The sequence below is a fragment of the Leisingera daeponensis genome (assembly GCF_019801465.1).
Lineage (GTDB): Bacteria > Pseudomonadota > Alphaproteobacteria > Rhodobacterales > Rhodobacteraceae > Leisingera > Leisingera daeponensis_A.
On the sequence record NZ_JAHVJA010000002.1, the window covers coordinates 495,354 to 606,654 of the forward strand.

Consider the following 111,301-nt stretch of genomic DNA (forward strand, 5'->3'; position numbering starts at 1 on the left):
GCGCCTTTTTTCAGCTCAATTCAGCGGCAGATGGCGGTTCAGAATGCTTCCGGCCGGGCCTCGCGCGCAATGTGGTCGAGCACGGCGTTGACAAACTTCGGCTCCTTGCCTTCGGGGAAGAAGGCGCGGGCGATGTCGACAAACTCGTTGATCACCACCTTCGGCGGGGTATCGGACTGGGTCAGCTCAGCGCCGGCGGCGCGGAACAGCGCCCGCAGGGTCGGGTCGATGCGGGCAATCGGCCATTTCGCCACCAGGGCACGGTCGGTCATCTGGTCGATCCGCGCCTGGTGGTTCACGGCCTCACGCACCAGCTTGCGGAAAACGGCAGTATCGCCTTCCGCCATCTCGTCACCCTCGTAGACAGCGCCGAAACGGTGATCTTCGAACTCGACGATCACCTTGTCGAAGGTGAGGCCGCTGTGTTCCATCTGGAACAGCGCCTGCACGGCATAAAGCCGCGCTGCCGATCTCATCTGATTCTTACCGTTGCCCTTGGGGCGGCTGTCCTGGGTGCTCATGCGCTGGTGGATCCGTTGTCTGTACCGGCGACTTGGTACGCCCCGCTAGGCGCCTTGAAGCCGATGCCTTTAGTCTGATCGCCCCACTTACGCGTGAGTGCGATCAGATGCAAGGCCGCAGCGGCCGCGCCGCCGCCTTTGTTCTGATCGGCAGTATCGGCGCGCACCTCGGCCTGCTTGCGGTTCTCCACGGTCAGGATGCCATTGCCGATGCACAGGCCCTGCAGCCCCATCAGCTGGATCGCGCGGGAACTGTCGTTGCAGACCGTCTCGTAATGAGTGGTCTCTCCGCGGATCACGCAGCCCAGCGCCACGTAGCCGTCGAAGTTCGAGGTCCGGTCAGCAATTGCAATTGCGGTCGGCACTTCCAGCGCGCCCGGCACTTCCACGATTTCGAAGGTTCCGCCTGCGGCTTCGATCTCGGCCGCGGCACCCGCCACCAAGTTGTCGGCAATATCCTTGTAGTATGGCGCGACGACAATCAGCAGCTTTACCGGCTTGTCGAACTCAGCGCGCGGCAAGGTGTAGTGGGTTTCGTGTCCAGCCATATCAGTCGTCCTTCAGAATGGGGCGGCTGCCGGTGATTGACAGCCCGTAGGCATCAAGCCCGACGTATTTGGTCGAGGGCGAGTCGGTCAGCAGCACCAGTTCATGCAAGCCCAGGCTCGACAAAATCTGAGCACCGATGCCGGTCTGCTTGATGGTCACCGTGCGCGGGCCTTCGTCCTCGTTGGCATAAAGCGCATTGCGCGGCTGACGGAACAGGGTCACCACACCGCGCCCCTCTTCAGCAATGATCTCCATCGCGCGCGGCAGCTGGCGGGCGGACCTGGGGCCGAGGCCCAGCAGGTCGGTCGCCTCATGCAGCGCGTGGGTGCGCACCAGAACCGGCTCCGGAGTGGTGATGTCGCCTTTGATCATCACCACATGCTCGATACCGTGGGTCTGATCGGTGAACAGCCGCATTTCCCACTCGCCGCCGAATTCCGAAGTCACGGTTTCGCGCGAGGTTTCCACCACCAGGTTGTCGTTGCGCGCCCGGTAGGTGATCAGGTCGGAAATGGTGCCAATCTTCAGCCCGTGCTTCTGCGCATACTCCACCAGGTCAGGCAGACGCGCCATGGTGCCGTCTTCCTTCATGATCTCGCAAATCACCGAGGACGGGTAGTGGCCGGCCAGCCGGGCCACATCGCAGCCGGCCTCGGTATGGCCTGCGCGGACCAGTACCCCGCCCCTGCGCGCGCGCAGCGGAAAAACATGGCCGGGGGTGGCGATGTCGGCTGCGGTCTTCTCGGGGTCGATGGCAGTAGCCACGGTCAGCGCCCGGTCAGCGGCGGAAATGCCGGTGGAGACGCCCTCGCGTGCTTCGATGGAGACGGTAAAGGCAGTTTCATGGCGCGAGGAGTTGTGTAGCGCCATCATCGGAAGGCCCAGCTCCTCGATCCGCTCGGCTGGCATAGTCAGGCAGATCAGGCCGCGACCGTGGGTCGCCATGAAGTTGATCGCAGCCGCATCGGCGTGCTGGGCGGGAATCACCAGGTCGCCCTCGTTCTCGCGGTCCTCGTGGTCGACGAGGATGAACATGCGGCCCTGGCGGGCCTCTTCGATAATCTCTTCGATTGGGCTGATGGCATCGCGCAATTGCGCTTCAACCGGCCCCGGGGTTTCAAAGCTCATATGGCAGCCTTTCGATGCGCACGGGACGGCGCATGAAGGCGCCGCGGGTTCCTCACCAGCCAGATAGCCCAGGCCGGCGGCAAATGCCAGTCCTGCAAGCGGCAACTGGGGACCTGGACGCGCCCTGTGCACCTGCGCACAGGACACTGAGGGTCGCTGCCCCTCGGCCCACCGGCGTTCCCCAGAAGTTTTTGGAGAAAGATGAAGAGCTGGCCTGCTCAGCCTGCTTCGTGCAGCCGTGCGACGTAGCGGGCCAAGGTGTCGATTTCCAAGTTGATGCGGTCGCCCAGCTTCACGTCGCCCCAAGTGGTGACTTCCTTGGTGTGCGGGATGAAGTTGATGCCGAAGTCGCAGCCATCCACATCATTCACGGTCAGGGAGGTGCCGTTCAACGCGACCGAACCCTTGGGCGCAATAAAGCGGGCCAGCGCCTCCGGCGCGCGCAGTGTGACACGAGTACTGCCCCCCTCATCGTGCAACTCCACCACCTCCGCAACGCCATCCACATGGCCGGAGACGATATGGCCGCCAAGCTCATCTCCCACTTTCAGGGCGCGCTCCAGGTTTACGCGCTTACCCACGGACCAATCGCCCAGGTTGGTTTTCGACACCGTCTCTGCCGAGATCTGCACATCGTACCAGTCGTCGCCCAGCGCGACGACTGTCAAGCAGACGCCATCGGACGCGATTGAGGCCCCCATATCGATGGTTGCCGTGTCATAACCGGTCTTGATGCGGGCGCGCAGGTCGCCTTGCTGTTCCAGTTCGGCAATGGTGCCTACATCGGTGATGATGCCAGTAAACATGGGTGCGCTCCCCGCAGGTGATATGTCATTCCTGCCGCAGAGGTAGCCAAGCCGCGCAGCCTTCACAAGCCCCGGCTTGTCTTTGCGCTCATCGCGGCCATAGTTTCGCCCCAGTCAAATGCTAATCAAATGCTGAAAACGCTCCTGAAAAAACGTCTTCGAGATGGTGGACACCCCTTTGAAACACCGCAGCTTCCTGTTTCTGCAAGGCCCGCACGGGCCGTTTTTTGCGGCGCTTGGCCGAATGCTGCAGGCGGCCGGCTGCGAAGTGGCGCGGGTGGGTTTCAACGCCGGCGACCAGGCATTCTGGCGCGGCAAGGACAGCTACATTCCCTTTACCGGCTGTCAACGGGACTGGCCGGACGTGCTGTCCGGGCTGCTCGACAGCCGCGGCGTCACCGATATCGTGCTCTATGGCGATACCCGCCCCATACACGCAACCGCGGTTGCGGCGGCCCGGCAGCGCGGCATCACTGTGCATGTTTTCGAGGAAGGCTATCTGCGGCCTTATTGGGTGACTTACGAGCGCGGCGGCGCCAATGGCCATTCCCGGCTTATGGACATGACCGTGCCTGAGATGCAGCAGGCGCTGGCGCTTTCCGACATGGAGGCCCCGCTGCCGCCGGCACATTGGGGCGACATGCGCCAGCATGTGTTCTATGGCGCGCTCTACCATTGGTTCGTCATGTTCCGGAACCGCAAGTACCGCAATTTCCGCCCGCACCGGGCGCTGCCGGTGACCAAGGAATTCCAGCTATACCTCAAGCGCCTGCTTCTGATGCCGGCGCAGGCGATGGAGCGGCGGCTGGCGGAGCGGCGCATCCGCCATGGCGGTTTCCCCTATCATCTTGCACTACTGCAGCTGGAACATGACAGCTCCTTCCAGATGCACTCGCCCTTCTCAACCATGGGGGATTTTCTGGCGGAAGTGCTCACAGGCTTTGCCGAAGGAGCGCCTCGCCATCACCATCTGGTGATCAAGGCGCATCCTCTGGAGGACGGACGGGCACAGGTGCGCCGCACCCTGCACCGTCTGGCACAAGAGCACGGAATTGCGCACCGGGTGCATTATGTGCGCGGCGGCAAGCTGGCGCAGCTGCTGAACGAGGCGCGCAGCGCGGTAACCGTGAACTCCACTGCCGGCCAGCAGGTGCTGTGGCGCGGCATTCCGCTGCGGGTGTTCGGCCGCGCGGTCTATGGCAAGCCGGAATTTGTCTCCGAACAGCCGCTGGCCCGGTTCTTTGCAGCCCCCAGCCGCCCCGACAGCCGCGCCTACAAGGATTACCGCCGGTTTCTTCTCGAGACCTCGCAGGTGCCGGGCGGATATTACTCCCGGGAGGGACGGCGCCAGTTGCTGCGGCAGGTGGCCGACATGATGCTTGCGAACGAGGACCCCTACGATGCGCTGCGCCTGGGCACAGCGGCACCGAGGCAACAGTTGCGGCTGGTGACCTGACGCGAATTTGCCCAATGACTGGATTTTTTCCAGCCAGCCGGTTAGGTTGCCCCTAAAACTTGAGGCAAACAATAAATGGTCGAGGAGACCGAGCAGTGAAATCCGTCCCCCTTAGCTGGGCGCGCCCCGTGGCAATGCTGGCGGCATTGACCCTTGCTGCGTCCTGCGGCCTGCCGAAAGTCGGCCCCAACAAGCGCCAGATTTTTGCCGGCTCGGTGCAGCGCGAAGGCGATGCCTTCATCGTTTCGGTGAACGACCGTGTCGCCCGGGCCACCGCTGTAGTTCCGGCTCTTGGCTTCTCCTCAGGCTTTACCTCGGCTGGCAAGCTGACCTCCGACACCATCCGCCCCGGCGACGTGCTGGGGCTGACGGTCTGGGAGAACGTCGATGACGGACTGCTGGCAGCCGAGGCCACCAACGCGACCGTGCTGGAAGAAGTGCAGGTGGACAGCGCCGGCTATATCTTTGTGCCCTATGCCGGCCGCCTGCGAGCATCCGGCAACACACCGGACCAGCTGCGGGAGACCATTACAAGGAAACTGGAAGACCAGACTCCCGACCCTCAGGTGCAGGTGCGCCGCCTCGCGGGTGACGGTGCCACCGTCAGCTTGACCGGAGCGGTGGGCGGCCAGGGCGTCTACCCGATCGAGCGTCCGACCCGCACCCTTTCGGCAATGCTGGCCCAGGCCGGCGGCGTGACTATCCAGCCGGAAATTGCGCAGATCACGGTGATACGCGGCCAGGAAAAGGGCAAAATCTGGTTTCAGGACCTTTTCGACCACCCCGAACTGGACGTGGCGCTGCGCGGCGGTGACCGCATTCTGGTCGAGGAGGACACCCGATCCTTCACCGCATTGGGCGCCACTTCGGCCCAGGCCCGTGTTCCGTTTGAAAGCCAGGACCTGTCGGCGCTGGAGGCAATTGCCCAGGTCGGCGGCCTGATTTCCACCGCCGCCGACCCGACAGGCGTGTTTGTGCTGCGCAACGAGCCGGCCGAGATTGCCAACCAGGTGCTGGGCCGTGACGACCTGATCGGCGCCCAGCGGATGGTCTATGTGCTGAACCTGACCGAGCCGAACGGGTTGTTCATGGCACGCGACTTCGTGATCCGCGACGACGACACCCTTTATGTCACCGAGGCGCCTTACGCCCAATGGACCAAAACCATCTCGCTGCTGCTGGCGCCGGTGGGCTCGCTGGCGAGCACCTCCTCTGCGGTTAGCGGCTGAAACAGAATGCGCCTGACGACAGGCCGCCAGGAAGCCGGGAGCACTGCGTCCCGGCTTTTTGTTTACAACGGCGGGTTTATCACACAGCGCCGGGTGCGCCGGATCTTGGAGCTGTCCGGTTACAGCATACATCTTGGCCTGCCTCATCCGGATGATCTTGTGGGTATCTGGGGAGCCTCCCCCACGGCGCACCGCGGACTGGCAGTGGCGGAGAAGCGCGGCTGCGGGCTGCTGCGGGTAGAGGACGCCTTCCTGCGATCGCTCCACCCCGGCCGGTCCGGCGAGCCGCCGGCGGGCTTGATGCTGGACCGCGCAGGGGTGCATTTCGATGCCGCCGCACCTTCGGAGCTTGAGCAACTGCTGACCAGGCATCCACTGGACGACTCCAATCTGATGCGCCGTGCGCGTGATGCCATTGCCCGTCTCAAAAGCGCCCATCTCAGCAAGTACAACGCTTTTACCCCAACAGATCCGGTGCCGGAGCCCGGCTATGTACTGGTGGCGGATCAGGCACGCAACGACGCCTCTGTCACCGCTTCCCGTGCAGACCGGGCGCGTTTCCTCGAGATGCTGGCCTTCGCGCAGGAAGAAAACCCCGGCGCGCGGGTGCTGATCAAAGCCCACCCTGAAACCCTGCACAGCTACCGGACTGGATACTACGGCGCCAGCGACGCACAAGGACGGGTCGAATTGTTCACCGGCAGAGCATCCCCCTGGGCGCTTCTGGACGGAGCGATCGGGGTCTATACAGTCTCCTCACAGCTGGGCTTCGAAGCAATTCTGGCAGGCCACAGGCCACGGGTCTTCGGGCAGCCGTTTTACGCGGGCTGGGGGCTGACCAATGATGACGCGCCGCCCGCCCGCAGGGAGCGCCAACTGACGCGCGCTCAGATGTTTGCGGCTGCGATGATCCTTTACCCCAAATGGTACGACCCGTTCCGGGACGAGCTGTGCGGTCTGGAAACCGTGCTGGACAACCTGGAGGCCAGAGCCCGGGCCTGGCGGGAAGACCATTGCGGCTGGACTGCTTCTGGCATGCGGCTGTGGAAGCGGAAACCGCTGCAGGCGTTCTTTGGCGCGGAAAAGCGCGTGCTGTTCACCGAGGATCCCGGCAAGGTGCAGACTGGCTGCCGCAACCATATGATCTGGGCCGGCAAGGCCACGGACGCCCTGGCCGGGACAGTGCGGGTGGAGGACGGCTTTCTGCGCTCCCGCGGGCTGGGGGCTGAGCTGGTGCCGCCGCTGTCGCTGGTGACGGACCGCAGGGGTATCTACTACGATCCACGCCGCCCCTCGGAACTCGACGCTCTGATTTCCCGGCGCGCGGAATTGTCCCAGGCTGAGGAACTGCGGGCGGAGCGCCTGGTGACGTCGCTGATCCGGGACGGCGTTTCAAAGTACAATCTCGGCGGTGACGCCCCCGCCCTGCCCGGAAGCCGCCGGATCCTGGTGCCGGGTCAGGTGGAGGACGACGCTTCGATCCTCTGCGGCGCCAGAGACGTCCGGACCAATCTTGACCTGTTGCGCGCTGTTCGGGCGGCGAACCCGGAAGCGGTGATCGTCTACAAGCCGCATCCGGACGTTGAGGCGGGCCTGCGCAAGGGGCAGATTTCAGCAGAGGAATTGGCCGACGTTGTTGCCGCACATGCGGATCCGGCGGCGCTGCTGGGCAAGGTGCAGGAAGTCTGGACGATGACCTCTTTGATGGGCTTTGAAGCACTGCTGCGCGGTGTCAAGGTCACGACGCTCGGCACCCCGTTTTATGCGGGATGGGGGCTGACGAATGATCTCGCTCCGGTGCCGCCATGGAGGCAGGCGCGGGTTCCGCTCTTGGGCCTCGCCCATGCCGCCCTGATTGATTATCCGCGTTATTTCGATCCGGTGACCGGCCAGCCATGCCCCGCAGAAGTAGCGGTGATGCGCCTGCGCGAAGGCAGCCTGCCGCACCCTGGCCTAGGCAACCGGCTTCTCTCAAAGCTGCAGGGTTTGTTTGCCACTTACGCCCGCCACTGGCGCTGAAGCGCGCCAGATTGAAGTGTGTTAAAAAAGGAGTCAGCGCAACGCGCGGGTCCAGCGGTGCAGTACGTCCGGACCAATGGCGCGGGTCTCAACCAGTTCAAAACGCGGCGCTTCCTCGAGGTTGCCGATGCCCAGCGCGCCAATCGAAGGCAGCCCTTCAGCGCCTATGCCAAGCCCTGCCGTAAATCCAATCAGTTCATCCACCAGATCAAATGCCAGCAGGGACGCCGCCAAAGCGCTGCCGCCTTCGCAAAACACCCGCGTGAGTCCGGCTGACCCAAGCTGCTGCAGCACATCGCCGGCATCCAGCTGCACCCCATGCGATGCACAGGGGATCAGCTTTGCCCCCAGCCCTTCCCAGGCGCGGATGCGCTCCTGATCCGCACCGTGCCCGTGGCACAGCCAGACCGGCACATCCTTAGCGGTGCGTGCAAGCTGCCCCATCAGCGGCAAGTCCAGGTGGCGCGAAATCACCACCCGCACAGGCTGATGCGCCACCCCCAGATCCCGCACCGTCAGCGAGGGGTCATCCGACCGCGCAGTGCCGCCGCCGACCATAACTGCATCGTGTCGCGCGCGCATCGCATGCACCGCGCGGCGCGCTTCCGGACCGGTGATCCATTTGCTTTGCCCCGATCCGGTGGCGATGCGGCCGTCAAAACTGCCGGCCAGTTTCAGCGTCACAAGCGGACGGCCCTGTTCGGTTTTTAGAAAGAACCCCGCGTGGTCGCGTGCGGCCTGCGCACCCCAGATGCCGGTCTCGACCTCGATGCCCGCATCCCGCAACATCTGGAAACCATGGCCAGAAACACGGGGATCGCTGTCCTCGATCGCGGCCACAACCCGCGCCACGCCAGCATCGATCAGCGCTTGGGAGCAAGGAGGCGTTTTGCCCTGATGCGCACAAGGTTCCAGCGTCACATAGGCGGTCGCGCCACGGGCGGCCTCATCGGCCTGCGCCAGCGCCTCGGTTTCTGCATGCGGCCGGCCACCCGGTTTGGTCCAGCCGCGGCCGACAACACGGCTGCCCTGCACTATGACGCAGCCCACGGCCGGATTAGGCCAGCAATTGCCCTGCCCGCGCCGTCCCAGGGACAGCGCCAGCGCCATGTAACGGTGATCGGCGTCCATTATTCTTCCGGCGCCACCGGTGGGCGCAGCTCGTGCACGAAATCCTCGAAGTCATCCGCTGCCTGGAAGTTCTTGTACACACTGGCAAAACGCACATACGCCACAGTGTCGATCCGGGCCAGAGCCTCCATCACGATCTCGCCGATCTTCTTGGAGGCAATATCGGTCTCCCCCATGCTTTCCAGCCGCCGCACGATGCCGGAGATCATCTGGTCGATACGCTCAGGCTCAATCGGGCGCTTCTGCATCGAGATGCGGATTGAGCGCTCCAGCTTGTCGCGGTCGAAATCCTCGCGCTTGCCATTGGTCTTGATCACCACGAGGTCGCGCAGCTGCACCCGTTCGTAAGTGGTGAAGCGGCCGCCGCAGGCCGGGCAGAACCGGCGCCGCCGGATCGAAACATGATCCTCGGCAGGGCGTGAATCCTTGACCTGAGTGTCGATATTTCCGCAAAATGGGCAGCGCATCCGCCTGCTCCCTCAATCCTGTCAGCCTGTTTCTTGTGCCGGAGTTTCACCGGTTATCCACAACTATAGGCTACCCTCCAGAATTTGGGTAGAGGGGATTTCCTGCCGCTAGATAAAGAGGTTCACATCATGTGCCCCGCTACCCGGCGGCGGTGCGGCGCGTCACGGTGTTCGAACAGATAAATGCCCTGCCAAGTGCCCAGCACCAGCGCACCGCTGCGGACCGGCAGCGACAGGCTCACCGGCATCATTGCAGCCTTAATGTGGCCGGGCATGTCGTCGGGTCCTTCATAGGTATGGCGCAGATAGGCCATCGACGGATCGGAGGATGGCGGGACAAGGCGGGAAAAGTATGCCCGCAAATCCCTTTGCACGTCAGGGTCAGCGTTTTCCTGAACCAGCAGGGAGCAGGACGTATGGCAGACGAACAGGGTCAGCAATCCGTTTCCAAGGCCGCTGGCGCCCACCCAAGCCTGCACTTCATGGGTGAACTCGTAAAGCCCCTGCCCCCGCGTCTGAATAGTGAAGTCATGCTGCATAGGGCCTTTGTGGCGCAAGCGAAGCGGTCCGGCAAGCCGGTGCCCGCAGCCGCCGCACGCTATGGCAGCCAGAGGTCCCGCCCGGGCAGCCGGTCGTAGCAATAGCTCTGCGCTGACGTCACCCGCAGACTGTCGCCCGCCTCGCGCACGTTCAGGGACAGGCTGCCGGAGCGGTCAGGAACCCCTGGCGGCAGACCAAAGGCGAATTGAACAGCCTTGCGGCCGGGCCGGTTCACCGAAGGCCCTTCGCCGCGCCAGACATAGATCCGCTGGTTTGCCGGCGCCCGCAATTGGCGGATGGCGAAATCAGCAATGCTGCACCAGTAATCCTGTGCGCCGGAGCGGCTACGGGCCACCACCTCCCAAACGCCTTCGGATACCGGCAGCACTTCATTCCGGTTAATCGCGCGCCACGCGGATGCGGGCACTGGAACAGCCAGAACCAATGCCAGCAGCCCCGACAGCCACAGTTTCTTGCGGGTCATCTCAACCTCCTTTTACGCTGCTGCAGAAAGGCCGCGGATCCGATTGAATTCACGGCCGCCCAAACGGCACAAAGCAGTAATCAAAAGCTCTCTGGACACTCATTGTATCACCAGCCTGCAAGCTGTTAACAGAGCCGTATCCACCTGCCGGAGGCGCCGCGGCCTGGTTTGCGTCGAGCGTGAACTGGACCGCCGACCGGCGCATTGTGGTTTCGCTTGGACCCAGCCCGCGCGAGATATGCAACCTGGCATTCCACGGCACCCCGATAACGCGGTGGGCATAGTCAGCGGCACCGCACCAGAACAGGTAGCCGTTTCCGGTTCCGGGTATCACTTCGAAAATGCTGTCCGACACCGGATTAACGCGAATATTGTGGCGGCTAGCATTGGCATCTGAACTGCCAGGCTGTGTCAATGTAAGGACCGCGGCGGCAAATGCTGCGGTGGCTACGGGCTTCATGGCTCCCCCCCTTTCTTCAGACAGGACGCAGAACGCTGCACCCTGCTCATAGGGTAGGGAAAAACGAAACACAGGCCATTCACACTGCCGTGCGGCCTAAACACGCCCATTGGCCTGCCCCCGAACTGCGCAACATGCGCGCTGCTCGCGCAAGAAAAACGATGCAGCGGGCACCCTTAAGGCATATCGGCGATCTTCATTATGGCAGCCACGGCGGAAGCGCCGCGTTGAAGGGAACCGTCTTGTCACTTCAGCATTGGCAGCGAGCACAGTCTGCCCCGGACAGCCGTGAGCATTTCCAGGCTCTATTTCATCGGCAATTACAGCGTTGACGCCTGCACACAGTAGCCGTAACCCTGCTGCACCGACAGGCTGTCACCCGGGCGGAAGCCAAGCGACAGCCAGCCCGTCTTGGGCGGCACGCCCGCCCGCTCCGGATACAAGGTGAACTGAACCGAGGACCGGAGGCCTGTGGTGACGCTGACATCTCGGCCGCGCACAACATAAAACCGGTCGGTCCAGTTCGCGCCGAGCACCCGGCGGGCGTATTCTGCAGCCGCGCACCAATAGTCCCAAGTGCCGCCGGAGCGGCCCGGCACCACCTCGTAAATGATGTCATCTACCGGCAGAACCCGCACGCCGCGATTGGCAAGGAAAGTATCGGCCGCTGCGGGTGCAGCTGTTACGCAGGCCAGCGCAGCGGCAACTACAAAGTTTTTCATCGTGAAACATCCCTTAGTCCGCCTCAACATAGGGACTGTCCGCGACGCCTCCAAGAGGCGATTGCGGGCTTGGCGCCCGCCGCTCGCAGATGTGCGGCGGCCAGGTTCAGGCGCGGACAGGAAAGGGAATGATTTCAGCACCCTCCTGCTGATGGCCCAGCACCTCCTCCAGGATGGTCAGCACAGCTGCGTCGGGGGCCGTTCCGGTTTCAGGATGGAACCGCGCCCGCGCCTGGCTGCGCAGCATGTCCTTGGTGCGGGAGCTGCTCATTCCCCTCAGCTCCCTGCCCTGCCTGGCCATTGCCTCGACCATGAACTGGTTGGCACGCACCAGATCATTCAGCGACTTGAGCTTGACCTGCAGCGCATCCTGCGCCCCGTTCAGTTCACAATGTGCGGACATCTTCCCCTCGGAAGGTAAATGCGGATGCCGCAAAAATAAGGACCGGCAAACCGGCGGGCAACGTCAGGGTTAGCAAATGGTTAACGCCGGACATCCAGCTCCGGCAGAACGAGGTGGCCGCTGTAGCGCACCAGCAGGCCGATCCGCGGCAGGCTGGCGGAGATGTCGAACCCCAGATGCCCCTCCGGCGTTTCATACTCCATCGACGCGCTTTGCGGGCACAGGGCACGGGGCAGCGGCAGGCCGAACAGCCGTGCCTTCTCGACCGTCACCACCAGCGCGCCCTGCTGAACCGAGGCCGCCAGCTCCAGTTCCACCGGCCCGAAGCGTTCCACCGCCCGCCCTTTTCGCGGATCAAACCGCAGGCGCGAGCGGGTCTGGTACTTGCCGAAGCTGCGCTGCCAGAGATGGCCCTTCCCGTGCTGCGCAACGTCCAGCCGGAACCGGGACTGCGGCATCGGCGGCGGAAACCCCGCCAGCCCGGCCAGAAGCCGCGCCCAGCGGTTGCCGCCCTTGACCGAAACCACGCCCTGGCTGCGCTCCGGCGGCTGCGCATGGAACCGCAACAGGGCTGGCGGCACCTCAAGCTTCTGCGCCGCGATGATCTCGCCAAAGGCGTCCCTCATGCACCAAAGCCCCCTGCGGCAAAGCGGGCGCGGATTTCCGGGCCGGGGACCATGCAGCGGTCATACCGGCCGAACAGCCGGTAGCGGTTGCGGGCGATGCTGGAATAGAGCGGATCCTTCAGCCATCCCGGCAGAAACCGGCAGACCGACAGCATTGGCCACGGCCAGGGCAGCGCCCGCATCGCCGCGGCAAAAGCATCGAGCCGCTGGTGGGAGCAGCCGTCGACGATCACCAGGTTGGTCTCGAACTCCTCCGCAGGCAGCCCGTGTTCGCGGTAAAGCTGCTGCCCCAGCGGCGATTGCGCGGTGGCAAAGGCAAACTGCTCCGCCCGGTCATGGCGCAGCATGAAGCGGAAGAAGCCAGAGCACAGCACGCATTCGCCGTCGAAGACGATGAGGTCACTGAATTCCGACATTAGCTATGCGCCTGTCTGTTCAAGTCGATGCCTCGACTGCTGTAAATCTGACCGCTGACTAACGCGTCATGTTTGCAAACGGCAACTTTCCATACTCACCCAAAAAGGCCGAAATCAGGCATTTTTCAGCCAGACGCGGTTCTTCAGAAGTGCGTTTCCATTGAACCGTCAGATCCATTGCGCCAGCCAGTTGCCAGATCAGCCGCCCGCCATAATGTCCAACCGGTCGTCCCGCCCCGAACTTGGCATACAACAAAATACGGTCCTTCAATGTGGTTCTCAGACCGGTGCCACCTGCCTTGCCGAAGTACAGGATGTCAGCACCCTCGACCCATTTCTCTTGCAGCCTGCGGATCGGCACCGTCGGGTCTCTGCCCTTGAATCGGCCTCCGGTGCTGCAGGGTAAGAACGAAACCTTGAAGCAACGCGGTATCTCAACCGCATAGACCCCTTGTTCCAAGGGTAATTCCACCGCTCCTGACAACAGGCCCGCAAAGGAAGTTTTCCCCTCCCATCCATCAAGCATGATGCACTGCCTCTAACAAGAAAAGGCGCCCCGCAGGGCGCCCTTTTATTACTGATCCAGGAAGCTGCGCAGCTTGCGCGAGCGGCTGGGGTGCTTGAGTTTCCTGAGCGCCTTTGCCTCGATCTGGCGGATACGTTCGCGGGTCACGCTGAACTGCTGGCCGACTTCTTCCAGCGTGTGGTCGGTGTTCATGCCGATGCCGAACCGCATCCGCAGAACCCTTTCCTCACGCGGGGTGAGCGAGGCCAGAACCCGCGTGGTGGTTTCCTTGAGGTTTTCCTGAATGGCGCTGTCGAGCGGCAGCACGGCATTCTTGTCCTCGATGAAATCGCCCAGCTGCGAATCTTCTTCGTCCCCGATCGGGGTTTCGAGCGAGATCGGCTCCTTGGCGATCTTCATTACTTTGCGGACCTTCTCCAGCGGCATCTGCAGCTTGTCGGCCAGTTCCTCCGGGGTCGGCTCGCGGCCGATCTCGTGCAGCATCTGGCGGCCGGTGCGGACCAGCTTGTTGATTGTCTCGATCATGTGAACCGGAATACGGATGGTCCGGGCCTGGTCCGCGATCGAGCGGGTGATGGCCTGACGGATCCACCAGGTCGCATAGGTCGAGAACTTGTAGCCGCGGCGGTATTCGAACTTGTCCACCGCCTTCATCAGGCCGATGTTGCCTTCCTGGATCAGGTCCAGGAACTGCAGGCCGCGGTTGGTGTATTTCTTGGCGATTGAAATCACCAGGCGCAGGTTGGCCTCGACCATTTCCTTCTTAGCCTGACGCGCCTCTTTTTCGCCCTTCTGGACCTGCTGCACGATGCGCCGGAATTCGGAGATGTCCAGACCGACGTACTGGCCGACCTGGGCCATGTCGGCGCGCAGCTCCTCGACCTTGTCGGTGGAGCGTTCGATAAACATCTGCCAGCCGCGGCCCGGCTTTTCGCCCATGTCGGCCAGCCAGTTGGGGTCCAGCTCGCGGCCGCGGTAGGCGTCCACGAATTCACGGCGGTTAATGCGGGCCTGGTCGGCCAGCTTCACCATCGAACTGTCGATCTGCATGACCCGGCGGTTGATGCCGTAGAGCTGGTCGATCAGCGCTTCGATACGGTTGTTGTGCAAGTGCAGGCCGTTCACAAGCTCAACGATTTCAGAGCGCAGCGACTGGTAACGCGCTTCGTCCTCTGCGCTGAAGGAGCCGTCTTCGTTTAGGGTTGCAGAGATCCGGCTGTCCTGCATTTCGCTCAGTTCTGCAAAGTCGGTGGAGATCCGCTCCAGCGTATCCAGAACCCGGTCTTTCAGCGCGGCTTCCATCGCAGCCAGCGACATGTTGGCCTGATCGTCCTCGTCTTCGTCGTCATCGCTGGCAATCGGGTTGCCGTCCGCGTCCAGTTCCGGACCTTCGTCCTTGGCGGGCTTGGCGGCTGCCACCGCGGAGGTGTCGACAACCGGCTCTTCTTCTTCGCCATCCTCGTCCAGCTGATTGCCGAAGGTCGCCTCGAGGTCGATGACGTCACGCAGGAGGATGTCCTCGGACAGGAGTTCGTCGTGCCAGATGGTGATCGCCTGAAAGGTCAGCGGGCTTTCACACAAACCGGCGATCATGGTATTGCGGCCTGCTTCGATGCGTTTCGCAATGGCGATCTCGCCTTCGCGGCTGAGCAGTTCAACCGAACCCATTTCGCGCAGATACATGCGGACCGGGTCATCGGTACGGTCCAGCTTCTCAGTCTGAGCGCCGGCCAGCGCAACCTCGCGCGGGCCCTCGGTGGTCACCAGTTCGGTGGCCCCCTTGTTTTCCTCTTCCTCGGCCTCTTCGTCCTCGATGATGTTGATGCCCATCTCGCTGAGCATCGACATCACGTCTTCAATCTGTTCCGAGCTGACCTGATCCGGCGGCAGAACCTGATTGAGCTGATCGTAGGTGATGTAGCCTTTCTCCCGGGCCTCCGCGATCATCTTCTTGACCTGAGCCTGGCTCATGTCGAGGGAGATTTCGGCGTCCTGATCGTCAGGTTTGCGGTCGTCGGTGTCTTTGGCGGCCATTAAATGCTCCTACTCAGGGGCTGCGGGGCGGTTCGAATCACGCGAATCATTAGCGCGATCATCTGATTCGTCACCCCGTTTACCCAATTTTCCTGTGCTCTTCCTTAGCAAAACGCAGAATCACCCCGCGTGTTACTTCTCGGAAAAGCCGATCCGGTCCAAAAGGGCGCCGAAGGCATCACGCTCATCCCGGTTGAGCCGTGCGCCGTTCTTACCCACATCATACGTTGCCTTGTCCTCGTTTTCGCTGCGCAAGGCTTTGTTCTTGGCCTCTGCTGCCTGCCGCAACCGCCAGGTCAGCGCCTCATCCGCCAGGCCATGCAAATCCTCTTCGGCTTCTGCCAGTTCCGCATCCAGCCCGCGCCGCGCTTCGAGTTTTGCGAGCTCTTCGGCCAGGGTCATGCTGGCCAGTTCGGTATCGCCAGGTTTCCGCAGGCAGGGGATAATTGCAACGTGGCGAAGGCCAAAGAGGTTTTCAAGGGCATGCGGCCCCAAAGCCCAATCGATTTCCTCGCGCAGCCGTTCCGGCGCGTCGATACCGTGGCGCAGCACCATATCGCGCAGCGCCGCGAGGTCGGGATCGGCGCATTGCAGCCGTTCCAGGCTGGTTTCGAATTCCGGGATCACTTCCGGCGTGGTGATGGCCGTGGCCAGGATCACCGCCTCGCGCATTGCGGCAAAGGATTCATCATCGGCGCCTGCCACCAGAGAGGCCCGGGTGGTTGCGCGCGGCTGCGGCAGCGGGCCAAAGCTCTTACCCGGCTTCCAAGGCGCGCGGGCGCCATCGCGGAAGCCGCCGCCCTTGCTGCCGCGCTGCTGGAACCCGCCCTTGCCGCCGCCCCGGCTGCCGCGGAACAGCTGCCAGCGCATTTCCTTGACGTCTTCGCCATAGTGCTTGCGGATTGACGGGTCGCGGATCAGCTTGATCTTTTCCCGCAGCGCCTTATCCAGAGCCGCCTTGCGTTCGGGGCTGTCGAAAACCTTGCCCTCGGTCTCCCGCTGCCACAGCAGCTTGACCATCGGCATCGCCTGATCCAGCACCGCCCGCACCGCTTCCGGGCCTTCGCTTCGTATCATGTCGTCGGGATCCTTGCCCTCTGGCATGATGGCAAAGCGCAGGGATTTGCCCGCCTCCAGCAAGGGCAGCGCCAAGTCGATCAGCCGCATGGCCGCACGGATGCCCGCAGTGTCGCCGTCCAATGCGATGATCGGTTCATCCGACATCCGCCACAGCATCTGCAGTTGGTTTTCGGTGATTGCGGTGCCTAGCGGCGCGACCGAGGACTGAAAACCGCCCTCCGACAGCGCAATCACATCCATATAGCCTTCGGCAACCACCAGCGTGGAGCCGCGCCCTGAGGCCGCCCGCGCAGGACCGTGATTGAAAAGGCTGCGGCCCTTGTCGAACAACTCGGTCTCGGGCGAGTTCAGGTATTTGGCGTTATCATTCGGGTCCATTGCCCGGCCGCCAAAGGCAATCGCCCGGCCACGCGCGTCGCGGATCGGGAACATGATCCGGTTACGGAAGGTGTCATACGGCTTGCCGCCCTTGCTCGAAGGCTTAGCAAGGCCTGCGCCGATAATCAGATCCTCGGACACGTTCTTGCCGCGTAATGCATCCCACAGGTTCTGCCAGCCATCCGGGGCAAAGCCGATCTCCCAGCGGTCCAGCGCCTGCGCCGTCATGCCCCGCCGCTGCAGATAGGCGCGGGCGTCCCGAGCGGCGCTGGTCTTGAGCTGCAGGCGGAAGAACTGCACTGCCTGCTCCATCACATCTGCCAGCAGCGTCCGGCGGTCCTGCTTTTCCTGCGCGCGCGGGTCGCGCTTGGGCATTTCCATGCCCGCTTCGCCCGCCAGGATCTCAACCGCCTCCATAAAACCGACGTTCTCAGTCTCCTGGACAAATTTCAGCGCGTCGCCCTTGGCGTGGCAGCCGAAGCAGTAATAGAACCCCTTGCGGTCCTCGACATGGAAGGACGCGGTCTTTTCATGGTGAAACGGACAAGGTCCCCAATAATCGCCCTTGCCCGGCTGAGACTTGCGCTGGTCCCACATGACCTTGCGCCCGACAACATCAGAAATGCTGATGCGGGTGCGCAGTTCATCCAGAAAGCCGGGCGGCAGGGACATATCAATTCGACTTCAGCTGTTTCTGCATCGCCTGGATTTGATCCCAGTTCTGCAAGCACTGCTGTTCGAACAGCGCGCCGAGGTCTGCCTCCTTCAGGTCGCGCCGCTTCATGGCGTAGACGTGCTGCGTCAGCTGCGGGATCGCGTTGGAATAGGCCGCAGGCCAGTCCGGGTTGCTGTCCAGAATCACCTGCTGCACCTCTTCCTGCTTCACCCGGTCCAGCCGCGCCTGCTGCACCGCGGCCATGACCTGCCCCTGGTGTTTGCAGCTTTCTTCTTTGCTTTCAGAAGCATAGGCCGGAGCCGCCAGCAAGGCGGCTGCGAGGGCGATGCGGATCATAGACGCGCTCCGGGAATCAGTTGGTGATTCCAGAAGATTACCCGCGTGCCGCGACAGCTTCCATGGCTGTTTTCAAGTCATGCACAAGCGTTTTCGCCATCGAGCGGAACACCATGATCTGAAACGACTGCGGGCCAGTGCGGGTCACCGAGGCCATCATGTGCTTAAGTTCCGTGCGCGCGGTATGGCCGCGTTTGAAGACTTGAGGCCGCAAGTCCACTGGCACCAGCCGCGCCAGCACGTCCTCCGCTCCCTGTCCTTCCAGCCGAACCACTGCCCAGGCATCGCTCTGGTCCGTCAGGGCGGCGTGCTTTGCCAGCCCCGCATCGGGTGCAGGCCCCATCAGCAGGGCCATATCCCGGCCGAACCAGACTGCCCGGCTGCCTGCCTTGCCAGTGGCGCGGTTCGGCGCCGGGAACGCCATGCCATGGGCTGCCTCCAGCGCCTTGCCCAGCACCTTCAGCTGTCCATTGAAGGGCGCAATGGCCCACATTGCTCCAGGATGCTCCTCGGTCAGGCTCATGCCGCCGATGGTTGCCGGAAGCAGCCCGTCACAGGGGCTTTTTGCAATCAGTTCAGCCACGGGCACGGTCTCCTTCGGGGTCAAAGAACACAGGGGAAACAACCTCGCAAAGGGTATCAACACCACGCATGTGGTCGACCAGGCGCACGGTTTCGCCGATCCGGTCCGGCCCTTCCTTGAGGAACGCAAGCCCAATCGGAAGCCCCAAGGCCGGCGAATAACCGGCCGAGGTCACATAACCCTGATCATAGATCCGCTCCACCGGGTCGCCGGGTGTGAACAGATGCGCGCCGGCGGTGATTTCCTTGGCGGCACCGGCGGGTTTCAGGCCTACCATACGCATCCGGTCCTCCGCCATCAGGCCCTCGCGGGCGGCCATGGCCTTGCCCAGGAAATCCTTCTTCTTGGACATCATCCCCTGAAGCCCGAGGTCGAAGGCTGTCACGGTGCCGTTGATCTCCGCGTGGGTAATCAGACCCTTCTCGATCCTGAGCACGTTCAGCGCTTCCATGCCATAAGCGCCGCCGCCCATCGCCTCCGCACGCTTCAGCAGCTCGCGGTACAGGCTCTCGCCATAGCGCGCGGGCACCGCCACCTCATAGGCATGCTCGCCCGAGAAAGAGATCCGGAACAGCCGCCCCTTAACGCCCAGCACGGTCGCCTCGCCGCAGCCCATGAAGGGCCAGGTCTCGCCGTTCACATCATCGTCCAGGAGCCCGTCCAGAAGCTGCCGCGACTTGGGTCCGGCAACAGCAAACTGAGCCCATTGCTCAGTCACCGACGTAAAGCGCACGTCCCATTCCGGGTAGAGCGCTTGGGAGACAAATTCCATATGCGCCATCACCTGCCCCGCAGCGGCGGTGGTGGTGGTCATGACAAAATGGTTCTCGCCCAGCCGTGCGGTGGTGCCGTCGTCCATAACAAAGCCGTCTTCGCGCAGCATCAGACCATAGCGCACCTTGCCAACCTTGAGCGTGCTGAAGGTGTTGGTGTAGAGGAAATCGAGGAACTTGCCTGCATCCGGCCCCTGAATGTCGATCTTGCCCAAGGTGGAGACATCGCAGATGCCCACGGCCTTGCGCACCGTTGTTACTTCCCGGTCGCAGGACTGGCGCCAATTGGTCTCGCCCTGTTTCGGGAAATAGGCAGCGCGGTACCACAGGCCGACCTCCAGCTGATGCGCCCCACGGGTGTGGCTCTCGCCATGCGAGGTCAGGAAACGCTGCGGTTTGAAACCCTCATCCGTGGCCCCTGCCCCCATTGCGCCGATGGAGACCGGTACAAACGGCGGGCGGAAGGTGGTGGTGCCTGTTTCGGGGATTGTCCGTCCGGTGGCATCCGCCAGCACCGCCAGCGCCGCTACGTTGGAATTCTTGCCCTGATCGGTCGCCATGCCTTGGGTGGTGTAGCGCTTCATGTGCTCGACCGAGCGGAAGTTTTCGGTGGCCGCTTGTTTCACATCCTTCACGGTCACGTCGTTCTGGAAATCGAGCCAGGCCCGGCCCTTGCCCGGCACCGCCCACAGCGCGGCGATGCGGTAGGGATCGTCCTCCGCCTCCGGCAGATCGGCAGCGGCGGGTTTCAGGTCCAGCGCCTCCAGCACTTTGCCAGCAGCCTCCGCGCCTTCGCGCAATGCGCCTGCGGTGGAGAAGATGCCGTTGCAGGCGCCCGCTGTGACCATGCCCGGCACCGCGCCTACGGAGGGCACAAAGGCCAGCGCCTCGCGATTCCAAACTGGCCGGCTGTTCAAATGGCAGGTCAGATGCACAGACGGGTTCCAGCCGCCGGACATTGCCAGGCAATCGGTCTGGATCTTTTCCTCGCCCTTGACCGAGCGCACGGTGATGCTCTCGACCCGCTGACGGCCCGCGGAGCCGCAAACCTGCGCGCCCTTGATCACCTGGTACGGCCCGCCATCCGGCGCCTCGTGGCGGCTGTCGATCACCGCTGCGATATGCACGCCCGCGTCATGCAAATCGCGCGCTGTGCGGTGGGCCTGGTCGTTGTTGGCAAAAACGGTGACCCGCTCGCCGGGTGCCACGCCCCAGCGGTTCAGGTAAGCGCGCACGGCGCCGGCCATCATGATGCCGGGCCGGTCGTTGTTGCGGAACGCCACCGGTCGCTCAATCGCGCCGGCCGCCAGCACCGCGTGCTTAGCTGCAATCCGCCAGAAGCATTCGCGCGGCAGATGGCTGCTCTTCAGCGAATGGCGGCGCGGCAAGTGGTGCGAGACCCGCTCCAGAGCGCCGTAAGTGCCCTGGTCATAGGCGCCGGTGACGGCGGTCCGGGTCATCAGCCGCACGTTGTCCATCGCCTCGAGCTCAGCCAGCACTTCTGCCGCCCATTCATGGCCCGGCTTGCCGCCGATCTCCTCGCGTTCTGCCAGCAGGCGGCCGCCCATGCGGCTGTCTTCCTCACACAGGATCACATCCGCCCCGGCCCGGCCCGCGGTCAGCGCCGCCATCAGCCCGGCAGGGCCGGAACCGATCACCAGCACATCGCAGAAGGCAAAGGCCTTTTCATAGCGGTCCTGATCCGCCTCGCCCGACAGCGCACCAAGGCCTGCCGCATTGCGGATCATCGGTTCGTAGACTTTCTCCCAAAACGCTGCGGGCCACATGAAGGTCTTGTAGTAGAACCCGGCACCAAAGAATGGTGCTGCCAGATCGTTCACCGCCATCACGTCGCGCTCGACCGAGGGCCAGCAGTTCTGACTGCGCGCCTCAAGCCCCTCGAACAGCTCCTGCTGGGTGGCCCGCACGTTCGGGTCCTGCTGGCCGCCGGTACCGATGGTCACCAGCGCATTCGGCTCCTCGCTGCCCGCGGTCAGCACCCCGCGCGGACGGTGGTATTTAAACGACCGCCCTACCAGATGCACGTCATTGGCCAGCAGCGCCGCGGCCAGCGTGTCGCCCTCCAGCCCCATCATGTGGCGGCCGTTGAAGGCAAAAGTGATCGGTTTCGCGCCCTGGTTCAGGCCCTTTCCGGGAAGTCTCATTTCTCACCTCCCAGCCCGGCCTCGGAGGCCAGCTGCACCGCCAATATCTCATGCGTCGCGGTATCACGGGTCACCTTAAGCCAGGAATTGCAGCCCATCTCGTGATACCAAAGCTCGTCCAGCGGCCCCGCCGGGTTCTCCCGCAGGTTCACATATTCGTGCCAGGCATCCAGATCCGCGCCCTCAGCCGGACGCACCAGCGCGGCACCTTTGTAATAGAATTCGCGGCGGTCCCTCTCACCGCAGAGCGGACAGGTAATTCTCATGACCGGCGCCCTTTCATCTTTCTGAAAATACTCCCGCCGGAGGCATACCCGGCGCACCCCAAACGCTTAGTGCAGGTTATGCTGCGCACCGGCCCCCTCCTCATCCATCAGGCCAACCCCGCTGCGGAAGCGGTCAAGCTTGAACCTCGTGGCTGCCCCATGCGGACGGTCCGTGGCGATCAGATGCGCGTAAACGCTGCCCGAACCCGGCGTTGCCTTGAATCCGCCGTAGCACCAGCCGCAGTTCAAATAGAGGCCATCGATCGGCGAATGGTCGATGATCGGGGAGCCGTCCGGGGTCATGTCCATGATGCCGCCCCAGCTGCGCAACAACCGTGCCTTGCTGACCGCAGGCACCATCGCCACGAAACTCTCCATCGTGTGCTCCGCCATCGGCAGATTCCCCCGCGCCGCATAAGAGCTGTAAAAGTCCAGGTAGCTGCCAAAGACCAGCCCGCCCTTGTCCGACTGGCTGATGTACAGGTGCCCCTCGGCAAAGGTGATCACGTGGTCCACGATGGGCTTCAGCCCTTCGGAGACAAAGGCCTGCAGCACGTGGCTTTCGATCGGCAGGGTCAGCCCCGCCATCGCCGCCACCTGGCCGGAGCGGCCCGCGGCAGCCAGCGCCACCTTCTTGGCGCGGATCGGGCCGCGGGCGGTCTGCACGCCCACGACCTTGCCGTTCTCGACATCGATACCGGTCACTTCGCAATTCTGGATCAGATCCACCCCGCGCATGTCGGCGCCGCGGGCAAAACCCCAAGCCACCGCATCGTGGCGCGCGGTGCCCGCCCGGCGTTGCATCAGCCCGCCCATGATCGGAAAGCGGTTGTTTTCGAAGTTCAGGAACGGCGCCAGTTCGCGCACCTGCTCGCGGCTCAGGATCTCTGCGTCATCCCCCTGGTTGACGATGGAGTTGCCCCGGCGCACGGCGGCGTCGCGCTGGCCGTCGTTGTGGAACAGATTGATAATGCCGCGCTGGGACATCATTGCGTTGTAGTTGAGATCCTGCTCCATCCCTTCCCAGAGCCGCAAGGAATGGGAATAGAACTCCGAGTTGCCAGGCAGGTAATAGTTTGCCCGGACAATGGTGGTATTGCGCCCAACGTTGCCGCCGCCAAGGTAGCCCTTTTCCAGCACCGCGACATTGGTGATGCCGTGCTCCTTGGCCAGGTAATAGGCCGTTGCCAACCCATGGCCGCCGCCGCCGATGATCACCACGTCATATTCAGATTTGGGTTCAGGATCCCGCCAATGGGGCCTCCACCCCTTGTTTCCGGTGAGCCCCTCCCGGAGCACACGCCAGCCCGAAAACCGCATGTCGTCCCTCCTCGTCAAATCGCTTGTCCGCACCCGGAAAATCACTGACCCGGGCCTTGGCAGCATTGCTACCTGCTTTCGCCTGCCGCTCCTAGCCCCAAGGCTCAGCGCGCGGTACTTCAGCATCGCTTTGCCGCAAATCACACGAACTATTCACTTGTGTCTAGTGCTAATTGCGACGGCAGGCGACGCATTGCGGGTCCAGTGCAAGAAAACGGGGCGGAGAGTTGCCTCTCCGCCCCTGTTAACCCTGTCAGGTGTTGCCCGCGCTCAAAGACCCTTGGCGTGGTAACTTTTGGCGACCTTGTCGATCGACACCAAGTAGGCAGCGGTGCGCAGGTCGGTCACGTCGTCACGGCTGTGCCAGACTTCGCGCATCGACTGGTAGGCCGCCCGCATTGTGTCATCCAGGCCGGAGCGCACCAGTTCCAGCTCACCTGCGCCCTTCAGGTATTTATCCTTGAAGTCCGGAGACATCGACCAGGTGTTCCCCATCACGTCGTCCAGACGCTGAAGCTCGTCAATCACCAGCTGGTGGCGCGCCTCTTCCTGGCGGCGCTGCATGCGGCCGAACCGGATATGGCTGAGGTTCTTCACCCACTCGAAATAAGAGACCGTCACACCGCCCGCGTTGGCGTACATGTCAGGAATAATCACGCAGCCCTTCTTGCGCAAAATTTCATCCGCCCCGGCAGTCACCGGACCGTTTGCCGCCTCGATGATCAGCGGTGCCTTGATACGGTCGGCATTGGAGAGATTGATCACCCCCTCCAAAGCCGCGGGTATCAGGATGTCGCACTCTTCCTCGAGCAGCGCCGTACCGTCCTCGACAAATTGCGCATCCGGATAGCCCGACACGCCGCCGTGCTTCACGATCCAGTTGCGTACGGCCTCCACGTCCAGGCCGTCATCACTGAAAAGCCCGCCGTCCCGTTCAATGATGCCGGTAATACGCGCGCCATCCTCCTCGGAGAGGAATTTCGCCGCGTGATAGCCCACATTGCCGAGCCCCTGAACAATGATCCGTTTGCCATCCAGCTTCCCGGACAGCCCGGCTGCGGCCATATCCTCTTCGTAGCGGAAGAATTCGCGCAGCGCGTATTGCACACCCCGGCCAGTCGCCTCAACGCGGCCGGAAATGCCGCCCGCATTCAGCGGCTTGCCCGTGACGCAGGCCTTGGCGTTAATATCGGTCGTATTCATCCGCGCGTACTGGTCGGCAATCCAGGCCATCTCGCGTTCGCCGGTGCCCATGTCGGGCGCGGGCACGTTCTGCGACGGGTTGATCAGGTCGCGCTTGGCTAGTTCGTAGGCAAAGCGGCGGGTGATCAGCTCCAGTTCATGCTCTTCATACTCGCGCGGGTCGATGCACAAGCCGCCTTTGGAGCCGCCGAACGGTGCTTCTACCAGAGCGCATTTGTAAGTCATCAGCGCCGCCAGCGCCTCCACCTCATCCTGGTTCACACCGGTGGCATAGCGGATCCCGCCCTTCACCGGCTCCATATGCTCGGAATGCACCGACCGGTAGCCGGTAAACGTGTGCATGGCTCCGCGCAGACGCACCCCGAAGCGCACCGTGTAGGTTGCGTTGCAGACCCGGATCTTCTCCTCAAGCCCTGGCGGCAGGTCCATCAGCTTGACGGCCCGGTTAAACATCAGGTCCACGCTCTCGCGGAAGCTCGGCTCTGTGCGGCTGCTCATTGAAAATTCTCTCCGTGCTCAAACATCGACTCGCTGCCGATGATGCCCTCACTCTATCCAGAGACGCCAGGAGAGTGCGACCTTTTTGACCCTTTCCGTTCAAAAAGAATCGCATCTCAGGAAGCGCCGCGCGATTCGCTATTTATGGGGAGCGATTGTCTCCGCCCGAGCTACAACCCGCAGAAAACGCGAAAGATTGGAATTTCCACTCAATACAATCGCGGGGAATTCGGCAAAATCCCGCCGCAATTCCGCCAACTTTACAAAGCAATAATTAATGGAAATCCGCTGCAGAAGCCGAGCTGGCCCGTTCCCCAGCCGGAAGGGGGTATTTAGATGAGTATGCACTATAAGAATTCCACTGCACTGGGCAATCCGCTCGTGCTGCGCTGCTTAGGCAAGGTTAAGTCCTTCCTCAGGGAAGAGGATGGCGTCCTGGCAAAGCCCATGATCGCCACGCTGTTTCTCATGCTTGCCATCGGCGGCATCGGCGTCGACCTGATGCGGATGGAGCGCGACCGCACCAACCTGCAATACACGCTGGACCGCGCAGTGCTGGCCGCTGCCGACCTTGACCAGCAGCAGGAACCGGCGGCGGTGGTGCAGGACTACCTCACAAAAGCCGGGCTTGCCGACTACTACCAGACACCGGATGTGCAGCAATCCCTCGGCTACAAGAGTGTGGAAAGCACGATTAACGCCACATTCCCCGCGCATCTGCTGAAGTTTGCGGGAATCGGCGATCTTCCAGTCTATGCAAATTCACGGGCCGAAGAAACCATCGGATCCGTGGAAATCTCCATGGTGCTCGACATCTCCGGATCGATGGCCTCCAACAACCGCCTGACCAACCTCAAGGCAGCGGCACACACTTTCGTGGACCAGATCACCCAGAACACGGACACGAGCAATCTGTCCATCTCGATCATTCCCTACGCCACCCAAGTGAATGCGGGGCAGGCCCTGCTCAGCAAGTATACCAATGTCACACAGGAACACGACTATTCCTATTGCGTGAACTTCATCAAGGACCAGTTCAGCAAGCACACGCTGGACCGGAATGAGAACCTTGAGCGCACTGCGCATTTCGACACGTTCACCTACTCGGAGAACATGATTTCCTCGCCGGTTTGCCCCACGAGGGAAGGGTCGGAAATCCTGCCCTTCACCAATGACGCCACACGGCTTCACGATTACATTGACCTCCTCACGGCAGGCGGCAACACGTCTATCGACATCGGCATGAAGTGGGGCAGCGCCCTTCTGGATCCGACCGCCCGCAGTGTCGTGAACGACCTGATCACCGACGGTGTGATCGACGCATCTTTTGCAGACCGGCCCACAGACTATGGCAGCGGTGATACGCTGAAGATCATCGTCCTGATGTCTGATGGCCAGAACACCAATCAATACATGGTGAACCCGTCACGGCGCGAAGGCCTGTCGGATGTCTGGTACAATCCAACTTCCGACTCCTATTCCGTCTATCACTCAAACGGGACCAAGAATTACTACTGGGAGCACATGAACCGCTGGGAAGACCACCCCTACGGCGACGGCACCTATCAAACCTGCAACTATTATGGCTGCACTACCCATACGGAAGAAGGGTCTTCAACCCGCCTGACTTACCCGGAGCTGCACGCCCGCGCCTCTCTGGCCTGGATTGCCCGCTACATCTACGAATTCAGCAGCAGCGCCTGGGCCGACTGGTTTACGGCAGGCCGGTATTTCCACAACCGGACCGCTAAGGACCAGCACACCAAGCACATTTGCGACATCACCAAGGACCAGGGCGTGATCGTCTATTCTGTCGGCTTCGAGGCTCCTTCCGGCGGCATCAAGGTGCTGGAGGACTGCGCCAGCTCGCCCGCACATTTCTTTGATGTGGAAGGCTTGGAAATCACCGACGCCTTCTCATCAATCGCGACTTCCATCCGTCAGCTGAGGCTCACCCAATGACACACCGCATCCAAACCGCTCTGCGCCGGTTCCGGCACCGTGAGGATGGCAATGCTTCGCTGGAGTTTGCCCTCATCATCCCCGCTTTCCTCCTGATCCTGATGTCCACAGTAGAACTGGGCATGATCAACCTTCGCCACTCGCAGCTTGAACGCGCCTTGGACCAGACTGTCCGCGACATCCGTCTGAACACCGGTGCTGGCCTGCAGCACGACCAGCTGCGCAATGCGATCTGCGAACGTTCCGGCTTCATCCAGGAATGCTCATCGTCCCTGCGCCTGGAAATGATCCGCCTCGACCCGTTCAACATGGCGGCGATCGATCAGACGCCGGATTGCTTAAACCTTGTCGAAGAGGTCCAGCCGGTCCGCTCCTTCGAAAACGGCCAATCCAACGAGCTGATGTTCGTCAGGGCCTGCATGAAGTTTGACCCGCTGTTTCCCACCTGGGGGCTTGGCGCAAATCTTCACAAAGATGCAGACGGCCGTGTCCAGTTGATCGCATCTTCCGCATTCGTTCAGGAACCGAGGTAACGCCATGCTGACACTCTTGTCCCGCCGCCTGCCCGGCCGCACACCCCGTCCGCTGCGCAGGTTCGCCGAAAACACCCAAGGCAACGTCTCCATCGAGTTCGCCATCTACGCACCATTGCTTCTGGGTCTGTTCGCCGCCATCTACACGTTCTTTGACGCCTTCCGGCAAGAGAGCATCAATCTCAAGGCCGCCTACACGATCTCGGACCTCATTTCGCGTGAGACCAATTACGTGAACGAAACCTACATCGACAGCATGCACACGCTTGCCGCCGAACTGGTTCGAGCCGACTCGCAGTTTTCAACGCGGATCTCGGTGGTCCGCTGGGATGAAGGCGATCAGCGCTACTACGTCGACTGGTCCAAAGTCCGCGGCGCTGCCTTTTCCGAATGGGACGACGGTTCGATCAGCAATGTCGAAGAGCATCTGCCGACCATGCCTGACCAGGAACGCGTGATCCTTGTGGAGACCTGGAACGAGGTTGATCCAGTGTTCAACGTCGGCTTGCCCAAACTGGATGTCCAGAACTTCGTTTTCACCCGGCCGCGCTTTGCGCCCCAGGTAGTCTTTGTCGAGGATAAGGGCAACGGCAAGAACCACAACGACAATGCCGAGAAAGCCGGGCCGCCCGCCTGATTGAGATCATCCTTGGCCGCGCTGCATCAGCATCGCGGCCAGGATTTCCGACATCGCCTTGCCCTGCGAGCCCGGTGTCACACCGCCGATGCCGATACGGCGGCCGGACCGCCACCAGAGCCCCGGCATCCAGGCGCGCCCGCCCGGCACACTGCTGCGGATCAGAAATCCGTTTGACGGTTTGAAGGCAAAAAAGCCCCGGTCGATCGCCTCGATGTCCTCAACCCGTACAATAACCTGACCGTCCGAGCTGCGCAGTTCCTCCGCCGTCAGCTCGATACGGTGGACAGTGGCCTGCCACATCCGCACCGCCAGCCAGAGCGCCCCAGCCCCAACAGCCAGCAGAAACACCAGCCAAGCCGGCGAAGGCGGCGCGGCGAAGGCGACATAGACGAGCAGGCAACCGGTCACCCCCAGCATCAACGTGCCCATGACACGCCGCCCCGCCGAGGCCTCGATCGTGGCCAGAACTTCCTTGCTCATCCGCTGCTCCCCTTTGCTGTCCTGACGGGCATAGACCGGATCAGCAAAAGAAAACAGCCCCCGGCGCACCAGAGGCTGAATACAGCCGCGTTGACCCGCAACCTTACCCGGCAGCAGCGCGGCGCACGATTACCTCGTAACCCGGCTCCTCCGGTTCGTCATCGATCAACTCCTGCGGGAAACCCGGTGCGGTTATCGACAGGCCGGTGGCCTCTTCCAGCCGTTCGATCATGCGATCGGACTGCGCCCGCTCACCGTAGCGGCGCTGACCGTCCTTCATCATCTCAATCATCAGCGGTGACAGCTCCAGCGGCACGTTGTGGCGGTCAGCCAATGTCTGAAACAGGCCGATGTCCTTCATCACCAGATCCATGGTGAAATTCACATCGCGCGAGCCGGACAGGATCAGCTGGCTTTCGGTTTCATGCGCAAAAGACGTGCCCGAGGACATCGAGATCGCCTCAAAGGTCATGCCCAGGTCCATGCCGCAGGCCTTCATCACCGTCAGCGCCTCGCAGACCGCCAGCAGGTTCATGTTGGCCAGGTAGTTGGTCATCACCTTCAGGGTCGAGGAATTGCCGATCTCCCCCACATGCAGAATACGGCGGCCCATGGTGGTCAGGATCGGCAGGATGCGGTCGAAGGTAGCCCGCTCGCAGCCCGCATAGATCGAGATGTTGCCGGTGTCTGCCCGGTGGCATCCACCGGAGACCGGGCAGTCAACCGGCTCGCCGCCGCGTTCGACTATCAGGGCACCCAAGCGTTTGACTTCCTCCACATCGGTGGTGGACATCTCCATCCAGATTTTTCCGGGCTGCACATGCGGCAGCATTTCGGTGACGACGGCGTCCGAGGCCGCCGGGCTCGGCAGGCAGGTGATCACCGCATCGCAGTCCTGCATCATCTGCGCCGGGCTGCCGCCTGCCTTGGCCCCGCGTGCCACGAATTTTTCAACCAATTCCGCGTCCAGATCGTGCACCGCCACTTTCAGACCATTGCGCACCAGGCTGCCTGCCAGCTTGCCGCCGACATTGCCGAGGCCGATGAAACCGATCCTCATATCCGTTTTCATGTCCCGTTTCTCCTCCCGGGGTATCCGCTTGCGATATGGCTAGCTTGACCCGCGCCAAAACTAAAACGAATAATAAGCCGATCTGGCCCTAAGAATTTTTGCAGCACAAATGTCCGATTTACCCAATCTTGTCTGGCTTCGCGCCTTTGAGGCCGCGGCCCGCCTGCAAAGCTTCACCGCCGCTGCCGAGGAGCTCGGGCTGACCCAGGCTGCGGTCAGCCACCAGGTGCGCAGCCTGGAAAATAGCTTTGGCATCACCCTGTTCATCCGCCGGTCGCGGCATCTGGAGCTGACGCAGCTGGGCCACGCATACTACCCTTCAGTTGCGCAAGCACTGACCGATATCGCTTATTCTACCCGCGGGCTGCTGGGGCATGCACAGACCCGGACAGTGACCCTGCGGGCACCGGTATCTACTGCAGTCCTGTGGGTGGCACCGCGGCTGGGAGTGTTTCACGCGGCCCACCCGCATGTCCGCATCCGGCTGATCTCCGCTGTCTGGGCCGACAGCACCCAGGATGAGGATGTCGATATCGATCTGCGTCTCGGCCCGTCCGGCTGGTTCGACCGCCGGGCGCATCTATTGGCCACCGAGAGCGTCATTCCCGTGGCCAAGCCGCAGCTGGCAGCAGAGCTGCGCTCTGTAGACCAGCTGCTCGGCCAGACACTGATTCACATCCACGGCTACCAGGACCATTGGCTGCGCCTGTCGGAGCAGGAGGGCGTGCCGCTGAAAGACCGTACTGCGGCGCTCTATGTCGACACATCGCTGGCAGCAATTGAGATGGCGGCCTCCGGTGCCGGGGCCGCTATGCTGATGCGCCGCTATGCTGAACTGCCCTTATCTCTGAACCGGCTGGCGCCAGTCCTGGACGCGGAAATTCCGATGGGCCAGGGCCATTATCTGATGCCTGCCGCCGGCGAGGCACCCAACAGCGCCGAGGTTGCTCTGGTGCGGGACTGGGTCGTGTCTTTGTTCAATTAGGCAGAAATGCCGGCGCGCCCCTCCCGGCGCTTCAGCTCGACGGCAGTTCGCAGCGGGGAGCGGGCGCGGCCTCCAGCGTCACTTCAGCGGAACCGCAAACACCTCTTCCTGCGACCGCAGCCCCTTCAGGCTGATCGCCCCCAGAGACCGCCCCTCCAACCCTGCCCTGGCCCGGAACTCGGACGACACCAGCAGGGGCTCATCCTTGGCACCGCACAGTTCGGCAACCCGCGCGGCCAGATTCACGTCCCGGCCAATCACCGTGTAATCCAGCCGCATCCCCGACCCCACGTTGCCAAAGGCGGCCTCACCAAAATGCAGTGCAATTCCGGCCTCGAACCGCGGCTGTCCCGCACGGGCGGCAACCCGCGCCAGGCCATCGCGGGCAGCGGCAAGCGCCTGGGCACAGGTCTGCGACCAGTCCTCCCCGGCGCGGAAAACCGCGAGGATGCCATCGCCGATCAGTTTCAGCACCTCGCCTCCCGCCGCCTCGACCGGCGGCACGATGCAGTCGTAGTAGGCATTGAGCAGACCGGTCGCCTGTTCCGCGCTCATGCCCGCGGTCAATTCGGTAAAGCGGCGCATGTCGGCAAACAGGATGGCGGAGCGGATCCGCATCACCTCGCCCCGGTGCACGTCGCCCGAAAGGATCCGCCGCTGCGGCTCCTCACCGACGTAGATTCGCAGTACTTCCTTCATGGTGCGGGCGGTGGACAGGACTTCCTGGCAGGCCGCCAGCGCCGGAAACACCGCGCGCAGAAAGCGGATGTCCTCGTCAGAGAACCCCTCGGCCGACTGAGTGGAAAAACTGAAGATACCCGCCGTGCCGATCCCCATGAACACCGGCGCCATGATATAATGGGTGTACCCCTCCGCCTTCAGATCCGGGACGATGCCGTATCGGTCGTCCGGCGTTTCCGGCAGCCACAGGACCACCCATTCACCGGTCCGGTGCACGTCAGCTGCCGGCGAGCGGGCATAGCCATCGCCGCTCCCCTCGTTGAACGGGAACAGCTCGCTCCGACTGCCTTTCCCGTGCTCCCAGAAGCGAGCACTGGCCACCGCCTCAGCATGCAACAGCTGCACGATGGAAGCCGCCCGCTGCAGCGGCACCCCGGACGCCCGGATCAGGCTGCACATCTTCTCCAGCACCTGATCCGGATCCGCGGCAGTGCGCCCCTCCTCCAGCATGTAGGAGATCAGCCGCAGAGCGACCTGCAGGCGGGCCGGCGGCAGTTGCAGCAGGAGGTCGGGTGTCTGCGTCATTTGCTCAGGCTACTCCGCAGCGCCTGCGCCCGGCAACGGCAATGCTCCCGCCCGCCCTTGGCGCCTGCGCCACTGCGGCCCGCCGCCTGCAGGGAGCGTTTGTTCGCGTCCGCACAGCACCCGTGTCCGGCGGCAGGTTTCACGGTGGCAGCGCACCCCCTATCTTAGCCGCAGTCAACGTTTACAGGAGGCATTGAGATGTCCCTCAGACCCATTCTCGAAACCCGCGCCGCCCAGCCCCACACCGAGGGCGCCGGCGTCAAGCTGCACCGCGCCTTCGGCTTCCAGGACCCGTCGGAACTGGACCCGTTCCTGCTGTTCGACGACTTCCGCAATAACAACCCCGAGGACTACTTGCGCGGCTTTCCCTGGCATCCGCACCGCGGCATCGAGACCATCACCTATGTGCTGGCCGGTTCTGTGGAACATGGCGACTCGCTGGGCAATGCGGGCACCCTGGGTGCGGGCGACGTGCAGTGGATGAACGCCGGGTCGGGCATCCTGCATCAGGAGATGCCCTTGGGTAATGCCAAGGGTCAGATGCACGGGTTCCAGCTGTGGGGCAACTTGCCTGCCAGCCAGAAAATGACCGCGCCGCGCTACCAGGACGTGAAGGGCGCCGACATCCCCGAGATCATTGATGATGACGGCACCCGGGTGAAGGTGATCGCCGGCGGATTCTGGGGCAAACGCGGGCTGGTGGACGGCATTGCCGCAGACCCGCAGTACTTGGATGTCTTTGTCCCGGCTGGCGTCAGGAAGACCCTGCCGATCGACACCTACCGACGGGCGTTCGCCTATGTGTTCGAAGGCGAGGCCGCCTTTGCCGATGCCTCCCCCCCGCAAGGGGTGCTGCTGGAGAAGGAGGTCGCAGGCCAGGAGGTCAACATCCGCGACCTGTCCGGCGACCGCACCTTGATCCGCTTTGGCACCGGCGACGAAATCACCGTGCAGGCAGGCCCCGAAGGCGTGCGCTTCCTGCTGATCTCCGGCGCGCCGTTCAATGAGCCGGTCGCCTGGCACGGGCCGATCGTGATGAACACCCAGGCCGAACTGCACCAGGCCTTCCGCGACCTGCGCAACGGGACGTTCATCAAACCCGCACACTGACCGGTTGCGGCCCCGCCATTCGGACCCTTGATGTGCTATACTCCCCTCATCCAAAGCTCAGATGGGGGGAGACATGATAATCCGCGTGTTCCGCGCTACCGTCCGCGACGACAAGATAAAGGAATTCAAGGACTTTCTGACAAAAACCGCTGTGCCGCATGTGCGCCGCCAGCCAGGTCTGGTGTCCGTCACCGCCGGGCTGCCCCGGCCCGAATCTCCCGCCACATTCTGTGTGGTCATGGTCTGGGAAAGCATCGAGGCTCTGCAGGCTTTTGCTGGGGAGGACTGGGAGCAGCCGCATGTGCTGCCCGAAGAAGACCCGATGGTGCTGAGCCGCCAAATCGACCACTATGACATGATCGGCCTTTTGAGCTGAGCCGACCGTCAGCTGCCGGAATGCCAGCTATAGACAATCTCCGCGCCCGCAGGCTCCGGTGTGAATCCGGCTTTCTCCAAGACCCGGGACGAGGCTGCATTTTCCCGCATGACGCCCCCGGACAGGATGACGCCGCTGCCTTGAAAATGCGTCTGCAGACCGCAAATCATTTCGCTGGCCAGCCCCTGCCCCCAGACTGTTTCGGCGAAGAGGTATCCAAGGTTCCGGGTGCTGCCGGTTTCTTCCGGCAAGGACAGGATGATCAGCCCGGTTCCCGCCCCCGCAGCATTGCGCAATGCCACAACCTCCGCCTGCTGAGACACGCGGCTCAGGAAGCCCCGGCGCGCCTGATCGCCGTCCGGCGATTGAAACCCTTCGGGTAGCCATTGCACCACTGCCGGAGCGAACAAAGCCGCAAGTTCGTGGCTTGCCAAGTCCTGCCAAGGCAGGGCCTGCAGGCGGCGGGTTCTTAAATTCAGCAGGCTCACGCGCTGACCGCCTTCTGCACCATGCCCCAATAAACCCGCTCCACCTCATCCAGCGAGAGACGCCCCTCCGAGCGGTACCAGGTGTTGACGCCGTTCAGCATCGCAATCACCGCAAGCGTTGCGATCTTGGTGTCGGGGATGGAGAACACCCCCTGCTCCACGCCTTCCTTCAGAATGCCCTCCACCCCGTTCTCATAGACACGGCGCAGCGATTCGATGACGGTGAAATTCTCCTCCGTCAGGTTGCGCAGTTCCATGTAGGCGATGAACACCGCATCCGGACGCTCCAGGTGAAAGCGAATGTGAAAGCCCGTAAAGGCGCGCAGACGGTCCATCGCGTACGCCGCCCGCGGCACCGAATCCCAGGCGGCCTGCAGTTCTTCCATGTGGCTGGACATCAGGCTGAACAGCAGGCTCTGCTTGTCCGGCGTGTAATTATACAGCGCCCCAGCCTGCACCCCGACCTCCTTAGCGATCTGGCGCATCGATACCGCAGCATATCCATGCTGCGCAAACAGCCGCAAAGCCGCCTCGCGGATGCGGGGGCCGGTGATGTCGGAATGGGAACCTTGGGTGCGTGCCATGGCCTGACAATAACTGAACAGATGTTCAGAAAAAAGAGCGAATGCCGCTGACAGCGACTTCCGCCTGGCCGCTCCTGCGCGACCATCGGCCGTTTGCTGCGGGAAATCAATTGTACCCGTCCGCCGGACATCCTAAAACCGGACCGGCAGAGCATAGGGATTGGGCAATGCAGGTTTTGACGCCGATCGCACTTCTTCTGGCCGTGGCCGCCGCGGCCTGCACCCGTGTGCCTGAGCTGGAAGACCGGCTGACGCCTGACCTGCGCAGCGCGGATTATCCCCGCCTGCTGCCGCTCGATGACGCCCTGGAGCCGCTGGACCCGCCGCAGCAGGCCAGCCAGGAACTCAAGAATGAGCTCGACGCCCGCAGCGACCGCCTGAAACGCCGCGCCGAAGCCGTCAAAAAGGCCGAAATCTGACCGCTTCGCGGCATTCCTGCCCGCATCCTTCAGCCTTGTTCCGCAGCGGCGTTGCACGCTTGCGCCGAACCCGCTAAGGCGGGGCGGACAAGTTTCGGACAAAGGACCCGCAGCCATGACAGAACCGCTTCGCCTTGGGATTGCAGGCTTGGGCACCGTCGGCATCGGCGTGGTGAAAATCATCCGCCGCCACGCGGCGCTGCTGGAGGCGCGGACCGGGCGCCAGGTGGTGATCTCCGCAGTCTCAGCGCGTAATCCGAATAAGAACCGTGGTGTTTCGCTCAAGGACTACGCTTGGGAAAACGATCCGGTGGCGCTGGCCGTGCGCGATGACGTCGATGTGTTCGTCGAGCTGATGGGCGGCCATAATGGCGCCGCCAAGGCCGCAACTGAGGCCGCGTTGGCCGCTGGCAAGGATGTCGTCACCGCCAACAAGGCCCTGCTGGCAATTCACGGCCAGGAATTAGCGGAACAGGCCGAGGCCGCCGGCCGTGTGATCCGGTTCGAAGCCGCGGTGGCCGGCGGCATCCCGGTGATCAAGTCCCTGACCGAAGGCCTGGCCGGCAATGAAATCACCCGTGTCATGGGGGTGATGAACGGCACCTGCAACTACATCCTGACCCAGATGGAAGCCACCGGGCAGGGCTACAACGCCCTGTTCGAGGAATGCGGCCGCCTGGGATACCTGGAAGCCGACCCGAATCTGGACGTTGGCGGCATCGACGCGGGCCATAAACTGGCACTGCTGGCCTCAATCGCCTTCGGCACCAAACCGGCCTTTGAAAAAGTGGAATTGGAAGGCATCCAGCGCATCCAGCTGGAGGATATCCGCGACGCCGCCGACATGGGCTACCGCATCAAGCTCTTGGGTGTGGCACAGCGCTCGCCCCGCGGGCTGGAACAGCGCATGTCGCCCTGCCTGGTGCCTGCCGACTCGCCGCTGGGCCAGCTAGAAGGCGGCACCAACATGGTGGTGATCGAGGGCGACTCCATCGAACAGGTGGTGCTGCGCGGACCCGGGGCCGGCGAGGGCCCAACCGCCAGCGCGGTGATGGGCGACATCCTCGACCTGGCCCGCGGCCTGCGCATTGCCACCTTCGGCCAGCCTGCCAGCACCCTGCAGGACGCCCCCGCGGCCCAAACCGGCCTGCCCGCGCCCTTTTACCTGCGCATGGGTCTGCTGGACAAACCCGGCGCCCTCGCCAAAGTCGCGGCCATTCTGGGCGAGGCCGGTGTGTCGATCGACCGGATGCGTCAGTACAGCCATAAAGCGCCGGTGGCGCCAGTGCTGTTCGTTACGCACAAATGCACCCGCGCCACCCTGGACACCGCGCTTGAGGGCCTCTCTGCCACCGATGTGGTCGACGGCACCCCCGTTGCCCTGCGCATCGAAGAGGTCTGATCCGCGCCAAGGGGGCAATTTTGAGCTGATTTAGGCACCACGGCAGGGATTTCCTGCCGCCCCAGCCCCTATCGCCCCTTGCGAGCCTGCCCCGCGCCGCGCTATTCGGCTTGAAACGCCCATTCACATCTTTTCCGTTGAGACAGGATTTCCGGTATGACATCGAACACCTCTGACGCGCCCTTTCATGACCGCATGCTGTCGCTGGGCCTCGCCCGCGTTGCCGAGCAGGCCGCACTGGCCTCTGCCTCGCTGATCGGCCGCGGCGACGAGAAAGCCGCCGATCAGGCCGCCGTCAATGCGATGCGCGAGCAGCTGAACCTGCTGGATATCGCCGGCGTGGTGGTGATCGGCGAGGGCGAGCGCGACGAGGCGCCGATGCTGTATATCGGCGAGGAAGTCGGCACCGGCAACGGTCCCGGCGTCGACATCGCTCTGGACCCGCTGGAAGGTACCACCCTGACCGCCAAGGACATGCCGAACGCGCTGACCGTGATTGCCATGGGCCCGCGCGGCTCCATGTTGCATGCGCCTGACACTTATATGGACAAGCTGGCCATCGGCCCGGGCTTTGAGGAAGGCGTCGTGTCGCTGGACATGTCCCCGCGCGAGCGTGTCGAGGCACTGGCTGCGGCCAAAGGCTGCGCGCCTTCCGACATTACTGTTTGCATTCTGGAGCGTCCGCGCCACGAAGCAATGATCGCTGAAGTCCGCGAGACCGGTGCCGCCATCCGCCTGATCACCGACGGTGACGTGGCCGGCGTCATGCACTGCGCCGAAAGCGATGTGACCGGCATCGACATGTACATGGGCCAGGGCGGCGCGCCTGAGGGCGTGCTGGCTGCGGCAGCATTGAAATGCATGGGCGGCCAGATTTTCGGCCGCCTGCTGTTCCGCAACGACGACGAAAAGGCGCGCGCATCCAAAGCCGGCATCACCGACCTGGACCGGATCTATTCCCGCGATGAAATGGTGACCCAGGACGTGATCTTCGCCGCCACCGGCGTCACCGGCGGATCGCTTCTGCCGTCCATCAAGCGCACCCCGGGCTGGGTTGAAACCACAACCCTTCTGATGCGTTCCAAGACCGGCTCGGTGCGCCGCATGTCCTACCGTACTCCGCTGGCGCCGCATCAGAAGTAATCCGGCCTCAAAGCCGGGAAGCGGCTTGCGCCGCGGCCTCCGGCGGGAGTATTCGACCAACGAAGAAGGGCCGGATCCATTGGGGGTCCGGCCTTTGCATATGGGGCAGATGATGAGCTTTTTGGGTGTTGAGCAGTCCTTGACCGGACGCCGCTGGGTCGGCCCCGGGGTTGAGGTGGACCGGGCGTCCGAGATGATGGCGCAGCAGACCGGCCTGCCCCGTTCCGTCTGTCAGGTGCTGGCCCGGCGGGGCGTGCCAGCAATGGAAGCGAAAGGGTTTCTGGAACCGAAGCTGAAAGAGCTGCTGCCCGACCCTCGCGAGATGAAGGACATGGAAGCGGCGGCCACTCGGTTTCTTGAAGCGGTACGGCGGAAGCAGCGCATTGCGGTCTTTGCAGACTATGACGTCGATGGCGGCAGCTCTGCCGCGCTTCTCCTGGTATGGCTGCGGCAGATGGGACTGGAGGCGACGCTCTACATCCCGGACCGCATCGACGAGGGCTATGGCCCCAATGTCCCTGCAATGCAGGAATTGGCTGCTGCCCACGAACTGATAATTTGTGTCGACTGCGGCACCCTAAGCCATGAACCGATTGCCGCCGCCAAAGGCGCTGACGTGATCGTGCTGGACCACCACCTGGGCGGCGAAACATTGCCGGACTGCGTGGCCGTGGTGAACCCCAACCGGCAGGACGAAAGCGGTGATCTCGGCTATTTCTGCGCGGCGGGCGTGGTGTTCCTGATGCTGGTCGAAGCGGGCCGTCAACTGCGAGAAACAGGCGCCAAAGGCCCGGACCTTATGGCACTGCTCGACCTAGTGGCGCTGGCCACTGTGGCGGATGTTGCGCCCCTGATCGGCGCCAACCGGGCGCTGGTGCGCCAGGGACTCAAGGTGATGGGCGCCCGCAACCGCCCGGGGCTGGTGGCGCTCTCTGACGTCTCCCGCATGGATTCGGCGCCCTCTACCTATCACTTGGGTTTCCTTCTAGGTCCGCGGGTGAACGCTGGGGGACGGATCGGCAAGGCCGATCTCGGTGCCCGTTTGCTATCCACGGACAACCCGCATGAGGCAGCGGCCTTGGCCGAACGGCTGGATGAACTGAACACAGAGCGCCGCGACATTGAAGGCGCGGTGCGCGCGGCGGCGCTGGAGCAGGCGGAGGAGCGCGGGCTGGAATCCCCTCTGGTCTGGGCTGCAGGCGAGGGGTGGCATCCCGGTGTCGTTGGCATCGTCGCCTCGCGCCTGAAGGAAGCCGCAAACCGGCCCGCCATCGTGATCGGCTTTGATGGCGAAGAGGGCAAAGGCTCCGGCCGCTCCGTCTCCGGTGTCGACCTGGGCGCCTCGATTCAGCGGCTGGCGGCCGAAGGGTTGCTGGTCAAGGGCGGCGGCCACAAGATGGCGGCTGGCCTCACCGTGATGCGGGACAAACTGGAACCTGCAATGGAACGGCTGAGCGAGCTGCTGGCCAAACAGGGCGCAGGCCAAGGCGGGCCCGCAGACCTGAAGCTGGACGGGGCACTGATGCCCGGTGCCGCAACTGTGAAGCTGATCGGACAGATCGAACAGGCCGGGCCCTTTGGCGCCGGCGCCCCTGCCCCGCGCTATGCGTTGCCGGACCTGCAAGTGCGCTTTGCCAAGAGGGTGGGCGAAAGCCACCTGAAGCTTTCCCTCAGCGACGGCATGGGCGGCGGCGTCGATGCAATCTGTTTTGGCGCCTTTGACACAGCGCTTGGCCCGCGGCTGCTGGAGCATGGCGGCGCGCGTTTCCATTTTGCCGGGCGGCTGGAAATCAACACTTGGGGCGGCCGCCAAAGCCCGCAGTTGCGCCTGGAAGACGCTGCCGAGGCCTGAGTTTTCAAAGACTTGCCGCCTGTGGATAAGAAATTTCACAAAGGCGCATTTTTTCTCTTGCGGGTGTCCGCGCTTGCAACTAAACACCCGCTCACGCACAGAGTGGCCCGTTCGTCTATCGGTTAGGACGCCAGGTTTTCAACCTGGAAAGAGGGGTTCGATTCCCCTACGGGCTGCCACTTTACCCGCAAATCAGTACCCGCAAGCGCGCAAAGATGACGCGATTTTTTCCGTTTCAGGCCGGTCATTTAAGGGGAATTCGGGGCCGCTAAAAAAAACTTCACATTCCTGCAAATACCCTCTTGCGCCCAGCTGGAGCAATCAGTAAACACCGCCTCACAGACAGAGTGGCCCGTTCGTCTATCGGTTAGGACGCCAGGTTTTCAACCTGGAAAGAGGGGTTCGATTCCCCTACGGGCTGCCACTTTCCCAATCTAAAATGTGAACTTATTGTCCACTCCCCTACGTGGCTTTGGCTTCGCACGCTGCCATGCAAAGACAGGCCGTGCTGCTGAAATGCAAGCGGCAGCCCTTCGGCCGCCGGAACATTTTCGCACATTGCTTGCAAGGGTACATTGCCTCAGGACGGGCTGCCACGCACCTCAGCTGGCCGGGAAGACGCGGGTGGGCTGTCATCGGCTCCGCCTGTTTTGTCCATGCCTTCCCGGTAGAAGCAGTGCTGCGCCCGCCCAGCACGCTTGGCGGCATAAAGCGCCACGTCCGCCTGGTTCAGCAGTTCCTGAGCATCCGGCACTTTTTGCCAGGTCGACAGCGTGGTGCCGGCGCTAGCGGAAATCCGGCAAGTCTGGCCAGCAAAGGGAACCGGCTCCTCCAGACGCTGAATCAGCCGTTTGGCAATCGCCGCCAGCCTAGCGGTATCCAGCACGCCCTCGAGTATCATCACGAATTCATCGCCGCCGACACGGGCAACCGTGTCCGACTGGCGGGTGCACTCCACCATAACCCTCGCCGCCTGCTGCAGCACCGCATCACCGGCCGCATGGCCGAGCGTGTCATTCACCTGTTTGAAGAAGTCCAGATCCAGGTGCATCAGAGCAAACTCGCGGCCACTGTTGATGAGCCGCGCCAGCACATGATCCATGGCACGGCGGTTCTTCAGACCTGTCAGCGTGTCGGTGAATGCTTGCTCCTCCGCCGCGATCTTGGCCCCCTGAAGCCGCAGGTTCAGCTGTCGCGACGCCTCCATCGCGGCCGATTTCGCCTCCACCAGATACAGCATCTCGATGGTCAGGTCGGTGGGCGAAAAATCGGCGCTGGTCAAATCGTAGTCGCGCACCGCTTCCAGAACGGAAATCCCGAATGAGAGGTTAATAAATGCTCCTTGCCCGTCAGGCAGCGGGGTGCACACTCCCTTTAGCCCCGTCTGCGGCGTATCACGGAATTGCAGGTGCAGCTTGCTGCCCGCTGTGCGTTCGAGATCCTCAACCGAGCGCACTGAGCGCGGGCGGGACAAATCGAAAACCCGGAAGAACCGCCGCCCTTCCCACGTCAGCCGCGGGCGCAGCTTTTTCAAGGTCGGCCCCGCGGAGACTATCCGCCCTTTGGCATCGACTATGGCATACATCGGGCAAATCACGCCTGCCATCTGCGTCAGCTGCTGCAATGTCATCATAGGGAATGCGCTCCCAAATCAAATTCGCGCCCGGCGGCAAATTTGGTTTCCACCAGGGTGATAGAAATCACTTCGGCACCGCCATGGGTGCCGCTGTGGTCCAGGAAAACCAGATCCCCGTAATCATCCGCCATCGCCCGCAGCACCCCCATCAGCACAGAGGCATATCCGGGCAACCCCGGCTGGCAAATAAGCTCAAACTGATCCGGGGCCTGCTCCAGCAGTTCCAGACCAGGCAGGTGCAGATCGGATACCGCCAGTCGCGCCCGGTCCGGCAGGTCGTCCAATGAGTGCAGGAATTCAACATAATTCACGCCGCCGAACCGCAGCAGCCGACGCAGCGCCTCGACCTGCGGGTTGGACACCAGGAATGTTCCCATGTCCTCCAGCATTTCCGGCAGCGGCCGGGCCAGGACCTTTTCCATCGCAGCCAGCATGCTGCCGGACTGCTCTTCGGTATAAAAAAGCATCGCTTCGAACTCAGTAAAGCCGAGTCCGGCCTCATCCATGACCTCTTCCCAGCGGTCTGCCCCGTAGGTACTTGTCACAAAAGCCTGAATCGCTCTGTTGATCAGACCGTGCATGCAATGGTCCCTCTTTGCCCATGCCACAGTCTTGACGCCTGCAGGTTAAGAAAGGCCCAACAAAGCAAACTTACAGGGAAATACGCGCACAATTTTCCCGCTTTCTCATACTCCAGCACGAAACCTGCACCTTCAAAATCGACAACCGCGCATCCGCGCGGCCCTGTCATTATATGGCAACCGGCCCCGAGGCCAATCACTTCCGGGGCAATCGCGCAATGTCGGCACCCGCCCGCTGTCAATCCGGGACGTACGCCATTGCTTTGCGTTGCATGCCCACGCCGGAGGCAGCAAGCCGGCAGGCCCCCGCCAGAACAGAGCGGACTCTATCCGGTTTTCGCCAGGCACAAAGAAGCGGAGGCAGGGCCTCCGCTGTCATTTCTGCTATCAAGACTCAGAAATCTGTGGGAGCGCCGCCTTCCGCCTTCCTCCGAGCCACAAAATCCGCCAGTTCATCCCGGATCCCGGCATCAATCGGCGGTTCCTCGAAACTGCCAATGATCTCTTTATAAATCTTGTGCGCGCGCTCCGCGGTCCAGGTGGCACCCGCAGCCTCCCAAGCCTCATAATTTCGCCAGTCGCTCAGGAACGGCTGATAGAAGGCCGTGGCATAGCGGTCCTGGGTGTGCTGGATGCCGAAAAAATGGCCGTCGTTGCCGACCTCGCGGATCGCGTCCAGGGCGATCTCTTCCGGCCCGGTGGCGGAAATCTGTGGCTGCATGTAGCGTTCGATCTGCTGCAGGATCTCGCAGTCCATGATGAACTTCTCAGGGGACGCGATCAGCCCGCCCTCGAGCCAGCCGGCCGCGTGGTAAACCATGTTGGTTCCCGACTGCACCGCAGCCCAGAGAGAATTGGAGGTCTCCCAGATCGCCTGCCCGTCCGGCACATTGGCCGCACAGACGCCGGAAGAACGCATCGGCAAGCCGTAAAACCGCGCCATCTGTCCGGTCATCTGGGTCGAGCGCATGTACTCCGGCGTACCGAAGGCCGGCGCGCCCGATTTCATGTCCACGTTCGAGGTGAAGGTGCCGATCACGCAGGGCGTGCCGGGGCGCACGTACTGGAACAGCGCAATCGCGCACAGGCTTTCGGCAATCGACTGCGCCACTGCGCCCGCCATGGTCACCGGCGCCATTGCCCCCGCCAGGGTGAAGGGCGACACCACGATCGCCTGGCCGCGCCGGGCCAACCGCAGGCAGCCGTCGATCATCGGGAAATCGTGCTTCAACGGCGAAGTGGAGTTGATGTTTGTGTACATCCGCGGTTTGGCTTCGAATTCCTCGTGGCTGAGCCCGCCTGCAATCCGCACCATCTCCATCACATCTTCGACCCGCTCCTTGCCCAGCGAATAGGCATGCATAGCCTTGTCGGTGAGGGTCAGCTTGTCATAGAGCACATCCAGGTGGCGGATCGAGGCATGAATGTCCACCGGCTCAACCGGGTAGCCGCCGGCAAAGTGGATGCAATTGAAGTACTGCGTCAGCTTCAAGAGGTTGCGGCACTGCTCGCGGTTGCCTGCCACTTTGCGGTTGAGCTCCATGTCCCAGTAATTCGGCGGCGAGGACACGTTGCCGAACAGAATGTGGTTGCCGCCCAGCGGAATGGTGCGGTCCGGGTTGCGCGGGGTGATGGAGAATTCGCGGGGGGCCTTGCCCACCATCTCCATCACGAAATCGCGATCCATCCTGACCAATTCGCCGTCTACCTTCACACCGGCCTGCTTGAATATCTCCAGCGCTTCAGGGTTCAGGAACACGACCCCGATCTCCTCCAGGATCCGCATGGCGCCTTCGTGGATCGCCTGTATGCCCTCTTCGCTTAAAGGCTCGGTCGGCCGGTCGATATTGACTGGGATCTGCCAGGGCATCTGCTCCAGCACCGCACTGCCGCGCCGGGCCGCTGCGCCAGCCCTGCCCCCGCCCCGCCGCTTGCGTGTGCCTGTCTCTGCCATGTTGGCCTCCCGTGAATTCGCGTTTCTCAAGTGCTGATAGGTAATCAATGCGCCAACCCTGTCCGCCCGGACCTGTCCGTTCCCGACCCAGCATGTCGCTTTTATCGCATCACCTGCCGTGGCAGGCTATTTCTGTACACATATGCCCAGTCAGCCGCAAAGAAATGCCGGCACACTAATCAGATGCGCCGGCGGATTCGCCTGGGACCGGGCGAAATTTGGGGAATCAGTCGGGATCACGTCCCATTCAGCGATCCAGCCAGCCGGGGATATGGCCAATGTCCGGCAACACGATATCCGCATGCGGCAGCAGTTCCTCACGCAGGGCCATGCCGGTCAGAACCCCGATCCGCTGCATTCCTGCCGCGGCGCCTGCCTCCAGATCATGCAGGCTGTCGCCCACCATGGCAGTCCGGTCCGGAGAAACCCCAGCCGCCTTGCAAAACGCCAGCAGCGGATCCGGGTCAGGCTTGGCCCCATGGCCGCTGTCGCAGCCGGCGACGAAGACAAACCGGTCCAGCACCCCGGCCCTGTGAAGCTGGCTTTTGGCAGAAACCTCGGCGTCGTTGGTCATGACCCCCAGCACTTTGCCGCGGGCCAGCAACCCGTCGAGAAAAGCCGCCAGCGGCACTGCCGGCGCCAGCTCCGCTTCTGCCGCGCTCTCCGCCAGGAACTCCGCCAGCTCCCCGGCATCCATATCCGGCACAAACGGCGCCAGCACCTCAGCCACCTCATCGTTGGACCCGGCAATCACAAGGCTGTCGGGGTTGAACGCTTCACGTTCAAGGTCATAGCTGATGACGGCGGCCATCGCCCGCTTGGCGTCCAGGTCGCCCTTTGACAACGCCTCCAGAACCCGGGCCGCCCAGCCGTCCCAGGTAGCAGCAAAGTCGAACAGGGTTCCGTCCTTGTCGAACAGGAATGCATCAACCGTCATGGCACGTCCTTTTTGCACAGGTTCCGGACAGGACCCTAGGGCCGGCCTGCCCCGTTCTCAAGTCCAGTTCACCTGAGCACCGCCCGGAAGCGACATCCGTGCCTGCATAGGCAACTGGTAGGCCAGCCCCTCGGAATCGCAGAACTGCATCACCCAGGCATCATCCATCGTTAAGAAATCGAGCACTGCCCCGAGAAACGCGGGATCTGACGCCTGCGCGCGCAAATCCGCCTCGCTTGCGCCGGTGGCGCCCAGAAACACCGGCAGAAGCTCATCATTTCCGGCCAGCCAGGCCAAAGCCTTGAGTGACAGCGTTTCAGCTACATCAGCGGAAATCCGCATGTTCTCCATACTCCTGCCGCATTGCGGTCAATTTAGTAAAAATCCGAAAGGGTTTCTTAACCAGTCTCAGCAAAACTTCCAGACATAGGATTTGCAAGGGGCGAAAGGATACCGCGTGCAAGGCACTATCCTGGTCATCGACGGCGTCGCCACCAACCGCATTATGCTGAAGGTGCAGCTGGCGGCTGCCTACTACGACGCCGTTCCGGCCGGCAGCGTGGCAGAGGTGCTGCAGGCCGCGCGCAGCTGCCGCCCCGACCTTGTGCTTACCGCCATGTCGCTGCCCGACGGCACCGCCGCAGATGTCAAACGCGCGCTGGCAGGGGATGAGGCGCTGGCTGACCTGCCGGTGATCGCGGTCTCAGACTGGGAAGGGCACAAGGCCCGGCTGCAGGCACTGGCTGCGGGCATTGACGACGTGCTGCAGCAGCCGGTGGACGACGTTATCCTGCAGGCCCGTATCCGCAGCCTGCTGCGCGCCCGCAGCGCCAGCGAGGAGCTGAACCTGCAGCGCGACGCCTCGCATGGTTTCATTCTGCCGCTGTGCGACCGCGCCTGCGCCGAGGATCTGCGCAACGCCACTGTCGCCCTGGTGGCCGAGGATCCGCGCACCGCTGCGGCCTGGCGCGACCTTCTCTCGGCCCGCCTGCCCTTTGCCCTTCGCACCCATGCCATCGGCGACATCCAGGGGCTGATGCAGGCACCGGTAGCCGACGCCATCGTCATTGAGTTGAATGAGGCTTCGGCCGGCCCCGGCCTGCGCCTGCTGGCAGATCTGCGCGCCCGCGCGGCCACCCGTAAATCCGTGGTCATCGCGGTGCCGAACCCGGCTGATCCCCTGATTGCCGCCGAAGCACTGGACCGCGGCGCCCATGACGTTCTGCAAACCGGCTTCGATGTGGAGGAGCTTGAACTCCGTCTCACCGCCCAACTTCAGCACAAATTCCGCAACGACCAGCTGCGCGACAGTGTCCGAAACGGGTTGCGAGCGGCAAATCTGGACCCGATGACCGGGCTGTACAACCGCCGCTATGCCAAACCTTTTCTGGACCGGGTGGCGCATTCCGCAGCCGAAACTGGCGAAAAATATGCCGTCATGCTGGCTGACCTCGATCATTTCAAGCGGATCAACGATCTCTACGGCCATCCGGCCGGCGATGCCGTGCTGATTGAGGCGGCCCGCCGCATGCAAGCAGTGCTGCGCCCGGCGGATCTTCTCGCCCGCGTCGGCGGAGAAGAGTTCATGGCAGTGCTGCCGGGTGCTGACGAGGCGGAGGCGGGCCGGACCGCCATTTCTCTTTGCAACGCCATCAACGGCACTCCTTTTCAGCTGCCGGGCTCCAGCGAGCCGGTCAAGGTCACCATCAGCATCGGTGCGGTGATGGGCGGTGCCGGCAAGGACGTCAGCACTGCTGCGCTGGTCGAAAAAGCCGACCAAGCCCTCTATGATGCCAAGAACGCAGGCCGAAATCAGGTCACCCTGCCCTCAGAATGCACTCAGGCGGCCTGACCGGCGGCCACCAGCTCCCTGCCGACCGCCTCGCTCAGCGCCGCCATCGCCTGCAGATCCTGCGGCGCAAACGGCTCCCGCGCCTCAATTGCGGAAAAGTTCACCGTTCCCCATGCCGTGCCGCCAATTTTGATCGGCGCTCCGATGTAAGTTTCCAGACGGAACATTTCATAGCAGGGGTGCCCGGCAATCTCGGAACTGCTCGCCTTGTGGAAGGCCAATGGTGCTTTCGCATTGAGGGTATGGACACAATAGGTGTCCCCCAGTCCGAATTCAGTGCCGGGGTCGACTTCAACCTCGTCCGAAACGCAATACATGACAACATACCTGCTGCCCCTGACATTGCTCACCAGGGCCGACGCTGTTTTGAACAGGTCATTCCCGCAAGCCAACAGGCGTTTGATCTTTTCTTGCGGCTCCAAATCCAGACGCTCTGAAATCGCCTGAACGCCAGCTGCTGCCTTTGCACTTCCTTCCATACCGGAGCGTTTCCCCTTTTTCCTGATGGCCTGACACTTGGTTTGGCAGAACCGGTGCGTCCCGGTTCGCCAGCGCCTGAAGTGCACGTGGCCGCGCCTCCTCCAGGCCGATCCTTCTGCAGGAATTCCACCAAGGCAACCGGGGATAACCGCCTCAGCGCCCATATCGGCAATTTGCAATCCAAGGGCGCAGCCCAAATCAACCTCAAGGCGCATTGATCGCCTCCTAAGCGAGGCCGCTCCGCATTGCTCACGCCAAGTACAGCAGTCAGGAACGGCGCTCAGAAGATTCTGCCGGGCTAATCGGCGCCAGGGCCGCGGTGCTGTTTAGCTTTGCCGCGCCATTGCAAACGCTCTTCCAGCCGGTCAGCCAGCGCCGCGCGCTCGCGCGGTGTCATGCCCTCCAGCTTACGGACCCAGGCCTCTTGCACTTTGGTATGAAAATGTTGGCGGGCATCAGCCTGCGCCCGCATCAGCGCAAGCAGGGACTCGGAGTCAAAAGGATCGCTGCGCAAAGCAATCACCACAGCCGCGCCTTCTGCATGGCGGCGCTTATAAAAGCTGCCGTGTCGGCCGCCGGCTTCCTGCCGCAGAGCCCTGCGGGTGTCCGGGTCCAGTTCGCGGAAGATCATTGCTCCGATATCCGGCGGCCTGCGCCAGTGCTTGTCCTTGCCTGAAAACCGCCAGGCCGCCCCTGCAGCAATGCCGGCCACCGCCAGGTTCAGAGCCAGGGAGCCCGCCAGCAGCAGCTTCAGCCACAATTTCATTCCCGGCTTGTTCTCCGAACTCATTGCAGATCCTCGCTCAGCACCATCGCCATGTCATAGCTGTCATATGGCACAGCGGTGCCGTTTTCCTCATAGCCTGCCAGAGCTGCCGGGTCCGGCACGAAGGACGGCGGCGCCATACCGATCCACAAACCCGCCGCGCAGGCAGCCGTCAGCCCGCCCAGTGCAGGCCATCCGCCCACCGCCTCAATCAGTTGCCGCCACATCGGCTGACGCTCCGCACGGACATTTGCCGCAGTCTGTCCTCCCGGCTGCACACGCGCAGCATCAGCAAGTATGGCCGTATTCAGATGCAGCGGCAGCGCAGGCGGATCTGCACGCGCTGCCGCAAACATATCCTCCAGCTCCTGCAGTGCCTTGCTCTCGTCAGCCATCGCTATACCCCAACTCTTCGCGCCGCCCGGCCAAAGCCGCGGCCAGCGCCCGCTTGCCCCGGGCGGTGAGACTTTCCACCGCCTCAACGCTGATGTCCATGATCCCGGCAATTTCCGGGTTGGAGAGTTCCTCCAAATGCCGCAGCACCACAGCCTGCCGCTGCCGCTCCGGCAACTGCATCAGCGCCGCCTGCAATGCATCCTGCCGCGCCCCCTCCTGCATCTGCTCCGCCGCCGAGCGGCCCGGGTCCGGCGGCTCCGGCACCGCGTCCAGATCCACATACCCGCCGCGGGCGCGCCGCTTGCGGTCGATGCACAGGTTCATCGCCACCCGGTAGAGCCAGGTCGAGACCTGTGCCTCCCCCGGCCGCCAGTCCGGCGCCATTTTCCACAGGCGAAGCATCGCGTCCTGGGTCACATCCTCGGCCTCGGCGCGGCCCCCCATCACCCGCATCGCAATGCCAAAGACCCGCGGTCCCAGCCGCGCGGTCAGCTCCGCCGCGGCCCGCCCGTCGCCATTGGCATAGAGCACCAGAAGCGCATCGTCAGAGACCGCTTCCGCTGCCGCCGCTGGGCTCATGGCCGCCGGACCCGCTTTGGAGGCCCGGCGCCGCGATATCTCCGACTTATGCAGCACGCGTCAGCGATCAGTTTTGCTCCGTTTCATCCCCGTGCCCGTGCCGGTGCTTGCCGCTGTGGCGCATCCGGGCCTCCTCGAACTCTTCTTTCGAGATCCCGCCGCTGCCATCGGCATCCATGCGGTCGAACATCTTGCCGGCCCGGCGCGGTTGTGGCAGCTCGTCCTTACTCAACGCGCCATCGCCGTCCTTGTCAAAGCGTTCCAGCATATGCGCCGCGCGTTCAGAAGCCCGCTGCTGTACATGCGCTTGGATCTCGGCCAGCGTCAGCTTGCCGTCACCGTCCGTATCCGCCTGGGAATAATGCGCCTCTTTCATGGCCTCGATCTCGGCCTTGCTGATTTCACCGCTGCCATCGGCGTCAATCTCCTCAAAAGACATTTTGGCCCCATGGTGGCCGAACCCTTTAGCCAGCGCCGCACCGCCTGCGGCCATGCCTGCTGCGGCCACGATCAGGGCGATGAACTTGACGTGTTTCATGTCGTCTTTCCTTTGTCCTGCGGCAGCCTCTTGCTGCCCGATGCACAGGAAAAACGCCCCAGCCCCGCATATCCGTCGGAGAATTCCGAAAAAAGTTTCAACCGCGGTCCCGTTGCGGCAAACCGGCGCACAGACAGGGCTTTCCCCTTTCGCCCCAAACTGAAGCGCGCAAAGATACCTGCAGCACACAGGATATTGCCATGACCGACTCCCCTGCCGCCACGATCCCGGAAGGCGACCGCCCCACCATGCCCGCCTTGGCCAAGGGCTGGCGCTGCCGCTGCCCCGAGTGCGGCAAAGGCAAGATCCTGCACTCCTATCTCAAGGTGAACAGCAACTGCAGCCACTGCGGCTTGGACCTGACCCACGCCCGCGCTGATGACGGGCCGGCTTACCTGACGATCCTGATCGTCGGACATATCATGGCGCCGTTGATGCACGTGGTCTATTTTTCCTGGCGGCCGGAGCCTTTGGTGATGTTCACGGTTTTCACGATTGGCTGCATCGCCTCTTCCCTCTATCTTCTGCCGCGGATGAAGGGGATCGTCATCGCCTACCAATGGGCGCGGCGGATGCATGGCTTCGGCAAAGACACCCCGGCAGGACAAGGGCAGTAAAATCATGAGCAAGACGTTTCTCTGCGGCGAGACCACCACAGACAAGACCGCGATCCGTAATGCGGCAACAGTCATTGCCATGCGCGGCCGGATGTCATCGGACCCGCAGGTTCTGATGGGCCAGCGCGGAGCCAAGGCGGCTTTCATGCCCAACAAATTCGTTTTTCCCGGCGGCGCGGTGGATATGGCCGACGCTGAAATACCGCTGGCCTCGCCGATCTCCAATGTCTGTCAGGAGCGTCTGGCGGACAAAGCGCCTGCAGACCTGCACCACGCCCTCGCCGTCGCCGCGGTGCGCGAACTGTGGGAGGAAACCGGCCTGATCCTCGGTGAGCCTGGCAGCTGGAGCGGAGACATTCCCGAAGACTGGCAGCGCTTTGCTGCCACCGGCCATATCCCCTCTGCCCGCGCCATGCAGTTCGTGTTCCGCGCCCTGACCCCGCCGGGCCGCCCCCGCCGGTTTGACGCGCGCTTCTTCCTGGTGGATGCAGATCAGATCACCGGCGACCTGGATGACTTCTCCCGCGCCGCGGATGAGCTGTCGCATCTGCAGTGGATCCCGCTCAGCCGGGTGCGCAGTTTTGACCTGCCCTTTATTACCGAGGTAGTGCTGGCCGAGGTCACCGCCCGTGTCCGCGATGTTGAACCGCCGCAAAGCGTGCCCTATTTCCACAACAGCGACGAGGCCAGCCTATTCCTGCGCCTCAAGGGCTATCCGATGCCCGCCGACGGGTAACGTTTCCCGGCGCGGCAATTCCGGCCGCCCTGCCGCGGACGCCGTGCCTCAAAGGGCCAGAACCAGCACCAGGATTGACACCACCAGCAGGCCCATGCCTGCCAGCTCGCGCGCCGTGACTTTCTCCTTGAAGAACAGCACCGAGGCCAGCAGCGACAGCAGCAGCTCCACCTGCCCCACTGCCTTCACATAGGCCGCGTTCTGCAGGGTGAAGGCCCAGAACCAGCAGAACGAGCCGCCCATGCTGGTGAGCCCCACCCAGACGGCCACTTTGCGCGCCTGCCAGACCCGGGCGATCTCGCCCTTGTCGCGCAGGCCGAGCCAGACCAGCATGAACAGGGTTTGCAGACCGACAACCGCCGCCAGCGTCACCGCCGCGCGGAATGCGGGCTCCAGCTCGCTGAGCTGCAGGGAGGCCCCCCGGTAGCTGACAGCCGAGATGGCAAACAGCACCCCCGACCCCAGCCCCAGCTGCGACGCGCGGTTGGTCAGATGCCGCCACCAGGGGCCTGCCGTGTCCGGCGTCCTGGACAGCACCAGCACCGCCGTCAGCCCGATCAGGATCGCCGCCCAGCCGCCAAAGCTGACCGGATCGCCCAGAACGGCCAAGCCGACGATGGCGGTTTGGATCACTTCGGTCTTCTTGAAGGTGATGCCAACCGCAAAATTGCGCTGCTTGAACAGGGCCACGACGCAGACGGTGGCCAGGATCTGCGCGGTGCCGCCGATGGCTGCGAACATCCAGAATTTCGCGCCCAGTTCCGGCAGGCTCCGCCCCGACACCGCCAGATAGGCGGCCAGCCCGGCCAGGATGAAGGGCGCGGAATAAACAAACCGGGCGAAGGTGGCTCCGCCCGGCGACAGCGTCACGCTGCTGAGGACCTTCTGCAGCATGAAGCGCACGGTCTGAAAGCTGGCAGCGGCTATGGAAACGGGGATCCAGGCAAACATGCCCCCGCTTATGCGGGTTTATTCCCGCTGCTGCCAGAGCGGATGCGGCACCGGGTCCTTGGCGCGCAGCAGGTAGTTGCGGAAAATCTGCAGGTAGTTGCGGTAGAAGTACCCGTCATTGGCGGCCAGGAACTCCGCCCGGCGCGTCTGGTACAGCCGCGGCAGCGCATACCAGGGCACGCCCGGATGCATGTGATGCACGATATGCAGATTGTTGTTGAGGAACAGGAAGGCCAGCGGCCCCCTGTCCTCGATCACCACGGTGCGGCCGCGGGCGGTCTCATGCGCCCGGTGCTCCAGGAAGGTGCGGATCTTCAACAGGCCAAGCCCCAGATAGGCCCCGGCAACCGCCGCCCACAGCGGCGCCGGCGACTGCAGCACCACCCAGATCACAACCGCCAGGCCAACGGCATGCAGCCCCCAGTCGCGGACAATGCCCGGCTGCCCCTGGCGCGCCAGCCGCCAGTCGCCAGCCATGAAGCAGAGCTGCCCCATCAGCGGCCCCAGCACCACCCGGCCCAGCAGGGTATTGTTGACCCGCAAGAGCATCTTGCGCCAGCCGGGCAACCGGGCCCAGACGCCCGGGTCCTGGAAATTGCTTTCCGGATCGTCATAGGGATCGGTCAACGCCTCATCCTCGTGATGCGCCAGATGGGTGTCACGGAACCGACCATAGGGAATCGCCAGGCTGAGCGGAAAGAACATCAGCGCCTCATTGAGCCAGCGGCTGCGGAACGGGTGCCCGTGCAGCGCCTCGTGGGTCAGCGAGGAATGCAGTGCCGCCATCAGGCCCAGCGCCAGAACCGTCAGCAACAGGCTGTCCTGCGGCAGCAGCCACAGCGCCGCCAGCCAGCCAGCGTGGCAGGCAATGATCAGCGCCAGGGTGCCCCATTCGACGCCGCGCGGCAGGTAGTCCCGCCCCCCCTCAGACATGGCTGCGCCCCCAGCTGATTTTTGCCCAGACGCGCTCGTAGAACAGATACACGGTGAACCCGATGCCGGTGTTGACCAGCGCCATCATGCCGCCCGCCTTGACCGAACCGGTGGCGATCAGCCCCACCAGCGTCATCGAGACCAGCCCGAGAACGTTCCAAATCACCGCCTTTACAATGGAGCGCCTGCGCGTTTCCATCTTACCTCCTGAAATTCTTCGATAAGTGCTTGTTTCCAAACTACCGCGGCAGGCACCTGTGCAGAATTCCGAATGCAGTTAACAAAATCCACCAGCCGTGATATTTCAAAACACATGATAGAAAATATCGACAAACGGGTGCGAGCTGAGCAGTTCCGGCAAAGACTGAACAAGGCCCTGCGCGACAGCGGCCTCAGTCAAAGCGCCCTGGCCCGCGCCATCGGCGTTGACCGCTCCACCATCTCGCAGCTCTTGACGGATGAGGGCGCACGGCTGCCCAACGCCCACGTGGTCGGTGCCTGCGCCGGGGCGCTCGGGGTTTCCGCCGACTGGCTCCTCAGCCTGTCGGACCGCCCTGAAAGCGCCGCCGAGCTGCTGGCCTCCAGCCTCACCCTCTCCGAAGCCCCGCGCGCGCTGGTGGATGAAAAGATCTTCGACTGGCACCAGGAGGCCGAGGGCTACAAGATCCGCCACGTTCCCGCTGCGCTCCCCGACATGCTGAAAACACGAGCGCTGCTGGAGTGGGAATATTCCCCCCATCTGGGCCGCACTGCAGGCCAGGCCATCGGCGCCTCAGAGGACCGCCTCACCTGGATGCGCCAGTCGCCCTCCGATTACGAAATCGCCCTGCCGCTTTATGAGCTCGACAGCTTTGCCCATGCCGTCGGCTACTACGAGGGCTTGCCGCTGGAGATCCGGCTGGAACAGCTTGACCAGTTCGAACGCCTCTGCGAACAGCTCTACCCCCGCCTGCGCATCTACCTGTTTGATGCCAAGCGGCTTTATTCGTCACCAATCACAATTTTCGGCCCGCTCCTGTGCGTGTTCTACGCGGGCACCCATTACCTCGCCTTCCGCGACAAGGAGCGGATCGCCACCTTCACCAGCCATTTCGACAATCTGGTGCGCGAAGCGGACATCACTGCCCGGCAATTGCCCGGACGGCTCAGGGCGCTCAGGGCGGCGATTTCCTGACACGCCCAGTTGGTGGGCAAATTGCCCACCCTACGCCGCAAAGGCACTAAGGGCAGCGCCCGCCCCCCACGGGGCGGGCGCTGCCCGGCCTGTCGGCCGTGCGAAACAGTTTTCAGTAGGGTGGGCGATTTCGTTCACCACCCAGACTTCACACTTTCGGGTCCGGGTTCTCTGTATGGCCGTCGACGGCAATCACCTGCCCGGACACCAGCCGTGCCGCGTCCGAGCCGAGGAACACCGCCAAATTGGCAATGTCGCTTGCCTCGACAAACCGCCCCATCGAGGTGCCCGACGCATAGCCCGCATAGACCTCATCCCGGGTCATGCCCTTGGCCGCCGCCTCGCGCTCTAACACCCCTTCCATCCGCGGGCCTTCCACCGCGCCGGGGCAGATCACATTGGCGCGGATGCCAAAGGGGCCCAGTTCCATCGCCAGCGTCTTCATCAGCCCGATAACGGCCCATTTAGCGGAACAATAAGGCGCCCGGTTCGGGTAGCCGTACTGCCCGGCGGTCGAAGAGGTCACGATGATCGACCCGGCCCTGGCCGCCTTCATCATGGGGGCGGCGTGTTTGGCGGCCAGAAAGCAGCCCTCCAGATTGACGCTCACGCATTTGCGCCAGTCCTCCAGCGCAATATCCTCGATCAGCGCCGTGGGCCCCGCGATGCCCGCATTGGCACACAGCACATCGAGCCCGCCCCAAACGTCAGCGATCTCCGCAAACAACGCCTTCACGCCCGCCTCATCGGTGGCATCCACCGCCGTCGTGCGCCAGCCCTCCGGCACGTCTGCCAGCGCAACCGCGCTGACATCCGTGACCCAGACCTGATGCCCGGCGGCGGCAAAGCCCTCGGCCATCGCCCGTCCGATGCCGGAACCGCCGGCGGTGATCAGAACCCGGCTCAACGCGGCGCTCCAATCGCACGGCCCAGCCCCTCCGGCGCCGCCAGTGCCGCATGGGCCTCTGCCAGCTTCACCAGGTTGGCCTCGATATGCGGCGCGGGCGGCGCCGAGCGGCGGGTCGCAAGGTCCACATGCAGCAGCATATGCTCGCCGGTCGCCAGCAGCCGCTCGCCCGAATACATCTCATGCCACAGGTGCATCTTCTTGCCCGCGCCCATGATCACCCGGGTCCGCACCTGGATCGGGTCGCCCGCATTCACCTCGTCGATGTGGCGGATATGGGTCTCGGCGGTGAAATAGCTGCCGCCATTGGCGATATACTCCGCATCGCAGCCGATGATCATCATCAGCCGGTCGGTGGATTGCGCAAAGGCATCCAGATAGCGGCTCTCGGTCATGTGACCGTTGTAGTCGGTCCAATCCAGCGGCACCACGCGGCTCTGGGTCAGCACCGGCTGGCTCAGGTCGTCCAGACCGTCCATAGAGCGTACCAGCCCGGCTTCACCCTCGCGGTTCAGGTCATGCGCATTCTGCAACGCACCCGCGCCCCAGTCATTGGCGCCCAGCGCCCGCATCATGCCCACCAGGTTGTTATCCCGGTGACGTTCCAACTCGCGGATCGAATACTGGCCGGACTGTTCATCCGACTGGCCCGCAATCAGGTCCACCAGCTCATCGGTGAACTCCGGCACATCCATCAGCTTGGTCCAGGGCCAGCTGAGGCAGGGGCCGAACTGCGCCATGAAATGCTTCATGCCCGCCTCGCCGCCAGCCACCCGGTAGGTCTCGAACAGACCCATCTGCGCCCAGCGGATGCCAAAGCCGTAACGGATCGCGTTGTCGATCTCCTCGGTGGTGGCAATGCCGTCCTTCACCAGCCACAGCGCCTCGCGCCAGACCGCCTCCAGGAACCGGTCGGCCACATGGGCGTCGATCTCTTTCTTGAGGTGGAGGGGATACATACCGATGGCAGTGATGATCTCCTTGGCCCGGTCGATGACGCCTGCCGGGTTCGCCTCAGTGGTGACCAGCTCGGCCAGCGGCAGCAGGTAGACCGGGTTGAACGGATGCGCGACCACAATCTGGCCCGGATTTTCCCGGCCGTCCTGCAACTGCGACGGTTTGAAGCCCGAGGTGGAGGAGCCGATCACCGCATCCGGCGCGCAGTGCGCCTGCAGCTCGGCATAGACTTTCTGTTTCAGGTCCAGCCGTTCCGGCACACTCTCCTGCACCCACTCGGCGCACTCAACGGCTTCCGCGATGGTTTCGTGAAAGGTCAGGCTGCCCTCCGCAGGCAGTGCCACATTGCCAAGGCCGGGCAGCGAGCGGCGGGCGTTGGCCAGCACTTCGCCGATCTTGCGCTCCGCTTCCGGGTCCGGGTCGAACACCCGCACGTTCCAGCCGTTCAGAAGGAACCGCGCGGCCCAGCCGCCGCCGATAACCCCGCCGCCGATGATTGCTGCTGTTTTCATGACGTATCCTTTGAGAGGGCCAGCCGGCCCCGAGTTGGCCGCCCCGGCGCACCGCCCGGTGCACAGGAGTTGTACAGGGGGTGCACGCGTGGCACCCCCTCGAAAATCCGTTTACTTCGCCACCGGCGCGCGCTTGTTCAGCCCCAGCTTCTCGCGCACTTCGGCGGGGCCGATCACCCGCGCGCCCATGTTCGACACGATGGTATTGGCGCGCTCGACCAGCTGCCAGTTCTCCGCCAGCACCCCCTTGTCGAGCCACAGGTTGTCCTCCAGGCCCACGCGCACGTTGCCGCCCGCCAGAACAGAGGCCGAGGCATAGGCCATCTGATTGCGGCCCAGCGAGAAGGCGGAGAAGGTCCAGTCATCCGGCACGTTGTTGACCATCGCCATGAAAGTATTGAAGTCATCCGGCGCCCCCCACGGCACCCCCATGCACAGCTGAACCAGCGCGTTCGGCTCCAGAACCCCCTCTTTTACCAATTGCTTGGCAAACCACAGGTGGCCGGTGTCGAACGCCTCGATCTCCGGCTTCACGCCCAGATCGGTCATCATCTGGCCCATCGCCCGCAGCATGCCGGGTGTGTTGGTCATGACGTAATCCGCCTCGGCAAAATTCATGGTGCCGCAGTCGAGCGTGCAGATTTCCGGCAGGCATTCCGCCACATGGGCTACGCGCTCGGTGGCGCCAACCATGTCGGTGCCTGCCTCCTTCAGCGGCAGCGGGTTCTCGGTGTCACCGAACACCATGTCGCCGCCCATGCCCGCGGTCAGGTTCAGCACCACATCCACCTCGGCATCGCGGATCCGGTCGGTCACTTCGCGGTACAGATCCAGCCGGCGCGACGGCACGCCGGTCTCTGGATCGCGCACGTGGCAGTGCACCACGGCAGCACCGGCCTTGGCCGCGGCGATGGCGCTGTCGGCGATCTGCCGGGGCGAGCGCGGCACATGCGGGCTGCGGTCCTGGGTGCCGCCGGAGCCGGTCACGGCACAGGTGATGAAGACGTCCCGGTTCATTTCCAGAGGCATTTTTCTTTTCCCTTCGATGTACAGGGTTTTGCCTTAGGTTATCCCCAGGCTCCTCCCCAGATTCTGATTTGCGTTGCTGACGACTCTGCCGCAGCCTTTTGCGGCACAGTTTACACCAGGCGAATCGAAGTTGATGAAATCCGCAAAAAACATCCTGCAGCCCGAGAACCGGCCGCTGAAAACAGCGGTTCTGGTTCTGGACGAATGCAACACGCTGTCCTTTGCCGCCGCAGTGGACCCGATGCGCGCCGCCAACCGGCTGGCCGGGCGGGCCGCGTTCGACTGGGATTACGTCAGCGCCACAGCCGAGCCACCGATGCTGACCAGCGGCCTCACCGTGCCCAGTTTCCCGCTGGCCCGGCTGCAGGGCTGCGAATTGCTGATCGTCGTCGCAGGCTTCCAGCTTGCGCGCCATGCCACCCCCAGCCTGCTGGCAGGCCTGCGCCGCATCGCGGCCACCGGCGCCACGATTGCCGGCATCGACGGCGGCCCCTGGCTGATGGCTGAGGCCGGGCTGCTGGACGGCCATCCCGCCACCACCCATTGGGAAGACCTGGAGAACTTCTCCGCCCGTTTCCCGGAGGTGGATGCCCGCAATGACCGCTTCACCGTGTCTGACGCGCGCCTGACTTCCGGCGGCGCCACACCAGCGATCGAGATGATGCTGCACATCATCAGCGCCCGCCACGGCGCAGGCTTTGCCTCCCGCGTTGCCGGTCTGTTTCTGTTCGACGGGCCTGCCGCGCTGCCGCGCCCGCAAAGCCGCCTTGGCGGCCGCACCCACAGTGCGCTGACGGCTAAGGCCAACGCGCTGATGGAAGCCTCGCTGGACGAGCCGCTGCCGCTGGCGCAGATTGCCGAAACGCTTGGCACCAGCCCGCGCAGCCTGCAGCAGCAGTTCCGGCTCAAACTCAACACCACGCCGCAGGATCACTACCTGCAGCTGCGCCTGGCAGAGGCCCGCCGCCTGGTGACCGACACCGCGATGCCGCTAATGGATGTGGCAATCGCCACCGGCTTTACCTCGCAATCGAGCTTCGCCCGTGCCTTCCGCACCGCTCACGGCACCTCCGCCCGCGACCTGCGCCAGGAGCAGGCCCGCCCGACCGCGCATTGACCGGCCGCCCGGCCCCGCGGGTCAAGGGCCGCGCAGCGGCGGTGCGCAGCACCGTTCACCCTTGACGCGCAATCCTTGAATACACTCGCAAAGGCGCTTCAGGGCAGACCTGCCCCTGAAGCGCCTCACAGCAAAATCTTCCGCGCTGCGCCAGCAGCGCCCGGCCCAACCGGCCCAGGGCATGTCAATGCCCGAAGGACGGGCGGGAGCTTCCCGCTCCGGATGCGATCAATACGGCATCGGATGCGCCCGGTGCGCAGCATTGATCTCGTCCAGCACCTGCTGGCTCAACTCCAGCTCCACCGACTTGAGCAGATGCTCCAGCTGCGGCAGATGGGTGGCGCCAAAGATCGCCGCAGCCATGAACGGCCGGGTCCGGCACCAGGCCAGCGCCATATGCACCGGGTCCAGTCCGTGCCGCTTGGCAATCTCCAGATAGGCCGCCACCGCATCATAGACCCGCGGGCTGTGGCGCCCGCCCAGTTCCGGATTGATGGCCTTGCGCGAACCTTCCGGCACCGCCCCGTCCTGGTATTTCCCGGTCAGAAGCCCGGTGCCCAGCGGCGAAAACGCCATCAGGCCCACATCCTCGTTCACGCTCAGTTCCGCCAGGTCGGTGTCATACATCCGGCAGACCAGCGAGTATTCGTTCTGGATCGAGGCCACCCTCGGCCAGCCGCGTTCTTCCGCGATCCGCAGCCATTGCGCGGTGCCCCAGGCGCTTTCGTTTGACAGGCCAAAGGCCCGGATGGTGCCGCGCTCCACCTCGCGCTGCAGCGCCTCCAGGCAATCCTCCATATTGGCCATGGTCTCCTCGCGGTTCTGGCTGGAGGGGTCATAGGTCCAGTTCTGCCGGAACATGTAGCTGCCCCGGTTCGGCCAGTGAAACTGGTAGAGGTCGATGTAATCCGTCTTCAGCCGCTTCAGCGACGCCTCGATGGTGGGCGCGATGGTCTTCGACGAGATCGGCGCCCCGTCGCGCACATGGCGCATCCCCTCACCGGAATGCTTGGTCGCCAGGATATAGTCACCGCGCCGCCCGGTCCGTTCGTTCCAGTTGCCGATGATGCGCTCGCTGTTGCCCAGGGTCTCTGCACTGACCGGGTTCACCGGGTACATCTCGGCGGTGTCGACAAAGTTCACCCCTGCCGCCAGGGCCATATCGATCTGCGCATGCGTCTCTGCCTCCGGCGTCTGTGTGCCGAATGTCATCGTGCCCAGGCACAGTTCGGACACCATCATGCCGGTGCGGCCCAACGGGTTCATCTTCATATCGCTGTTCTCCTGTGCTCTGGTCCGGCGCGAACCCTAACCGCCAGAGCGGCAGGCGCAACCCGCAGCGGCATGCCTGCGGACAGGCGTTAACCATCAGGAAACAACTGCAAAGCGATTCGCCTAATTTGTGATAGCTTCAAATTTGCGGCAAATTGTGTTTCAACGAGTTACAGGAGTGAGCCATGTCGATCACGCTGCATGAAGACGGTGGAAATCCCGCGTTTGATAGTGAAGCGCCGGCTCCGCGATTGCCGCTTCCGGAGGCACGCGTGGCCCATGCCCGCGGCGGCGCTGTATTTGTCGATCTGCGCATGGCACAGGAAACGAAACGAACAGGGATTATTCCGGGCGCCATTTCCTGCCCCCATGGTCTTTTGGATCTCTGGATCGACCCCGGCAGCCCCATCAGCGGCAGCGTCCCTGCCAATGATAAGGTGTTTGTCTTCTACTGCAGCAACGGTTTGCACGCATCTCAGGCCGCCCAAAGCGCAAAGCACATGGGCCTGCGGCAGGTTTTCTTTCTGGACGGCGGGATGGATGCCTGGCTCGCCGCCGGCGGTGGAGTAGCAGCGCTTGATCCGCTGCAGGTTCACTGAACAGCCTCTCAGCTTGCACTTGGCTGCAAAACTCTGCAGCCTGTCTCCCGCAACACTCCGGGAGAACGTGGAATGCCGCAACAGATCACCAAAGGCGTCAAGACGCTGCTGGCGGAGGCCAACAGCCTCGTCGACACCATGACTGTCGAGGAAGCCAAGCAGAAGGTGCTGGACGAGAACTTCGTCTTTATCGACCTGCGCGACATCCGTGAACTGCAGCGCAGCGGCATGATCCCCGGCGCGTTTTCCTGCCCGCGGGGCATGCTGGAGTTCTGGATCGACCCGGACAGCCCCTATCACAAGCCAGTGTTCAACCAAGACAAAACTTATGTGTTCTACTGCGCCAGCGCCTGGCGCTCGGCGCTGAGTGCGAAGGCCGCACTGGAGATGGGGCTCAATCCGGTGGTGCATCTGGAAGGCGGCTTTACCGAATGGGTCAAACAGGGCGGTCCGGTGGTGCCGCGCGAGGGCTGAGGCCCGGTACGCAGCGCGAAATCCAGAGGCGGCATCGGCCGCCCGGATCGATTGAGAACAAATGGCGAACATGGTAATCTGGCGGCATGCCGACTCACCTGCTTGCCCGCCGCAGCCACAAGCCCCGCCCCGCGCTGCCCCTGACAGAAGGGATCGCGCTGGAGCAGGCCCGAGTGCATGAGGCCTGCGGTCCCGCCCGGCACAGTTTTGCACTGTGGCTGGCTGCTGCGGCCCAAAGCCCTGTGCTGTGGCTGTCCCTGCCTCAGGCCGGCAAGCCGCTGAACCCCGAGGGGGTAGCAGCATGCGCCACCCCTGCCCGGTTCCTGTTCGTTCAAACCGCCCGGGCGGAGGATCTGCTCTGGGCGATGGAGGAGGCCCTGCGCAGCGGCGCGGCAGCGCTGGTTGTGGCAGAACTGGCAGAGCCGCCCGCCATGACCCCGGTGCGGCGGCTGCATCTGGCCGCAGAGGCCGGCGGCCGCTTCGGCCCGGCGCCGCTGGGCCTGCTGCTGACCCCCGGCACCGGCGGCGCCCAAGGCATCGAAAGCCGCTGGCACCTGGCCCATGCGCCCCGGCCGAGCAGCAGCCTGACCGGCAGCAGTCCGGCCGGCCGCGCCCCCGCGGGCAAAGGCTGCTGGACATTGCAGCGCCTGCGCGCCCGCACCCTGCCGCCCCGCGGCTGGCAGATCACCCGGACCCGCACAGGCGGCCCGCTGCAGGCCGCCCCGTTGCCACCCGCCCCCTCGGATCAGCAGACATCGCGCCCCGCCTCCTCCGGGGGGCTCCCACTGGCGCCGGAAACCCTGGCGGCGCCAGCGCTGCCATAGCGGCATCGGGCCAGACCAGGGCTGTGCCCGTAACCGCAGCCTGGCGGGTGTACTCCGCAGCCTCACAGGCGCGCAAGCAAAAGTGAGCGGGCCGCTGCAGAAAATCCGGTTAAACTCATCCGGCAGTGCAGAAAACACGGACCAGCAGACACAAAAGGAAACGCACGCATGGGCAGATCCAGGATGCCGCGCCGCCGCCTTCTGGCCGGCCTCGGTGCCGCCTTGCTGGCACCGCAGGCATTGCTGGCCGCACTCCTGCCCTACCGCCTGATCCACGAAGCTACCGATGTGCGCTTCACCTTCCTGCTCAGAGGACAGCCACAGCACGGGCGGATCCCGGTCTCCGCCGCCCGTATCCTGATCGACCCGCAGAACCTCTCCCGCAGCCACGCCGGCATCAGCCTGGACGCGCGCCGGGCCCGCACCGGGCTGATCTTTGCCACCGAAGCACTGAAAGGTCCCGGCATCCTGCATACCGAGCGGTTTCCGCAGATCCATTTCCGCTCCACCCGAATCCGGCTCGGTCCGGACGGGCGGCTGTCCGGCGGCGCAGCCGTCGAGGGTGATCTGACCCTGCGCGGCACCACCCGGCCGATCACCCTGCAAGCCGCGCTCTACCGCCGCCCCGGCAGCGCGCCGGATGACCTCGGCGAATTGGACGTGCATCTGGGCGGCCAGCTCAGCCGCGCCGCGTTCGGCGCAACCGGATATTCGGATCTAGTAGCGGACCGGATCAGCCTGGCGATCCGCGCGCGCATCCGCCACAGCAGCTGAGCCTGCCGCCAGCCCCGGTGCCGAAAAGACACCGCCCCGCAAAAATACGACACGCAGGTGACGGAAACCGGCTGGCAATGCCGCCCCAGCCTGTCATGGTCGCACCGTTATGCGCCTGATTGTCTCCCTTGCCGCCCTGTTCCTTTCCGTCATAATGCTGCAGCTGTCGACCGGAGGCGTCGGCCCGCTCGATGCCATCTCCGGCCTAACCCTGAATTTCAGCAAGGAACAGATCGGCCTCCTCGGGTCAGGACATTTTTTCGGCTTCTTCATTGGCTGCTGGTGGGCGCCCCGGCTGATGGGCAATGTCGGCCATTCCCGCGCCTATGCCGCCTTCACCGCCCTTGGCGCGATCGGCCTTCTGGGCCACACGCTGACTGAAAACCCCTATGCCTGGGCGGCGATGCGGATAGCCTCCGGCCTCTGCGTCGCGGGCTGCTACACCGTGATCGAGGCCTGGCTCAATGCCAAGGTCACCAACGAGACCCGCGGCCGTGCCATGGGCACCTACCGGTTGGCGGACATGGGGGCCTCGCTGACGGCGCAGCTGATTATCGCCGTGCTGCCGCCCGCAGCTTATGTCTCCTATAATCTATTGGCGATTCTCTGCTGCGCGGCGCTCCTGCCGCTAACCCTGACTAAGGCCAGCCAGCCGGAAACACCCGATGCCCCCCGCCTGCGCCCGAAACTGGCCTGGCGCTGTTCGCCGCTGGCCGTGGCCGGCGTTATCGTCTCGGCGCTCAGCTCCGCCTCATTCCGGATGGTCGGTCCGGTCTACGGCCAGGAAGTCGGGCTGGAAGTCGGCCAGATCGCCTTCTTCCTGGCAGCCTTCGTGCTGGGCGGTGCGCTGGCGCAGTACCCGCTCGGCTGGCTGGCCGACAAATACGACCGCCGCTGGGTGCTGATCTGGCTTTCGGCCGCGGCCATTGTCAGCAGCACCGTGACCATCGCGGCCAGCGGCACAGGCACTCTGGGGGTGATGCTGGCGGCCGGCTTCTTCGGCTTTACGACCTTCCCGATCTTTTCGGTCTCCGCCGCCCACGCCAACGACTTCGCCACCTCCGCCGAGCGGGTCGAGCTGTCGGCAGCGCTGATGTTCTGGTACGCGCTTGGCGCCATCGCCTCGCCCTATGTCTCCTCGGCGCTGATCGACAGCTTCGGTCCGCCAGCGCTGTTCGCCTATGTCGCTTTCGGCCACTTGCTGCTGATCGTCTTCGGCCTCAGCAGAATGCGCGCTCGCCCGGTGCCGGAAGAGCGCACGCACTATGTCTATGCGCCGCGCACCTCCTTCACCATCGGCCGCCTGCTGAAACGCTCGCGCGAAGAGCGGTAGCGCCGCCGCCCCCCAATTTTCAACGAAATACGCACACGGGGTTCCCGCCGCCCGCCGCATAGGCTAGACGGGCCTCTGACGCATTACCTGGATGGACGGCATGGCACGCATTCTGATCACTTCGGCGCTTCCCTACATCAACGGGATCAAGCATCTGGGCAACCTGATCGGCAGCCAGCTGCCTGCTGATCTTTACGCCCGCTACAACCGCGGCCGCGGGCATGAAGTCATGTTCCTTTGCGCCACCGACGAACACGGCACACCGGCAGAACTGGCTGCGGCCAAGGCCGGCAAGCCGGTGGCGGACTACTGCGCCGAAATGCACGAGGTGCAAACCGACATCGCGCAGCGCTTTGGCCTGTCGTTCGACCATTACGGCCGCTCCTCCAGCCCGCAGAACCATGCGCTGACCCAGCATTTCGCGGGCAAGTTGGCCGATGCGGGACTGATCTCGGAAGTCAGCGAAAAGCAGGTCTACTCCAACGCGGATGGCCGGTTCCTGCCCGACCGCTATATCGAGGGCACCTGCCCCAACTGCGGTTACGAGAAGGCGCGCGGCGACCAGTGCGAGGAATGCACCAAGCAGCTCGACCCCACCGACCTGATCAATCCGCGCTCCGCGATCTCCGGCTCCACCGACTTGGAAGTGCGTGAAACCAAGCACCTGTTCCTGCGCCAGTCCGCGATGCGCGATCAGCTCGACGCCTGGATCGACACCAAGAAAGACTGGCCGGTGCTGACCACCTCCATCGCAAAGAAATGGCTGCATGACGGCGACGGCCTGCAGGACCGCGGCATCACCCGCGATCTGGACTGGGGCGTGCCGGTCAAGAAGGGCGGCGCGGACTGGCCGGGTATGGAGGGCAAGGTCTTCTATGTCTGGTTCGATGCGCCGATCGAATATATTGCCGCTGCAAGCGAGTGGGCCGAAAAGAATGGGCTTGCGGACGCCGACTGGCAGCGCTGGTGGCGCACCGACAAGGGCGCCGAAGACGTCAAATACGTCCAGTTCATGGGCAAGGACAACGTCCCCTTCCACACCCTTTCGTTCCCAGCCACCATTCTGGGTTCGGGTGAGCCGTGGAAGATGGTCGACCACCTGAAGAGCTTCAACTATCTGAACTATGACGGCGGCCAGTTCTCCACCTCGCAGGGCCGCGGCGTCTTCATGGATCAGGCGCTGGAAATCCTGCCCGCCGATTACTGGCGCTGGTGGCTGCTGAGCCACGCGCCGGAAAGCTCGGACTCCGAATTCACCTGGGAGAACTTCCAGCAGTCGGTGAACAAGGATCTGGCGGACGTGCTGGGCAACTTCGTCAGCCGCATCACCAAGTTCTGCCGTTCCAAGTTCGGCGAGGAAGTGCCCTCGGCTGGCGAATACGGCGAGCAGGAACAGGTGCTGATCGCAGAACTCACCACCCGCATCCGCGCCTATGAGGGCCACATGGAAGCGATGGAGGTCCGCAAGTCGGCGCAGGAACTGCGGGCGATCTGGGTTGCGGGCAATGAATACCTGCAGTCCGCCGCGCCCTGGTCGGTGTTCAAGGAAGACCCTGAGCGCGCTGCTGCGCAGGTGCGCCTGGGCCTCAATCTGATCCGCCTTTACGCGGTGCTGTCGGCGCCGTTCATCCCGCAAGCGAGCAACACGCTGATGGCAGCGCTGAACACGGACGACCGCAGCTGGCCGGACGATGTGGCGGCAGCCCTGTCCGCCCTGCCCGCAGGCCACGCCTTTACCGTGCCGGAGGTGCTGTTCGCCAAGATCACCGACGAACAGCGCGAAGAATGGCAGGAACGCTTCTCCGGCACCCGCGCCTGAGGCACTGGACATTGACTGCGACAGAGGCCGCCCGCTGGGCGGCCTTTTTGTTTGCCATCCCATTGCCACTGCACACAATTCATTTCCGACAAAAAAACTCGGATTGACATAGGTGAGTAAATAAATCAGGTATATGGCATTCCAGCCAGCCTGACTCGGATCGGGCGAGCCCGAGTGACATTCAATCAACCGAGATCGCCCCCATGCCGACCAGAGCAAGCCGCCCGCGCGGCCCTGAGATCAAGGAACCGGACACCGAGGACATGCGTCACCTGTGGACGCAGGTCTTTGCGCCGTCCGGCGCTCTGTCCGGTTTTTGTCTGGAATGGCTTCTGGACAGGGCGGAATTCAGCAATGGGCGCAAGTCATGAACCAGATCACATCCAAACCTGTCCCCACTGAGGCCACCGCTGAGGTGTTCCCCACCTACCACGCCGAAGACCTGACCCGCGGCGGCGCACAAGCCCGAATTCTTCTGAACGGGCAGATTTACTCACTGCGCATCACCCGCGCAGGCAAGCTGATCCTGACGAAATGAGCGGCGCGGCTGCCCAGCCCCGCGGCGGCGTGACCGTCGGGACCCTCTCGGACCTGCCGCCGCTGGAAGCCGGAGCGGTGATCTATCTGCGCCATTGGTTTTCCGGCAGTGAAACGCGCGACCAGATGCGCCGCGATTTTGAGGTGAACTTCGGCCCTGAGGTCGCGGAAGCGGCGTTTGAGGCCTTCGGGTACCTGTGCAATTTCTGCGCCACCCACGGACGCCGGCCGCTGGTGCGCCACGGCATGACCTGCCGTTGTCTCGGCGCGGACGAAAATTGCTTTGCCAACCTGCTGGCATCTGCAGCTGAAGGCCAGAAGGACGATGCTCATATCCTCGCCTCGCTAATCGTCACCCCGCGCAAGGCGCCGGAACTGGTGCGGCTTGCCTCAGACTGCGGCCTGCTGATGCGCGAAGTAATGGGACTTAAGCTGCCCCGGCAAACCGGGCGCCCGGCCACAGCCACCCTTCACTGAAATTGACCCCAAGGACTTAGCTGATGAAATCCGTTTTTTTCGCGGGCACTGCCCTCGCCGGTCTTACATTCGGTACCGCCGCAGCATTTGCCGCTGACAAAGCTGCGGTGCTGACCAACTACGCCAATATCGCAGAGGCCAAGTATCAGGACAGTCTCGCCACCGCGCAATTGCTGAAAGCCGCGGTCGATGGACTGATCGCGCACCCGTCGGCCGAGAACCTGGCAGCCGCACGCGCCGCCTGGATCGCCTCCCGGGTTCCCTACCAGCAGTCCGAGGTGTTCCGGTTCGGCAACGCCATCGTCGACGACTGGGAGGGAAAGGTGAACGCCTGGCCGCTGGACGAGGGGCTGATCGACTATGTCGACGCCTCCTATGGCGGCCCGACTGAAGAAAACACCCTGGCAGCGCTGAATGTGATCGCCAACCCCGGTTTTGAGCTTTCCGGCAAAGTCATCGACGCTGCCAAAATCACCCCGGAGCTTCTGGAAGGCGCCCTGCATGAGGCCGACGGGGTCGAGGCGAATGTCGCCACCGGCTACCACGCCATCGAGTTCCTTCTCTGGGGCCAGGACCTGAAAGGAACGGAGCACGGCGCGGGCGACCGCCCCTGGACCGACTATGCCCAGGGCGACGCCTGCACAGGCGGCAACTGCATCCGCCGCGGCGAATACCTGCAAGCAGCAACCGACCTGCTGATCTCCGATCTGGAATGGATCACCGCGCAGTGGGGTGACACCGGCGACGCCCGCAACGCGCTTCTGGCTGATGAGGACGCAGGCATCACCGCGATGCTGACCGGCATGGGATCGCTGTCATACGGTGAGCAGGCCGGCGAGCGGATGCGCCTCGGCCTGATGCTGAACGACCCGGAAGAAGAGCACGATTGCTTTTCCGACAACACCCACAACAGCCACTACTATGACGGCCTGGGCGTGCAGAACGTCTATCTGGGTGAATATGTCCGGGTGAACGGCGAACTGGTCTCCGGTGCCTCTCTCTCCGATCTGGTGGCCGAAATGGACGCGGATCTGGACGCCGAAATGCGCCGCAAGCTGTCGGCAACCATGCGGGCATTGGGCCGCATCAAGACTGCAGCGGAGGCAGGCTTCTCCTATGACCAGATGCTGGCGCAGGACAACCGAGCCGGTCAAGCGCTGGTGATGGACGGTGTGAACGGGCTCATTGACCAGACCCGCTCGATCGAGCGCGTTGTTTCGGCGCTGGACCTGAACGGTGTCGCCATCGAAGGCTCCGACAGCCTCGACAATCCCTCCGCGGTCTTTCAATAATATCTGCCAGGAATAGATCAGAAAAACAGGGAGACCAGCCGGAAATCTGCGGCCGGCCTTTCCCCGCATGAAAGCCAAACCTGGATGACCATCAGAACTTCCACTGTGATTGCGCTAAGCACCTCCGCCCTCCTTTGCACAGGCCCGGCCCTTGCGGAGGGTTTCAGTTGGGAAGGTGAAATAGAGATCGGCAACGACAGCGTGCTGTCCTCAGATGACCCAAACGAAGAAATCCGAGACACCTTTGCTTCGATTTCCGCTTCTGGCACCTACACTTTCGGCAACGATGTCGAAATCTTCGCCTCAATCACCGCCGAGTCGCTGACCGATCCGACCGAGGACCGCACCTTTGACGACATGGGTGTCTATATCGAGGAACTGGGCGTGGCTTTCGAAATCGGCGATGCCACGACCGTCGCAATCGGTAAACTGAGCCCGGTCTTTGGCACAGCTGGGGATGACGCTGCAGGGTATTTCGGCGACTCTCTCGCCGATGACTACGAACTGACAGAGCAGATCGGTATCCTGTCCGACGTGGAACTGAATGGCACGGGCACCCTGTCATTCGGAGTGTTTTACGCCGATGACAGTGCCCTCAGCCGTTCCATCGGCTTCGACCGCGGCCGCACCACCACCGCCGACGGCGGCGCGGGCAACACTGGGAAACTAAACAACTTCGTAGTGCAATGGACGCAGGAAACCGGCAGCACCACCTTTCACGTCGGCGCCCGCCACCTGAGCGCAGGCCAAGGAGACGTGGATGACGAGCAAGGCATGGTTGCGGGGCTCGCGCATTCCTTCGACAATGGCTTTGACCTCTATGGCGAAGTTGCCTCTTTCTCCAATGCCGGCGGATCGGCCGATGATGCGGTCTATGCGACGCTGACCGGCGCCTACACCATTGGCCGCCTGACACTGTCGGGCGGCTTGGCGCACCGCGACTTCGACACTTCTGGCGACACCGATCTGATCACAATCGGCGCCGACTATGAGTTTGAAAGCGGCGCCTCCATCGGCGGCGGCCTGGCCCGCGTTGACGAGGCCGGCGTCAAAAGCACGGTCCTGGGGATGAGCCTGATAATCCCGCTGGGCGGCTGAAACAGCTATCATTATACAGGTTTTTCCCAAACCACAGCTATCCTTGGGGCTGCAACATGCAGCCCCTTATTTGTATTGGCTTTCCGCTCCGGCCCCATTCCCAAGTGTTTTACTCTGAAACCCCTTGAAACCCCAGTAATTCTGTCGGATATATTAACCAACGGAATCACTAGGCCTTTGCGCCGCCGGGCAAGGACGCGAGCAGCATGATCGTTTGCCACTGCACACAGATCTCGGACCACGACATCCGCATGGCTATCGACTGGATGCGACGCGCCGATCCTGAAACGATAATAACTCCGGGCAAAGTCTATCACGCCTTGGGAAAATCCGCCGATTGCGGCGGATGCATGCCCCTTTTTCTCGACACCATGCGCACCAGCAGTAAGCTGGAAGTACCTGCGCAGCTCGCGAATTTACGCGCAGATTTAATTCGGGAGAAAAATAATGAAGGGCGACGCCAAGGTCATCGACTATCTGAACAAGGCTCTGCGGCATGAGCTGACGGCGGTCAGCCAGTACTGGCTGCACTACCGGCTGCAGGACGATTGGGGTCTGGGCAGCATGGCAAAGAAAAGCCGCGAGGAAAGCATCGAAGAGATGCAGCACGCGGATAAATTGATTGAAAGGATTTTGTTCCTCGGCGGCCATCCGAACCTGCAGAAGCTTGACCCGCTGCGGATCGGCCAGACGCCGAAAGAAACCCTCGAATGCGACCTTGCCGCCGAAGTGGACGCCCGCGCGCTCTACAAAGAAGCCCGCGACGCCTGCAACAAGGCAGGGGACTATGTCTCACAGAAGCTGTTTGAAGATCTGATGGCGGATGAAGAAGGCCACATCGATTTCCTCGAAACGCAGCTTGAACTGCATGACCGGATCGGTGCTGAAAACTATGCCCAACTCAACGCCACCAAGATGGAAGAGGTGGAAGACTGAACTCACGCTGGCTGCCGCTTTTGCGGCGGCCACCCCGGTTGCGGCGCTGGACTTGGCCAGCCGGTACCAGGCAGAGCCGCATCTCTCCCCCCTCCCCCGCACCGATGCCGAACGCGTCCGGATCGAGGCCGTGACAGCCCCAGCCACGGATTTCTCCGCGCCTGAGCCCTTTGAGAATCTGCCCGCAGGCGCCGCCACAGTGCGGGCCCGTTCGGATGACGAGGCGTTCTCGCAGCATTCCGCCAATCTCAGCTTTGAGCAGGAACTGGAGTTCAAACTCGGCAATGGGCTGTTCAAGAAAATCTGGGTCTTCGCGCCTGCATCAACCTTGGGCTCCGACGGGCTCGGCCCGCTCTACAACGCACGCTCATGCCAGCGCTGCCACCTGAAGGACGGCCGAGGCCATGTGCCGGAGCAGCCGGACTATGCCTCCACCAGTATGTTCCTGCGGGTTTCCATACCCGGCCCGGTGCCGTCCGAAATGCAGGTGATCAGCGATTACATCGGCACCGCCCCAGATCCGAATTACGGGCAACAGTTGCAGGATTTCTCTGCCCCCGGCATCCACTCAGAGTACAAACTGCAGGTCGATTACGGGGAATTCGAAGTCCCCCTGAACGGCGGACAGACTGCAACCCTGCGGCGCCCACTCTATACCGCCGCAAATCTTGGCTATGGCCCGCTGGCGGAAGGGGCCATGCTCTCCCCGCGCGTTGCGCCGCCGATGATCGGCCTGGGCCTGCTGGAGACAATCCCTGCCGCCGATATCCTTGCCCACGCGGATGAGGAGGACGCCGACGGCAACGGCATTTCCGGCCGCGCCAATCTGGTCTGGTCGCAGGAGTTCAATCAAATTATGCTGGGCCGCTTCGGGCTGAAGGCCGGCTCCCCGACGGTGCATGAACAATCCGCCGGCGCCTTTTCCGGCGACATTGGCATATCTACGCCGCTGTTTCCGGCCCATGCCGGCGAATGCACCAATCAGCAGATCAAATGCCAATCCGCCCCGCATGGCGGCAGTGATTCCCGTGAAACCGAAATCGACCAGCCAAACATGGATCTGGTCACCTTCTACAGCCGTAATCTCGGCGTGCCCGCCCGCCGTAATACGGATGATCCAAAGGTTCTGCGCGGCAAGCAGGTGTTCTATGACAGCGGCTGCACCTCCTGCCACGTGCCGAAATACGTGACACACCGGCTGCAGGACCGCCCGGAGCAAAGTTTCCAACTGGTCTGGCCTTACTCAGACCTTTTACTGCACGACATGGGCGAGGGCCTGGCAGACCACCGGCCCGAGGCCCGCGCCACGGGGCGCGAATGGCGCACCGCACCGCTCTGGGGGATTGGCCTGACGCAGCAGGTCTCGCCCCGCGCCACCTTCCTGCACGACGGCCGCGCCCGCACTTTGCTGGAGGCCATCCTGTGGCACGGCGGCGAGGCGGAGGCCGCCAAAACCCGCGTGGTTGAGCTGTCGCCGCGGGACCGCGCCGCCCTGATTTCCTTCCTGGAGAGTCTTTGATGCGCGCCCTAGCCCTGATCACCGCCCTGGCCGCCGCGCCCGCAGCGGCGTCTGATATGTCCAGCAGCATCACCGATCGGCTGATCCTTCCGGCTTTCAAAGATCTGGCAAGCAGCAGCCAAGCACTTGCCGAGGCGGCTGAAGCTGACTGCTCGGCAAAATCCAAAACCTTGCGTGCTGCATATGGCGCGGCATTTGACGCCTGGATCGCCGCCAGCCATTACCGCTTTGGCCCCACCGAAACAGACAGCCGCGCCTTTGCTCTGGCCTTCTGGCCCGACAGCCGCAGCAAAACCCCCAAAGCGCTTGGCAGCCTGATCGGCAGCGAGGATGCCGGTATTACCGACCCGGCCGGTTTCGCAAGCTATTCCATCGCCGCACGTGGCTTTTACGCATTGGAATACCTGCTGTATGACCCGGAACTCTCCGCCGTCGGCAGCCCGGACTACCGCTGTGCCCTGACCCGCGCTGTAAGCACCGACATTGCCGCCACGGCACAAGCCATCGCCGCCGACTGGGAGAAAAACTACGCCACCGAAATGCGCGTTCCCGCCGCCCGCTACCGCAGCGAAGAGGAAATCACCCAGGAGCTGCTGAAGGCGCTTACCACCGGGCTGCAAGTGCTGGATGACATGCGCCTGGGCCGCCCGCTCGGCACCCATGACACCCCCCGCCCCAACCGCGCCGAAGCCCGCCGCTCAGGGCGCAGCCTGCGCCATGTGCTGCTGTCGCTGAACGCGATGGAGCCGCTGGCAATAGCCTTGGCGCAGAAAAATACAGAACTGAAAGCGGATCTAGCTCATGAGTTCAGCAAGATCCGCAACCGCGCCGAAACCCTAGACGATCCTGTCTTTGCCGGCGTAGCGGACCCGGCCTCCCGCATCCGGATCGAGGCGCTGCGCCAGCAGGTGAAGGACCTCCGAAGCCTGGTCTCGGACCGTCTCAGCCCGGCACTCGGCGTGGCAGCCGGCTTTAACTCTCTCGATGGCGACTAAGCGAAAGGCGCAGATCATGACCTCCCGCCGCGGTTTCCTTGCCGGCCTGATGGCATCCACCCTCACTCCGCAGGCAAGCTGGGCCGCCGCGGGCAGTCCGGCCTTCCTGTCAGCAGGCAAGGACGCCAGCGGTGCCTTCCTGCTAGCAGGCCTCTCAAGAACCGGTGAAATCCTGTTCCGGCATCCCCTGCCCGGACGCGGCCACGCGGCCGCAGCGCATCCCTCCCGCCCCGAAGCGGTCGCCTTCGCCCGCCGCCCGGGCCGCTTTGCCGATGTGATAGACTGCCGGACCGGCGGCGCCCTTGCCCGGCTGGAACCGCCTGCAGGCCGTCATTTCTATGGCCACGGGGTGTTTTCCCCGGACGGCAGCCGCCTGTTCACCACCGAAAACGACTATGAAAACGCCCGCGGCATGATCGGTGTCTGGAATGCCGCAGACGGCTACTGCCGCATCGCCTCCTTCTCTTCTGGCGGCCTCGGCCCGCATGACATGCTGCTGCGCCGCGACGCGCCGGGGCTGGCAGTCGCCAATGGCGGCATCGAGACCCACCCCGACAGCGGCCGAGCCAAGCTGAACCTGCCCGACATGCGTTCCAACCTCAGCTACCTGAGCCTTGAGGGCGAAATACAGGAGCAGATGGAACTGCCGCAGGACCTTCGCCTGAACTCGATCCGCCATCTTGCCGTGCACGCTGACGGCACCGTTGGTTTCGCCATGCAGTGGCAGGGCGATACGGGCGAACTGGTCCCCACAGCCGGTTTGCATCTCCCCGGCAGCGAACCGCGCTTGATGGCTGGGGACGATGCACGGGTGCTGAACATGCAGGGATACGGCGGCTCTATCGCCTTTTCTGCTGACGGCAGCCGGATCGGCGTCACCTCGCCGCGCGGCGGGGTTCTGCAGGTGCTGGACACGGTCAGCGGAGCCTTACTGCACGAACACAGGATGGGCGACGTCTGCGGGCTGGCCCCCTCCTCCGGCGGTTTCATGGCCAGCACCGGCACCGGCCAGTTTATAGCAGTCTCGGACACCGCCCAGCATCTGCTGCACCGCGCAAATCTGGCCTGGGACAATCACCTGATCCCGCTCGCCTGAAATCGAACAGCCTGGCACTTCTTAAGGCGCGCCCGCCACGGCGCGCCTTTTCGCTTTGGACGCCAACGAAGCCAATACGAAAACGGTTGATGACTCTTTGCGCCCGATGCGCTACAGAATCGCAGCGAAAGGAAAGCAAATGGATGCCAGTCGCCGTCAGAACGAAATCATCACTCTGCTGAACCGGCAGGACAGGGTCGAGGTCGAGGATCTCTCCCGCCGTTTTGGCGTATCCCTGCAAACCGTGCGCGCGGACCTGCGCGACCTGTCGGCACGCGGCGCACTCTCCCGCGTGCACGGCGGCGCCGTCCGGGTCAGCTCCGCCGCCAGCCAAGGCTATGAAGACCGGCGCAGGCTGAACGCAGGGAACAAGCTGGCGATGGCCGCCCTGGCAGCTGAGCTGATCCCGGACAACTGTTCGCTCTCGCTCAACATCGGCACCTCCACCGAACAAGTTGCTCGGGCTTTGTCCGGCCACAGCGGCCTGACGGTGATGTCCAACAACATAAACATTATCAACACGATGATGGGCGGACAGGCCAAGGAACTGATCCTGGCCGGCGGCACCGTGCGGCAGAGCGACGGTGCCATCGTAGGTGAAGACGCGGTGGACTTCTTCGGCCGCTACAAGGTGGATTTTGCTGTCATCGGTGCCTCCGCCCTGGACGCTGACGGCGCGGTTATGGACCACGACGCCCGCGAGGTTTCGGTCGCCCGCGCAATCCTGAAAAACGCACGCCAAAAGGTACTGGTCTGCGATGGCAGCAAATTCGACCGCTCCGCCCCGGTGCGGATCTGCGACGTTGCGGACTTGGACGTAGTGATCACCGACCGGCCTGTTCCGGACGAATTCGCCGAAGCCGCACATGCGGCCGGCACCCGCATCCTGACCGCAGGACAAAACGAAAGCAGCGAAAATGACTGAAACGCCTGTAACGGACCTGTTCATCATCGGCGGCGGCATCAACGGCTGCGGCATTGCCCGCGATGCGGCAGGCCGCGGGCTGTCGGTGGCACTGGCGGAAATGAACGACCTCGCCTCCGCCACCTCATCGGCCTCGACCAAACTGTTCCACGGCGGGCTGCGCTACCTCGAATACTTCGAGTTCCGCCTGGTCCGCGAGGCGCTGATCGAGCGCGAGGTTCTGCTGAAGGCGATGCCGCATATCTCCTGGCCGATGCGCTTTGTGCTGCCGTTCCACAAGGACATGCGGTTCGACAGCGAGACCCCAACGTCGAAACTGCTGACGACGGTGATGCCCTGGATGAAGGGCCGCCGCCCCGCCTGGCTGATCCGGCTTGGCCTGTTCCTGTATGACAGCCTTGGCAAGCGCGGCATCCTGCCCGGAACAGCGAAGCTGGACCTGGCTGCTGACCCGGCTGGCAGGCCCTTGAAGGACAAGTTCAGAACCGCCTTTGAGTATTCCGACTGTTGGATCGAGGACGCCCGCCTGGTGGTCCTGAATGCCCGCGACGCCGAGACCCGCGGCGCTCAAATCCTGACCCGGACCAAGGTGCTGTCTGCCGAGCGCCATGCTGACCACTGGGTGATCACCCTGCAGGACCAGGCCACCGGCGGCACCCATCAGCGCCGCGCCAGAATGCTGATCAACGCCGGCGGGCCGTGGGTCGCCGACGTGCTTCACCAGAAGCTGGGCCAGAACAGCCGCGAGAATGTCCGCTTGGTGCGGGGCAGCCATATCGTGGTGCCGAAAATGTTCGACCATGGGCGTTGCTATTTCTTTCAGGGTACGGACGGGCGGATCATCTTCGCCATTCCTTACGAGGAGGACTTCACCCTGATCGGCACAACAGACGCTGACCATCCGGACCCGGACACCGCACCTGAATGCACCGCAGCTGAGCAGGACTATCTGATTGATTTCGCGTCCGGGTATTTCAATCAAACGCTCAAGCGCGAGGATATCGTCTGGACCTACTCCGGCGTGCGCCCGCTCTATGATGACGGTGCCAGCTCAGCCACCGCCGCGACGCGCGAATATGTGCTGACGCTGGATCAGGCACAGGCGCCGCTGCTTAACGTGTTCGGCGGCAAGATCACCACCTACCGCAAACTGGCAGAGGCGGCACTGGCCAAGATCGGCGAGGTGTTCCCGAAGCTGCCCGGCGATTGGACCGCAGGCGTTGCCCTGCCCGGCGGCGACTTTGCAGTGACGGATGCCGAGACATTGCGCAGCAGGCTGGCAGCGGACTATCCGTTCCTCACACCCTACTGGACCCGCCGCCTGATCCGCGCCTATGGCACTGAGGCCCGGGAAATCCTGGGCGACGCAAAATCCACCGCCGATCTGGGTCAGGACTTCGGCGCGACGATCACCGCGCAGGAACTGGACTGGGCGGTTACCCGCGAATGGGTACGCACAGGCGAAGACTACCTGTGGCGGCGCACCAAGCTGGGGTTGCGGCTGGATGAAGCCCAGCGCGGGGCCGTGGATGCGTATATCCAGGGAAAAGCAGCTCAGCTCGCAGCTTAGCGCACAAGGGCGGGCCACTCCGCGGGGAGGCGCATTCGCGCGGCCCCGCGGGGTGGCCCGGCCTTCTAAGTAAGCTTGTTAAAACTCGACCCCCTTCTGCGCCTTCACGCCGGCACGGAACGGATGCTTAATCTGCCCCATCTCTGTCACCAGATCGGCGATCTCGATCAGTTCTTCCTTGGCGTTGCGCCCGGTCAGCACCACATGGGTCATCGGCGGCTTTTTCTCCACCAGGAACTCCAGAACCTCCTCCAGGTCCAGATACTCATAGCGCAGCGCGATGTTGATCTCGTCCAGCAGAACCATGGTATTGCGCTCATCCAGGATCATCTCTTTGGCCTTTTCCCAGCCCTTCTGTGCGGCGGCAATGTCGCGGGCCTTGTCCTGCGTCTCCCAGGTAAAGCCCTCGCCCATCGCATAGAACTGGCACAGATCGCTGAAATTCTCCTCGATCAGCGTCCGTTCGCCGGTCTGCCAGGCGCCCTTGATGAATTGCACCACAGCGCAGGGCATCTTATGGGCGATGCAGCGCATAATCATGCCGAAGCCCGACGAGGACTTGCCCTTGCCTGGCCCGGTATGGACGATGATCAGCCCCTTCTCGCCCTCCTTGGTCTTCATCATCCGGTCGCGCGCCGCCTTCTTCTTGGCCATCTTGGACGCATGGCGGGCGGCTTCTTCTTCTGAAATGCCGGTTTCGGACTTTTCGCTCATGGGGGCTCTCCAGCTGTTTGACCCCATGTCTTGACAAAGAAGGGTGCGATAGCGCAAGGGGGTTTCGCTGGTTCCTGCAATTGCAGGCGAAGAGGGAATGTGAAGGCCGCCGAGTTTCATTGGTGTCTCAAGCACAGCCGCCCCCGCGACCGTGACCGGATGAGGCCGCCATGCCACTGGGAGAGAGCCCGGGAAGGCAGGATGGCCGGCAAGGCCTGAGTGCCTTGGCATCCGCAAGCCGGGAGACCTGCCAGCGATGATGAATTCAACGGGCGGGCGGGGTGTTCCGCGACCGGTTGAGGGGCAGGCACTCTGCAGCCCCCTTTCGGCCTTCCCGCACGCCTGCCGCGACAGGAGACGCGCCGATGGTTGACGATTTGGCAGGCAAGACCGCCAGCACCCCGGGACCGGTCACGCTGACCGTATGCCTCACCTGCCGCCGCGAGGGCGCCGACCCCGAGGCTGCCCGCCCCGGCGCGGTCCTGCACGCCGCTCTGGAAGAGGCCGGCATGCCGGAAGGCGTCCGCCTGCGCGGTGTCGAATGCCTGTCGTCCTGCAAGCGCGGCTGTGCCGTGGCCCTGGTCGGCGGCGCAGAGCGCTGGACCTATGTTTATGGCGACCTTGATCCGGACCAGCACGTTCCGGAAATCCTGGAAGGCGCCGCAGCCTATGCCGCCACCGCTGACGGCGTCGTGCCCTGGCGCGAGCGCCCGCAGACCTTCCGCAAGCAATCCGTTGCCCGCATCCCGCCGGCCAAGTTCTTCTCCGAGGAGTAATCATGAGCGACCTCAACAAGATCCCCGTCACCGTCATCACCGGCTTCCTCGGTGCGGGCAAAACCACCCTGATCCGGCACCTGATGCAGAACCCGCAAGGCAAGCGCCTGGCCGTGGTGGTGAACGAATTCGGCACCGCCGGTGTGGACGGCGACATCCTGAAATCCTGCGCCGATGAGAACTGCCCCGCGGAAAACATCATGGAGCTGGCCAACGGCTGCATCTGCTGCACCGTGGCCGATGACTTCATCCCCACTATCGAGCAGCTGATGAACCTGCCGGAAAAACCCGATCACATCGTGATCGAAACCTCCGGCCTGGCGCTGCCGAAGCCTTTGCTGAAAGCCTTTGACTGGCCCGCGATCCGTTCACGCATCACCGTCGACGGCGTGATCGCTTTGGCCGATGCCGAGGCTGTCGCCAAGGGCCAGTTTGCCCCCGATCTGGACGCCGTGCAGGCCCAGCGCGAAGCGGATGACAGCATCGACCACGAAACCCCGCTGTCCGAGGTGTTCGAGGACCAGATCTCCTGCGCCGACATCGTGCTTCTGTCCAAGGCCGACCTGGCCGGCGACGCAGGCGTCGAGAAGGCCCGCGCTGTGATCGAGGCCGAGGCGCCGCGCAAGCTGCCGATCCTGCCGATGAGCGAAGGCGTCATCGACCCGCGCATCATCCTAGGCCTTGGCGCCGCTGCCGAGGACGACCTGGAATCCCGTCCCAGCCACCACGACGGCCACCATGACCACGAGCATGACGATTTTGAAAGCATCGTTGTCGAAATGGGCGAAGTCTCCGACCCGGAAGCGCTGCAGAATGCCATCGTGAAACTCGCCCGCGAGCGCAATATCCTGCGCGTCAAAGGCTATGTCGCGGTGGAGGGAAAGCCGATGCGGATGCTGGTTCAGGCCGTGGGCGAGCGCCTGCGCGCCCAGTATGACCAGCCCTGGGGCGCGCAGCCGCGCAAAACCGCCCTGGTGGTCATCGCCGAGCATGACGACATCGACGAACAGGCCATCCGCGCCGAGCTGGGGGCCTGCAACTGATATGATGGAAGAGAAGCGAAATCCGGGATGTTCCGCCCGGCCGCAAGGCCGGGCAGCGCCCATCCCGCCCCCCCACGGGGCGGGCGCTTCTCGTTTACCCCGCCGGGCCGGACGCTGCCCTATGCGAACAATCTGACAGGGACCACCCCATGCACGTCGTCTTCCGCGAAAGCCACGGCCTTGACGAGACCGATACCCCGCAGGACCTCGGGCAGACGCCTGCGGACCTTGTGGTGCTGTCGTTTTCCGACAGTGATCTCGGGGCCTTCGCAGCGGGCTGGCACCGGGCGGATGGCAAACTGCCCAGCTTGCGCCTCGCCAATCTGGTAGCGCTCAAGCACCCCCTGTCGGTCGATGTCTACGCAGAACAGACACTTGAGGGCGCCAAAGGCGTCCTCGTCCGCCTGATCGGCGGCGAAAGCTACTGGTCCTACGGCCTTGCCACCCTGCAGGACCTTGCCCGCCGCAAGGGCATCGCGCTGGCAATCCTGCCCGCCGACGGCCGCGAGGATGCGCGGCTCGACGAGCTGTCCACCCTTCCCGTCTCCACCCTGCGCCGCCTGCAATCCCTGTGCGATGCCGGCGGAGCCGTTGCCGCTCAGGCCGCGCTGGCCCAGCTATCGCTCGCAGCCGGCCTCTACGCCGGGCCGGTGATCGGCCTCAAAACCACCCCCGAACATGGCTTCTATGACCCGGCCAAGGGCGTGCTGGCCGACCTGCCGCCGCAGGACAAACCGCTGGTGCTGGTGAGCTTCTACCGCTCCTACCTCACCGCCGCCGACACCGCCCCGGTGGATGCACTGATCGCGGAACTGCGCGCCCGCGGCTACGCCGCCTATGGCGCCTTTGCCGCCAGCCTCAAGGCCCCCACCGCCGCCGACTGGCTGCGCCAGAAGCTCCCCGTTCTGAACCCTGCCGCGATCATCAACGCCACCGCCTTTTCGGCGCAAGGCACTGACGGCAGCGCCTCGCCGCTCAGCACGACCGGTTGCCCCGTGTTCCAAGTCGCCCTCTCCACCGTGCGCAGGAAGGACTGGGCCGAGGCCGGCCGCGGACTGTCGCCTGCCGACCTCGCCATGCACGTCGTCCTGCCCGAGGTCGACGGCCGCATTTTCGCCGGCGTTGTCAGCTTCAAGTCCCCGGGCAAGAAAAACCCGGACCTGCAGTACTCCCGTTTCGCCCACCGCGCCGACGCGGACCGCATCAAGGCCGCCGTTGACCGCATCGAGGGCTGGCAGCGCCTCGCCAGACTGCCGAATGCAGACAAACGACTTGCCCTGATCCTGTCCACTTACCCCGGCCGCGACCACAATCTTGCTCACGCCGTTGGTTTGGACGCCCTCGCCTCCTGCGACGAAATCCTGCGCGAACTCTCCGCCCAAGGCTACGCCGTCGAAGCGACGGAAAACACCGGCCTGCGGCTGATGGATGAGACGCTGAGCGTTCCGCTGGACGACTACCGCAAGGCTCTTGCCACCCTGCCGCAAGACCTGCAGGACACTCTGGCCGAGGCTTGGGGCGCCCCGGAACAGGACATAGACTGCCGCGATGGCGCCTTTCATTTCAAGGCCCTGCGCGCAGGCACAGCCCTCATCGCACTGCAGCCCGAGCGCGGCGAAGTGAAAACCCGCGTCGATGACTACCACGACCTGGACCGCACCCCGCGCCACGCCTATGTGGCGTTTTATTTGTGGCTGCGCGCGCAAACAGACGCGATCGTCCACATCGGCGCCCATGGTACGCTGGAATGGTTGCCGGGCAAGGCGGTGGCGCTTTCCGGCGCCTGCTGGCCCGAGGTGCTGACCGGCCCGCTGCCGGTGGCCTATCCCTTCATCGTCAACGACCCGGGCGAGGCCGCACAGGCCAAGCGCCGCATCGGTGCCGTCACCCTCGGCCACCTGCCGCCGCCGCTCGCCCAGACCCACCTGCCCGAGGGCATGGCGCGGCTCGAAAGCCTGCTGGACGAATATTCCACCGCCGATGGCCTCGACCCGGCCCGCCGAGACCGGCTGATCGGCGACATCCGGGCAGAGGCGCAGGGAACCGGCGTGGAGGCCGACCTCGGCCTCACCCCAGACACCTCCCCCGCCGAGGCCATCACCCGCATCGACGCCTTTGTCTGCGACATCAAGGAAAGCCAGTACGGCGAGGGGCTGCACATTTTCGGCGCTGGCCAATGCGGCGCGGAAGAACGCGCCGGGCTGATCGCCGCGCTGGACGGCAAGATCGTCACCCCCGGCCCCTCCGGCTCGCCCTTCCGCGGCCGCGCCGATGTGATCCCCACCGGGCGCAACCTCTTTACCACTGACCCGCGGGCGGTTCCGTCGCGGGCGGCGCATGCGCAAGGGGTCAAACTGGCGGAAGAGCTGCTGCGCCGCCACCTGCAGGACCACGGCGACTGGCCCAAGGGGCTGGTGATCGACCTCTGGGGCTCCGCCACCATGCGCACCGCGGGCGAGGAATTTGCCATGGCGCTGCATCTGGCAGGGCTGGCACCGAAATGGGACGAAGGCTCCGAGCGCGTCTCCGGGTTCGAGGTACTGCCGCTGTCGATGCTGAACCGCCCGCGCATCGACGTGACCCTGCGGGTCTCCGGCCTGTTCCGCGATGTCTTCCCCGGTCTCGCCCAAATGTTCGAAACTGCCGCCGCAGCCCTTGCCCAGCGCGAGGAAACCCAGGCAGACAACCCCTATCTGACAGAGACCCCCCGCGTCTTCGGCCCCAAGCCGGGCCAGTACGGCCTCTCGATGAATCCGCATCTGGACGACTACACCGACGATGCACGGCAGGCAGCGGGCGAAGCCTGGCTCAACGCCTCTTCCCACGCGATCGACGCGAAGGGCACCATCCACGACGCCCGCGAGGCGCTGGAAACCCGCTTGCAGGGCGCAGACAGTTTTGTGCACCTGCAGGACCTGCCGGAAACCGATCTGCTGGTTGCCTCCGACTACGCGGCGCATGAGGCGGGTTTCGCCGCCGCTATGGCGCGCATCGGCCAAGCAACACCTGCGCTCTACCACATGGACGCCACACGGCCCGACAAGCCGCAGGCACGCTCCCTGGGCGAGGAAATCGCCCGCGTCACCCGCGCCCGCGCCGCCAACCCGGACTGGGCCACCTCGATGATGAACCACGGCTTCCGCGGCGCGGCGGAAATCGCCGCCACGCTCGACCACATGGCCGCCTTCGCGCATCTGGCGCAGGTGGTTCAGCCGCACCTGTTCGATCTCTACTTCGAGGCGACTCTGGGCCGCAGCGATCTGGTAGACTTCATGGAGCGCGAAAACCCTGCCGCCCTGCAGGCCATGCGCGACCGTTTCCGCGCCCTGTTCGACGCAGGCCTTTGGAGCACGCGGCGCAACTCGATCATGGCCGAGCTGGAGGGCGCAGCATGAGTGCCGCCGCCGCCCCCAAGGTCTATGGCTGGTGCCCTGGCGCCCTGCGCCCGATGATGTCCGGCGACGGGCTGGTGGTGAGGGTGCGCGCGCCGCTGGGCAGACTGTCTGTTGCCCAAGCGCGCGGAGTGGCAAGGCTTTCGCAAGAGTACGGCAACGGTCTCCTCGACATCTCCGCCCGCGCCAACCTGCAGATGCGCGGCATCCGCGAAGAAGCGCACGAAGAACTGATCGCAGGCCTGCGCGGTCTCGGACTGATCGACCCCGACCCACGCGCCGAAGCCCGCCGCAATGTCATCCTTGCCCCGTTCTGGCAGGAAGGCGGCGACACCCGCGCCATTGCCTCAGAGCTCAGCGCCGCTCTGACGGCCGCAACGGACCTTTCACTGCCCGGGAAGTTCGGCTTTGCCGTGGACTGCGGCGAGACGCCGGTGCTGCAGGACACTGCTGCGGACATCCGCATCGAACGCGCAGGCGGCCAGCTGGTCCTGCGTGCCGACGGGGCGGAAACCGGCAAGGCCGTCACACGTGAATCCGCGGCAGAAGAGGCCCTGTCCCTAGCCCGCTGGTTCGTTGAGACCGGCGGTGTCACCGATGGCCGCGGCCGGATGAAGCTGCATTTAGCCAAGGGCATCGCGCTGCCCGCAGGCCACACGGCTCCAAGGGCAATCGCCAGCTTCACCGCAAAACCGGGCATTGTCTCCGCAGGGAGGCTTGCAGCATTGGAGTTCGGCCAGATGCCCGCCGCAACGCTCGCGCAGCTGGCGGACCACGGCGAGATCCGCCTCACCCCCTGGCGGATGCTGCTGGTGGAAGGCCCAAAGGATCTCCCGCCCCTGCCCGGCCTGATCCTGGATGCAACGGATCCGCGCCTGCAAGTGGTCGCTTGCACCGGCGCCCCCGGCTGCCTGCAGGCGCTTTCCTCCACCCGCAGTCTGGCGCGGGAATTGGCCCCCTTTATCCCCGCCGGGACCCGCCTGCATGTTTCCGGCTGCACCAAGGGCTGCGCTTGCCCCCGCACCGCACCGCTGACCCTGACCGCCACCGGCCAGAATGAATTTTCCCTGATCCGCAATGGCACTGCCGCGGATCAGCCGCTAAAGACCCGCCTGAGCGCCGACGCTTTGCGCGCCGCTCCCGAACTTCTGAGAGAGGGCAGCTGACATGCTCCACACCTATGAAACCGACGGCGCCGCGATCTACGCCGAAAGCTTTGCCACCATCCGCCGCGAAGCCGATCTGGCCCGCTTCAACAAGGACGAGGAAAGCGTTGTCGTGCGCATGATCCACGCCGCCGGCATGGTGGGGCTGGAAGAGCACGTGCGCTTCTCCGAGGGCATGGCCGAAACCGCCCGCGCAGCCTTGGCGAACGGCGCGCCGATCCTCTGCGACGCCTATATGGTTTCCGAGGGCATCACCCGCCCGCGCCTGCCCGCGGACAATGAGGTGATCTGCACTCTGCGCGACCCGAAGGTGCCGGAGCTGGCCAAGGAAATGTCCAACACCCGCTCTGCCGCCGCGCTGGAGCTGTGGCGCCCGAAACTGGAGGGTGCGGTTGTGGCGATCGGCAACGCCCCCACTGCGCTGTTCCACCTGCTGAACATGCTGAAGGACCCGTCCTGCCCCCGCCCCGCTGCCATCATCGGCTGCCCGGTGGGCTTTGTCGGCGCGATGGAATCAAAGGAGGCGCTGATGGAAGACCTGCCGGTTCCGTCGATGATCGTGAAGGGCCGCCTGGGCGGCTCCGCCATCACCGTCGCCGCGGTCAATGCGCTGGCGAGCTGGAAAGAGTAACCGATGGGCACAGTCATCTGCGCAGGGCTTGGCCCCGGGGATCCCGACCTGATGAGCGTCCGCTCGCACCGGCTGATCTCCTCCGCGCGCCACATCGCCTATTTCCGCAAGGCCGGCCGCCAGGGCCAGGCCCGCGCCATTGTCGAGGGCATGCTGGCAGAGGGCGTCACCGAGCACGCGATGGAATATCCGGTGACGACCGAGATCCATTTCTCGGACCCCGAATACAACCGGGTGCTGGCAGAGTTCTATGACCGCTGGGCCGATACGCTCGCCGAGATCGCGCAGGACGAAGACGTGGTGGTGCTGTGCGAGGGCGATCCGTTTCTCTATGGCTCCTACATGCATCTCTACACCCGCCTAAAGGGCCGCGCCGAGCAGGAGATCGTGCCCGGCATCACCGGCATGTCCGGCTGCTGGACCGCCTCCGGCCAGCCGATTACCTGGGGGGACGATGTGCTGACCGTGGCGATGGCCACCCTTAGCGAGGATGAGCTGGCCAAACGCGCCGCCGAGACCGACGCGCTGGTGGTGATGAAGATCGGCCGCAACCTGCCCAAGCTGCGCCGCGCGCTGGAACGTGCGGGCCGCGCGGATGACGCCTGGCTGGTCGAGCGCGGCACCATGCCGGGCCAGACCGTGCAGAAGCTCTCGGAGATCGACGGCGAGGTGCCTTACTTCTCCATCGTTTTGGTTCACGGACAGGGGCGCCGGCCATGAAACTATCGCAAAACGGCTGGGTGGTGATCGCGGGGCTTGGCCCGGGCAACGAGGCGCTGGTGACCCAGGAAGTGCGTAACGCCATTGATGAGGCCACGGACATCGTTGGTTACATCCCCTATGTGAAGCGCATCGCGCCGCGCGAGGGGCTGACCCTGCACGCCACCGACAACCGGGTCGAGGTCGACCGCGCCACCCATGCGCTGGAGATGGCCGCCGAGGGCAAACGCGTGGTCGTGGTCTCCTCCGGTGATCCGGGGGTGTTCGCCATGGCCTCCGCCGTGTTCGAGGCGCTGGAGAACAACGCGGATAGCCACCCGGACTGGCTGGATCTGGACATCAAGGTGCTGCCCGGCATCACCGCGATGCTGGCCGCTGCTGCCGCCATCGGCGCGCCGCTGGGGCATGATTTCGCGGCCATCAACCTCAGCGACAACCTGAAGCCCTGGAGCCTGATCGAAAAGCGCCTGCAGCTGGTCGGCGAGGCCGGGCTGGCAATGGCGTTCTACAACCCGCGCTCCAAGTCGCGGCCGCATCAGTTTGCCCGCGCGCTGGACATCCTGCGCGAGGCCTGCGGCCAGGACACGCTGATCACCTTTGCCCGCGACGTGACCAAGCCCGGGCAGGAGCTGCTAACGGTGCCGCTGAAGGAGGCCACGCCCGAGATGGCCGACATGCGCACTGTGGTGATTGTCGGCAACCGCGACACCCGGCGGGTCGGCAACTACGTCTACACCCCGCGCTACGCAGCCGAGGGCTAAGCCGGGGGATGGGACAGCCAGGCCATAACCTCTGCCACGCTGCCCATGACGGGGCGCTCGGGCACCTCGGGTCTGCCGATCATGATGACCGGCAGGCTCAGCTCACGTGCGGCAGTGAGTTTGGCCGCGGCGCCCGCGCCGCCTGCGTTTTTGGCCACCACATGTGTGATGCCATGGCGCTGCATCAGCGCGGTGTCGCCCGCGACGTCAAAAGGCCCGCGGGCGATCTCGACCGTAGTGTGCGGCAGCGGCAAGTCCGCCTCCGGCGCGTCTACCAGCCGCAGCAGGTAGTGGTGATGAGGCTTGGCGGCGAACTGTGCAAGGTTCTGCTTGCCGATCGCCAGGAACACCCGCGCGGAGGCGTCGGGCAGAGCGTCTACGGCCGCCTCGATGCTGTCCGCGTGAACCCATTGGTCGCCCTCCCCCGCCTGCCAGGCCGGGCGTTCAAAGGCGCAGAGGGGCACACCCGCCGCTTCGCAGGCGTGCACCGCGTTGGTGCTCATCTGTGCCGCGAAGGGGTGGGTTGCGTCAACCACATGGGTGATGCTTTCGGTCTTCAGATATTCCGCAAGCCCCTCCACGGCGCCAAAGCCGCCAACGCGGGTGGGCAGCGGCTGGCTGACGGGCTTGGCGGTGCGGCCCGCGTAGGAGAACACCGCATCCCTGCCCGCCTCGGCCAGGGCCTTGGCGAGCGTCGAGGCTTCGGTGGTGCCGCCCAGGAGAAGGATGCGTGTCATGTCTGATCCGTGGCTTACGATAATCGGTCTGGGCGAAAATGGACTGGATTCCTTAAGCGATGCAAGCCGGAAGGCGCTAGCGGAGGCCGAGGTCGTAATCGGCGGCCCGCGGCATCTGGAGCTGGCGGGTGCAGCGGCCAAGGGCCAGCCCTGGCCGGTGCCGTTCTCCATCGGGCCGGTGCTGGCGGCGCGCGGGCGCAAGGTCGCCGTTCTGGCCTCGGGCGATCCGTTCTGGCATGGCGCCGGCGGCTCGCTGGCGCGGCATCTGGAGGATGGCGAGTGGGTCTCTTACCCGGTTCCGTCCACATTTGCGCTGGCGGCCAACCATCTGGCCTGGAAGCTGGAGGAGGTTCTGTGCCTCGGCTTGCACGCGGCCCCCTATGCGCGGGTGCGCCCTCTGCTCGGGGCCGGGACGCGTGTGATCTGCACCATGCGGGACGGGGCTGCGCCGGCGGAGCTGGCGGAGTGGCTGACCGCTGAGGGCTTCGGCGCCTCGCAATTGACAGTGATGGAGTGCCTGGGCGGGCCGCGTCAGAAAGTGCGTTCTGCGCCGGCGCAAGGGTTTGATCTGAAGGACATTCAGGCGCCTGTTGCCGTGGCGGTCGAGGCCGCAGGCAGCAACGGGCTGCCGCAGGCGTCTGGCCTGGCGGATGATCTCTTTGCCAGCGACGGGCAGATCACCAAGCGACCGATCCGGGCGCTGACCTTGTCGGCCTTGGCACCGCGCGCGGGGGAACTCCTTTGGGACATCGGCGGCGGCTCCGGCTCGGTCTCGGCCGAGTGGTGCCTGGCGGCCCGCGGCGCGCGGGCGATCACCTTTGAGCCGCGCGAGAGCCGGCTGGAAAACATCCGCGCCAACGCGGCGGCCTTCGGGCTGGATCACCGGATGACAGCGGTTCCGGGCAAGGCTCCGCACGTGCTGGAGGGCCAGCCCCTGCCCGATTGCGTCTTCATCGGCGGCGGCGGATCGCAAGAGCTGCTGGACCGCCTGTGGGATATCCTGCCCGGGGGCACACGGCTGGTCGCCAATGGCGTGACGCTGGAGACAGAGACCCTGCTGATGCAGGCCCATGCCCGACGCGGCGGGCATCTGTTGAAAGCGGAGATTGCCGAGGCCGGCCCCTTGGGATCCATGCGCGACTGGCGCCGGGCGCGGCCGGTAATCCAGTGGAGCGTCACGCGATGAAGGTGGCGGGCATCGGATTCCGCAGTTCTGCCACGGCGGCGGATTTGCAGGCGGCGCTGGCGCTGACCGGCGAAGGGGTGGATGCCGTCGCCTCCATCGCAGAGAAAGCCGAAACGCCTGCGATGCAAGCGTTCGCCCGGGCCGCCGGCCTGCCGGTGATTGCATTGCAGGAAACAGAAATTGCCGGCGAGCAGACCCTCAGCTGCTCGCCAAGGATCAAGGCGCGGTTCGGCACCGGCTCGCTGGCGGAAGCCGCGGCGCTGGCCGGGGCGCGCAAAGGGGCACCGGGCGCCAGGGCGCGCCTTCTCGCCCCCAGAGTTGTCACCGCGGATGGGCTTGCCACCGCGGCCATAGCAGAAAGACTTGAGCCATGACCGTTCACTTCATTGGCGCCGGACCGGGCGCTGCCGACCTTCTGACCCTGCGCGGGCGCGACATCATCGCGTCCTGCCCGGTCTGCCTCTATGCCGGTTCCCTGGTGCCGGAGGAAATCCTGAGCCATTGTCCGGCGGACGCGAAAATCGTGAACACCGCGGCGATGGACCTCGATGCCATCGTGGCAGAGATCAAGGCGGCGCATGAGGCGGGCCAGGACGTGGCGCGGCTGCATTCCGGAGACCTGTCGGTGTGGTCGGCCATGGGCGAGCAGATCCGCCGCCTGAAGGCTGAGGGCATCCCCGTGAGCGTCACCCCGGGTGTGCCCTCCTTTGCTGCTGCCGCTGCCGCACTGGGGACCGAGCTGACCCTGCCCGGCCTCGGCCAGTCAGTGGTGCTGACCCGCACACCGGGGCGCGCGTCGTCTATGCCTGCAGGCGAGTCGCTGGAAAACTTTGCCAGGACCGGCACCACGCTGGCGATTCACCTGTCGATCGGCAATCTGGACCATGTGGTCGAGAGCCTCACACCGCATTACGGCGCGGATTGCCCGGTCGCGGTGGTTTACCGTGCCAGCTGGCCGGATCAGCAGATCATCCGCGCCACGCTGGAAACACTGAAAGAGTCGCTGGACGAGAAAATCTCCCGCACCGCGCTGATCCTTGTTGGTCCGGTCCTGAAGGGCGAGGGCTTTGACGAAAGCTGCCTCTATTCCACCGATTACGACCGCCGCTACCGCCCGCAAAGCGCCGACAGCCCGTGGTCGAGCTGGAACCACGGGGACGACTAAGGCCATGACCAACCTGAACCCTCCCGGACTGATGATTTCGGCGCCCTCCTCGGGCACCGGCAAGACCACCGTGATGCTGGGCCTTTTGCGGGCGCTGGCCGAGGACGGGCTGACCGTGCAGCCCTACAAGAGCGGGCCGGATTATATCGACCCGGCCTTCCACCTGGCAGCCGCCAAGCGCCCAAGCTTCAACCTGGACACCTGGGCGATGGATGGCGGGCTGCTGGATGCGGTCACGGCCCAATCCGCGGGTGCGGAAATCTGCGTCGGTGAAGGCTCCATGGGCCTCTATGACGGCGTTGCGACCCGCGGCCAGTCGGGCTTCGGCTCCTCCGCCGAGACCGCCAAGCGGATGGGCTGGCCGGTGGTGCTGGTGGTAGATGTGGGCGGCCAGGCACAATCGGCGGCGGCCACCGCGCTGGGGTTCAAAAATTACGACCCGGAGCTGCCCTTTGCCGGTGTTATCCTGAACCGCGTCGCCAGCCCGCGGCATGAACGGCTGACCCGGCTGGGGATGGAGAAGGCAGGCATCAAGGTGCTGGGCTCCCTGCCCCGCCGCGGCGACCTGACCCTGCCGGAGCGCCACCTGGGCCTGATCCAAGCGGTGGAGCACCCGGATCTGGAGGCCGCCATCGCGGGTTATGCATCCTTCCTGCGCGAGCATGTGGATCTGGAGGCCATTAAGGCCGCCGCCATGGCCGGCCAGGCGCCTGCACCTGCCAGCCTGCCCACACCGCCCGCCCAGCGCATTGCGCTGGCGCGGGATGCAGCGTTTTCCTTTACCTATCCGCACCTGCTGACCGGCTGGCGGGCGGCCGGCGCTGAAATCCTGCCGTTCTCGCCGCTGGCGGATGAGGCCCCGGCGGCGGATGCCGATCTGGTCTGGCTGCCCGGCGGCTATCCGGAACTGCATGGCGGCACGCTGGCCGCGGCGGAGACCTTCCGCACGGGCGTGCGCAAACATGCCGAAACCAAACCGGTGCACGGCGAATGCGGCGGCTACATGGCCCTGGGCGAGGCGCTGATCGACAAGGAAGGCACCCGGCATGCGATGCTGGGCCTGCTCGGTCTTGTGACCTCCTACGAGAAGCGCAAGTTCCACCTGGGCTACCGCCGCGCGGTGCTGCAGGCAGGCATGCCCGGCTTTTGCGCGGGCACGGCGTTGCGCGGACATGAGTTCCACTATTCCACCATTCTGGAAGAACCCGACGCGCCCCTGGCCAATGTCAAGGATGCAGACGGCGGCCCGGTGCCCGAGACTGGTTCCATCAAGGGCCATGTGACCGGCACCTTCTTCCACCTGATCACCGGAGAAAGCGCATGAGCGGTTTTGTGAGCTTTGTGTCCTCCGGCCCCGGCGACCCGGAATTGCTGACCGTCAAGGCGGTGAAGCGGCTGGAAGCGGCGGATGCGGTGCTGTTCGACGATCTATCCTCCGGTCCAATCCTGAGCCATGCGCGCACAGACGCCGATCTGGTGGGCGTCGGCAAACGGGCCGGCCGCCCCTCGCCCAAGCAGGACCATGTGAGCCAGCTGCTGGTGGATTACGCCCAGAGCGGCCTGAAGGTTGTGCGGCTGAAATCCGGCGATTCCGGCGTCTTCGGGCGGCTGGAGGAAGAAATGACCGCTCTGCGCGAGGCCGGTATCGGGTTTGAGATCGTGCCCGGCGTCACCGCGGCCTCCGCGGCGGCAGCGGCAGCAAATATCCCGCTGACCCGGCGGCTCACTGCGCGCAGGCTGCAATTCATCACCGGCCATGACGTGACCGGCGGTCTGCCCGACGACCTGAACATGGCGGCGCTGGCCGACCCGCACGCGACCACCGTGGTCTATATGGGCAAGAGCACTTTTGCCGCGCTGGCGGAGAAGCTGATGGAAGCGGGCCTGCCCGCAGATACGCACGCCTTGGTCGCCCTGGGAGTTTCCACGCCGGAGCAGAAACTGTTCTGCCACAATGTGGGGGAGCTGCCATCAGTGCTGCGCGCGATGGAAACCAAGGCGCCGGTGCTGATCCTGTACGGGCCGCTGGCGGACCGGGACCTGCCCGGCGCATGAGCCGGCCATCAAGGAAGACACTGTCATGATTGAGCTTTCCCTGATCGGTATCGGCACCGGCAACCCGCAGCACATGACGCTGCAGGCAATCGGCGCTTTGAACGCGCAGGACCTGATCCTTATTCCAAACAAGGGCTCGGGCAAGGACGACCTGGCAGGCCTGCGGCGCGAGATCTGCAACCGGGTGATTGAAGGCAATGGCCCAAGGATTGTTGAATTTTCGCTGCCCGTCCGTGACGAGGCCATTAAGAGCTACCGCAAGCGGGTGGACGACTGGCACGACGCTATCGCCGAAATATGGTGGCAAAATTTAAGCGCCGGCCTGCCGGAAGGCGGCAAGGCCGGGTTTCTGGTCTGGGGCGATCCGTCGCTTTACGACAGCACCATGCGGATTGCCGAAAGGCTGCAGAAACTGGCGGACATCAAGCTGACGGTGATCCCCGGCATCACCTCCATCCAGGCGCTTACGGCAGCACATGCGATCCCGGTGAATGAGATCGGTGCGCCCTTCACCATCACCACCGGGCGGCAATTGCGGGAAAACGGCTGGCCGGACAGCGCGGAAACGCTGGTGATCATGCTGGACGGCGAATGCTCCTTTCAGTCCATTGCGCCTGAGGGCGTGGAAATCTTCTGGACAGCCTATGCCGGGATGGAAAACCAGATATCCGTGTCCGGCCCGCTTGCCGAAGTCTCCAGCCAGATCATGGAGACCCGGGCAAAAGCGCGGGCCGAACACGGCTGGATCATGGATATCTACCTGCTGCGCCGGGGATAGGCTGCGGCTTCAGCCGTGAAACAAGGTGCGGATGCGCGCTTGCGTTTCCGGGCTATTAAAAGCCTCGGCTTTCGCCTCGACCACGGCGCGCGCCGCCAGCTGGTTCTGGTGCAGAGCTCCAATCAGGGCGCCCGCGCTCAGCGCGATGCTCCGGGTCGCCGCCGGGCTGGCAGCGAAATCCAGCAGCGCCGCCTGCTGGACCGAACAGTCATTGAAACGGCCCAGAGTGTTCTGCAGTTTTTTCAGGGGTTTCAGCACCGTTTTCAGCTCCGCATTATCAAACAGCGGCGCAAACAGCTCCATCAGATAGCGCAGTTTCTTGCAGCTGCTGCGCAGGGCATGAACTTGATCATCCGGCGTTTCCGGGGTGATAGCTGCGGCCAGGCGGCAAACCTTACTGTAACGTTTCCAGATCAGCGCTTTGGCAAAGTCCAGCGCTGGCTGTTCTGCCTTGGCCCCTGCCCCCAGCACCGCACCTTCGGCAAACTCCGCCTGCAGCGCCGCAATCTGCCATTTGTACCGGGCCCCAGCCAGATGCAGCGCCAGCCGCTGATGCTGCTGTTTCCGCTCCCCCTCGGAGACTGCAAACAATGAATCCAGACCTGGATGCAGAGTATCCGGCACCTGCGCATAAAACCTTTGCCGCTCCAGCAGGCAGACATCCAGGTCGCGCAGCCGCCCGGTGACAGCCATCAGGCCGGAGAAGGCCCGTTTGAGGCGCAGCGTTTCGACAGCCGCGAATACCCCCTTGAACAGGCTCAGCACCGAGCGGACCCGGCGCAGAGAAATACGGTAATCGTGCAGAAACTCCGTATCCAGGTCCGAAATAATGCCCGGCTCGTTCTGCCGGGCAACGCGGAGGCAGGAACGGATGATCGCCGCAGCCGCTTCCATTGCCGGCATCTCCGGAAGGAGCGGCACCGGCGGCTTCAGAGTGTAGACAGGACGCCCCGGCGCCAGCAGCGCATATATATCTTCAGGGTCTGCAGGTTCCGCCCCCAGACCAGTCAGAAAACGCACGGCTGCCTCCCGCAGCGCGCCCGGTTCGGCCTGTAAATCGAGCAGCGAAATCCTCCCGAAGACCCCGGAAAACTGCCAGCTGACCAAGGTCCCCCCGGACGCCTGTTTGCAGATGATCCGGTACCGCTGGCGGACAAGCCTGCCCGACGCCGCAGGCAGCAGGCAGCGCAGCGGAAACAGGCCCTTCAAGGCTTCCTTCACCGGCCCTGGACGCAAGTCGTGCAGGAAATTGCCCCCGCGTTTGGCGGATTGTGTCAGACTACACCCGGGCCCCAGAAGGTGCAGTTTCCCGCCGCGCTCCACCAGGAGCCGGCCGCTGGCGCGGATGGAGCCATCAAAGCAATCCCAAGCCGTGAACCTTGCAGGTTTACCCTTGTTTTGCCGGCGAAACTGAAGTTCGCCAGGACTACCGGCCAGCTTCAACGCCTCGTCCGCAGTCGGATTTGTCAGAAAAAACTGTGCGGCATCGGCCATATCACTCGGGTCCGGCTGGTCTCCTGTAAACGGATCGGGCGCAAGCTTTGCGCCCACAATCAACCTAGGCCGGGAACTGATCTTGTGTAGGGGAACGCTCGGGAACCGAGCCCTGCGGACTTGGTTCAGTGTGGCGGAGGGGATGGGCCTGACGTCCAACCTTCTCTGCTTTTTCTATTCGAGATCGGGGACAGGAAACTCGTACTCCAGAGCCTCGGCTTTATCGACACCGGTAAGCGTCACCTCGCCACGGATTTTGGCCGCGAGTTGCTCAAGGGGGTTGAAAATGAAGCGAACCTTGAGGCAACCGTCACCCTCCTCAAGACCAGCAACCACGGCAAGAAAGAAATCCGGATCGTTCTGTGCCGCCTCTACCTCGCTAGGTGTGAGAGTGATGTCTGTTGGGAACGCTGAGCCCGAGCTCATCTTGATTTCATAGCACTGCCGCAACTCATCGATCGCATCCACGCCGATTCCCCGCTTCGAGCGAACATCTTGTATTTGCTCGGGGTTGAGCCGAAGCGCCCGTCTGACGGCTTCTAAGGCCAGTTGTTCCCGGTCACTGACAGGCGGCAGAACCGTTCGGTCGGCAGGTTTCGCGCTGCCCGCGTTGCTACCGGAACCGGATGGGAACGTTCGGCTCGCCTGGCCTTTGGTTCGGGACTTGACGAAGATCACCCCGCTGCCACTGGCGCCTTCATTGACGATTGAGCCCTGCGTGGTCTCAAGATCTTCAATGTCCCGGAGCTTCCGTACCTGCACGGGCGTTTGGTTCTGGGCCGCAGGCTTGCTGCGAGATGGCTTCTGCGTCTTCCTCTGGCTTTCGGTCCGTTCGCTTGCCTGAGCCTGAAGGGCAGCTAGCCTCGTGGCGTTGCCGGCGGCATCTGGTTTCGTAGACGGGAGAACGATCTGGCTTGCACCCCAGCCCTGGTTCGCTTTCTGCCATACTGAAGCCCACGCCCAAGCAAGCTTCTGCCTGTCACCGTCGAACAGAGAAGCAACAGCTTGCCCACCGGCATCTGATGAGCCTGCATCTTCCAACGTGCGCACAATCATTGTCATTGGTTCAGACATCATATGGGCGCGAGCCGGGATACAGATCTCGGGATGCCCCTCCAGCTCAGCAGTAATTTCCAGAGAAGGATCAATGACTAAGCGAGATCGCATCAGTTCTTCCCATGTGCAATTCAAGCTTTCATGAAGTTTAATGTCAGTGCGGATGAGTTCATCAGCCAACAACGCGACAGCTTCGGCAAAGAGCTTGCGCTTGTTCTCTCCTTCCAGGATTCCGGCAGTGCTCAAGGACTTTGGTCGGAAGCTTTCGAGACGAAGGTGGGTGACACCGAGGAATTCAAACAAAGGTTCAACGTCGGTAAAGCTGCTCAGGCCAAGGCGCCAGACTGTCAAACCGGGAATTTCGGCCTGTGCTATTGCCTCTCCATCGAGCACATACATCGGGCGACTCGTCGACCACTCGGTTCCCGTCCAGAGCGGCAGGCGCCGGAGAGTGGACCGCAACTGCGGTGTAGCGTCCGATATGAGCCCGGCTAGTGACCGAAATGCCATCACCATGACGCCCCGGTCTGATGGCGAGAGAGTCGACATTCGCGCAATATCGCGAAGTACTTCGACGCAATCCTTCGCGGACGGCTCCGGAATTGCTAGCGAAACCCAAAGTGGTTCTAAACCAGATATATGAGGTGCGAACACACGATACTCGCCGAATATCCGCGGGCCCCGAAGAATGGCTTCGGGAGAATGCCAACTGTCATCGGCGAGAAGCAGTCCGTCCCGCCCGGGAGATGCCCGGAATGCATTTCTCAGGCGCTGTGGTGTCAGGGCACGGCCAGCCTTCAGATCCACTGCGTTCGAACGGAGGTCGGCAGCAAGAAGTTGATAGATTGTATGAACTTGGTCGGTGACTACCTGCGTCAGCGGCTTTTCTCGCAAACCCTCAAGTCGCTCGATCAGATCATCGCCGGATGGACCTAGTTTAATGCCCAAAGCCTTCAGCAGATCGGGCCGAATGGCGTTCTGATCATATTTTGTAAGGTAAGCTCCCCTGTCAGTACCGTACGTGAGACGGTTCGCTTCTGTGGGCAGCGCAAGCTGGGTCGGTGCCCGAAGGGCGCCGTTGCCGTTCGGTAGCCACACTGCTGCTGAAAGACGCGCTAGCCAAGTGGCTTGGACTTCGCGAGAGTTGGTCCAGTATCCATTATAGCCGACAACGCACTTTGAAATTTGGTAATCTGAATAGCGCCGTTCCCACCCACGACTAAGTACAGCCAGAAGAGCCAGCCCCCGTTTCTTTCGAAGTCGGGCTGGCCCAGACTGAATGTTCTCAACAACCGCTTCCATATCAGGTGACCAGCGGTCGTCTAGAAGATATTGCTCACCGTATCCACCAGCCCTGATCGCCCTGAGCTGCGCGTCGGGGCGGTGAACGCCCGCGACAGCGCTGGCGGGCCGTGTGTCGCGCGACCATCGTACTTTCTCGTTCAAGGGCACGATGAGGCGCGGATCACGCGCAACGCCGAGCGCCGAAAGGAATCTCTGTGCCCCCGCTTCGCTGCGACCACGCTCATGCTTTAGTAACTTCGCATACTCAGGATCCACCCATACTAGGCCCGGCGTTCGGCCAGCTGCTTTCGCAAAGCTGTGAGTTTCGCGATCAATCTGTGCTGGAAGATACGCCTCGTGAGGACGGGACCATGCTCTTTCAGGCCGCTGAGAGTCTGGCATGTATGTGATCGTCCGCAGTTCGATATTGGAGCCAATCTTTGCTCCCATCGTCCGCTGTTCGTCGCGAGGAAGGTGCACCCAAGCGTCCCGAAGTGCGATCAGATCGTCGTTATCGAGACGCACTGGCTCCACGGCATCTTTGTTGGATCTTGCCAGGAGCTTCAGAGCTTCCGCAGGTTGATCGCAAGCCTCTCGAAGAATTCTCATCTCTTTGAGTTTAGCGATGACCGTTTCTGCATCTTGGTTGTCGGCCTGGTAGGCCTGATGCAGTGGCAAAGCGAGGCCAAGACGCCCCGCGAGGCTTTGCGGGTTGTCGTGAAGGACAAGGATCCGTGGGCCGCCCCGTGGTGGACATTCTACGATAGTGCCATCGGCAAGAAGGAAGGCGCTTTTTTCCAGAAACTCGCCCCATAGTCCCTGCTCAAGCGCTAGAGCTGCTATTGAAACAAACCAAGAGGGATCGCGGTGCCCAATCGCGTCGGGGTGATCGAAAAGTTCCAGAGAATCCGAAAGGTCAAGCGCTTGTGGATCTTCGAGATCATCCAAGACCAAGCGCCATCGCCCATCTCCATCTCGGCACCCGGGGTCTAGTGCCATTCGGCCTGGCGCGAGCAGTTCAAGGTCTTCTGGCGTCAGCAGGCCATCAAGTCCCGCGTCTTCATAGACGATTTGCGAGAGCTCAACCTTAACTGTTCTTGCAGGTAGGCGAAGGTCAGATCTCAACCGCTTGTGGCATGTTTCGACCACGTCTTGAGCAAATGCGGCCTTGATCCAGTCAGCGGTTTCTAGCGTCTCCGTCATGAGCGGGACGTGCGTCCAAGCAGCTGCGGGCTCGCGTGCAAATGCATTGAGTGCCACCGCACCGAGCAGATGGCCGAGATCAGCTAGGCGCCTCTTGTTCCACGAGGTAGCCAAGATTGTCGAGCGTGCGCCATCAGGGTCGAACTGCGCATTTAGGCTGATTGGTGCGGCTATTTCGATCGGAAGAGGTATCCGGTCATGGAGGGCACCTTCCAGGTGCAGGTCTGCGGAAACGCAGATCCCGAGCGGCGTCGTCTTGCCAGTTGCCTTATTTCGTCGCGCCTCGCCGGCGGTCACCGGTAGCTCGGTCCAGTATCGATCAAACTTCTGACCGGCAAGCTCCATCGGCTCTTGGATGATGAGACCATCGTGGCGGACGGAGCATGTCACGGCGTTCAACACAGCTTCGACATCCCGCCCTGGCTCCACTTGTATGGAGTAGCCGCGAACCGATCCCGGCGCATCCAAATCGACATAGCTGAGCCGACGAATGTGCCGTAGGAATTTAAGGCTATCTACCCCGAGGTTTTCCACTGCATCTGGGATGTCCGCAACATCGACCTCAGGGGCGAGTGGCACGACAAGCATCGTCTCCCTACGTTGCGGATCATATAGTCCTTCGACGGATTTGGCGGGCTCGACGATCTCGGGCGCTTCGTCGAGCATCGCGAAATGAAAGGGCGCGCAATGCATCTCGAGCGGCCCGCCGAGCGATTTCAGTGTCTTCTGACCAATTCCAAACCGCCCAGAAGCCTCATCATCTGTGGCCTTCGTGGAAAGCCAAGGCAAAACCATCGCTCCCAAATGAGCAAGCGAGACGGGCTTTCCATTGTGTATTATCAGCAGTTCTTGGCGCGGTGAGTGCCGAAGACCGATCCGAAGCTCAGACGCACCAAGATCGTCGGCGTTTTGCAAAGCCTCGGAAAGACCCTGAAATGGTCTGGGGCTAAGCATACTGGCGCCGACCTCGGCGCCCCTTTGGCTTGCACGGAAGATCGAGGGCTGTCGACGTATGATTTCTGCGAACTCAGCGATCGCACCCTGCGCCCATTCTAGACTGGGGCTTTGAGGCACCCAACCGGTATCAGGCCACGACTCGCATAGTTTCTCAGCAGCTTGTCTGCCCTGCATATTGTCCGACAAATCATTAGAAGCCGACAAAGCGCTATACACCCCTCGCTTCTTTGATCGTCTTGCCGTCAGACGGCCTGCGCCAGCTTTGGGGGCCGCTGCAATTCCCATCCTTGACGACGCCCCCAGCCACACTTGAGCTGCCGAAGAGATGATCGCGCGAGAAACGATACAGGTCCGGGTCAGTGTCCGGGACGAGGACACCCTGCCGAACCAGACGGTCCCGCTCCTCACGATCCCGTTTCACACGAGGAGAGCCCTCCCGCATCGCCGTGGAGCCCTCGCGGACAAGGAAACCACCGGCCTCGGGGCGGCCATAGGCTTGAGCCTTCTGCGGACGCATTACAAACCAATCGTTCTCGCTCATGCATTCCCTCTTTCGTTCTATTTGATCAATGGCAGAGCACACAGCGTATTCACCAGCTGCATTTGCTCAACAGAATTGCACTTCGCCTCGCGCAATCGGGGCGCTCCAAATACCAATGCGAGTCCCTTGGCGCGGGAGAACGCAACATTGATGCGATTTAGCGAAAACAGAAACTCCATCCCGCGCGAGGTTTCTTCAGCGGAAGATGCCGTCATGGAAACCAGGCAAACCGGTGCTTCTTGTCCCTGAAACTTGTCCACGGTTCCGACGCGAACGCCCAACGGAAGGGCATCCCGCAAAGCGTTTACCTGTGCGTTGTATGGGGCGACGACGATGATGTCCGTATCGCGCATCGGCCGCGTGCTGCCGTCCTTCTCCGTCCAGCTGCCGTCAAGGAGGTCAGTGACGGTTTTGCCAATAGCGTCGACTTCTTCCTGTGCGATCTGGGCATTACCCTCATGCGGGACCGGCACCCAGAAAGCTCCGGCTTCGGGGAGCGCCGTGCCTGTCACGCACTGGTTAGCCGTATCAGGATGGCTGGTCAGTCGGCCTTCATACACCTGTTCTGAGACAAACCGACAGACGTCAGGGTGCATGCGCCGTGAAGTGGGAAGGAAAATGCCCCGGTCGGCTGGAACCGTCGCATGCTCACCGAGCATCCAATCCAGGCACGACAGGTTCGCAGGCTCGGGATGCGCTCCCTGAATGACTTGCGGCAACTGGCGTGGGTCGCCCACAAGGACGATGTTTCGCGCGGCACGCCCCATGGCAGCCATGTTGGCAAGTCCGACCTGACCTGCCTCGTCCACGAACAGCCAATCAAAGGCCTGAACATTTTCGTCGCGCGAAAAGAACCACGCGGTGCCGCCCACGACATGCCCGGTTTTCGCGGCTTCTGCGTTGTCAGTCGTACGATGTACAGGGCAGCCTTCGGGATAACCATCCTCGATGCTGGAAACCTTGTGGACGAGATCAAGATTGATCGGCAGGTCTTCGTCTTCCAAAGCTGAAAGACAGCCCATCAGCACATTCCTGATAGCCTCGTGGCTGTTGGATGCGACGCCGACGCGATGGCCCTTGCGCACCAAAGACAGGATCGCGCGCGCGCTCACATAGGTCTTGCCGGTACCAGGTGGCCCCTGGATCGGCAGGACCGTTCCATCCATGTCATTCACCACGGCAATAGTGCCCGCTACAGGGTCTGCCCCGCCCAAAAGATCGCCCCGCGGGCCAGAGCGCAGACGCGGTGCAGCGCGCGAGAGCAGGTCATCCACGGCCGTATATTGGCCCGCGCCGCATTGATCATCGATCACATCACGCAAAGCACTGGCAATGACGCCTGTCTGGATCGGCCAGTCCGGATGCAGCGTCAGCTGTTCCGTCAGTAGGTCGGCCTTGCCCGGGCCTGCTTTGACGGTGATCTGACGAGCGCGGCGATCCATAGACTCGATCCCAACCGTTGTAGGTGGGCTATCGAATACGGGAACCGTCGCCTTCTTGCCGCTCCGCAGTTTCGTCTCCTGTTCGGGATAGGTGTATCGGCGCGCGAAGGATCGCTTGACGGGTTCGACAGGACCCGCTGCCTCAAGCCCGCCAAGTGCATCGAGATCGTCGAGCAGATCATCCTCGTCCTTTGCGGTGCTATCGAATACGGCCCATTGCGCGGGCTTTAACTCGCGGTTGTGAAAGACGCCGAGGTTGAACAGCATATCCTGCCGCGCCTCGGGCAAGCCTGATGTTGCTAGCAGGTTGCGCAGAGCTTGCGTGTCGGCGTCCTCTTCGACTTCTTTATCGCCTGCATCCGGGGCAAGTTTTGGCCAAGGGCCGACAGGTCGGATGCCTACCAGCCAGTCGCGCAATTCCTCGGTCGAGATGCAATCGACGCGGTTGTAATCCTCGATCTCGTCCAGAATCTGCTGGTCTTGCGTTTTACGCCAACGCTCATAGGCCACGACCGAGCCACCCGCTGTCTTGACCTCACCGTCCCGCTTGCGGTCGTAAAATGCTTCCATCGATTTGATGGAATAGTTTGGTTCCGACCCGATCAGCCCGCCGCGGACCACGGCGAACAAGTCGACGAAGCGCCGTTCCCGGAGCAGCCGGTCGAGGAAAGCTTCACCGATACCATATTTCGTGGTCAGGCGTTTCAGCGCGGTGATCTCGTATGGCGCGTAGTGATAAATGCGCGCAGTGGGGTATTGCGAAATCCGCGCGCGAAAGAACGCCAGCAAGTCCGACAATGCCCGCGCTTCTGTGTCGTGGTCATGGGCCCAGAACGCCTGGAACTGCCCGTCGAACCAGATGCCGTGCAGATATTCGAGGCCGCCTTCATAGTGAGGATCGCCTTCGATGTCGTAGAACAGGTCGCCCGTCTGGGGTTCCGGCAGGAGGTCGAAACCTTTGCCAGGCTCCAGTGCCCGCAGTTCAAAATCTGGCTCCCCGGTTTTGCGGGCCTGTTGCAGGCGGGCCTGAGTGACCAATCGGGCCTGGGTGTTTTCGGCCATTCCGCGCACCGGGTGATCCAGCGTCGAGAGAGCCTCCAATGTGTTAACACCCGCTGCTTCTAGCTTTTTCACCTGACCACGACTGATGTTGGCGACATTGAACAAGCTGTCTTCGGCGTGCCAGACGCTGTTGCAATGTTCGACCCAGCGGCACAGACCGCAATCCGCACATGGCACCGGGCGTGTTGGCTGCGGATCGGCGACGAAGGCTTCCAACCGTTGTCGCGCCATCCGAGCATAGGAAGAGTAGTCTGCCAGGCGCAGCGTAGCGCGGGTGCCGTCTCCCAATTCGACATGCGCGAACTCGGGCACCACCCCCTGAATTTCCGCCAACAGATCGGAATACAGAACCAGCTGAAGCACATGTTTGGGATCGGCCCGACGTTTCAGCTTGGTGTCGGCCACCTCGTAGCTGAACGGTCCGAGCGCTGAGGGTGTCTCAACACGCTCCAGGAAGTCGGACCAGCCGCCCCAGTTCCCCGACAGAAACGCGCCCTGAAACACGACGTCCGGACCAGTAGTGAGCGCCGCGCGCGTGGTTTCAGCGTTTTCGCCAAGTTTGCCGCGCGCGATTTCCATGACCGTGCGCCCGCCCTTTTTGAGGCGAGCCAAATGCGCGGCCTCGTGGGCATCGCCCTGCTTTTGCAACAGTGCTGCGTCTTCGGTGTCGTCGCCCGGCTCCGGGCCCGTTCCCCGCATATGTGCCAGATCAAGGGTGGTCGCATGTGCGCAGCCTGTGAAGCGCATGAGATCCGTTGCGGACAGAAAGATGCGACCGTCGAGATCCCTCATGGCTACTCCATTACCTTTGCAAATCAATCTCCAAGGGAATCACCTCGACAGACCGCAAGGTCATCAATACCGTTTGAGGGTGTCAATTTCTGGCATGGAGATCAAATGTCTTTTGCAAAAGCGCAGGATTTGCTTCGGCTTGCCCAGATGGCGGCGTCCCGCCGGGGAGGTGTCAGCCTTGAGGACATCTGCGCCGAGTTCGATGTGTCGCATCGCACCGCTCAACGGATGACCGAGGCTCTCGAAGCAACTTTCGTGAATGTTTCGACCACAGACGATGCCGAAAGGCGGCGTTACTGGCGGATGGACGCACCCTTGCCAGACCGACTGCAGCCCCGGCAGGAAACGGCGATCGAGGCGCTGGAAATTGCGGCACGTACCGCGCGCGACGAAGGGCGAATAAGGCACTCACGCGCTCTGGAGGATCTCCGCGACGGGCTGCTGGCGCGTTTGAATCCAAGGGATGCGCTTCGGTCGGAAGCCGATGCAGAAGCGGTGCTGGCTGGATTAGGCCAGGTCACGCGCCCAGGCCCTACCGTCACACTTAAGCCTGCAGTGACAGATGCTGTCATCGAAGCGCTGCGCGGTCCGTTCCGGCTGCGCGTCTGCTATGGCGCTCAGGGTGCTGCGCCGCGCGTGATCGAACCGCATGGCATGCTGCTGGGGCACCGCAGTTATCTCGTCGCACGCCAACCCGCGCGTGGAGAAGACATCCTGAACTTCCGCATGGATCGGATTTATGAGGCGGAGGTTCTGAACGAGAGCTTTCAGCTGGCCTCGGGTTTCTCCCTAGAGACCTATGCCGCTCAGGCGTTTGGTGTCTATCAAGACCCTGAACAATATAGCGAAGTCGTGTGGCGCTTCTCGACGGAAGCCGCTGAGCGTGCCGCCGAATTCCGTTTTCACCCGACCCAAGTTGTCGAGCCTCAGGACGATGGCAGCCTGATCGTCAGGTTCAAGGCGGCGGGCTGGCTGGAAATGGCATGGCACCTTTATCAATGGGGCGACAAGGTGGACGTGTTGGCGCCTGCGGGCTTGCGCGAATTGATTGCGGGCCACCAGAGGTCGGATTTCGACGCTCTGCCATGACGATATCGAACAGGAATGAGTTATGAACAACGGTCTTGAGCATGCAGCCTTGAAAGCAAAACAACGCGCTATTCGCGAAGGCTTCCCCGAAACCATGGGACTGCGCGCCCATCGCGCCATCAGTTGGATCGGCCGTGCAGAAGCTTGCGGCGAGGACGATGATGCGCGTTTCATTTTCCTTTGGATCGCATTCAAAGCGCCTTTGTTGCGCAAATCTGTTGATAGGCAGGCTTCCGCTTTCCCCGGGCGGACTTATCCTACGGGCTCTGTGACTGGTGTGCCCAGAGCGGTGTAGCGATTTTGCGCGGCGACGCGGATTTGGATTTCCGCAACTTGTCTGTCGAAGTCGCGTGCCGTGAGTAACTGCCCAAGAAGTGTCACACAGTTCACCTTGCTCTCAACACGGCTTCTGCGGTGGTATCCGCTCCATCGCCGCCACAGGGCACGGCCCAGGTATCGCGACGCGTTGACCGCTTATTTTCGGGCGGTGGCCCCGGCGCTTGTGGGCTTCCAGGGTTTTGCGTTCTTGCGAGGCGGAATGACGGCGTCGGCACCACGGGCAGCAATCGCGTCGTGACATTTGCGCGTGCCATAAGCTCCGTTGGCGGTCACTGATCCGATGTCCTGATCAGACGGGATTTAGACGAGCAGTTCCGGCAGCATCGGCGCATCACCAACATTGCTGGTGGTGATCTCGACCGCCCGAACTTCTAGCGTTACTTCGTCGATCCGCATATGAATTTCTCGCCAAATCCGGCGTTTGGGGCCACCATGCTTGCGGGCGTTCCACTCCCCTTCACCCTCGGCCTTGATGCCGGTGTTATCGATAAGAAGATTCAGCGGGCCGGTTCCACCGCGATACGGCAGGCTCACGTTCAGTGTCTTCTGACGGCGGCAAACTGTGCTGAAATCGGGCACGACCCAATCCCGTCCAACGAGCCGCAGCAGACTTTCGACAAACCCGGTCGCCTGTCGCAGCGGCCTGCCGAACAACACCTACAAGGTCAGGCAGGTCTGAATCGCAGCGTCGCTGAATTACTGTTGTCGGCGCCGCTTGTCGCTCTGCGGTGGCACCCAGACCATCTCAGGATCAATTCAAACCGAAAGTGATCCGCGCTGCCTTAGTGCTGTGTTGTACGAAGGCCAGTTCCTAGTTTTGTACTACCTAGGGACCCAACTTCTTATGCTGTTTCAGCTATCATACTGTATTCACGTAGTGAATTCCCAGCCGTCTTTTTGGCAACAAAGCCGCTTCCGTCTACGCTCTCGTTGAAGCCGAACTGCAAATTTGTGAATCACCTTCACTACCTGGACCGCCGAAACTTTTCGATGAGAACATCAGTAACTAAGCGCGCGGCCCGGCTGGTGGGACGCTGCTGGGTGGTCGTAAGTGCGACTGAACGAAGGAGTTGTGGGCTTTCTATGCGTGCAGAATGAAAAATACCTGAACGCAGTTCATCCTCGACTGCGGTTCGAGCGACCACCGAGAAGTACAGGCATTCCTGGATGATAGTCTTCTGCAGCTCGATGGCTTCAGCTTCCACCACTACATTGAGGGTGCTGCCGACTGATCTGGCCGCATCGCGCAAAAGCAATCTCAGTCCGTTGGGCTCAGGCGCGATCACCAACGGATACTCTGACAGCTGCTGCATGTTTACCACCTCGGGCAAACAGCGATGCCGCGCAGACCCGATGAGAAGTAGCTCGGAGCGAAACAGAACCGTTTCCCCCCCCTCGTCGGATCCCTTGTAAAAACCAAGCAGCCCGATATCGACACGGCCTTCGGACACCCAGCGATCTACCTGATCGCTGGATCCGACACGAAAGGACAGAAAAATCTCGGGCGCGTGATTTATCACATGTTTGGTGAGATCCGCTGCCACATGCTGGGCGACCGAGGGCAGCAAGCCGACGATTACCTTGCCTGATGGGTTGTCTGAAGCATTCCTTAGGTCGACCATCATCTGATCTGCCTCGAGCAGTAAGCGTTCTGCCCGTTCGAATGCTACCTCGCCAACTTCGCTGGGTACTACCCCCCGACCGGTTCGCAGGAACAGCGGCGATCCGACAGCCTCTTCGAGTTCACGAACAATTCGGCTGATGCTCGGCTGTGCCATGCCCAGAGCAACCGCGGCTTTCGAGAAGCTGCCCAGTCGGCAGATTTCGGAAAAAACGCGCAAGGCGCGGAGATCATTCATCCTTAGTCATCCGAAATTTGGATACCTGATATCTACTCTGACCGACTTTCTGATACCTTACCGGGCTTCTAACCTGACTGCATGTCAAAAATTCACATAGATGAAATCGTCCTACCTGCGCGCGAAGTTCCCGTTTGGCGTGAGGTGGATATTGTGGTCGTCGGCGGCGGGCTTGCGGGCGTCGGAGCGGCGATCGCTGCAGGCCGCGCAGGAGCACGCGTTCTGCTCGTCGAAGCCCAGGGATTTCTGGGCGGAACCATGACCGCGGTGACGGTCGGCTCCATTTGCGGCGAATACGTGCTTGAGAATGGGACACCCCGGCGCATCGTCGGCGGTCTGATCGAGGAACTGGTAAACAGGCTCATGGCACGTGGTGAAGCACGCGGTCCGGAGTGCTGGCTGCAAACCGCGACGACGATCTACGACCCCTTTGCGATGCGCTGCGTGCTTGACGAAATGATACATGAAGCCGGTGTCGAGACCTTGATGCACACCCGCTGCATTGACCTGGACCAGAAAGAGAACCGCATCACCGGCCTTGTCCTCGGCTTTCGATCCCAGCTTTTCGCGGTGCGCTGCCGACAGATTATCGACTGCACCGGCGATGGCGAAGTCGCGGCGCTGGCCGGAGTTCCCTGGGAGTGCGATCTTGAGCACCTGCAGATGCCTTCGGCCATGTTCCGGTTCGGCGGGGTGGCCCCTGGCACCCTCGACACGCTGGACCGCGCCGCGCTGCGCGCGCGGCTGGAGCTTGCGGTCGCCGAAGGAATGGATCTGCCCCGGACCGCTGGCGGTCTGTTCTCGCTGCGCGATGGGATGGTGCACGCCAATGTCACTCGGCTGGAACATGGAGCCCGCTCGCCCGATCCGCTGTCCGCCGAGGAGATGACGGCCACTGAGATCGAAGGGCGCCGTCAGGTCAAGCTGTACGAGTCCGCATTCCGCCGCTTCGTGCCTGGGTTCGAAAAGGCCTTCGTCGCCGACGCCGGCAGCCTGGCTGGGATTCGCGAAAGCCGCCGCATCTGCGGTCGGCACGTGCTGACCGCAGATGAAGTGCTGCGCGGTGCCAAGAGCGACACCGCCATCGCCTGTTCCGCCTGGCCGGTGGAGGATCACGGCGCCGATCGCAAGACCCGCTGGGTCTGGCTCGAGCCCGGCTCCTACTACCAGGTGCCGTTCGGCTGCCTGGTGCCGGAACGCGGCCCCGGCAACCTTCTGATCGCCGGGCGCTGCGTGTCGGCCGAGCATGATGCCCATGCCTCGCTACGGGTGGGCGCGACCTGCATGGCGATGGGCCAAGCGGCGGGCCTCGCCGCAGCGATTGCCATCGACGACGGCATCGCCGCGGTGGGCGCCATTGCGATCGACAAACTGCAGGCGCGGCTAACCGCTGACCAAGCTTTTTTGGGCTGAGACATGACTGACACTACCAAAAAAACACTCCGCAGCAATTTCGACCCGGGCAGCACGCGCTGGGCCGTCAGGCGGGCGCAATGGCGCGCCCTAGGCATCCCTCCAGAGGACCTGGAAAAGCCTAAGGTGGCGATCGTCAACACCTCGTCGGAGCTGTCGATCTGCTTTGCACATCTCGACGGAATCGTAGCTGAGTTGAAGGCAGCGATCCGCGCCGCCGGCGGCGTGCCCTTCGAGATCAGGACCACTGCACCCTCGGATTTCGTCACCGGCGCTGCCCGCGGCGGGCGCTACCTGATGCCGGCGCGGGAACTCGTCGCCCATGACATCGAGGTCAGCGTCGAGGGCGCGCAGCTCGACGGCATGATTTGCCTCGCCTCCTGCGATAAAACCGCACCGGCGCAGATGATGGCGATGGCACGTCTCGACATTCCGGCGCTGATCCTCGCCTGCGGCTACCAACGGAGCGGCCATATCGACGGCACGGCACTCGACATCGAAGATGTCTTTGAAGGCGTCGGCGAATATCTGTCCGGCAAGATCACGCTGGCGACGCTGACCGCCATGACCGACCGCGCGATCACCGGGCCCGGCGTCTGTGCTGGCATGGGTACGGCCAACAGCATGCATATCATGGCCGAGGCGCTGGGCCTCGCCCTGCCAGGCACCACTCCCGTGGCGGCGGCCAGCGAGGCGCTGCGGCACAACACCCAGAGCGCCGGCCGCCGCATCGTCGAGATGATCGCAGAGGATTTGCGGCCCTCCTCCATCCTGAGCCGCGGCGCATTCCGTAACGCGCTTGCGGTGTCATTGGCGGTCTCGGGATCGGTCAACGTATTGCGCCATCTGGCGGCGGTAGCGGCTGAGGCCGGGCTTGAACTCGACCTCTACGAGATGATCTCGGAGCTGGGCGAGCGCGTGCCGCAGCTGGCCGGGGTAAAGCCCTGCGGTCCGCATCGGATCGAAGACCTCGAGGCCGCCGGAGGCACCCGCGCGGTGATGCAGGCGCTGGCGCCCCTGCTAGACTTGAGTTGCCTGGGCGCGAGCGGGCAATGTCTGACAGACGAGATGCAGGCGGCCCCGAGCGCGCCGCCCCATCCAGCGCTGGGCAGCCTCGACAGCCCGTTCCGCCACGGCCCGTCGGTCATGGTCCTAAGGGGTACGCTTGCGCCTGAGGGCGCCATCCTGAAATCCGGGGACGGCAGCGCGCCCGAGCGGTTCTGCGGCCCGGCGCAGGTGTTCTCATCGCAGGAGGAGGCGCTCGACGCCCTAACTGGCAATGAGATCGCCCCCGGCTCCGTTGTCGTCCTGCGCGGGCTCGGCGCGCGCGGCGGGCCGGGCGTCGCTTCGGCCTCCTGGTTTGTCGCGGCGCTCAGCGGATCGGGCTTAGCCTCACAGGTCTGCGTGGTGACCGATGGCCAACTCTCGGGGTTGAACCACGGGCTGGTTGTCGGACAGGTCTGCCCGGAAGCCTCAGACCTCGGCCCCCTCGCCGCAGTGCGGGATGGCGATAGGATTTCGCTCGATCTCGGCGCACGGCGCATTGATCTCGATCTGGCGCCGGATGTGATCGCCCGGCGCATTTCCGAAGCGCCGAAGCTGCGCCAGGCAGAGCCCAAAGGGTGGCTCGCGCTCTATCAGCGCAATGTCGGCCCGCTGCCAAAGGGCGCGACCACCGGCGCCCCTATAAACTTCTCAGACTCATCCGAATAACGAATATCTCATATTTCCGAAATCCAAATTCCGGAATTCAAGCAATGCTGTCACCTTGGGGATAGCAACAAGGGGAGGAAACATGCTGCAAGTACTTGCCGACCACGATCCGGTCCTTAACCCACGGAGCGTGGCCATATTGGGCGCCAGCGACGATCCCGACAAGGTCGGCGGGCGTGCCATTCGATATATGCTGGAATTCGGCTTCGACGGCACGATCTTCCCAGTCAACCCGAAGCGGTCGCAGATTCAGGGCTTGAGCGCCTATGCCAGTGTAGCCGATCTTCCCGCCGCGCCCGACCTCGGCGTTGTCTGCCTGCCTGCCAAGCTGGCGGCGAGAGCGGTCGCGGAGCTGGCCGAGATAGGCACCGCCGCCGCAATCGTCATGACCTCCGGCTATGCGGAAACCGGCGAGGCAGGGGCCAGCGCGCAGAAGGAGCTGACCCGGATTGCCGAAGCCACTGGCATGCGCATCATCGGGCCAAATGCCCAGGGGATCGCGAATTTCGCCACCGGCGCAGTGGCCAACTTCTCGACCATGTTCACCTCGGTCGCGCCGCAGGACGGGCCGGTCGCGGTCATCAGCCAGAGCGGCGCCGCCAGCGTGATGCCCTTTGCCCTGCTACGCGAGACCGGGATCGGCGTGCGCTACCTGATGGCGACGGGCAATGATGCCGACCTCTCGGCGCCGGAGCTGCTGACCCGGGTGCTCGAAGATGACGAGATCCGCGTCGTGTTGCTCTATCTCGAAGCGATCCGCGACCGCGAGACGCTGATCCGCGCCGGTGGCATGGCGCGCGAACGCGGAGTGACGCTGCGGGTGCTCAAGCCGGGCACCAGCGCCAAGGGCGCGGCCGCCGCCGCTTCGCACACCGGCGCGCTCGCCACCGAGGACAGGTCGGTTTCGGCCTTCTTCGACCGCCACGGCTATCAGCGCGCGACCAGCCTGCGCGACTGGCTGCGCCCGGTGCCGCTGCTGCTCGGAGCGCGGGACGTGGGCCGCGGCCGCATCGCGGCGCTCAGCCACAGCGGCGCCGTGGGGGTGATGATCGCCGATCACGCCGCCGCCGCCGGGCTTGAACTACCGGATTTCGCCGAGGAGACCCGCCGTGCGCTGCACGATATCCTGCCCAGCTTCGGCACCGTGGGAAACCCGGTGGACCTGACCGCCGGGCTGCTCGGCGACAATGCCATGTTCGGCCGCGCGCTCACCGCGATCGCAGCCGACCCCAACATCGACGTGCTGCAGGTCTCGATCCCGGTCGCGGGCGACGGCTATGACGTCCCAGCGCTGGCGGAGGCAAGCGCGGCGGCCGCAGCAGCCTCCGGCAAGCCGGTGGTCATGGCCGGCCCGCAGGCCGAAGTCCGCGCGGTCTTTCGCGCCAGGGGCATCCCCACCTATGACGAGGATCTCGACGTGGTGCGCGCCATTGCGGCGGCCGCCGCCCGACCTGAGCCATTGCCGATTGTCGCCGGGACCGCCCCGACGCTGCCCCCCCGGTCCGGCCCGCTTGACGAGGCCAAGAGCCTGTCGGTTCTAGCCGCGGCAGGGATCCGCTGCGTCGAGCATCGGGTCTGCGTGACGCCGGAGCAGGTGCTGGCCGCCTTTGATGAGATCGGCGGGCCGGTGGTCCTCAAGGGCTGCGCGGCGGAAGTGGCGCACAAGAGCGATCACGGGCTGGTGCATCTGGGACTCACTGACAGCGACGCGGTGCAGGCGGCAGTCACTGCGCTTGGCGATGGCCTCACCAGTCTCGGCCTGCCCTTCAAGGCCCTCGTCGCCCGCATGGAGCGCGGCAGCCGCGAGCTGATGGTCGGCGCGCGCCGCGACCCCGTGCTCGGACCGATGGTGGTGGTGGGCGACGGCGGCGTCTTTGTCGAGGTGCTGAAGGATGTCGCCACCCTGGCCGCCCCGGTCGACGCGGCCGCCGCCCGCCGCGCCCTGCAGGAGCTGCGCATCTGGCCAATCCTTCAGGGCGCGCGCGGCGCGCCGCCGATGGATGTAGTGGCGGTCTGCCAGGCCGTGGTCGGCCTCTCCGGACTGATGGAGGCCAACCCCTGGATCGAGAGCGTCGATGTGAACCCGCTGCTCGTCAAACCCGAGGGGCAAGGGGCCGTCGCGCTCGACGCGCTGGTGGTGCCGGCGCAACCGGAGGGTCTGGCATGAGCGTCGTGAGTGAGCGTCATGGCGCGGTGGAGGTCATCACGCTGAGCCGGCCCGAGCGGATGAACGCGGTCAACGGCGCGCTGCGCGACGGGCTGATCGCCGCCCTCCGGGCTGCCAATGACGATCCGCAGGTCGGCGCAATCGTGCTGACCGGGGCCGGCGATCGGGCCTTCTGCGCCGGGCAGGACCTTGAGGAGAGCCGGGCCGTCGCCCATGTGGATCTGCCGCGCTGGCTGTCGCATCAGCGCGCGATGTACCAGGCGGTGCGCGACCTCGACAAGGGCTGTGTCGCGGCGCTGAACGGTGTGGCGGCCGGCGCCGGGTTTCAGTTAGCGCTCTGTGCCGATCTGCGGATCGGCCATGCCGGCATCCGTATCGGTCAGCCGGAGCTCAAGGCCGGTCTGGCGAGCATCGTCGGCTCCTATCTCATGACGCTGCACGTAGGCCTCTCGGTCAATACACAGCTGTCGCTGGCAGGCGATCTGATCACCGGCACCGAGGCACATCGCCTGACGCTGATCAACGAGCTGGTCGCCCCCGAGGCGGTGCTCGAGACCGCGCTCGCGCGCGCCGAGGCCATGGCCGCCCTGCCCCGCACCGCGATGCGCGTGTCGAAGGCGCGCTTCCGCTCCCTCACCCAGCCTGGGTTCGACGCCGCCTGCGACGCGGCTGTCGGGCTGCAAATGGAATGCTACGCCAGCGGCGAGCCTCAGGCGGCCCAGGAGGCCTTTCTGGCCCGGCGCACCAGGAAAGAACTGACAGGAAAGACGCAATGATCGAGAAAACCGACCTTTACATCGACGGCGCATGGGTCGCGGCCGGGGACGTTCCCCTGGCCGAGGTAACCGATGCCGGCACCGGTGAAACCTTTGCCACAGTGCCGCTGGCCGATGCCGCTATGGCCGACCGCGCCGCCGAGGCCGCCGCGCGCGCCTTTCCCGCCTGGGCCGCCCTGCCCCCGGCCGAGCGCGCCGCCCATATCACCCGCCTGCGCGAGGCGCTGAAGGCGCGTCACGAGGCGCTGGTTGAGTTGATCTCGCGCGAGACCGGGATGCCCCGCAAGCTGACCGGTATGATCCAGGTCGGCGGCCCGCTGGCGGCGTGGAAATTCTATGCCGCGTTGGCGGCTGAGCCGCAGGTCCCGGAGGTCATCGGCAACTCGCGGGTGTACCGCGAACCGGTTGGGCCGGTCGCCTGCATCACGCCCTGGAACTACCCGTTGCACCAGGTCACCTCGAAGGTGGCCGCAGCGCTGGCCGCCGGGGCCACAATGGTGCTGAAACCCTCGGAAGTGGCGCCGCTCAGCGCCTTTGCTCTGGCGGAGGCGGCCGAAGAAGCCGGGCTTCCGGCGGGTGTCTTCAACCTCGTAACCGGCACCGGCCCCGAGGTGGGCGAAGCGCTGGTGCGACACCCGGCGATTGCCGCGGTGTCCTTCACCGGATCGACCGCGGCGGGCAAGCGCGTGGCGGCACTGGCGGCGGAAGGCGTCAAGCGGGTCTCGCTGGAGCTTGGCGGGAAATCCGCCGCCGTGGTGCTCGAAGGCGCGGACCTGGCGGCGGCGGTCAAGGCGACGCTCGGCTCCTGCCTGCTCAACTCCGGCCAAACCTGCAACGCGATGACCCGGCTGATCGTGCCTGAGGCGCGGCTCGACGAGGTGGCTGAATTGCTCCGGACGGGGCTGTCGAAATTCACCCTCGGCGCGCCCGACGATCCGGCAACGCGGCTCGGACCGTTGGCCTCCGCCGAGCAGAAGACGCGTGTCTCGGCGATGATCGCCCGGGCCGAGGCGGCGGGTGTGCCGGTGATCGCGCGCGGCGAGGACGCCGGTGACCGGCCCGGGTTCTTCGTGACGCCGGTGGTCTTCGGCCCGGTGCCGGAGGATGCCGAGACCGCCCGAGAGGAGGTCTTCGGCCCGGTGCTCTCGGTGCTGGTGCACCGCGGGACCGAGGATGCCCTGCGCATTGCCAATGACACCGCTTACGGGCTGGCGGCCGCGGTCTGGGCCGCGGATGACGCCGCGGCCGAGGACGCCGCCCGCGGCATTCGGGCCGGGCAGATCGACCTGAACGGCGCGCCCTTCAACCTCAGGGCGCCCTTCGGCGGCTTCGGCCAGTCCGGCATCGGCCGGGAGAACGGACCCTACGGGCTCGAGGAATTCCAGGAACTCAAATCGGTACAGTACAAGGAGGTCTGAGCATGGACGGCTCACGTTACGATTTCAGGACGCTCGCGGTCTCGCAGACCGGCCATGTGGCGACCGTCACCTTGGCCCGGCCAGACCGGATGAACGCCGTCACCCGGCGCATGGAGCACGAGCTTTTCGACGCGATGCGCTCGCTCGATGCAGACAGCTCGGTGCGGATCATCGTGCTGACCGGCGAGGGCCGCGCCTTCTGTGCCGGCATGGACATGGAAGAGCTCGAGGGCCTGCCGCCAGAGGACATCGACGATCCGGCGATGACCCGGC

108 protein-coding genes, 2 tRNA genes, 1 pseudogene and 1 riboswitch (1 of these 112 running past the window's edge) are annotated in these 111,301 nt (G+C 63.6%); of the genes and pseudogenes, 59 read left to right on the forward strand and 52 right to left on the reverse strand.

Going from position 1 to position 111,301, the window contains the following annotated elements; genetic code table 11:
- Window positions 1-38: 38 nt before the first annotated feature.
- The 4 genes from nusB to KUV26_RS07150 form a co-directional block, all read right to left on the reverse strand.
- A complete protein-coding gene (gene nusB / locus KUV26_RS07135) occupies window positions 39-521 on the reverse strand; it encodes a transcription antitermination factor NusB (RefSeq protein WP_222503888.1) in 483 nt (160 codons plus the stop codon).
- A complete protein-coding gene (locus KUV26_RS07140; RefSeq protein WP_222503889.1) occupies window positions 518-1,069 on the reverse strand; it encodes a 6,7-dimethyl-8-ribityllumazine synthase in 552 nt (183 codons plus the stop codon). The genes nusB and KUV26_RS07140 overlap by 4 nt, the downstream gene beginning before the upstream one ends.
- Window position 1,070: 1 nt before the next feature.
- On the reverse strand, window positions 1,071-2,198 hold the full coding sequence (gene ribB, locus KUV26_RS07145) for a 3,4-dihydroxy-2-butanone-4-phosphate synthase (protein ID WP_222503890.1): 1,128 nt from the start codon (window positions 2,196-2,198) through the stop codon (window positions 1,071-1,073).
- Between the two features lie 218 nt (window positions 2,199-2,416).
- Window positions 2,417-3,004 carry a riboflavin synthase gene (locus KUV26_RS07150; RefSeq protein ID WP_222507840.1) on the reverse strand — a complete coding sequence of 196 codons (588 nt, stop codon included), beginning with the start codon at window positions 3,002-3,004 and terminating at the stop codon, window positions 2,417-2,419.
- Window positions 3,005-3,167: 163 nt separating this feature from the next.
- On the opposite strand from KUV26_RS07150, the gene KUV26_RS07155 reads away from it, so the two are divergent.
- The 3 genes from KUV26_RS07155 to KUV26_RS07165 all read left to right on the forward strand — a co-directional run bounded on the left by KUV26_RS07155 (window position 3,168) and on the right by KUV26_RS07165 (window position 7,708).
- Window positions 3,168-4,460 (forward strand): capsule biosynthesis protein, encoded by a 1,293-nt coding sequence (locus KUV26_RS07155; RefSeq protein ID WP_222507841.1) that lies wholly within the window; start codon window positions 3,168-3,170, stop codon window positions 4,458-4,460.
- Window positions 4,461-4,555: 95 nt separating this feature from the next.
- A complete protein-coding gene (locus KUV26_RS07160; protein WP_222503893.1) occupies window positions 4,556-5,689 on the forward strand; it encodes a polysaccharide biosynthesis/export family protein in 1,134 nt (377 codons plus the stop codon).
- A 6-nt stretch (window positions 5,690-5,695) separates the two neighbouring features.
- Window positions 5,696-7,708 carry a capsular polysaccharide biosynthesis protein gene (locus KUV26_RS07165; protein ID WP_222507842.1) on the forward strand — a complete coding sequence of 671 codons (2,013 nt, stop codon included), beginning with the start codon at window positions 5,696-5,698 and terminating at the stop codon, window positions 7,706-7,708.
- A gap of 33 nt (window positions 7,709-7,741) precedes the next feature.
- Here the strand turns inward: KUV26_RS07165 and ribD are convergent, their stop codons facing one another.
- The 18 genes from ribD to KUV26_RS07255 all read right to left on the reverse strand — a co-directional run bounded on the left by ribD (window position 7,742) and on the right by KUV26_RS07255 (window position 24,795).
- Window positions 7,742-8,839, reverse strand: coding sequence for a bifunctional diaminohydroxyphosphoribosylaminopyrimidine deaminase/5-amino-6-(5-phosphoribosylamino)uracil reductase RibD (gene ribD, locus KUV26_RS07170; RefSeq protein WP_222507843.1), 1,098 nt, complete (start codon window positions 8,837-8,839; stop codon window positions 7,742-7,744).
- A complete protein-coding gene (gene nrdR / locus KUV26_RS07175) occupies window positions 8,839-9,306 on the reverse strand; it encodes a transcriptional regulator NrdR (RefSeq protein WP_222503896.1) in 468 nt (155 codons plus the stop codon). The genes ribD and nrdR overlap by 1 nt, the downstream gene beginning before the upstream one ends.
- 122 nt (window positions 9,307-9,428) lie before the next feature.
- Window positions 9,429-9,845 carry a secondary thiamine-phosphate synthase enzyme YjbQ gene (locus KUV26_RS07180; RefSeq protein ID WP_222507844.1) on the reverse strand — a complete coding sequence of 139 codons (417 nt, stop codon included), beginning with the start codon at window positions 9,843-9,845 and terminating at the stop codon, window positions 9,429-9,431.
- 59 nt (window positions 9,846-9,904) lie between these two features.
- On the reverse strand, window positions 9,905-10,330 hold the full coding sequence (locus KUV26_RS07185) for a hypothetical protein (protein ID WP_222503898.1): 426 nt from the start codon (window positions 10,328-10,330) through the stop codon (window positions 9,905-9,907).
- A gap of 49 nt (window positions 10,331-10,379) precedes the next feature.
- The gene (locus KUV26_RS07190; RefSeq protein WP_261399765.1) at window positions 10,380-10,790 is read right to left on the reverse strand and encodes a hypothetical protein; all 411 of its coding nucleotides are present in this window, start codon (window positions 10,788-10,790) and stop codon (window positions 10,380-10,382) included.
- A gap of 320 nt (window positions 10,791-11,110) precedes the next feature.
- Entirely contained in the window at window positions 11,111-11,512 is a 402-nt protein-coding gene (locus KUV26_RS07195) for a hypothetical protein (RefSeq protein WP_222503899.1), read from the reverse strand.
- Window positions 11,513-11,618: 106 nt separating this feature from the next.
- The gene (locus KUV26_RS07200) at window positions 11,619-11,915 is read right to left on the reverse strand and encodes a hypothetical protein (protein ID WP_222507845.1); all 297 of its coding nucleotides are present in this window, start codon (window positions 11,913-11,915) and stop codon (window positions 11,619-11,621) included.
- An 80-nt stretch (window positions 11,916-11,995) separates the two neighbouring features.
- On the reverse strand, window positions 11,996-12,541 hold the full coding sequence (locus tag KUV26_RS07205; RefSeq protein ID WP_222507846.1) for a DUF4166 domain-containing protein: 546 nt from the start codon (window positions 12,539-12,541) through the stop codon (window positions 11,996-11,998).
- On the reverse strand, window positions 12,538-12,957 hold the full coding sequence (locus KUV26_RS07210) for a thiol-disulfide oxidoreductase DCC family protein (protein ID WP_222507847.1): 420 nt from the start codon (window positions 12,955-12,957) through the stop codon (window positions 12,538-12,540). The genes KUV26_RS07205 and KUV26_RS07210 overlap by 4 nt, the downstream gene beginning before the upstream one ends.
- A gap of 58 nt (window positions 12,958-13,015) precedes the next feature.
- Window positions 13,016-13,483, reverse strand: coding sequence for a hypothetical protein (locus KUV26_RS07215; RefSeq protein ID WP_222507848.1), 468 nt, complete (start codon window positions 13,481-13,483; stop codon window positions 13,016-13,018).
- A 48-nt stretch (window positions 13,484-13,531) separates the two neighbouring features.
- The gene (gene rpoD / locus KUV26_RS07220; protein ID WP_222503904.1) at window positions 13,532-15,517 is read right to left on the reverse strand and encodes an RNA polymerase sigma factor RpoD; all 1,986 of its coding nucleotides are present in this window, start codon (window positions 15,515-15,517) and stop codon (window positions 13,532-13,534) included.
- A gap of 132 nt (window positions 15,518-15,649) precedes the next feature.
- Window positions 15,650-17,647: a DNA primase gene (gene dnaG / locus KUV26_RS07225; protein WP_222507849.1), complete on the reverse strand. Its 1,998-nt coding sequence runs from the start codon at window positions 17,645-17,647 to the stop codon at window positions 15,650-15,652.
- Between the two features lies 1 nt (window position 17,648).
- Window positions 17,649-17,987, reverse strand: a complete 339-nt coding sequence (locus KUV26_RS07230; protein WP_222503906.1) for a hypothetical protein — start codon at window positions 17,985-17,987, stop codon at window positions 17,649-17,651.
- 37 nt (window positions 17,988-18,024) lie between these two features.
- Window positions 18,025-18,570, reverse strand: coding sequence for a sarcosine oxidase subunit gamma (locus KUV26_RS07235; RefSeq protein WP_222507850.1), 546 nt, complete (start codon window positions 18,568-18,570; stop codon window positions 18,025-18,027).
- Window positions 18,563-21,508 carry a sarcosine oxidase subunit alpha family protein gene (locus tag KUV26_RS07240; RefSeq protein ID WP_222507851.1) on the reverse strand — a complete coding sequence of 982 codons (2,946 nt, stop codon included), beginning with the start codon at window positions 21,506-21,508 and terminating at the stop codon, window positions 18,563-18,565. The genes KUV26_RS07235 and KUV26_RS07240 overlap by 8 nt, the downstream gene beginning before the upstream one ends.
- Window positions 21,505-21,774: a sarcosine oxidase subunit delta gene (locus KUV26_RS07245; protein WP_222507852.1), complete on the reverse strand. Its 270-nt coding sequence runs from the start codon at window positions 21,772-21,774 to the stop codon at window positions 21,505-21,507. The genes KUV26_RS07240 and KUV26_RS07245 overlap by 4 nt, the downstream gene beginning before the upstream one ends.
- Before the next feature lie 66 nt (window positions 21,775-21,840).
- Window positions 21,841-23,094 (reverse strand): sarcosine oxidase subunit beta family protein, encoded by a 1,254-nt coding sequence (locus KUV26_RS07250; RefSeq protein WP_222507853.1) that lies wholly within the window; start codon window positions 23,092-23,094, stop codon window positions 21,841-21,843.
- A 270-nt stretch (window positions 23,095-23,364) separates the two neighbouring features.
- Entirely contained in the window at window positions 23,365-24,795 is a 1,431-nt protein-coding gene (locus KUV26_RS07255) for a Glu/Leu/Phe/Val family dehydrogenase (protein ID WP_222503911.1), read from the reverse strand.
- Window positions 24,796-25,131: 336 nt separating this feature from the next.
- On the opposite strand from KUV26_RS07255, the gene KUV26_RS07260 reads away from it, so the two are divergent.
- Genes KUV26_RS07260 through KUV26_RS07270 form a run of 3 tightly spaced genes read left to right on the forward strand, consistent with a single transcriptional unit; the run spans window position 25,132 to window position 27,927 of the window.
- Window positions 25,132-26,757 carry a TadE/TadG family type IV pilus assembly protein gene (locus KUV26_RS07260; protein WP_261399766.1) on the forward strand — a complete coding sequence of 542 codons (1,626 nt, stop codon included), beginning with the start codon at window positions 25,132-25,134 and terminating at the stop codon, window positions 26,755-26,757.
- A complete protein-coding gene (locus KUV26_RS07265; protein ID WP_222503912.1) occupies window positions 26,754-27,290 on the forward strand; it encodes a TadE/TadG family type IV pilus assembly protein in 537 nt (178 codons plus the stop codon). The genes KUV26_RS07260 and KUV26_RS07265 overlap by 4 nt, the downstream gene beginning before the upstream one ends.
- Window positions 27,291-27,294: 4 nt before the next feature.
- Window positions 27,295-27,927, forward strand: coding sequence for a TadE/TadG family type IV pilus assembly protein (locus KUV26_RS07270; RefSeq protein ID WP_222507854.1), 633 nt, complete (start codon window positions 27,295-27,297; stop codon window positions 27,925-27,927).
- Between the two features lie 6 nt (window positions 27,928-27,933).
- Here the strand turns inward: KUV26_RS07270 and KUV26_RS07275 are convergent, their stop codons facing one another.
- Both KUV26_RS07275 and KUV26_RS07280 read right to left on the reverse strand, forming a co-directional pair.
- Window positions 27,934-28,410, reverse strand: a complete 477-nt coding sequence (locus KUV26_RS07275) for a hypothetical protein (protein WP_222503914.1) — start codon at window positions 28,408-28,410, stop codon at window positions 27,934-27,936.
- A gap of 103 nt (window positions 28,411-28,513) precedes the next feature.
- Window positions 28,514-29,470, reverse strand: coding sequence for an NAD(P)-dependent oxidoreductase (locus KUV26_RS07280; protein ID WP_222508007.1), 957 nt, complete (start codon window positions 29,468-29,470; stop codon window positions 28,514-28,516).
- A 121-nt stretch (window positions 29,471-29,591) separates the two neighbouring features.
- On the opposite strand from KUV26_RS07280, the gene KUV26_RS07285 reads away from it, so the two are divergent.
- Complete coding sequence (locus KUV26_RS07285) at window positions 29,592-30,467, forward strand: LysR family transcriptional regulator (protein WP_222507855.1); 876 nt, start codon at window positions 29,592-29,594, stop codon at window positions 30,465-30,467.
- 78 nt (window positions 30,468-30,545) lie between these two features.
- On the opposite strand, the gene KUV26_RS07290 is transcribed toward KUV26_RS07285, so the two are convergent.
- Window positions 30,546-31,733 (reverse strand): adenylate/guanylate cyclase domain-containing protein, encoded by a 1,188-nt coding sequence (locus tag KUV26_RS07290; protein WP_222507856.1) that lies wholly within the window; start codon window positions 31,731-31,733, stop codon window positions 30,546-30,548.
- 198 nt (window positions 31,734-31,931) lie between these two features.
- Between KUV26_RS07290 and KUV26_RS07295 the strand changes: the two genes are divergently transcribed.
- Together KUV26_RS07295 and KUV26_RS07300 are read left to right on the forward strand one after the other, a co-directional pair.
- On the forward strand, window positions 31,932-32,843 hold the full coding sequence (locus KUV26_RS07295) for a pirin family protein (RefSeq protein ID WP_222507857.1): 912 nt from the start codon (window positions 31,932-31,934) through the stop codon (window positions 32,841-32,843).
- A 73-nt stretch (window positions 32,844-32,916) separates the two neighbouring features.
- On the forward strand, window positions 32,917-33,219 hold the full coding sequence (locus KUV26_RS07300) for an antibiotic biosynthesis monooxygenase family protein (RefSeq protein ID WP_261398677.1): 303 nt from the start codon (window positions 32,917-32,919) through the stop codon (window positions 33,217-33,219).
- Between the two features lie 8 nt (window positions 33,220-33,227).
- Here KUV26_RS07300 and KUV26_RS07305 read toward each other — a convergent pair whose 3' ends face one another.
- A complete protein-coding gene (locus KUV26_RS07305; RefSeq protein WP_222503919.1) occupies window positions 33,228-33,707 on the reverse strand; it encodes a GNAT family N-acetyltransferase in 480 nt (159 codons plus the stop codon).
- Complete coding sequence (locus tag KUV26_RS07310) at window positions 33,704-34,291, reverse strand: TetR/AcrR family transcriptional regulator (protein WP_222503920.1); 588 nt, start codon at window positions 34,289-34,291, stop codon at window positions 33,704-33,706. The genes KUV26_RS07305 and KUV26_RS07310 overlap by 4 nt, the downstream gene beginning before the upstream one ends.
- Window positions 34,292-34,458: 167 nt before the next feature.
- On the opposite strand from KUV26_RS07310, the gene KUV26_RS07315 reads away from it, so the two are divergent.
- From KUV26_RS07315 to KUV26_RS07340, 6 genes are all read left to right on the forward strand, one after another.
- Window positions 34,459-34,710 carry a hypothetical protein gene (locus tag KUV26_RS07315; protein WP_222507858.1) on the forward strand — a complete coding sequence of 84 codons (252 nt, stop codon included), beginning with the start codon at window positions 34,459-34,461 and terminating at the stop codon, window positions 34,708-34,710.
- Between the two features lie 115 nt (window positions 34,711-34,825).
- Window positions 34,826-36,112 carry a homoserine dehydrogenase gene (locus KUV26_RS07320; RefSeq protein ID WP_222507859.1) on the forward strand — a complete coding sequence of 429 codons (1,287 nt, stop codon included), beginning with the start codon at window positions 34,826-34,828 and terminating at the stop codon, window positions 36,110-36,112.
- 156 nt (window positions 36,113-36,268) lie between these two features.
- The gene (gene glpX, locus KUV26_RS07325; protein ID WP_222503923.1) at window positions 36,269-37,255 is read left to right on the forward strand and encodes a class II fructose-bisphosphatase; all 987 of its coding nucleotides are present in this window, start codon (window positions 36,269-36,271) and stop codon (window positions 37,253-37,255) included.
- 112 nt (window positions 37,256-37,367) lie between these two features.
- Window positions 37,368-39,107, forward strand: a complete 1,740-nt coding sequence (gene recJ / locus KUV26_RS07330; RefSeq protein ID WP_222507860.1) for a single-stranded-DNA-specific exonuclease RecJ — start codon at window positions 37,368-37,370, stop codon at window positions 39,105-39,107.
- 104 nt (window positions 39,108-39,211) lie between these two features.
- Window positions 39,212-39,286, forward strand: a tRNA-Glu gene (locus KUV26_RS07335).
- A gap of 170 nt (window positions 39,287-39,456) precedes the next feature.
- Window positions 39,457-39,531: transfer RNA gene (locus tag KUV26_RS07340), tRNA-Glu, on the forward strand.
- A 156-nt stretch (window positions 39,532-39,687) separates the two neighbouring features.
- Here the strand turns inward: KUV26_RS07340 and KUV26_RS07345 are convergent.
- From KUV26_RS07345 to KUV26_RS07365, 5 genes are all read right to left on the reverse strand, one after another.
- The gene (locus tag KUV26_RS07345; protein WP_222507861.1) at window positions 39,688-40,740 is read right to left on the reverse strand and encodes a GGDEF domain-containing protein; all 1,053 of its coding nucleotides are present in this window, start codon (window positions 40,738-40,740) and stop codon (window positions 39,688-39,690) included.
- Window positions 40,737-41,324 (reverse strand): heme NO-binding domain-containing protein, encoded by a 588-nt coding sequence (locus KUV26_RS07350; protein WP_222503925.1) that lies wholly within the window; start codon window positions 41,322-41,324, stop codon window positions 40,737-40,739. Before KUV26_RS07350 ends, KUV26_RS07345 begins: the two co-directional genes overlap by 4 nt.
- 394 nt (window positions 41,325-41,718) lie before the next feature.
- On the reverse strand, window positions 41,719-43,278 hold the full coding sequence (locus tag KUV26_RS07355; RefSeq protein WP_222507862.1) for a trimethylamine methyltransferase family protein: 1,560 nt from the start codon (window positions 43,276-43,278) through the stop codon (window positions 41,719-41,721).
- A 247-nt stretch (window positions 43,279-43,525) separates the two neighbouring features.
- The gene (locus tag KUV26_RS07360) at window positions 43,526-44,215 is read right to left on the reverse strand and encodes an HAD family hydrolase (protein WP_222507863.1); all 690 of its coding nucleotides are present in this window, start codon (window positions 44,213-44,215) and stop codon (window positions 43,526-43,528) included.
- Between the two features lie 57 nt (window positions 44,216-44,272).
- Window positions 44,273-44,557, reverse strand: coding sequence for a DUF3572 domain-containing protein (locus KUV26_RS07365; RefSeq protein WP_222507864.1), 285 nt, complete (start codon window positions 44,555-44,557; stop codon window positions 44,273-44,275).
- 115 nt (window positions 44,558-44,672) lie between these two features.
- On the opposite strand from KUV26_RS07365, the gene KUV26_RS07370 reads away from it, so the two are divergent.
- Window positions 44,673-46,067, forward strand: coding sequence for a diguanylate cyclase domain-containing protein (locus KUV26_RS07370; protein WP_222507865.1), 1,395 nt, complete (start codon window positions 44,673-44,675; stop codon window positions 46,065-46,067).
- Here the strand turns inward: KUV26_RS07370 and KUV26_RS07375 are convergent.
- From KUV26_RS07375 to KUV26_RS07395, 5 genes are all read right to left on the reverse strand, one after another.
- A complete protein-coding gene (locus tag KUV26_RS07375; RefSeq protein ID WP_222507866.1) occupies window positions 46,055-46,762 on the reverse strand; it encodes a GAF domain-containing protein in 708 nt (235 codons plus the stop codon). The two genes, KUV26_RS07370 and KUV26_RS07375, sit on opposite strands and share 13 nt — an antisense overlap.
- A gap of 83 nt (window positions 46,763-46,845) precedes the next feature.
- Window positions 46,846-47,313 (reverse strand): periplasmic heavy metal sensor, encoded by a 468-nt coding sequence (locus KUV26_RS07380; protein ID WP_261399768.1) that lies wholly within the window; start codon window positions 47,311-47,313, stop codon window positions 46,846-46,848.
- 20 nt (window positions 47,314-47,333) lie between these two features.
- On the reverse strand, window positions 47,334-47,708 hold the full coding sequence (locus KUV26_RS07385) for a hypothetical protein (protein WP_222507868.1): 375 nt from the start codon (window positions 47,706-47,708) through the stop codon (window positions 47,334-47,336).
- Window positions 47,701-48,288, reverse strand: a complete 588-nt coding sequence (locus tag KUV26_RS07390) for an RNA polymerase sigma factor (RefSeq protein WP_222503933.1) — start codon at window positions 48,286-48,288, stop codon at window positions 47,701-47,703. The genes KUV26_RS07385 and KUV26_RS07390 overlap by 8 nt, the downstream gene beginning before the upstream one ends.
- A 67-nt stretch (window positions 48,289-48,355) precedes the next feature.
- Window positions 48,356-48,826 carry an EF-hand domain-containing protein gene (locus KUV26_RS07395; RefSeq protein WP_222507869.1) on the reverse strand — a complete coding sequence of 157 codons (471 nt, stop codon included), beginning with the start codon at window positions 48,824-48,826 and terminating at the stop codon, window positions 48,356-48,358.
- 200 nt (window positions 48,827-49,026) lie between these two features.
- Here KUV26_RS07395 and KUV26_RS07400 point away from each other — a divergent pair, with 200 nt between their 5' ends.
- Window positions 49,027-49,443: a DUF983 domain-containing protein gene (locus tag KUV26_RS07400; protein ID WP_222507870.1), complete on the forward strand. Its 417-nt coding sequence runs from the start codon at window positions 49,027-49,029 to the stop codon at window positions 49,441-49,443.
- 4 nt (window positions 49,444-49,447) lie between these two features.
- Window positions 49,448-50,179 (forward strand): NUDIX hydrolase, encoded by a 732-nt coding sequence (locus KUV26_RS07405; protein WP_222507871.1) that lies wholly within the window; start codon window positions 49,448-49,450, stop codon window positions 50,177-50,179.
- A 48-nt stretch (window positions 50,180-50,227) separates the two neighbouring features.
- On the opposite strand, the gene KUV26_RS07410 is transcribed toward KUV26_RS07405, so the two are convergent.
- From KUV26_RS07410 to KUV26_RS07420, 3 genes are read right to left on the reverse strand one after another with little or no spacing between them, the layout of a single operon-like run.
- Window positions 50,228-51,130 (reverse strand): EamA family transporter, encoded by a 903-nt coding sequence (locus tag KUV26_RS07410; RefSeq protein WP_222507872.1) that lies wholly within the window; start codon window positions 51,128-51,130, stop codon window positions 50,228-50,230.
- 18 nt (window positions 51,131-51,148) lie between these two features.
- Window positions 51,149-52,063: a fatty acid desaturase gene (locus KUV26_RS07415; RefSeq protein WP_222507873.1), complete on the reverse strand. Its 915-nt coding sequence runs from the start codon at window positions 52,061-52,063 to the stop codon at window positions 51,149-51,151.
- Window positions 52,056-52,262, reverse strand: a complete 207-nt coding sequence (locus tag KUV26_RS07420; RefSeq protein WP_174148285.1) for a DUF2061 domain-containing protein — start codon at window positions 52,260-52,262, stop codon at window positions 52,056-52,058. Before KUV26_RS07420 ends, KUV26_RS07415 begins: the two co-directional genes overlap by 8 nt.
- 114 nt (window positions 52,263-52,376) lie before the next feature.
- Between KUV26_RS07420 and KUV26_RS07425 the strand changes: the two genes are divergently transcribed.
- Window positions 52,377-53,237 carry a helix-turn-helix domain-containing protein gene (locus tag KUV26_RS07425; protein WP_222507874.1) on the forward strand — a complete coding sequence of 287 codons (861 nt, stop codon included), beginning with the start codon at window positions 52,377-52,379 and terminating at the stop codon, window positions 53,235-53,237.
- 148 nt (window positions 53,238-53,385) lie between these two features.
- Here the strand turns inward: KUV26_RS07425 and KUV26_RS07430 are convergent, their stop codons facing one another.
- The 3 genes from KUV26_RS07430 to KUV26_RS07440 form a co-directional block, all read right to left on the reverse strand.
- On the reverse strand, window positions 53,386-54,144 hold the full coding sequence (locus KUV26_RS07430) for an SDR family oxidoreductase (protein WP_222507875.1): 759 nt from the start codon (window positions 54,142-54,144) through the stop codon (window positions 53,386-53,388).
- Entirely contained in the window at window positions 54,141-55,613 is a 1,473-nt protein-coding gene (locus KUV26_RS07435) for a carnitine 3-dehydrogenase (protein ID WP_222507876.1), read from the reverse strand. The genes KUV26_RS07430 and KUV26_RS07435 overlap by 4 nt, the downstream gene beginning before the upstream one ends.
- 111 nt (window positions 55,614-55,724) lie before the next feature.
- On the reverse strand, window positions 55,725-56,642 hold the full coding sequence (locus KUV26_RS07440; protein ID WP_222507877.1) for a 3-keto-5-aminohexanoate cleavage protein: 918 nt from the start codon (window positions 56,640-56,642) through the stop codon (window positions 55,725-55,727).
- A 133-nt stretch (window positions 56,643-56,775) separates the two neighbouring features.
- Here KUV26_RS07440 and KUV26_RS07445 point away from each other — a divergent pair, with 133 nt between their 5' ends.
- Window positions 56,776-57,759 (forward strand): GlxA family transcriptional regulator, encoded by a 984-nt coding sequence (locus KUV26_RS07445; RefSeq protein ID WP_222507878.1) that lies wholly within the window; start codon window positions 56,776-56,778, stop codon window positions 57,757-57,759.
- A 228-nt stretch (window positions 57,760-57,987) separates the two neighbouring features.
- On the opposite strand, the gene KUV26_RS07450 is transcribed toward KUV26_RS07445, so the two are convergent.
- Window positions 57,988-59,031 (reverse strand): aldo/keto reductase, encoded by a 1,044-nt coding sequence (locus tag KUV26_RS07450; RefSeq protein WP_222507879.1) that lies wholly within the window; start codon window positions 59,029-59,031, stop codon window positions 57,988-57,990.
- Window positions 59,032-59,216: 185 nt separating this feature from the next.
- Here KUV26_RS07450 and KUV26_RS07455 point away from each other — a divergent pair, with 185 nt between their 5' ends.
- The 18 genes from KUV26_RS07455 to glpD all read left to right on the forward strand — a co-directional run bounded on the left by KUV26_RS07455 (window position 59,217) and on the right by glpD (window position 75,299).
- On the forward strand, window positions 59,217-59,630 hold the full coding sequence (locus KUV26_RS07455) for a rhodanese-like domain-containing protein (protein WP_222507880.1): 414 nt from the start codon (window positions 59,217-59,219) through the stop codon (window positions 59,628-59,630).
- Between the two features lie 72 nt (window positions 59,631-59,702).
- A complete protein-coding gene (locus tag KUV26_RS07460; RefSeq protein WP_222503946.1) occupies window positions 59,703-60,104 on the forward strand; it encodes a rhodanese-like domain-containing protein in 402 nt (133 codons plus the stop codon).
- A gap of 86 nt (window positions 60,105-60,190) precedes the next feature.
- Window positions 60,191-60,928, forward strand: a complete 738-nt coding sequence (locus tag KUV26_RS07465; protein ID WP_222507881.1) for a hypothetical protein — start codon at window positions 60,191-60,193, stop codon at window positions 60,926-60,928.
- 168 nt (window positions 60,929-61,096) lie between these two features.
- Window positions 61,097-61,702, forward strand: coding sequence for a YceI family protein (locus KUV26_RS07470; protein WP_261399769.1), 606 nt, complete (start codon window positions 61,097-61,099; stop codon window positions 61,700-61,702).
- A gap of 109 nt (window positions 61,703-61,811) precedes the next feature.
- Window positions 61,812-63,035: an MFS transporter gene (locus KUV26_RS07475; protein WP_222503948.1), complete on the forward strand. Its 1,224-nt coding sequence runs from the start codon at window positions 61,812-61,814 to the stop codon at window positions 63,033-63,035.
- A 100-nt stretch (window positions 63,036-63,135) separates the two neighbouring features.
- On the forward strand, window positions 63,136-64,854 hold the full coding sequence (gene metG, locus KUV26_RS07480) for a methionine--tRNA ligase (protein WP_222507882.1): 1,719 nt from the start codon (window positions 63,136-63,138) through the stop codon (window positions 64,852-64,854).
- Window positions 64,855-65,057: 203 nt separating this feature from the next.
- Complete coding sequence (locus KUV26_RS07485) at window positions 65,058-65,225, forward strand: hypothetical protein (RefSeq protein ID WP_222503950.1); 168 nt, start codon at window positions 65,058-65,060, stop codon at window positions 65,223-65,225.
- Entirely contained in the window at window positions 65,222-65,392 is a 171-nt protein-coding gene (gene hemP / locus KUV26_RS07490) for a hemin uptake protein HemP (protein WP_222480776.1), read from the forward strand. The genes KUV26_RS07485 and hemP overlap by 4 nt, the downstream gene beginning before the upstream one ends.
- Complete coding sequence (locus KUV26_RS07495) at window positions 65,389-65,868, forward strand: hypothetical protein (RefSeq protein WP_222507883.1); 480 nt, start codon at window positions 65,389-65,391, stop codon at window positions 65,866-65,868. Before hemP ends, KUV26_RS07495 begins: the two co-directional genes overlap by 4 nt.
- A 23-nt stretch (window positions 65,869-65,891) precedes the next feature.
- A complete protein-coding gene (locus tag KUV26_RS07500) occupies window positions 65,892-67,160 on the forward strand; it encodes an imelysin family protein (RefSeq protein ID WP_222507884.1) in 1,269 nt (422 codons plus the stop codon).
- Window positions 67,161-67,244: 84 nt separating this feature from the next.
- Complete coding sequence (locus KUV26_RS07505; protein WP_222507885.1) at window positions 67,245-68,258, forward strand: porin; 1,014 nt, start codon at window positions 67,245-67,247, stop codon at window positions 68,256-68,258.
- A 206-nt stretch (window positions 68,259-68,464) separates the two neighbouring features.
- Window positions 68,465-68,758, forward strand: coding sequence for a bacterioferritin-associated ferredoxin (locus tag KUV26_RS07510; protein WP_222507886.1), 294 nt, complete (start codon window positions 68,465-68,467; stop codon window positions 68,756-68,758).
- Window positions 68,706-69,194: a bacterioferritin gene (gene bfr / locus KUV26_RS07515; RefSeq protein ID WP_222503955.1), complete on the forward strand. Its 489-nt coding sequence runs from the start codon at window positions 68,706-68,708 to the stop codon at window positions 69,192-69,194. Before KUV26_RS07510 ends, bfr begins: the two co-directional genes overlap by 53 nt.
- Window positions 69,151-70,713: a di-heme oxidoredictase family protein gene (locus KUV26_RS07520; RefSeq protein ID WP_222508009.1), complete on the forward strand. Its 1,563-nt coding sequence runs from the start codon at window positions 69,151-69,153 to the stop codon at window positions 70,711-70,713. Before bfr ends, KUV26_RS07520 begins: the two co-directional genes overlap by 44 nt.
- Window positions 70,713-71,708 (forward strand): imelysin family protein, encoded by a 996-nt coding sequence (locus KUV26_RS07525; RefSeq protein ID WP_222507887.1) that lies wholly within the window; start codon window positions 70,713-70,715, stop codon window positions 71,706-71,708. Before KUV26_RS07520 ends, KUV26_RS07525 begins: the two co-directional genes overlap by 1 nt.
- Window positions 71,709-71,724: 16 nt before the next feature.
- Window positions 71,725-72,804, forward strand: coding sequence for a DUF1513 domain-containing protein (locus tag KUV26_RS07530; RefSeq protein WP_222508010.1), 1,080 nt, complete (start codon window positions 71,725-71,727; stop codon window positions 72,802-72,804).
- 139 nt (window positions 72,805-72,943) lie between these two features.
- Window positions 72,944-73,729, forward strand: coding sequence for a DeoR/GlpR family DNA-binding transcription regulator (locus KUV26_RS07535; protein WP_222507888.1), 786 nt, complete (start codon window positions 72,944-72,946; stop codon window positions 73,727-73,729).
- Window positions 73,722-75,299 carry a glycerol-3-phosphate dehydrogenase gene (gene glpD / locus KUV26_RS07540; protein ID WP_222507889.1) on the forward strand — a complete coding sequence of 526 codons (1,578 nt, stop codon included), beginning with the start codon at window positions 73,722-73,724 and terminating at the stop codon, window positions 75,297-75,299. Before KUV26_RS07535 ends, glpD begins: the two co-directional genes overlap by 8 nt.
- 78 nt (window positions 75,300-75,377) lie before the next feature.
- Here the strand turns inward: glpD and cobO are convergent, their stop codons facing one another.
- Window positions 75,378-76,013 carry a cob(I)yrinic acid a,c-diamide adenosyltransferase gene (gene cobO, locus KUV26_RS07545; protein ID WP_222503959.1) on the reverse strand — a complete coding sequence of 212 codons (636 nt, stop codon included), beginning with the start codon at window positions 76,011-76,013 and terminating at the stop codon, window positions 75,378-75,380.
- 51 nt (window positions 76,014-76,064) lie between these two features.
- Window positions 76,065-76,283: riboswitch (cobalamin riboswitch) on the forward strand.
- A 95-nt stretch (window positions 76,284-76,378) separates the two neighbouring features.
- On the opposite strand from cobO, the gene KUV26_RS07550 reads away from it, so the two are divergent.
- The 7 genes from KUV26_RS07550 to cobJ all read left to right on the forward strand — a co-directional run bounded on the left by KUV26_RS07550 (window position 76,379) and on the right by cobJ (window position 84,502).
- The gene (locus tag KUV26_RS07550; protein ID WP_222507890.1) at window positions 76,379-76,789 is read left to right on the forward strand and encodes a DUF1636 family protein; all 411 of its coding nucleotides are present in this window, start codon (window positions 76,379-76,381) and stop codon (window positions 76,787-76,789) included.
- 2 nt (window positions 76,790-76,791) lie between these two features.
- Window positions 76,792-77,832, forward strand: coding sequence for a cobalamin biosynthesis protein CobW (gene cobW / locus KUV26_RS07555; RefSeq protein WP_222507891.1), 1,041 nt, complete (start codon window positions 76,792-76,794; stop codon window positions 77,830-77,832).
- 149 nt (window positions 77,833-77,981) lie between these two features.
- Window positions 77,982-81,227, forward strand: coding sequence for a cobaltochelatase subunit CobN (gene cobN, locus KUV26_RS07560; protein ID WP_222507892.1), 3,246 nt, complete (start codon window positions 77,982-77,984; stop codon window positions 81,225-81,227).
- Window positions 81,224-82,390 carry a precorrin-3B synthase gene (cobG, locus tag KUV26_RS07565; RefSeq protein ID WP_222507893.1) on the forward strand — a complete coding sequence of 389 codons (1,167 nt, stop codon included), beginning with the start codon at window positions 81,224-81,226 and terminating at the stop codon, window positions 82,388-82,390. Before cobN ends, cobG begins: the two co-directional genes overlap by 4 nt.
- 1 nt (window position 82,391) lies before the next feature.
- Window positions 82,392-83,021: a precorrin-8X methylmutase gene (locus KUV26_RS07570; RefSeq protein WP_222503964.1), complete on the forward strand. Its 630-nt coding sequence runs from the start codon at window positions 82,392-82,394 to the stop codon at window positions 83,019-83,021.
- 3 nt (window positions 83,022-83,024) lie between these two features.
- The gene (locus tag KUV26_RS07575; RefSeq protein ID WP_222507894.1) at window positions 83,025-83,741 is read left to right on the forward strand and encodes a precorrin-2 C(20)-methyltransferase; all 717 of its coding nucleotides are present in this window, start codon (window positions 83,025-83,027) and stop codon (window positions 83,739-83,741) included.
- Entirely contained in the window at window positions 83,738-84,502 is a 765-nt protein-coding gene (cobJ, locus tag KUV26_RS07580; RefSeq protein ID WP_222507895.1) for a precorrin-3B C(17)-methyltransferase, read from the forward strand. Before KUV26_RS07575 ends, cobJ begins: the two co-directional genes overlap by 4 nt.
- Here the strand turns inward: cobJ and KUV26_RS07585 are convergent.
- Window positions 84,499-85,239, reverse strand: coding sequence for a cobalt-precorrin-6A reductase (locus KUV26_RS07585; RefSeq protein WP_222507896.1), 741 nt, complete (start codon window positions 85,237-85,239; stop codon window positions 84,499-84,501). The two genes, cobJ and KUV26_RS07585, sit on opposite strands and share 4 nt — an antisense overlap.
- Between KUV26_RS07585 and cbiE the strand changes: the two genes are divergently transcribed.
- From cbiE to cobF, 6 genes are read left to right on the forward strand one after another with little or no spacing between them, the layout of a single operon-like run.
- The gene (gene cbiE / locus KUV26_RS07590) at window positions 85,238-86,425 is read left to right on the forward strand and encodes a precorrin-6y C5,15-methyltransferase (decarboxylating) subunit CbiE (protein WP_222507897.1); all 1,188 of its coding nucleotides are present in this window, start codon (window positions 85,238-85,240) and stop codon (window positions 86,423-86,425) included. The genes KUV26_RS07585 and cbiE overlap by 2 nt on opposite strands.
- Complete coding sequence (locus KUV26_RS07595; RefSeq protein ID WP_222508011.1) at window positions 86,422-86,799, forward strand: cobalamin biosynthesis protein; 378 nt, start codon at window positions 86,422-86,424, stop codon at window positions 86,797-86,799. The genes cbiE and KUV26_RS07595 overlap by 4 nt, the downstream gene beginning before the upstream one ends.
- Window positions 86,796-87,590, forward strand: a complete 795-nt coding sequence (cobM, locus tag KUV26_RS07600) for a precorrin-4 C(11)-methyltransferase (protein WP_222507898.1) — start codon at window positions 86,796-86,798, stop codon at window positions 87,588-87,590. Before KUV26_RS07595 ends, cobM begins: the two co-directional genes overlap by 4 nt.
- A gap of 4 nt (window positions 87,591-87,594) precedes the next feature.
- A complete protein-coding gene (locus tag KUV26_RS07605; protein WP_222507899.1) occupies window positions 87,595-88,914 on the forward strand; it encodes a cobyrinate a,c-diamide synthase in 1,320 nt (439 codons plus the stop codon).
- The gene (cobA, locus tag KUV26_RS07610; protein WP_222507900.1) at window positions 88,911-89,645 is read left to right on the forward strand and encodes a uroporphyrinogen-III C-methyltransferase; all 735 of its coding nucleotides are present in this window, start codon (window positions 88,911-88,913) and stop codon (window positions 89,643-89,645) included. Before KUV26_RS07605 ends, cobA begins: the two co-directional genes overlap by 4 nt.
- A 25-nt stretch (window positions 89,646-89,670) precedes the next feature.
- On the forward strand, window positions 89,671-90,423 hold the full coding sequence (gene cobF / locus KUV26_RS07615) for a precorrin-6A synthase (deacetylating) (protein WP_222507901.1): 753 nt from the start codon (window positions 89,671-89,673) through the stop codon (window positions 90,421-90,423).
- A 9-nt stretch (window positions 90,424-90,432) separates the two neighbouring features.
- Here cobF and KUV26_RS07620 read toward each other — a convergent pair whose 3' ends face one another.
- The 4 genes from KUV26_RS07620 to KUV26_RS07635 form a co-directional block, all read right to left on the reverse strand.
- The gene (locus KUV26_RS07620) at window positions 90,433-91,443 is read right to left on the reverse strand and encodes a CHAD domain-containing protein (protein WP_222507902.1); all 1,011 of its coding nucleotides are present in this window, start codon (window positions 91,441-91,443) and stop codon (window positions 90,433-90,435) included.
- Between the two features lie 648 nt (window positions 91,444-92,091).
- On the reverse strand, window positions 92,092-96,702 hold the full coding sequence (locus KUV26_RS07625) for a sacsin N-terminal ATP-binding-like domain-containing protein (RefSeq protein ID WP_409996940.1): 4,611 nt from the start codon (window positions 96,700-96,702) through the stop codon (window positions 92,092-92,094).
- Complete coding sequence (locus tag KUV26_RS07630) at window positions 96,626-96,958, reverse strand: DUF4357 domain-containing protein (RefSeq protein WP_222507904.1); 333 nt, start codon at window positions 96,956-96,958, stop codon at window positions 96,626-96,628. Before KUV26_RS07630 ends, KUV26_RS07625 begins: the two co-directional genes overlap by 77 nt.
- A gap of 17 nt (window positions 96,959-96,975) precedes the next feature.
- On the reverse strand, window positions 96,976-100,254 hold the full coding sequence (locus KUV26_RS07635; RefSeq protein WP_222507905.1) for a TM0106 family RecB-like putative nuclease: 3,279 nt from the start codon (window positions 100,252-100,254) through the stop codon (window positions 96,976-96,978).
- A 105-nt stretch (window positions 100,255-100,359) separates the two neighbouring features.
- Here KUV26_RS07635 and KUV26_RS07640 point away from each other — a divergent pair, with 105 nt between their 5' ends.
- Both KUV26_RS07640 and KUV26_RS07645 read left to right on the forward strand, forming a co-directional pair.
- Complete coding sequence (locus KUV26_RS07640) at window positions 100,360-101,343, forward strand: helix-turn-helix transcriptional regulator (RefSeq protein WP_222507906.1); 984 nt, start codon at window positions 100,360-100,362, stop codon at window positions 101,341-101,343.
- A gap of 22 nt (window positions 101,344-101,365) precedes the next feature.
- Window positions 101,366-101,638 (forward strand): hypothetical protein, encoded by a 273-nt coding sequence (locus tag KUV26_RS07645; RefSeq protein WP_222507907.1) that lies wholly within the window; start codon window positions 101,366-101,368, stop codon window positions 101,636-101,638.
- Here KUV26_RS07645 and KUV26_RS07650 read toward each other — a convergent pair.
- Window positions 101,596-102,528: pseudogene (locus tag KUV26_RS07650) on the reverse strand (IS5 family transposase). The gene KUV26_RS07645 and the pseudogene KUV26_RS07650 overlap by 43 nt on opposite strands.
- Before the next feature lie 119 nt (window positions 102,529-102,647).
- Window positions 102,648-103,541, reverse strand: coding sequence for a LysR family transcriptional regulator (locus KUV26_RS07655; RefSeq protein ID WP_222507908.1), 894 nt, complete (start codon window positions 103,539-103,541; stop codon window positions 102,648-102,650).
- An 81-nt stretch (window positions 103,542-103,622) separates the two neighbouring features.
- Between KUV26_RS07655 and KUV26_RS07660 the strand changes: the two genes are divergently transcribed.
- From KUV26_RS07660 to KUV26_RS07685, 6 genes are all read left to right on the forward strand, one after another.
- Entirely contained in the window at window positions 103,623-104,954 is a 1,332-nt protein-coding gene (locus tag KUV26_RS07660) for an FAD-dependent oxidoreductase (RefSeq protein WP_222507909.1), read from the forward strand.
- A 3-nt stretch (window positions 104,955-104,957) separates the two neighbouring features.
- On the forward strand, window positions 104,958-106,667 hold the full coding sequence (locus KUV26_RS07665) for a dihydroxy-acid dehydratase (RefSeq protein WP_222507910.1): 1,710 nt from the start codon (window positions 104,958-104,960) through the stop codon (window positions 106,665-106,667).
- Between the two features lie 82 nt (window positions 106,668-106,749).
- Complete coding sequence (locus tag KUV26_RS07670) at window positions 106,750-108,834, forward strand: acetate--CoA ligase family protein (RefSeq protein ID WP_222507911.1); 2,085 nt, start codon at window positions 106,750-106,752, stop codon at window positions 108,832-108,834.
- Window positions 108,831-109,610 carry an enoyl-CoA hydratase/isomerase family protein gene (locus tag KUV26_RS07675; protein ID WP_222507912.1) on the forward strand — a complete coding sequence of 260 codons (780 nt, stop codon included), beginning with the start codon at window positions 108,831-108,833 and terminating at the stop codon, window positions 109,608-109,610. Before KUV26_RS07670 ends, KUV26_RS07675 begins: the two co-directional genes overlap by 4 nt.
- The gene (locus tag KUV26_RS07680) at window positions 109,607-111,028 is read left to right on the forward strand and encodes an aldehyde dehydrogenase family protein (RefSeq protein ID WP_222507913.1); all 1,422 of its coding nucleotides are present in this window, start codon (window positions 109,607-109,609) and stop codon (window positions 111,026-111,028) included. Before KUV26_RS07675 ends, KUV26_RS07680 begins: the two co-directional genes overlap by 4 nt.
- Window positions 111,029-111,030: 2 nt before the next feature.
- A protein-coding gene (locus tag KUV26_RS07685; RefSeq protein WP_222507914.1) for an enoyl-CoA hydratase crosses the window boundary here: on the forward strand, window positions 111,031-111,301 show its start. Its footprint extends 557 nt past the window's final position; the window shows 271 of its 828 coding nt (coding positions 1-271); it begins with the start codon at window positions 111,031-111,033; its stop codon lies off the right edge, out of view.

What these genes read in the sequence shown, in the direction of transcription:
- nusB (WP_222503888.1), bottom strand. Translation starts at nt 521, where the DNA reads ATGAGCACCCAGGACAGCCGCCCCAAGGGCAACGGTAAGAATCAGATG.
- KUV26_RS07140 (WP_222503889.1), bottom strand. Translation starts at nt 1,069, where the DNA reads ATGGCTGGACACGAAACCCACTACACCTTGCCGCGCGCTGAGTTCGAC.
- ribB (WP_222503890.1), bottom strand. Translation starts at nt 2,198, where the DNA reads ATGAGCTTTGAAACCCCGGGGCCGGTTGAAGCGCAATTGCGCGATGCC.
- KUV26_RS07150 (WP_222507840.1), bottom strand. Translation starts at nt 3,004, where the DNA reads ATGTTTACTGGCATCATCACCGATGTAGGCACCATTGCCGAACTGGAA.
- KUV26_RS07155 (WP_222507841.1), top strand. Translation starts at nt 3,168, where the DNA reads ATGGTGGACACCCCTTTGAAACACCGCAGCTTCCTGTTTCTGCAAGGC.
- KUV26_RS07165 (WP_222507842.1), top strand. Translation starts at nt 5,696, where the DNA reads ATGCGCCTGACGACAGGCCGCCAGGAAGCCGGGAGCACTGCGTCCCGG.
- ribD (WP_222507843.1), bottom strand. Translation starts at nt 8,839, where the DNA reads ATGGACGCCGATCACCGTTACATGGCGCTGGCGCTGTCCCTGGGACGG.
- nrdR (WP_222503896.1), bottom strand. Translation starts at nt 9,306, where the DNA reads ATGCGCTGCCCATTTTGCGGAAATATCGACACTCAGGTCAAGGATTCA.
- KUV26_RS07180 (WP_222507844.1), bottom strand. Translation starts at nt 9,845, where the DNA reads ATGCAGCATGACTTCACTATTCAGACGCGGGGGCAGGGGCTTTACGAG.
- KUV26_RS07185 (WP_222503898.1), bottom strand. Translation starts at nt 10,330, where the DNA reads ATGACCCGCAAGAAACTGTGGCTGTCGGGGCTGCTGGCATTGGTTCTG.
- KUV26_RS07190 (WP_261399765.1), bottom strand. Translation starts at nt 10,790, where the DNA reads ATGAAGCCCGTAGCCACCGCAGCATTTGCCGCCGCGGTCCTTACATTG.
- KUV26_RS07195 (WP_222503899.1), bottom strand. Translation starts at nt 11,512, where the DNA reads ATGAAAAACTTTGTAGTTGCCGCTGCGCTGGCCTGCGTAACAGCTGCA.
- KUV26_RS07200 (WP_222507845.1), bottom strand. Translation starts at nt 11,915, where the DNA reads ATGTCCGCACATTGTGAACTGAACGGGGCGCAGGATGCGCTGCAGGTC.
- KUV26_RS07205 (WP_222507846.1), bottom strand. Translation starts at nt 12,541, where the DNA reads ATGAGGGACGCCTTTGGCGAGATCATCGCGGCGCAGAAGCTTGAGGTG.
- KUV26_RS07210 (WP_222507847.1), bottom strand. Translation starts at nt 12,957, where the DNA reads ATGTCGGAATTCAGTGACCTCATCGTCTTCGACGGCGAATGCGTGCTG.
- KUV26_RS07215 (WP_222507848.1), bottom strand. Translation starts at nt 13,483, where the DNA reads ATGCTTGATGGATGGGAGGGGAAAACTTCCTTTGCGGGCCTGTTGTCA.
- rpoD (WP_222503904.1), bottom strand. Translation starts at nt 15,517, where the DNA reads ATGGCCGCCAAAGACACCGACGACCGCAAACCTGACGATCAGGACGCC.
- dnaG (WP_222507849.1), bottom strand. Translation starts at nt 17,647, where the DNA reads ATGTCCCTGCCGCCCGGCTTTCTGGATGAACTGCGCACCCGCATCAGC.
- KUV26_RS07230 (WP_222503906.1), bottom strand. Translation starts at nt 17,987, where the DNA reads ATGATCCGCATCGCCCTCGCAGCCGCCTTGCTGGCGGCTCCGGCCTAT.
- KUV26_RS07240 (WP_222507851.1), bottom strand. Translation starts at nt 21,508, where the DNA reads ATGAGACTTCCCGGAAAGGGCCTGAACCAGGGCGCGAAACCGATCACT.
- KUV26_RS07245 (WP_222507852.1), bottom strand. Translation starts at nt 21,774, where the DNA reads ATGAGAATTACCTGTCCGCTCTGCGGTGAGAGGGACCGCCGCGAATTC.
- KUV26_RS07250 (WP_222507853.1), bottom strand. Translation starts at nt 23,094, where the DNA reads ATGCGGTTTTCGGGCTGGCGTGTGCTCCGGGAGGGGCTCACCGGAAAC.
- KUV26_RS07255 (WP_222503911.1), bottom strand. Translation starts at nt 24,795, where the DNA reads ATGAGCAGCCGCACAGAGCCGAGCTTCCGCGAGAGCGTGGACCTGATG.
- KUV26_RS07260 (WP_261399766.1), top strand. Translation starts at nt 25,132, where the DNA reads ATGAGTATGCACTATAAGAATTCCACTGCACTGGGCAATCCGCTCGTG.
- KUV26_RS07265 (WP_222503912.1), top strand. Translation starts at nt 26,754, where the DNA reads ATGACACACCGCATCCAAACCGCTCTGCGCCGGTTCCGGCACCGTGAG.
- KUV26_RS07270 (WP_222507854.1), top strand. Translation starts at nt 27,295, where the DNA reads ATGCTGACACTCTTGTCCCGCCGCCTGCCCGGCCGCACACCCCGTCCG.
- KUV26_RS07275 (WP_222503914.1), bottom strand. Translation starts at nt 28,410, where the DNA reads ATGAGCAAGGAAGTTCTGGCCACGATCGAGGCCTCGGCGGGGCGGCGT.
- KUV26_RS07280 (WP_222508007.1), bottom strand. Translation starts at nt 29,470, where the DNA reads ATGAGGATCGGTTTCATCGGCCTCGGCAATGTCGGCGGCAAGCTGGCA.
- KUV26_RS07285 (WP_222507855.1), top strand. Translation starts at nt 29,592, where the DNA reads ATGTCCGATTTACCCAATCTTGTCTGGCTTCGCGCCTTTGAGGCCGCG.
- KUV26_RS07290 (WP_222507856.1), bottom strand. Translation starts at nt 31,733, where the DNA reads ATGACGCAGACACCCGACCTCCTGCTGCAACTGCCGCCGGCCCGCCTG.
- KUV26_RS07295 (WP_222507857.1), top strand. Translation starts at nt 31,932, where the DNA reads ATGTCCCTCAGACCCATTCTCGAAACCCGCGCCGCCCAGCCCCACACC.
- KUV26_RS07300 (WP_261398677.1), top strand. Translation starts at nt 32,917, where the DNA reads ATGATAATCCGCGTGTTCCGCGCTACCGTCCGCGACGACAAGATAAAG.
- KUV26_RS07310 (WP_222503920.1), bottom strand. Translation starts at nt 34,291, where the DNA reads ATGGCACGCACCCAAGGTTCCCATTCCGACATCACCGGCCCCCGCATC.
- KUV26_RS07315 (WP_222507858.1), top strand. Translation starts at nt 34,459, where the DNA reads ATGCAGGTTTTGACGCCGATCGCACTTCTTCTGGCCGTGGCCGCCGCG.
- KUV26_RS07320 (WP_222507859.1), top strand. Translation starts at nt 34,826, where the DNA reads ATGACAGAACCGCTTCGCCTTGGGATTGCAGGCTTGGGCACCGTCGGC.
- glpX (WP_222503923.1), top strand. Translation starts at nt 36,269, where the DNA reads ATGACATCGAACACCTCTGACGCGCCCTTTCATGACCGCATGCTGTCG.
- recJ (WP_222507860.1), top strand. Translation starts at nt 37,368, where the DNA reads ATGAGCTTTTTGGGTGTTGAGCAGTCCTTGACCGGACGCCGCTGGGTC.
- KUV26_RS07345 (WP_222507861.1), bottom strand. Translation starts at nt 40,740, where the DNA reads ATGATGACATTGCAGCAGCTGACGCAGATGGCAGGCGTGATTTGCCCG.
- KUV26_RS07350 (WP_222503925.1), bottom strand. Translation starts at nt 41,324, where the DNA reads ATGCACGGTCTGATCAACAGAGCGATTCAGGCTTTTGTGACAAGTACC.
- KUV26_RS07355 (WP_222507862.1), bottom strand. Translation starts at nt 43,278, where the DNA reads ATGGCAGAGACAGGCACACGCAAGCGGCGGGGCGGGGGCAGGGCTGGC.
- KUV26_RS07360 (WP_222507863.1), bottom strand. Translation starts at nt 44,215, where the DNA reads ATGACGGTTGATGCATTCCTGTTCGACAAGGACGGAACCCTGTTCGAC.
- KUV26_RS07365 (WP_222507864.1), bottom strand. Translation starts at nt 44,557, where the DNA reads ATGCGGATTTCCGCTGATGTAGCTGAAACGCTGTCACTCAAGGCTTTG.
- KUV26_RS07375 (WP_222507866.1), bottom strand. Translation starts at nt 46,762, where the DNA reads ATGCGCCTTGAGGTTGATTTGGGCTGCGCCCTTGGATTGCAAATTGCC.
- KUV26_RS07380 (WP_261399768.1), bottom strand. Translation starts at nt 47,313, where the DNA reads ATGAAATTGTGGCTGAAGCTGCTGCTGGCGGGCTCCCTGGCTCTGAAC.
- KUV26_RS07385 (WP_222507868.1), bottom strand. Translation starts at nt 47,708, where the DNA reads ATGGCTGACGAGAGCAAGGCACTGCAGGAGCTGGAGGATATGTTTGCG.
- KUV26_RS07390 (WP_222503933.1), bottom strand. Translation starts at nt 48,288, where the DNA reads ATGAGCCCAGCGGCGGCAGCGGAAGCGGTCTCTGACGATGCGCTTCTG.
- KUV26_RS07395 (WP_222507869.1), bottom strand. Translation starts at nt 48,826, where the DNA reads ATGAAACACGTCAAGTTCATCGCCCTGATCGTGGCCGCAGCAGGCATG.
- KUV26_RS07400 (WP_222507870.1), top strand. Translation starts at nt 49,027, where the DNA reads ATGACCGACTCCCCTGCCGCCACGATCCCGGAAGGCGACCGCCCCACC.
- KUV26_RS07405 (WP_222507871.1), top strand. Translation starts at nt 49,448, where the DNA reads ATGAGCAAGACGTTTCTCTGCGGCGAGACCACCACAGACAAGACCGCG.
- KUV26_RS07410 (WP_222507872.1), bottom strand. Translation starts at nt 51,130, where the DNA reads ATGTTTGCCTGGATCCCCGTTTCCATAGCCGCTGCCAGCTTTCAGACC.
- KUV26_RS07415 (WP_222507873.1), bottom strand. Translation starts at nt 52,063, where the DNA reads ATGTCTGAGGGGGGGCGGGACTACCTGCCGCGCGGCGTCGAATGGGGC.
- KUV26_RS07420 (WP_174148285.1), bottom strand. Translation starts at nt 52,262, where the DNA reads ATGGAAACGCGCAGGCGCTCCATTGTAAAGGCGGTGATTTGGAACGTT.
- KUV26_RS07425 (WP_222507874.1), top strand. Translation starts at nt 52,377, where the DNA reads ATGATAGAAAATATCGACAAACGGGTGCGAGCTGAGCAGTTCCGGCAA.
- KUV26_RS07435 (WP_222507876.1), bottom strand. Translation starts at nt 55,613, where the DNA reads ATGAAAACAGCAGCAATCATCGGCGGCGGGGTTATCGGCGGCGGCTGG.
- KUV26_RS07440 (WP_222507877.1), bottom strand. Translation starts at nt 56,642, where the DNA reads ATGCCTCTGGAAATGAACCGGGACGTCTTCATCACCTGTGCCGTGACC.
- KUV26_RS07445 (WP_222507878.1), top strand. Translation starts at nt 56,776, where the DNA reads ATGAAATCCGCAAAAAACATCCTGCAGCCCGAGAACCGGCCGCTGAAA.
- KUV26_RS07450 (WP_222507879.1), bottom strand. Translation starts at nt 59,031, where the DNA reads ATGAAGATGAACCCGTTGGGCCGCACCGGCATGATGGTGTCCGAACTG.
- KUV26_RS07455 (WP_222507880.1), top strand. Translation starts at nt 59,217, where the DNA reads ATGTCGATCACGCTGCATGAAGACGGTGGAAATCCCGCGTTTGATAGT.
- KUV26_RS07460 (WP_222503946.1), top strand. Translation starts at nt 59,703, where the DNA reads ATGCCGCAACAGATCACCAAAGGCGTCAAGACGCTGCTGGCGGAGGCC.
- KUV26_RS07465 (WP_222507881.1), top strand. Translation starts at nt 60,191, where the DNA reads ATGCCGACTCACCTGCTTGCCCGCCGCAGCCACAAGCCCCGCCCCGCG.
- KUV26_RS07470 (WP_261399769.1), top strand. Translation starts at nt 61,097, where the DNA reads ATGGGCAGATCCAGGATGCCGCGCCGCCGCCTTCTGGCCGGCCTCGGT.
- KUV26_RS07475 (WP_222503948.1), top strand. Translation starts at nt 61,812, where the DNA reads ATGCGCCTGATTGTCTCCCTTGCCGCCCTGTTCCTTTCCGTCATAATG.
- metG (WP_222507882.1), top strand. Translation starts at nt 63,136, where the DNA reads ATGGCACGCATTCTGATCACTTCGGCGCTTCCCTACATCAACGGGATC.
- KUV26_RS07485 (WP_222503950.1), top strand. Translation starts at nt 65,058, where the DNA reads ATGCCGACCAGAGCAAGCCGCCCGCGCGGCCCTGAGATCAAGGAACCG.
- hemP (WP_222480776.1), top strand. Translation starts at nt 65,222, where the DNA reads ATGAACCAGATCACATCCAAACCTGTCCCCACTGAGGCCACCGCTGAG.
- KUV26_RS07495 (WP_222507883.1), top strand. Translation starts at nt 65,389, where the DNA reads ATGAGCGGCGCGGCTGCCCAGCCCCGCGGCGGCGTGACCGTCGGGACC.
- KUV26_RS07500 (WP_222507884.1), top strand. Translation starts at nt 65,892, where the DNA reads ATGAAATCCGTTTTTTTCGCGGGCACTGCCCTCGCCGGTCTTACATTC.
- KUV26_RS07505 (WP_222507885.1), top strand. Translation starts at nt 67,245, where the DNA reads ATGACCATCAGAACTTCCACTGTGATTGCGCTAAGCACCTCCGCCCTC.
- KUV26_RS07510 (WP_222507886.1), top strand. Translation starts at nt 68,465, where the DNA reads ATGATCGTTTGCCACTGCACACAGATCTCGGACCACGACATCCGCATG.
- bfr (WP_222503955.1), top strand. Translation starts at nt 68,706, where the DNA reads ATGAAGGGCGACGCCAAGGTCATCGACTATCTGAACAAGGCTCTGCGG.
- KUV26_RS07520 (WP_222508009.1), top strand. Translation starts at nt 69,151, where the DNA reads ATGCCCAACTCAACGCCACCAAGATGGAAGAGGTGGAAGACTGAACTC.
- KUV26_RS07525 (WP_222507887.1), top strand. Translation starts at nt 70,713, where the DNA reads ATGCGCGCCCTAGCCCTGATCACCGCCCTGGCCGCCGCGCCCGCAGCG.
- KUV26_RS07530 (WP_222508010.1), top strand. Translation starts at nt 71,725, where the DNA reads ATGACCTCCCGCCGCGGTTTCCTTGCCGGCCTGATGGCATCCACCCTC.
- KUV26_RS07535 (WP_222507888.1), top strand. Translation starts at nt 72,944, where the DNA reads ATGGATGCCAGTCGCCGTCAGAACGAAATCATCACTCTGCTGAACCGG.
- glpD (WP_222507889.1), top strand. Translation starts at nt 73,722, where the DNA reads ATGACTGAAACGCCTGTAACGGACCTGTTCATCATCGGCGGCGGCATC.
- cobO (WP_222503959.1), bottom strand. Translation starts at nt 76,013, where the DNA reads ATGAGCGAAAAGTCCGAAACCGGCATTTCAGAAGAAGAAGCCGCCCGC.
- KUV26_RS07550 (WP_222507890.1), top strand. Translation starts at nt 76,379, where the DNA reads ATGGTTGACGATTTGGCAGGCAAGACCGCCAGCACCCCGGGACCGGTC.
- cobW (WP_222507891.1), top strand. Translation starts at nt 76,792, where the DNA reads ATGAGCGACCTCAACAAGATCCCCGTCACCGTCATCACCGGCTTCCTC.
- cobN (WP_222507892.1), top strand. Translation starts at nt 77,982, where the DNA reads ATGCACGTCGTCTTCCGCGAAAGCCACGGCCTTGACGAGACCGATACC.
- cobG (WP_222507893.1), top strand. Translation starts at nt 81,224, where the DNA reads ATGAGTGCCGCCGCCGCCCCCAAGGTCTATGGCTGGTGCCCTGGCGCC.
- KUV26_RS07570 (WP_222503964.1), top strand. Translation starts at nt 82,392, where the DNA reads ATGCTCCACACCTATGAAACCGACGGCGCCGCGATCTACGCCGAAAGC.
- KUV26_RS07575 (WP_222507894.1), top strand. Translation starts at nt 83,025, where the DNA reads ATGGGCACAGTCATCTGCGCAGGGCTTGGCCCCGGGGATCCCGACCTG.
- cobJ (WP_222507895.1), top strand. Translation starts at nt 83,738, where the DNA reads ATGAAACTATCGCAAAACGGCTGGGTGGTGATCGCGGGGCTTGGCCCG.
- cbiE (WP_222507897.1), top strand. Translation starts at nt 85,238, where the DNA reads ATGTCTGATCCGTGGCTTACGATAATCGGTCTGGGCGAAAATGGACTG.
- KUV26_RS07585 (WP_222507896.1), bottom strand. Translation starts at nt 85,239, where the DNA reads ATGACACGCATCCTTCTCCTGGGCGGCACCACCGAAGCCTCGACGCTC.
- KUV26_RS07595 (WP_222508011.1), top strand. Translation starts at nt 86,422, where the DNA reads ATGAAGGTGGCGGGCATCGGATTCCGCAGTTCTGCCACGGCGGCGGAT.
- cobM (WP_222507898.1), top strand. Translation starts at nt 86,796, where the DNA reads ATGACCGTTCACTTCATTGGCGCCGGACCGGGCGCTGCCGACCTTCTG.
- KUV26_RS07605 (WP_222507899.1), top strand. Translation starts at nt 87,595, where the DNA reads ATGACCAACCTGAACCCTCCCGGACTGATGATTTCGGCGCCCTCCTCG.
- cobA (WP_222507900.1), top strand. Translation starts at nt 88,911, where the DNA reads ATGAGCGGTTTTGTGAGCTTTGTGTCCTCCGGCCCCGGCGACCCGGAA.
- cobF (WP_222507901.1), top strand. Translation starts at nt 89,671, where the DNA reads ATGATTGAGCTTTCCCTGATCGGTATCGGCACCGGCAACCCGCAGCAC.
- KUV26_RS07625 (WP_409996940.1), bottom strand. Translation starts at nt 96,702, where the DNA reads ATGGGAATTGCAGCGGCCCCCAAAGCTGGCGCAGGCCGTCTGACGGCA.
- KUV26_RS07630 (WP_222507904.1), bottom strand. Translation starts at nt 96,958, where the DNA reads ATGAGCGAGAACGATTGGTTTGTAATGCGTCCGCAGAAGGCTCAAGCC.
- KUV26_RS07635 (WP_222507905.1), bottom strand. Translation starts at nt 100,254, where the DNA reads ATGAGGGATCTCGACGGTCGCATCTTTCTGTCCGCAACGGATCTCATG.
- KUV26_RS07640 (WP_222507906.1), top strand. Translation starts at nt 100,360, where the DNA reads ATGTCTTTTGCAAAAGCGCAGGATTTGCTTCGGCTTGCCCAGATGGCG.
- KUV26_RS07645 (WP_222507907.1), top strand. Translation starts at nt 101,366, where the DNA reads ATGAACAACGGTCTTGAGCATGCAGCCTTGAAAGCAAAACAACGCGCT.
- KUV26_RS07655 (WP_222507908.1), bottom strand. Translation starts at nt 103,541, where the DNA reads ATGAATGATCTCCGCGCCTTGCGCGTTTTTTCCGAAATCTGCCGACTG.
- KUV26_RS07660 (WP_222507909.1), top strand. Translation starts at nt 103,623, where the DNA reads ATGTCAAAAATTCACATAGATGAAATCGTCCTACCTGCGCGCGAAGTT.
- KUV26_RS07665 (WP_222507910.1), top strand. Translation starts at nt 104,958, where the DNA reads ATGACTGACACTACCAAAAAAACACTCCGCAGCAATTTCGACCCGGGC.
- KUV26_RS07670 (WP_222507911.1), top strand. Translation starts at nt 106,750, where the DNA reads ATGCTGCAAGTACTTGCCGACCACGATCCGGTCCTTAACCCACGGAGC.
- KUV26_RS07675 (WP_222507912.1), top strand. Translation starts at nt 108,831, where the DNA reads ATGAGCGTCGTGAGTGAGCGTCATGGCGCGGTGGAGGTCATCACGCTG.
- KUV26_RS07680 (WP_222507913.1), top strand. Translation starts at nt 109,607, where the DNA reads ATGATCGAGAAAACCGACCTTTACATCGACGGCGCATGGGTCGCGGCC.